The sequence below is a fragment of the Paenibacillus thalictri genome, from assembly GCF_004307995.1.
GTDB classification, from domain to species: domain Bacteria; phylum Bacillota; class Bacilli; order Paenibacillales; family NBRC-103111; genus Paenibacillus_AF; species Paenibacillus_AF thalictri.
Genome location: NZ_SIRE01000011.1, coordinates 1 through 115,343 on the forward strand (window position 1 = coordinate 1; position 115,343 = coordinate 115,343).

The 115,343-nt window shown below is 50.7% G+C and carries 114 protein-coding genes and 2 pseudogenes; 101 read left to right on the top strand and 15 right to left on the bottom strand.

Translation table 11 applies throughout. The features are described 5' to 3' along the window. Positions 1 to 526 (bottom strand): IS256 family transposase (locus tag EYB31_RS15945; protein ID WP_170318242.1); only part of this gene is annotated, 526 nt, incomplete at its 3' end. Positions 527 to 828: 302 nt separating this feature from the next. Between EYB31_RS15945 and EYB31_RS15950 the strand changes: the two genes are divergently transcribed. The 31 genes from EYB31_RS15950 to EYB31_RS16100 all read left to right on the top strand — a co-directional run bounded on the left by EYB31_RS15950 (position 829) and on the right by EYB31_RS16100 (position 41,135). Next, a complete protein-coding gene (locus tag EYB31_RS15950) occupies positions 829 to 2,793 on the top strand; it encodes a retron Eco8 family effector endonuclease (protein ID WP_131014356.1) in 1,965 nt (654 codons plus the stop codon). A gap of 179 nt (positions 2,794 to 2,972) precedes the next feature. After that, complete coding sequence (locus EYB31_RS15955; protein WP_165452444.1) at positions 2,973 to 4,004, top strand: reverse transcriptase family protein; 1,032 nt, start codon at positions 2,973 to 2,975, stop codon at positions 4,002 to 4,004. 268 nt (positions 4,005 to 4,272) lie between these two features. Then, the gene (locus EYB31_RS15960; protein WP_276322049.1) at positions 4,273 to 4,548 is read left to right on the top strand and encodes a DUF4430 domain-containing protein; all 276 of its coding nucleotides are present in this window, start codon (positions 4,273 to 4,275) and stop codon (positions 4,546 to 4,548) included. Further along, positions 4,545 to 5,435 (top strand): energy-coupling factor transporter transmembrane component T, encoded by an 891-nt coding sequence (locus EYB31_RS15965; protein WP_131014358.1) that lies wholly within the window; start codon positions 4,545 to 4,547, stop codon positions 5,433 to 5,435. Before EYB31_RS15960 ends, EYB31_RS15965 begins: the two co-directional genes overlap by 4 nt. Next, on the top strand, positions 5,408 to 7,054 hold the full coding sequence (locus EYB31_RS15970) for an ABC transporter ATP-binding protein (protein ID WP_131014359.1): 1,647 nt from the start codon (positions 5,408 to 5,410) through the stop codon (positions 7,052 to 7,054). The genes EYB31_RS15965 and EYB31_RS15970 overlap by 28 nt, the downstream gene beginning before the upstream one ends. After that, the gene (locus EYB31_RS15975; protein WP_131014360.1) at positions 7,036 to 7,764 is read left to right on the top strand and encodes an ECF transporter S component; all 729 of its coding nucleotides are present in this window, start codon (positions 7,036 to 7,038) and stop codon (positions 7,762 to 7,764) included. The genes EYB31_RS15970 and EYB31_RS15975 overlap by 19 nt, the downstream gene beginning before the upstream one ends. Before the next feature lie 418 nt (positions 7,765 to 8,182). After that, a complete protein-coding gene (locus EYB31_RS15980) occupies positions 8,183 to 10,255 on the top strand; it encodes a hydantoinase/oxoprolinase family protein (RefSeq protein WP_206105459.1) in 2,073 nt (690 codons plus the stop codon). A 3-nt stretch (positions 10,256 to 10,258) separates the two neighbouring features. After that, the gene (locus EYB31_RS15985; RefSeq protein ID WP_131014361.1) at positions 10,259 to 12,007 is read left to right on the top strand and encodes a hydantoinase B/oxoprolinase family protein; all 1,749 of its coding nucleotides are present in this window, start codon (positions 10,259 to 10,261) and stop codon (positions 12,005 to 12,007) included. A gap of 16 nt (positions 12,008 to 12,023) precedes the next feature. Next, positions 12,024 to 12,848 (top strand): PfkB family carbohydrate kinase, encoded by an 825-nt coding sequence (locus tag EYB31_RS15990; protein WP_131014362.1) that lies wholly within the window; start codon positions 12,024 to 12,026, stop codon positions 12,846 to 12,848. A gap of 26 nt (positions 12,849 to 12,874) precedes the next feature. Beyond that, positions 12,875 to 13,879 (top strand): SIS domain-containing protein, encoded by a 1,005-nt coding sequence (locus EYB31_RS15995; RefSeq protein ID WP_131014363.1) that lies wholly within the window; start codon positions 12,875 to 12,877, stop codon positions 13,877 to 13,879. A 921-nt stretch (positions 13,880 to 14,800) separates the two neighbouring features. Beyond that, the gene (locus EYB31_RS16000; RefSeq protein WP_131014364.1) at positions 14,801 to 15,793 is read left to right on the top strand and encodes an ABC transporter ATP-binding protein; all 993 of its coding nucleotides are present in this window, start codon (positions 14,801 to 14,803) and stop codon (positions 15,791 to 15,793) included. Next, entirely contained in the window at positions 15,790 to 16,800 is a 1,011-nt protein-coding gene (locus EYB31_RS16005) for an ABC transporter ATP-binding protein (RefSeq protein ID WP_131014365.1), read from the top strand. The genes EYB31_RS16000 and EYB31_RS16005 overlap by 4 nt, the downstream gene beginning before the upstream one ends. A 70-nt stretch (positions 16,801 to 16,870) precedes the next feature. Next, complete coding sequence (locus EYB31_RS16010; RefSeq protein ID WP_131014366.1) at positions 16,871 to 17,815, top strand: ABC transporter permease; 945 nt, start codon at positions 16,871 to 16,873, stop codon at positions 17,813 to 17,815. A gap of 61 nt (positions 17,816 to 17,876) precedes the next feature. After that, positions 17,877 to 18,701 carry an ABC transporter permease gene (locus EYB31_RS16015; RefSeq protein WP_131014367.1) on the top strand — a complete coding sequence of 275 codons (825 nt, stop codon included), beginning with the start codon at positions 17,877 to 17,879 and terminating at the stop codon, positions 18,699 to 18,701. 173 nt (positions 18,702 to 18,874) lie between these two features. Continuing rightward, entirely contained in the window at positions 18,875 to 20,458 is a 1,584-nt protein-coding gene (locus tag EYB31_RS16020; RefSeq protein ID WP_206105460.1) for an ABC transporter substrate-binding protein, read from the top strand. Positions 20,459 to 20,601: 143 nt separating this feature from the next. Then, complete coding sequence (locus EYB31_RS16025) at positions 20,602 to 22,479, top strand: cache domain-containing sensor histidine kinase (RefSeq protein WP_131014368.1); 1,878 nt, start codon at positions 20,602 to 20,604, stop codon at positions 22,477 to 22,479. A gap of 28 nt (positions 22,480 to 22,507) precedes the next feature. Then, positions 22,508 to 24,136 carry a response regulator transcription factor gene (locus EYB31_RS16030; protein ID WP_131014369.1) on the top strand — a complete coding sequence of 543 codons (1,629 nt, stop codon included), beginning with the start codon at positions 22,508 to 22,510 and terminating at the stop codon, positions 24,134 to 24,136. A 49-nt stretch (positions 24,137 to 24,185) separates the two neighbouring features. Next, a complete protein-coding gene (locus EYB31_RS16035) occupies positions 24,186 to 24,560 on the top strand; it encodes an HIT family protein (protein ID WP_165452445.1) in 375 nt (124 codons plus the stop codon). Between the two features lie 36 nt (positions 24,561 to 24,596). Beyond that, positions 24,597 to 24,932: a nucleoside triphosphate pyrophosphohydrolase gene (locus EYB31_RS16040; protein ID WP_131014371.1), complete on the top strand. Its 336-nt coding sequence runs from the start codon at positions 24,597 to 24,599 to the stop codon at positions 24,930 to 24,932. 260 nt (positions 24,933 to 25,192) lie between these two features. Then, positions 25,193 to 27,025, top strand: a complete 1,833-nt coding sequence (locus EYB31_RS16045; protein ID WP_131014372.1) for a sensor histidine kinase — start codon at positions 25,193 to 25,195, stop codon at positions 27,023 to 27,025. Beyond that, positions 26,997 to 28,571, top strand: a complete 1,575-nt coding sequence (locus tag EYB31_RS40240) for a response regulator (RefSeq protein ID WP_165452446.1) — start codon at positions 26,997 to 26,999, stop codon at positions 28,569 to 28,571. Before EYB31_RS16045 ends, EYB31_RS40240 begins: the two co-directional genes overlap by 29 nt. Positions 28,572 to 28,692: 121 nt before the next feature. Then, positions 28,693 to 30,033, top strand: a complete 1,341-nt coding sequence (locus tag EYB31_RS16055; protein WP_131014373.1) for an ABC transporter substrate-binding protein — start codon at positions 28,693 to 28,695, stop codon at positions 30,031 to 30,033. A gap of 61 nt (positions 30,034 to 30,094) precedes the next feature. Next, positions 30,095 to 31,447 (top strand): sulfatase family protein, encoded by a 1,353-nt coding sequence (locus EYB31_RS16060; RefSeq protein WP_240762520.1) that lies wholly within the window; start codon positions 30,095 to 30,097, stop codon positions 31,445 to 31,447. Between the two features lie 169 nt (positions 31,448 to 31,616). Continuing rightward, complete coding sequence (locus EYB31_RS16065) at positions 31,617 to 32,942, top strand: ABC transporter substrate-binding protein (RefSeq protein ID WP_131014375.1); 1,326 nt, start codon at positions 31,617 to 31,619, stop codon at positions 32,940 to 32,942. Between the two features lie 26 nt (positions 32,943 to 32,968). Then, the gene (locus tag EYB31_RS16070; RefSeq protein WP_338119949.1) at positions 32,969 to 33,835 is read left to right on the top strand and encodes a carbohydrate ABC transporter permease; all 867 of its coding nucleotides are present in this window, start codon (positions 32,969 to 32,971) and stop codon (positions 33,833 to 33,835) included. A 10-nt stretch (positions 33,836 to 33,845) separates the two neighbouring features. Continuing rightward, positions 33,846 to 34,664: a carbohydrate ABC transporter permease gene (locus tag EYB31_RS16075; RefSeq protein WP_240762483.1), complete on the top strand. Its 819-nt coding sequence runs from the start codon at positions 33,846 to 33,848 to the stop codon at positions 34,662 to 34,664. Positions 34,665 to 34,713: 49 nt separating this feature from the next. Further along, entirely contained in the window at positions 34,714 to 36,948 is a 2,235-nt protein-coding gene (locus tag EYB31_RS16080; protein ID WP_131014378.1) for an FAD-dependent oxidoreductase, read from the top strand. 38 nt (positions 36,949 to 36,986) lie between these two features. Then, positions 36,987 to 38,042: an NAD(P)-dependent alcohol dehydrogenase gene (locus tag EYB31_RS16085; RefSeq protein ID WP_131014379.1), complete on the top strand. Its 1,056-nt coding sequence runs from the start codon at positions 36,987 to 36,989 to the stop codon at positions 38,040 to 38,042. 26 nt (positions 38,043 to 38,068) lie between these two features. Then, positions 38,069 to 38,746: a ribulose-phosphate 3-epimerase gene (gene rpe, locus EYB31_RS16090; protein ID WP_131014380.1), complete on the top strand. Its 678-nt coding sequence runs from the start codon at positions 38,069 to 38,071 to the stop codon at positions 38,744 to 38,746. Between the two features lie 16 nt (positions 38,747 to 38,762). Beyond that, positions 38,763 to 39,695, top strand: coding sequence for a ribokinase (gene rbsK / locus EYB31_RS16095; RefSeq protein WP_131014381.1), 933 nt, complete (start codon positions 38,763 to 38,765; stop codon positions 39,693 to 39,695). Positions 39,696 to 39,827: 132 nt separating this feature from the next. Next, positions 39,828 to 41,135, top strand: a complete 1,308-nt coding sequence (locus EYB31_RS16100) for a right-handed parallel beta-helix repeat-containing protein (RefSeq protein ID WP_165452447.1) — start codon at positions 39,828 to 39,830, stop codon at positions 41,133 to 41,135. Between the two features lie 292 nt (positions 41,136 to 41,427). Here the strand turns inward: EYB31_RS16100 and EYB31_RS16105 are convergent, their stop codons facing one another. Continuing rightward, entirely contained in the window at positions 41,428 to 42,141 is a 714-nt protein-coding gene (locus tag EYB31_RS16105) for an SOS response-associated peptidase (protein ID WP_131014383.1), read from the bottom strand. Positions 42,142 to 42,299: 158 nt separating this feature from the next. Next, positions 42,300 to 44,759 carry a heavy metal translocating P-type ATPase gene (locus tag EYB31_RS16110; protein ID WP_131014384.1) on the bottom strand — a complete coding sequence of 820 codons (2,460 nt, stop codon included), beginning with the start codon at positions 44,757 to 44,759 and terminating at the stop codon, positions 42,300 to 42,302. 245 nt (positions 44,760 to 45,004) lie between these two features. Between EYB31_RS16110 and EYB31_RS16115 the strand changes: the two genes are divergently transcribed. Beyond that, on the top strand, positions 45,005 to 45,376 hold the full coding sequence (locus EYB31_RS16115; protein WP_131014385.1) for an ArsR/SmtB family transcription factor: 372 nt from the start codon (positions 45,005 to 45,007) through the stop codon (positions 45,374 to 45,376). 280 nt (positions 45,377 to 45,656) lie between these two features. Then, positions 45,657 to 46,127: a DUF1259 domain-containing protein gene (locus EYB31_RS16120; RefSeq protein ID WP_131014386.1), complete on the top strand. Its 471-nt coding sequence runs from the start codon at positions 45,657 to 45,659 to the stop codon at positions 46,125 to 46,127. Between the two features lie 129 nt (positions 46,128 to 46,256). Here the strand turns inward: EYB31_RS16120 and EYB31_RS16125 are convergent, their stop codons facing one another. The 4 genes from EYB31_RS16125 to EYB31_RS16140 are packed head-to-tail and all read right to left on the bottom strand — an operon-like array spanning position 46,257 to position 48,461. Further along, a complete protein-coding gene (locus EYB31_RS16125; RefSeq protein ID WP_131014387.1) occupies positions 46,257 to 46,610 on the bottom strand; it encodes a YolD-like family protein in 354 nt (117 codons plus the stop codon). Continuing rightward, a complete protein-coding gene (locus EYB31_RS16130) occupies positions 46,610 to 47,878 on the bottom strand; it encodes a DNA polymerase IV (RefSeq protein ID WP_131014388.1) in 1,269 nt (422 codons plus the stop codon). Before EYB31_RS16130 ends, EYB31_RS16125 begins: the two co-directional genes overlap by 1 nt. Before the next feature lie 2 nt (positions 47,879 to 47,880). Then, positions 47,881 to 48,258: a YhjD family protein gene (locus tag EYB31_RS16135; protein WP_131014389.1), complete on the bottom strand. Its 378-nt coding sequence runs from the start codon at positions 48,256 to 48,258 to the stop codon at positions 47,881 to 47,883. Then, on the bottom strand, positions 48,255 to 48,461 hold the full coding sequence (locus tag EYB31_RS16140; RefSeq protein WP_131014390.1) for a hypothetical protein: 207 nt from the start codon (positions 48,459 to 48,461) through the stop codon (positions 48,255 to 48,257). Before EYB31_RS16140 ends, EYB31_RS16135 begins: the two co-directional genes overlap by 4 nt. Positions 48,462 to 48,707: 246 nt before the next feature. Between EYB31_RS16140 and EYB31_RS16145 the strand changes: the two genes are divergently transcribed. The 4 genes from EYB31_RS16145 (at position 48,708) to EYB31_RS16160 (ending at position 51,302) form a co-directional block, all read left to right on the top strand. Further along, on the top strand, positions 48,708 to 49,163 hold the full coding sequence (locus EYB31_RS16145) for a hypothetical protein (RefSeq protein ID WP_131014391.1): 456 nt from the start codon (positions 48,708 to 48,710) through the stop codon (positions 49,161 to 49,163). Next, positions 49,160 to 50,419: a glutathionylspermidine synthase family protein gene (locus EYB31_RS16150; protein WP_131014392.1), complete on the top strand. Its 1,260-nt coding sequence runs from the start codon at positions 49,160 to 49,162 to the stop codon at positions 50,417 to 50,419. Before EYB31_RS16145 ends, EYB31_RS16150 begins: the two co-directional genes overlap by 4 nt. Positions 50,420 to 50,433: 14 nt before the next feature. Further along, the gene (locus tag EYB31_RS16155; RefSeq protein ID WP_131014393.1) at positions 50,434 to 50,868 is read left to right on the top strand and encodes a DUF350 domain-containing protein; all 435 of its coding nucleotides are present in this window, start codon (positions 50,434 to 50,436) and stop codon (positions 50,866 to 50,868) included. 107 nt (positions 50,869 to 50,975) lie between these two features. Further along, on the top strand, positions 50,976 to 51,302 hold the full coding sequence (locus tag EYB31_RS16160) for a DUF6054 family protein (protein ID WP_131014394.1): 327 nt from the start codon (positions 50,976 to 50,978) through the stop codon (positions 51,300 to 51,302). A gap of 298 nt (positions 51,303 to 51,600) precedes the next feature. On the opposite strand, the gene EYB31_RS16165 is transcribed toward EYB31_RS16160, so the two are convergent. The 3 genes from EYB31_RS16165 to EYB31_RS16175 all read right to left on the bottom strand — a co-directional run bounded on the left by EYB31_RS16165 (position 51,601) and on the right by EYB31_RS16175 (position 53,305). Next, positions 51,601 to 52,158: a DJ-1/PfpI family protein gene (locus EYB31_RS16165; protein WP_131014395.1), complete on the bottom strand. Its 558-nt coding sequence runs from the start codon at positions 52,156 to 52,158 to the stop codon at positions 51,601 to 51,603. Between the two features lie 210 nt (positions 52,159 to 52,368). Continuing rightward, a complete protein-coding gene (locus tag EYB31_RS16170; RefSeq protein WP_131014396.1) occupies positions 52,369 to 52,956 on the bottom strand; it encodes a hypothetical protein in 588 nt (195 codons plus the stop codon). Positions 52,957 to 53,074: 118 nt separating this feature from the next. Further along, complete coding sequence (locus tag EYB31_RS16175) at positions 53,075 to 53,305, bottom strand: hypothetical protein (RefSeq protein ID WP_131014397.1); 231 nt, start codon at positions 53,303 to 53,305, stop codon at positions 53,075 to 53,077. Between the two features lie 252 nt (positions 53,306 to 53,557). Between EYB31_RS16175 and EYB31_RS40245 the strand changes: the two genes are divergently transcribed. After that, positions 53,558 to 53,734: a hypothetical protein gene (locus EYB31_RS40245; protein WP_165452448.1), complete on the top strand. Its 177-nt coding sequence runs from the start codon at positions 53,558 to 53,560 to the stop codon at positions 53,732 to 53,734. Between the two features lie 50 nt (positions 53,735 to 53,784). Here the strand turns inward: EYB31_RS40245 and sda are convergent, their stop codons facing one another. Continuing rightward, positions 53,785 to 53,970, bottom strand: a complete 186-nt coding sequence (gene sda, locus EYB31_RS16180; RefSeq protein WP_240762485.1) for a sporulation histidine kinase inhibitor Sda — start codon at positions 53,968 to 53,970, stop codon at positions 53,785 to 53,787. A gap of 395 nt (positions 53,971 to 54,365) precedes the next feature. Between sda and EYB31_RS16185 the strand changes: the two genes are divergently transcribed. The 7 genes and pseudogenes from EYB31_RS16185 (at position 54,366) to coaD (ending at position 58,926) form a co-directional block, all read left to right on the top strand. Beyond that, positions 54,366 to 54,776: a hypothetical protein gene (locus tag EYB31_RS16185; RefSeq protein ID WP_131014398.1), complete on the top strand. Its 411-nt coding sequence runs from the start codon at positions 54,366 to 54,368 to the stop codon at positions 54,774 to 54,776. A 142-nt stretch (positions 54,777 to 54,918) separates the two neighbouring features. Then, a pseudogene (locus tag EYB31_RS41540) lies at positions 54,919 to 55,155 on the top strand (glucosaminidase domain-containing protein); the annotation flags it as partial. 32 nt (positions 55,156 to 55,187) lie between these two features. After that, positions 55,188 to 55,337 carry a hypothetical protein gene (locus tag EYB31_RS40920; RefSeq protein WP_240762487.1) on the top strand — a complete coding sequence of 50 codons (150 nt, stop codon included), beginning with the start codon at positions 55,188 to 55,190 and terminating at the stop codon, positions 55,335 to 55,337. Positions 55,338 to 55,369: 32 nt separating this feature from the next. Next, positions 55,370 to 55,820 (top strand): annotated as a pseudogene (locus tag EYB31_RS16195) (DUF5131 family protein). Between the two features lie 137 nt (positions 55,821 to 55,957). Then, positions 55,958 to 57,319, top strand: coding sequence for a hypothetical protein (locus EYB31_RS16200; protein WP_131014399.1), 1,362 nt, complete (start codon positions 55,958 to 55,960; stop codon positions 57,317 to 57,319). A gap of 527 nt (positions 57,320 to 57,846) precedes the next feature. Beyond that, positions 57,847 to 58,413, top strand: a complete 567-nt coding sequence (gene rsmD / locus EYB31_RS16205) for a 16S rRNA (guanine(966)-N(2))-methyltransferase RsmD (protein WP_131014400.1) — start codon at positions 57,847 to 57,849, stop codon at positions 58,411 to 58,413. 39 nt (positions 58,414 to 58,452) lie between these two features. Then, positions 58,453 to 58,926: a pantetheine-phosphate adenylyltransferase gene (coaD, locus tag EYB31_RS16210; RefSeq protein ID WP_131014623.1), complete on the top strand. Its 474-nt coding sequence runs from the start codon at positions 58,453 to 58,455 to the stop codon at positions 58,924 to 58,926. Between the two features lie 171 nt (positions 58,927 to 59,097). Here the strand turns inward: coaD and EYB31_RS16215 are convergent, their stop codons facing one another. Beyond that, a complete protein-coding gene (locus tag EYB31_RS16215; protein WP_240762489.1) occupies positions 59,098 to 60,372 on the bottom strand; it encodes a nucleoside recognition domain-containing protein in 1,275 nt (424 codons plus the stop codon). 127 nt (positions 60,373 to 60,499) lie between these two features. Here EYB31_RS16215 and EYB31_RS16220 point away from each other — a divergent pair, with 127 nt between their 5' ends. Continuing rightward, the gene (locus EYB31_RS16220) at positions 60,500 to 61,600 is read left to right on the top strand and encodes a SepM family pheromone-processing serine protease (RefSeq protein WP_131014401.1); all 1,101 of its coding nucleotides are present in this window, start codon (positions 60,500 to 60,502) and stop codon (positions 61,598 to 61,600) included. Here EYB31_RS16220 and EYB31_RS16225 read toward each other — a convergent pair. Further along, positions 61,570 to 62,832: a nucleotidyltransferase gene (locus tag EYB31_RS16225; protein ID WP_131014402.1), complete on the bottom strand. Its 1,263-nt coding sequence runs from the start codon at positions 62,830 to 62,832 to the stop codon at positions 61,570 to 61,572. The two genes, EYB31_RS16220 and EYB31_RS16225, sit on opposite strands and share 31 nt — an antisense overlap. A gap of 267 nt (positions 62,833 to 63,099) precedes the next feature. Here EYB31_RS16225 and EYB31_RS16230 point away from each other — a divergent pair, with 267 nt between their 5' ends. The 26 genes from EYB31_RS16230 to EYB31_RS16355 all read left to right on the top strand — a co-directional run bounded on the left by EYB31_RS16230 (position 63,100) and on the right by EYB31_RS16355 (position 86,534). Continuing rightward, positions 63,100 to 63,585, top strand: coding sequence for a YceD family protein (locus tag EYB31_RS16230; protein WP_240762491.1), 486 nt, complete (start codon positions 63,100 to 63,102; stop codon positions 63,583 to 63,585). A 32-nt stretch (positions 63,586 to 63,617) separates the two neighbouring features. Beyond that, the gene (rpmF, locus tag EYB31_RS16235; RefSeq protein ID WP_131014404.1) at positions 63,618 to 63,791 is read left to right on the top strand and encodes a 50S ribosomal protein L32; all 174 of its coding nucleotides are present in this window, start codon (positions 63,618 to 63,620) and stop codon (positions 63,789 to 63,791) included. Between the two features lie 165 nt (positions 63,792 to 63,956). Continuing rightward, positions 63,957 to 64,556 carry a transcription factor FapR gene (gene fapR, locus EYB31_RS16240; protein ID WP_131014405.1) on the top strand — a complete coding sequence of 200 codons (600 nt, stop codon included), beginning with the start codon at positions 63,957 to 63,959 and terminating at the stop codon, positions 64,554 to 64,556. Then, positions 64,540 to 65,535: a phosphate acyltransferase PlsX gene (plsX, locus tag EYB31_RS16245; protein ID WP_131014406.1), complete on the top strand. Its 996-nt coding sequence runs from the start codon at positions 64,540 to 64,542 to the stop codon at positions 65,533 to 65,535. The genes fapR and plsX overlap by 17 nt, the downstream gene beginning before the upstream one ends. Before the next feature lie 4 nt (positions 65,536 to 65,539). Next, positions 65,540 to 66,526 carry a beta-ketoacyl-ACP synthase III gene (locus EYB31_RS16250; protein WP_131014407.1) on the top strand — a complete coding sequence of 329 codons (987 nt, stop codon included), beginning with the start codon at positions 65,540 to 65,542 and terminating at the stop codon, positions 66,524 to 66,526. 31 nt (positions 66,527 to 66,557) lie between these two features. Then, positions 66,558 to 67,484 (top strand): ACP S-malonyltransferase, encoded by a 927-nt coding sequence (gene fabD / locus EYB31_RS16255; protein WP_131014408.1) that lies wholly within the window; start codon positions 66,558 to 66,560, stop codon positions 67,482 to 67,484. A gap of 105 nt (positions 67,485 to 67,589) precedes the next feature. Next, on the top strand, positions 67,590 to 68,330 hold the full coding sequence (gene fabG, locus EYB31_RS16260) for a 3-oxoacyl-[acyl-carrier-protein] reductase (RefSeq protein WP_131014409.1): 741 nt from the start codon (positions 67,590 to 67,592) through the stop codon (positions 68,328 to 68,330). Between the two features lie 99 nt (positions 68,331 to 68,429). Beyond that, complete coding sequence (acpP, locus tag EYB31_RS16265; RefSeq protein WP_131014410.1) at positions 68,430 to 68,663, top strand: acyl carrier protein; 234 nt, start codon at positions 68,430 to 68,432, stop codon at positions 68,661 to 68,663. Positions 68,664 to 68,764: 101 nt separating this feature from the next. Beyond that, positions 68,765 to 70,003, top strand: a complete 1,239-nt coding sequence (gene fabF, locus EYB31_RS16270) for a beta-ketoacyl-ACP synthase II (RefSeq protein ID WP_131014411.1) — start codon at positions 68,765 to 68,767, stop codon at positions 70,001 to 70,003. Positions 70,004 to 70,166: 163 nt separating this feature from the next. After that, the gene (gene rnc / locus EYB31_RS16275) at positions 70,167 to 70,865 is read left to right on the top strand and encodes a ribonuclease III (RefSeq protein ID WP_131014412.1); all 699 of its coding nucleotides are present in this window, start codon (positions 70,167 to 70,169) and stop codon (positions 70,863 to 70,865) included. Between the two features lie 299 nt (positions 70,866 to 71,164). Then, entirely contained in the window at positions 71,165 to 74,734 is a 3,570-nt protein-coding gene (gene smc / locus EYB31_RS16280; RefSeq protein ID WP_131014413.1) for a chromosome segregation protein SMC, read from the top strand. Between the two features lie 177 nt (positions 74,735 to 74,911). Further along, a complete protein-coding gene (ftsY, locus tag EYB31_RS16285; RefSeq protein WP_131014415.1) occupies positions 74,912 to 75,907 on the top strand; it encodes a signal recognition particle-docking protein FtsY in 996 nt (331 codons plus the stop codon). A 128-nt stretch (positions 75,908 to 76,035) separates the two neighbouring features. Next, positions 76,036 to 76,380: a YlxM family DNA-binding protein gene (gene ylxM, locus EYB31_RS16290; protein ID WP_240762522.1), complete on the top strand. Its 345-nt coding sequence runs from the start codon at positions 76,036 to 76,038 to the stop codon at positions 76,378 to 76,380. Between the two features lie 74 nt (positions 76,381 to 76,454). Continuing rightward, positions 76,455 to 77,825, top strand: a complete 1,371-nt coding sequence (gene ffh / locus EYB31_RS16295) for a signal recognition particle protein (RefSeq protein ID WP_131014417.1) — start codon at positions 76,455 to 76,457, stop codon at positions 77,823 to 77,825. 34 nt (positions 77,826 to 77,859) lie between these two features. Next, a complete protein-coding gene (gene rpsP / locus EYB31_RS16300) occupies positions 77,860 to 78,132 on the top strand; it encodes a 30S ribosomal protein S16 (protein ID WP_131014418.1) in 273 nt (90 codons plus the stop codon). Positions 78,133 to 78,158: 26 nt separating this feature from the next. Then, on the top strand, positions 78,159 to 78,389 hold the full coding sequence (locus EYB31_RS16305) for a KH domain-containing protein (protein WP_131014420.1): 231 nt from the start codon (positions 78,159 to 78,161) through the stop codon (positions 78,387 to 78,389). A gap of 103 nt (positions 78,390 to 78,492) precedes the next feature. Continuing rightward, a complete protein-coding gene (rimM, locus tag EYB31_RS16310) occupies positions 78,493 to 79,014 on the top strand; it encodes a ribosome maturation factor RimM (protein WP_131014421.1) in 522 nt (173 codons plus the stop codon). Further along, a complete protein-coding gene (trmD, locus tag EYB31_RS16315; RefSeq protein ID WP_131014625.1) occupies positions 79,014 to 79,763 on the top strand; it encodes a tRNA (guanosine(37)-N1)-methyltransferase TrmD in 750 nt (249 codons plus the stop codon). Before rimM ends, trmD begins: the two co-directional genes overlap by 1 nt. Before the next feature lie 142 nt (positions 79,764 to 79,905). Next, positions 79,906 to 80,247 (top strand): 50S ribosomal protein L19, encoded by a 342-nt coding sequence (gene rplS / locus EYB31_RS16320; protein WP_131014423.1) that lies wholly within the window; start codon positions 79,906 to 79,908, stop codon positions 80,245 to 80,247. Positions 80,248 to 80,319: 72 nt separating this feature from the next. Continuing rightward, entirely contained in the window at positions 80,320 to 80,907 is a 588-nt protein-coding gene (gene lepB, locus EYB31_RS16325) for a signal peptidase I (RefSeq protein WP_131014424.1), read from the top strand. 48 nt (positions 80,908 to 80,955) lie between these two features. Further along, complete coding sequence (ylqF, locus tag EYB31_RS16330; RefSeq protein WP_131014426.1) at positions 80,956 to 81,837, top strand: ribosome biogenesis GTPase YlqF; 882 nt, start codon at positions 80,956 to 80,958, stop codon at positions 81,835 to 81,837. 112 nt (positions 81,838 to 81,949) lie between these two features. After that, positions 81,950 to 82,780 carry a ribonuclease HII gene (locus tag EYB31_RS16335; RefSeq protein ID WP_131014626.1) on the top strand — a complete coding sequence of 277 codons (831 nt, stop codon included), beginning with the start codon at positions 81,950 to 81,952 and terminating at the stop codon, positions 82,778 to 82,780. 85 nt (positions 82,781 to 82,865) lie between these two features. Then, positions 82,866 to 84,878: a hypothetical protein gene (locus EYB31_RS16340; protein WP_131014427.1), complete on the top strand. Its 2,013-nt coding sequence runs from the start codon at positions 82,866 to 82,868 to the stop codon at positions 84,876 to 84,878. Continuing rightward, positions 84,875 to 85,186: an EscU/YscU/HrcU family type III secretion system export apparatus switch protein gene (locus EYB31_RS16345; protein ID WP_131014428.1), complete on the top strand. Its 312-nt coding sequence runs from the start codon at positions 84,875 to 84,877 to the stop codon at positions 85,184 to 85,186. Before EYB31_RS16340 ends, EYB31_RS16345 begins: the two co-directional genes overlap by 4 nt. Further along, entirely contained in the window at positions 85,164 to 85,574 is a 411-nt protein-coding gene (locus EYB31_RS16350; RefSeq protein ID WP_131014429.1) for a YraN family protein, read from the top strand. Before EYB31_RS16345 ends, EYB31_RS16350 begins: the two co-directional genes overlap by 23 nt. Positions 85,575 to 86,021: 447 nt before the next feature. After that, a complete protein-coding gene (locus EYB31_RS16355; protein WP_131014430.1) occupies positions 86,022 to 86,534 on the top strand; it encodes a metallophosphoesterase in 513 nt (170 codons plus the stop codon). Between the two features lie 208 nt (positions 86,535 to 86,742). On the opposite strand, the gene EYB31_RS16360 is transcribed toward EYB31_RS16355, so the two are convergent. Further along, on the bottom strand, positions 86,743 to 86,949 hold the full coding sequence (locus EYB31_RS16360) for an alpha/beta-type small acid-soluble spore protein (protein ID WP_131014431.1): 207 nt from the start codon (positions 86,947 to 86,949) through the stop codon (positions 86,743 to 86,745). 120 nt (positions 86,950 to 87,069) lie between these two features. Beyond that, entirely contained in the window at positions 87,070 to 88,608 is a 1,539-nt protein-coding gene (locus tag EYB31_RS16365; RefSeq protein ID WP_131014433.1) for a YifB family Mg chelatase-like AAA ATPase, read from the bottom strand. Positions 88,609 to 88,774: 166 nt separating this feature from the next. Between EYB31_RS16365 and EYB31_RS16370 the strand changes: the two genes are divergently transcribed. The 29 genes from EYB31_RS16370 (at position 88,775) to fliP (ending at position 115,322) form a co-directional block, all read left to right on the top strand. After that, positions 88,775 to 89,035, top strand: coding sequence for a hypothetical protein (locus EYB31_RS16370; protein ID WP_131014434.1), 261 nt, complete (start codon positions 88,775 to 88,777; stop codon positions 89,033 to 89,035). 343 nt (positions 89,036 to 89,378) lie between these two features. Beyond that, a complete protein-coding gene (gene sucC, locus EYB31_RS16375) occupies positions 89,379 to 90,539 on the top strand; it encodes an ADP-forming succinate--CoA ligase subunit beta (protein ID WP_131014435.1) in 1,161 nt (386 codons plus the stop codon). Positions 90,540 to 90,580: 41 nt separating this feature from the next. Then, the gene (sucD, locus tag EYB31_RS16380) at positions 90,581 to 91,513 is read left to right on the top strand and encodes a succinate--CoA ligase subunit alpha (RefSeq protein ID WP_131014442.1); all 933 of its coding nucleotides are present in this window, start codon (positions 90,581 to 90,583) and stop codon (positions 91,511 to 91,513) included. A 120-nt stretch (positions 91,514 to 91,633) separates the two neighbouring features. Further along, on the top strand, positions 91,634 to 92,725 hold the full coding sequence (gene dprA / locus EYB31_RS16385) for a DNA-processing protein DprA (protein WP_131014444.1): 1,092 nt from the start codon (positions 91,634 to 91,636) through the stop codon (positions 92,723 to 92,725). A 45-nt stretch (positions 92,726 to 92,770) separates the two neighbouring features. Continuing rightward, positions 92,771 to 94,864 carry a type I DNA topoisomerase gene (gene topA, locus EYB31_RS16390; RefSeq protein WP_131014446.1) on the top strand — a complete coding sequence of 698 codons (2,094 nt, stop codon included), beginning with the start codon at positions 92,771 to 92,773 and terminating at the stop codon, positions 94,862 to 94,864. 4 nt (positions 94,865 to 94,868) lie between these two features. After that, positions 94,869 to 96,197 (top strand): FADH(2)-oxidizing methylenetetrahydrofolate--tRNA-(uracil(54)-C(5))-methyltransferase TrmFO, encoded by a 1,329-nt coding sequence (gene trmFO / locus EYB31_RS16395; protein ID WP_131014448.1) that lies wholly within the window; start codon positions 94,869 to 94,871, stop codon positions 96,195 to 96,197. 245 nt (positions 96,198 to 96,442) lie between these two features. Further along, positions 96,443 to 96,988 carry an ATP-dependent protease subunit HslV gene (gene hslV / locus EYB31_RS16400; protein ID WP_131014450.1) on the top strand — a complete coding sequence of 182 codons (546 nt, stop codon included), beginning with the start codon at positions 96,443 to 96,445 and terminating at the stop codon, positions 96,986 to 96,988. A gap of 97 nt (positions 96,989 to 97,085) precedes the next feature. Further along, positions 97,086 to 98,483, top strand: a complete 1,398-nt coding sequence (gene hslU / locus EYB31_RS16405) for an ATP-dependent protease ATPase subunit HslU (RefSeq protein WP_131014452.1) — start codon at positions 97,086 to 97,088, stop codon at positions 98,481 to 98,483. Positions 98,484 to 98,559: 76 nt separating this feature from the next. Further along, positions 98,560 to 99,333, top strand: a complete 774-nt coding sequence (gene codY, locus EYB31_RS16410) for a GTP-sensing pleiotropic transcriptional regulator CodY (RefSeq protein ID WP_131014453.1) — start codon at positions 98,560 to 98,562, stop codon at positions 99,331 to 99,333. A 247-nt stretch (positions 99,334 to 99,580) separates the two neighbouring features. Further along, positions 99,581 to 99,985 carry a flagellar basal body rod protein FlgB gene (gene flgB, locus EYB31_RS16415; protein ID WP_131014454.1) on the top strand — a complete coding sequence of 135 codons (405 nt, stop codon included), beginning with the start codon at positions 99,581 to 99,583 and terminating at the stop codon, positions 99,983 to 99,985. A gap of 3 nt (positions 99,986 to 99,988) precedes the next feature. Then, positions 99,989 to 100,438: a flagellar basal body rod protein FlgC gene (gene flgC / locus EYB31_RS16420; protein WP_131014455.1), complete on the top strand. Its 450-nt coding sequence runs from the start codon at positions 99,989 to 99,991 to the stop codon at positions 100,436 to 100,438. A 19-nt stretch (positions 100,439 to 100,457) separates the two neighbouring features. Beyond that, positions 100,458 to 100,766, top strand: coding sequence for a flagellar hook-basal body complex protein FliE (gene fliE, locus EYB31_RS16425; protein ID WP_131014456.1), 309 nt, complete (start codon positions 100,458 to 100,460; stop codon positions 100,764 to 100,766). A gap of 48 nt (positions 100,767 to 100,814) precedes the next feature. Then, a complete protein-coding gene (gene fliF, locus EYB31_RS16430) occupies positions 100,815 to 102,419 on the top strand; it encodes a flagellar basal-body MS-ring/collar protein FliF (protein WP_240762495.1) in 1,605 nt (534 codons plus the stop codon). Between the two features lie 12 nt (positions 102,420 to 102,431). Beyond that, entirely contained in the window at positions 102,432 to 103,448 is a 1,017-nt protein-coding gene (fliG, locus tag EYB31_RS16435) for a flagellar motor switch protein FliG (RefSeq protein WP_131014457.1), read from the top strand. Next, the gene (locus tag EYB31_RS16440) at positions 103,441 to 104,253 is read left to right on the top strand and encodes a FliH/SctL family protein (protein WP_131014458.1); all 813 of its coding nucleotides are present in this window, start codon (positions 103,441 to 103,443) and stop codon (positions 104,251 to 104,253) included. Before fliG ends, EYB31_RS16440 begins: the two co-directional genes overlap by 8 nt. Positions 104,254 to 104,255: 2 nt before the next feature. Beyond that, on the top strand, positions 104,256 to 105,575 hold the full coding sequence (gene fliI, locus EYB31_RS16445) for a flagellar protein export ATPase FliI (protein ID WP_420819447.1): 1,320 nt from the start codon (positions 104,256 to 104,258) through the stop codon (positions 105,573 to 105,575). Between the two features lie 9 nt (positions 105,576 to 105,584). Further along, positions 105,585 to 106,025, top strand: a complete 441-nt coding sequence (gene fliJ, locus EYB31_RS16450; RefSeq protein WP_131014460.1) for a flagellar export protein FliJ — start codon at positions 105,585 to 105,587, stop codon at positions 106,023 to 106,025. A gap of 47 nt (positions 106,026 to 106,072) precedes the next feature. Then, positions 106,073 to 107,005 carry a MotE family protein gene (locus EYB31_RS16455; protein WP_131014461.1) on the top strand — a complete coding sequence of 311 codons (933 nt, stop codon included), beginning with the start codon at positions 106,073 to 106,075 and terminating at the stop codon, positions 107,003 to 107,005. A 28-nt stretch (positions 107,006 to 107,033) separates the two neighbouring features. Further along, entirely contained in the window at positions 107,034 to 108,542 is a 1,509-nt protein-coding gene (locus tag EYB31_RS16460) for a flagellar hook-length control protein FliK (protein ID WP_131014462.1), read from the top strand. A 17-nt stretch (positions 108,543 to 108,559) separates the two neighbouring features. After that, positions 108,560 to 109,039, top strand: a complete 480-nt coding sequence (locus EYB31_RS16465) for a flagellar hook capping FlgD N-terminal domain-containing protein (RefSeq protein WP_131014463.1) — start codon at positions 108,560 to 108,562, stop codon at positions 109,037 to 109,039. Next, entirely contained in the window at positions 109,036 to 109,425 is a 390-nt protein-coding gene (locus EYB31_RS16470; protein ID WP_131014464.1) for a TIGR02530 family flagellar biosynthesis protein, read from the top strand. Before EYB31_RS16465 ends, EYB31_RS16470 begins: the two co-directional genes overlap by 4 nt. A 102-nt stretch (positions 109,426 to 109,527) precedes the next feature. After that, complete coding sequence (flgG, locus tag EYB31_RS16475; RefSeq protein ID WP_131014465.1) at positions 109,528 to 110,361, top strand: flagellar basal body rod protein FlgG; 834 nt, start codon at positions 109,528 to 109,530, stop codon at positions 110,359 to 110,361. A 56-nt stretch (positions 110,362 to 110,417) separates the two neighbouring features. Continuing rightward, on the top strand, positions 110,418 to 110,639 hold the full coding sequence (locus tag EYB31_RS16480; protein ID WP_131014466.1) for a flagellar FlbD family protein: 222 nt from the start codon (positions 110,418 to 110,420) through the stop codon (positions 110,637 to 110,639). Further along, entirely contained in the window at positions 110,640 to 111,116 is a 477-nt protein-coding gene (locus tag EYB31_RS16485; RefSeq protein WP_131014467.1) for a flagellar basal body-associated FliL family protein, read from the top strand. It begins immediately after the preceding gene. Between the two features lie 39 nt (positions 111,117 to 111,155). Next, positions 111,156 to 112,154 carry a flagellar motor switch protein FliM gene (gene fliM / locus EYB31_RS16490; RefSeq protein ID WP_131014468.1) on the top strand — a complete coding sequence of 333 codons (999 nt, stop codon included), beginning with the start codon at positions 111,156 to 111,158 and terminating at the stop codon, positions 112,152 to 112,154. Further along, positions 112,144 to 113,472 (top strand): flagellar motor switch phosphatase FliY, encoded by a 1,329-nt coding sequence (fliY, locus tag EYB31_RS16495; protein WP_131014469.1) that lies wholly within the window; start codon positions 112,144 to 112,146, stop codon positions 113,470 to 113,472. The genes fliM and fliY overlap by 11 nt, the downstream gene beginning before the upstream one ends. Positions 113,473 to 113,508: 36 nt before the next feature. After that, on the top strand, positions 113,509 to 113,871 hold the full coding sequence (locus tag EYB31_RS16500) for a response regulator (RefSeq protein ID WP_131014470.1): 363 nt from the start codon (positions 113,509 to 113,511) through the stop codon (positions 113,869 to 113,871). Positions 113,872 to 113,922: 51 nt separating this feature from the next. Next, positions 113,923 to 114,561 carry a flagellar biosynthetic protein FliO gene (locus EYB31_RS16505; RefSeq protein ID WP_165452449.1) on the top strand — a complete coding sequence of 213 codons (639 nt, stop codon included), beginning with the start codon at positions 113,923 to 113,925 and terminating at the stop codon, positions 114,559 to 114,561. A gap of 5 nt (positions 114,562 to 114,566) precedes the next feature. Then, on the top strand, positions 114,567 to 115,322 hold the full coding sequence (gene fliP / locus EYB31_RS16510; RefSeq protein ID WP_420819448.1) for a flagellar type III secretion system pore protein FliP: 756 nt from the start codon (positions 114,567 to 114,569) through the stop codon (positions 115,320 to 115,322). The last annotated feature ends 21 nt before the right edge of the window (positions 115,323 to 115,343 follow it).

Below are 115,343 nucleotides of genomic sequence, written 5' to 3' on the forward strand. Positions count from 1 at the left end.
CCATGGCCAGATAAATGACTTCGCTATCTACTGTGTTGCGGCGGAGTTTGATGTAAAGTCCGTCCAGGTAGAGAACGGAGTAGCGTTTCTCCAGTGGACGCGACTGCCACTGCTGGATATCTTCGAGTACGGTGTTCGTAATGTTACTCACCGTCGTTGGAGAGTAATGTGTTCCAAACATGGATTCAATGAACTTGGCAATGTCTCGAGTGCTCATACCGCCCTTGTACATGTGAATAACCGTTTCTTCCAGCCATCCTTCTCGACGCTGATACGGCTCGAATAGCTGCGTTTGAAAGTGACCTTGGCGATCCCGGGGGACTTGCAGATCATCGATTTTACCGTGGCGTGTCTCCCAACTACGTTCATAGTAACCATTACGACTGTTATGGCGTTCACCTGGCTGTTCGACCTGCAAGAAGTTTTTGATCTCTTCACGCATGAGCATTTCCAGTTTTTCTTTCAGCAGTTGGGTAACAGAATCTTCTAGTAGATTGCGAAATTCATTTTGATGTATAGTTGCCATGAGTAGGGTTCCTTTCTTGGTGACTTCAGCAATCCCGAGAATACCCTACTTTTTTGTTGGTTGACTAGAGTCCAATTCTTGGTACACAAACTATTTTACATCACCTTCGCATTTGTGGCTCCAAGGGAAGGATGTTTTTATCAGTTAATATATGCATTATATCATTTAAATTTGTGAGGTTGAATAGTCACTTTTCTTTTAAGCAAGACCGAGAAATTAAAGAGAGGCAGGATTAGGTAGTTGCAGGTAGTGAGTATAAAAAGAAATCAATATGAAGCATTAATCTAGTAACAGGAGGAACTATGCCGATATCTAGAATATTAATTTCAAATTGCAGATCCATCTCGAAAGTAAGTATAGATTTATCTGATGTAAATTGCTTAATTGGAGAGAATGGTACCGGAAAAAGTAATATAATCAAAGCTATTCATCACTTTCATCAAAATTTAACGGCTAATAAAAATGATGAGGCTTTATTTGATAAGAAAAATCCGTACAATGACTATGTAGAAATTTCATTTATATATGATTTATCAAGAATAAGACGCATTGCACAAACTAGATACGCTCAAGATGCTCTCTTTCTACATGATTTTTTTGGAAAGATTCTCTTTGAATTTTCAGATTATATTGATGACAATAACCTAGTACATGCAACAATAAAACACTTCAAATCCGGTCAAAGGAACTGGAACATTCCTTATGAATTAAGGAGCTATTTAAAAAATGTATTCCCTTTATATGTAATTCAATCGAGAAATATTAAATTGACTGATTGGGATAATATCTGGGAGATTATTGGTGATATGAGTAAACTTAAAGAAAAAGAAGAGGGCAAATTTTCAGAGGAAATAGATTTGTTATATGAAAAAATCTATGGAAATACATATAAAAAGAATCTCGATTATATAAATCGTGAATTTCGTAATAACGAAATCGAACTTGAGAAGTTTAGTTTTAATCAAAAACTTTCCCAAATTTATCAACTTCAGCTTGGAGGTAGAGAATTTAAATTTAGAGAAGAGGAATTAACGTTTTTTTCGGATGGTATGAACTCTAACAATTATCTGAAATTGTTAGTTAATTTAGTCGGGAAACTATCTACTTCCAAAATTAAAGAACCTATGATTGTAGTAGATGAACCCGAAATAGGATTGCATCCTAAATTGGCAGATGACCTCACATCCTCGCTTTTTGAAAAATCAAAGTTAGTGCGATTTTTATTAGCTACACATTCATCGAGAGTAATAAAAAATATAATAGGAACTAAAAACGGAACGTTATTTCATATTTCAATGAATAACCATTATACAACTTTAAAGAAGATGAAAAAAATAACATCCCCAAAAGAAACCACAGTAGTTACAGAGACTGAGGCTAGTTACTATTTTTCAAAAGGAATCTTGTTCGTTGAAGGCACAACGGAATTGGAATTGTTTAACAATAAAAGACTTCATAAATTATTCCCTATGCTTAATGATATAGATGTTTACTCATACGGTTCCAACAATCTTAAGTTAAATTTAATTCATCCCAATAAAATGAATGCATCAATACCCTTCATTGTATTACTAGATATGGATAAAGTCATACAGATTCGGAACAATCGGGTTATCATTAAAGGAGATAAAGCTTTTAGTCCTCTCTCTAATGAAGACATTCAAAGAAAAGAAAAACTTTTTTATGGAAAAAAACGCTCTGAGACTCTGTACGTTAGAAACAGGATAAAGGGAATTTGCGATAAGGCTGAATTCAAACCCACACCAAAATGGTATTATATTAAGGACAAACTATACGCTGAGTTAGTTAATTTAATTAAAAAGTATTCACTCCAGTACAATGTGTTTCCAGTTTCAACAACTATCGAGGGGGTTTTGGTCAATTTATCCAATTTCGAAATATTTAAAAGTTATTTTGAAAGTAAAAAAGGAGGTCGTTTATTCACTACATTATTTGATAATTGTTCTGACCAAGAAGAGAAACTTACATTAATGAGATTATTAGTGTCCGGGAAATGTGATACTTTAAAAACTTTGGATGAACACGGTAATTATCTTAAAGACCCCGAAATTGTTAAAGTTTCCAAAAACATAGGTTCTTTAAAATTTGATAAAACAGAAGGCTGGGTTAGTAGTTTTCTTGATTATTTTTTTGACAATTACTTAACAGGCACAGAAAAAGATAACGTTAATTCGTTTAAACTTTACTTTAGCGAACTGTACGATATAATAAATATATTGGTAAAACAATTAAAGCAGAGTGAGTAGTAATGTCAGTGATGACCCCTTGATGAAGTGTTATGTGGGACAAAGTACATATAAAAAGCCAAGGGATTGATGATACTATTTGCTGCGGTGTCGGCGAAGTGGACTCGCCAATTGGTATTAAAACGCAATGCGAGGTTTTAAGAAGGTACTCACTCTGCCTGTTTTACTTTATTTAGTAGGTGAATCATATAAAAATTTATGATGAGAGTTTTTTTTATAGGGCCATACTGGAAATAGAACATGAGAGCATGATCAGTAAGGTAGTCGAAAATAAGATCAACAGCTACAAAGAAATTACTATCTCTAAGCATAGTGGATCACGTACAATTCATTGTATTAATAATAATGACCAACTCTATGGTATTCAAAGAAATCTGGTGGATAACTTATTTTCAAAAGTTGCTCTTCCGGATAATATTTGTGGTTTTGTTAAGAAAAGATCTTATCGTGATTTTCTAGTACCACATTTGTGGAATAATAATGAAAAAAGATATTATTTGCGACTTGATATTTCAGATTTTTTTGGGTCAATAAATTCAGCTAAAATACACGATGCCCTTGATGGTTTGATAGATTTGGATGAAGAAAAAAAGGTTAAAATGTTAAAGCTGATTTCGGAAATATGTACCTTAAACGACATCCTCCCTCAAGGAGCAGTCACCTCACCTGCAATATCAAATATAGTTTTTAAACGTCTCGATGTACGCATACGAAATTATTGTCGAAAACTGAACGTAACGTATACACGTTACGCCGATGACCTTTTGTTTTCTACTACAAAAGAAAAAACATTAGGTGGCTATTTTGTTAAAAAAATAGTTGGCATCTTAAAATCAAGTGGGTTCATTTTGAATAGAAAAAAGGTTAAACGTGGAAAATTCGAAATTTCTTTAAATGGTTTTATTGTAGGGGAAAATATACGTATCTCACGTAAAAAAAAGAGAGATATTGCCGCTTTTTTCTTTCTCTATATTCGTGGAGGAAAACCAAAAAACATAGTAGAAATTTTAGAACGATTGAATGATTACGATTTTCGCTTCAGGCAAAAATTATTTACATCAAAGAACGATATAATAAATTATTTAGCCGGATATAGATCATTTATAATTGACTGGCTCCCACAGGAAACTGAAAGTAATGTACACAAAGACCTGAAGAAAATAATCGATAAAATCCAAGAAACTTTAGAAGAAATCGAAGAACTTGAATAACATCCCCTTAATATTTTCTTTTTCTTAATACACGTACTATAGTAAACGAATCGTCAATCGTTATTCGACTCAGGGCACGTGCTCGGGGATTGCGCGAGTTGGGAAATTAGTTTTAAATGGCAAAGCTTACTTAATTAAATTAGACGCTAGAGACATACCAGGGAATTGTGTTCTCCTTACTCTTCATCCCTCAAAGTTTCAACGAGTTTTCGAGACCTAGGCCCCGTTGGCAGGTCTCTTTTTTTGCAAAAGAGAGTCGGTATTCGACTTGTTGCTTCGGGAGATGAAAAAAAATAAAATTCATATGGAATTTGTGATGACGCCTATCTATAATAGCAATTATGTCGAAGGGATTAACAACCTGTATGAATTTGATTGCGGGGAGCTGAGCGGTTGGATGTACAAGGGAAACGGATGGTTTCCGAACTGCGGAAGCAGCCGATATTCACTGAAAGATAAAGATGTCGTAGAGTGGATCTATAACTGCGATTTGGGCCGTGATATCGGCGGCGATTCGGCGGCAACAGGAGCAGCAAAACAATGAAGGACAGTTTTTCCACATATCATCCGATTGTCAATTTTGTTTATTTTGTTGTCGTATTGGTGTTTGGCATGGTCTTCATGCATCCGGTGTTTCAAACGATAGCTCTGGTCAGCGCCGTAACCTACTCGATTAGGCTAAAAGGAAAACGCGCGCTCACATTTAGCCTGCTGTATATGCTGCCGCTGTTACTGCTGATGGCGGCGCTGAATCCGCTGTTTAATCATGCGGGGGCGACGATTTTGTATTACCCGGAAAACGGCAATCCGATCACGCTGGAATCGGTCCTGTATGGCGTTGCGTCGGCGCTCATGTTTGTGACGATTATCGTGTGGTTCTCCTGCTACAACGCGGTAATGACCTCGGATAAGTTTATTTATTTGTTTGGCAAAATGATGCCCGCGCTGTCGCTCATTTTTTCCATGGTGCTGCGTTTTGTTCCCAGATACGCGGCACAGATCAAAACGATTTCCAATGCGCAGAAATGCGTCGGCATGGACGTTTCGCAAGGCAGCCTGGCGGGCAGAGCCCGAAACGGAATCAAAATTTTGTCTGTGATGACGACGTGGGCGCTGGAAAATGCCATTGAAACAGCCGATTCGATGAAATCCAGAGGGTACGGTTTGCCCCATCGCACCAGCTTCTCCATCTTCCGCTTCGATCGCCGGGATCGGCTGGCCGTTATCGCAATGGCCGTATTGATTACGGTCGTGCTTACGGGTGCGGCGCTGGGAGAAAATACGATCCGCTTTTTCCCATCTATTAAGCTCAAAGGGATTTCGCTATTTGGCATTGTTGTGGATGCCGCTTATTTTGTTTTATGCATGATCCCGGTGATCTGCAGCATTGTGGAGGACGTGAAATGGAAATATATCGCATCGAAAATGTAAGTTTTACGTTTCCGCTGAAGGAGACGCCGGCCTTGTCTCATATCGATCTCACCGTGAAAAGCGGAGAGTTTGTGACGATCTGCGGCAAGTCGGGCTGCGGAAAAAGCACGCTGCTGCGGCAGCTGAAGCCGATCCTCGCTCCGCACGGCAAGCGGGAAGGGGAGATTTATTTCGGCGGTTGGCCGATCGGAGAGATCGACCAGCGGACACAAGCGGCGGACATCGGTTTTGTGCTGCAAAGTCCCGACAATCAGATTGTGACCGATAAAGTATGGCATGAGCTTGCTTTCGGGCTGGAGAGTTTGGGCTACGACAGCGGCACCATTCGCCTGCGTGTGGCTGAAATGGCCAGCTTTTTCGGGATCCAAACGTGGTTTCATAAACAGGTGACGGAGTTGTCCGGCGGTCAGAAGCAGCTGCTTAATCTGGCTTCGATTATGGCGATGCATCCGTCCGTGCTCATTCTGGACGAACCGACCTCCCAGTTGGATCCGATTGCCGCGGCTGACTTTCTGGAAACGGTGAAAAAAATTAACCGCGAGTTGGGCACAACGGTGATCATGTCCGAACACCGCCTGGAAGAAGTGCTTCCGATCTCCGACCGGTTGATTGTGATGGACGGCGGTGAGGTCATTGCGGACGGCTCGCCGCAAGATGTAGGCAAGAAGCTGGTCGAGCTGAAGCACCCGATGTTTTATTCGATGCCCTCCGCCATGCAAATTGCTGCCGTGGTAGACAGCCTGGCGGCCTGTCCGGTTACCGTGAAGGAAGGGCGTGAATGGCTGAACGGCTACCTGGAAGGCAAAAAGGCGGCGACTGCGCCCTCTTTCACTGGCCGTGCTGCAAAGTCCGGCCCGACCGCCATCCGCTTCAGCGACGTCTGGTTTAAATTTGAAAAGCATGGTCCGGACATTATTAAAGATTTGTCGTTTGAAGTACAAGAAGGGCAGTTTTATTGTATCGTTGGCGGGAACGGTACGGGGAAAACGACTGCATTGTCACTGATTAACGGCATATACAAGCCGTACCGGGGCAAGGTGGTTATCGGCGGGAACGGTAACAACCGCTTGCGTGTGGGCACTCTCCCGCAAAATCCGCAGACGCTGTTTGTGAAAAAAACAGTCGAGCAGGATTTGCACGACATGTTGTCCTCAGCGAATCTGAGCCCGGGGGAGAAGGGCGCAAAGGTTGCCGCCGTCGTTGAATTTGCCGAGCTGGAGCATGTGCTTGCCAGCCATCCGTACGATTTGAGCGGGGGCGAGCAGCAGCGGGCGGCGCTGGCCAAGGTGCTGCTGCTGGAGCCCGGGATTTTGCTGCTCGATGAGCCGACCAAGGGGCTGGACGGATTTTTTAAGGAGAAGCTGGCCGCTCTGCTGAAAAAGCTCAACGCGCAAGGCGTCACCATCGTCATGGTATCGCATGATGTGGAATTTTGCGCGAAGCATGGGGAGGTTTGTGCGATGTTTTTTGACGGAAGCATTATTACCGCTGGTACGGCCGCGCAGTTTTTTGCCGGCAACAGCTTTTATACGACGGCGGCGAATCGCATGGCGCGCCACGTATGGAAGGAAGCCGTATCGATAGAAAGCGTGGTGGAATTATGCTGGAACAGCAGCTAACGGGGCGCCGTTTCAGCCGCCGCGCCTGGCTTGCCGCGGCGCTGATTCTTATCGTTATTCCGGCTACGATTTTGTTTGGCGTGTTTGTGCTGGACGACCGAAAATATTACTTTATCAGCTTGCTGATCGTGTTGTATACGATGATCCCGTTTGCGATGGTGTTTGAACGCCGCAAACCGCAGGCCCGGGAGCTGGTTGTCATTGCCGTGCTGGCGGCCATCGCCGTAGCGGGAAGGGCGGCGTTTTTCATGCTGCCGCAGTTTAAGCCCGTAGTCGCCGTCGTCATTATCGCCGGCGTATGTTTTGGGGCGGAAGCGGGTTTTCTGGTAGGGGCGGCGTCCGGGTTCGTATCCAATTTTTTCTTCGGTCAAGGACCGTGGACGCCGTGGCAAATGTTCTGCTTTGGCCTGATCGGCTTTTTGGCAGGCATCTTATTTAAAAAAGGGCTGCTCGGCAAAAGCAAGCTGCCGTTGTGCGTATTCGGCGGGCTGTCGACTTATTTTATATACGGCGGCATCATCAATATCGGCTCGCTGCTGATGGTGACCCCGCAGTTTTCATGGCAAGCGCTGCTTGCTTTCTATGCCACGAGCTTTTGGTTTGACGTGGTGCACGCGATCGCCACCGTTTTTTTTCTGTTTGTCATTTCGCAACCGATGATCGAAAAGCTGGACCGGATCAAAATCAAGTATGGGCTGATCGACCCTTAGCAAGGCTGTCAGCATGATTGCGCCGCGGCACGCGATCGATACGTTTTACAGCCTGTCCTTCCGAGTACGCTCGGGAGGTTTTTTTGTGCCGCACGTGTCAATCAGCTAGGTGGTGAAAGTCCACGCCGCTTGGATTGACACTTCGCCCGAATAAAATAAAGATTACCCACTTTATATAAAAATGGTAAAATAAGTAAATTAACCGACTGATTCTGAGCACAAAACGTAAAATAGTAAAACAATATAACACAAATGTTATACATCCGGCCGCTTTCAATTTGTTCTGTCCGGCTCGCCCGAAAGATCAGGACGATCTGACAAGTTATAAGTCATATCGTACATTGTTCGTCCAAAAACCGGGATATATAATTTGGCATGTAACAGCTATGAGCCGTAACGAGGGAACAGAAGGAGGACAATGATGCGTTACATGGTGGGAGTAGACGTCGGCGGCACCTTTACCGACGTAACATTAATCGATACCCGGTCGGGAGAAATTTTGAATCATAAAGTTCCGTCAACGCCGGACGATCCGTCCCGGGCAATAATGAATGGCGTCGAGCAAATTTTACAAATGAATGGGGTACCTGTTTCGGATGTGCGTTATTTGGCCCACGGCACCACCGTTGCCACTAATTCGCTAATTGAGAGGAAAGGGGCGCTGACGGGGCTGCTCGTGACCGAAGGATTTCGCGATTTGCTGGAAATCGGGCGGCAAACTCGTCCCGGCTTATATGATTTGTTTAAGGAAAAACCGGAGCCGATCATTCCCGGTCATTTGCGGCTCGAAGTAGCTGAACGCCTGTATGCGGACGGCAGCGTACGCAAGCCGCTTGACAAGCAGCGTCTGCGGGAGGCGGTAGAGCAATTAAAGGCGGAAGGCGCGCAGGCGATTGCGGTGTGCTTCCTGTTCTCGTACCTCAATCCGGAGCATGAAAAGCAGGCGGTGGAGGAAATCCGCAGCTTGTTCCCGGAAGTTTACGTCTCCGCATCCCATCAGGTCGTCCCCGAGTTCAGGGAATACGCTCGGTTAAGCACGACGACTTTAAACGCATATCTGGGTCCGGTGATGCGAACATATATGGAAAATTTCCAGCAGTCCGTCCGGCAAGCCGGTATTCCGGTCGACCCGTACATTACGCAGTCCAACGGCGGCATTATTTCGATTCAGGAATCCGTATCGAATCCGGTGCGCACAGCGGTTTCCGGTCCCGCGGCGGGCGTAGTGGCGGCGGCGCATTTGGCCGAGCTGACCGGGTACAAAAACATGATTACGTTTGATATGGGAGGGACCTCTGCGGATTTTTGCCTGATCGAAAACGGGGAACCGAAAATATCGATGGAACGTGAAGTGGAAGGGTTTGTCGCGCGTATTCCGATGCTCGATATTCATGCCTGCGGCGCCGGAGGCGGCTCCATCGCCTGGCTGGACGCCGGAGGCGCACTGAAGGTAGGGCCGGAAAGCGCAGGCTCTATGCCCGGTCCTGCGGCGTACGGACGAGGCGGCACGAAGCCGACCGTGACCGATGCCAATACGATACTTGGCCGTCTTAATCCCGAAGGCATTCTTGGCGGCAGAATGGCGCTTGATGTGGATGCGTCGAAACGAGCCGTACAGGAGCACCTCTGTGACCGGACAAGCTTGTCGCTTATGGAGGCAACAATGGGGATTTTATCGGTTGTCAACGCCAACATGACACGAGCGATCCGTCTGATCTCGGTGGAAAAAGGATACGATCCTCGCGAATTTACGCTTGTTTCGTTCGGCGGCGGCGGCGGGCTTCATTGCGGTGCGCTGGCGCGCGAGCTAGGCATCCCGCGTATTCTCGTTCCGCCTTCTCCGGGTACGTTCTGCTCGCTGGGCCTGCTTGTCACCGATGTCCGTTCGGATTATGTACGTTCCTCGCAGCTGGAATCCCATGCGGGCAGCATTCAGGCGATTCGCGGATTTTTCTCGGAAATGGAGCAAGAGGGTGCGGCGATGCTGGAGAAGGAAGGCATTCCGGAGCCGCAGCGCAAGTATGTGCTTGGTTTGGACTTGCGGTTTAAAGGCCAAAATTATGAACTGACTGTACCGGTGGAGTGGCAGGAATTAGACGAAGCGGGTTTACCGGCCATTCTTGAGCGGTTCCATGAGCAGCACGAAAAAAATTACGGCTACTCCAACCGCACCGGCACCGTCGAATTTGTCAACTACCGCGTCACGGCTCTTGGCGAGCTGCCCAAGGCGACTTTAAGCCGGATGGATGGCAATGCACAGCGTTCCGTAGAGCCGCTTTCGCATCGGGATGTATATTTCTCCGAAACAGACCGTCCGGATTATTACCGTACGGCCATATACCAGCGCAGCGAGCTGCTTCCGGGAGACCGCCTTACAGGTCCGGCCATCATTGAGCAGATGGATTCCACCATCTTGCTGCTGCCGGAGCAAACGCTGCATGTGGATGAATACCGCAACCTGGTGATTTCTACGTTTGGCGAGGAGGCGTAAACAATGAAACGAATTGATCCGATTACTCTGGAAATCGTCGGGAATTTGCTGCTTTCCGTAGCCGAAGAGATGGGCGTCACTTTGGTGAAAACGGCTTACTCTACCAATATCAAAGAAAGAAAAGACTGCTCGACTGCCTTATTTGACGCGAAGGGCCAAATGATTGCGCAAGCGGAATATGTGCCCATGCATCTGGGCTCGATGCTTGGTGTCGTAGGCGAGGTGTTGAGAAAGTTTCCGGCGGACTCGATTCGGCCGGGAGACATGTTTATCACCAACGACCCGTACGCCGGCGGCGGCACGCATCTTCCCGATATTACGATGGTGTCGCCGGTGTTTATCGATGAGCGGCTGGTGGCCTTTGTCGCCAATATCGCTCACCATTCCGATATCGGCGGGATGGTGCCAGGCAGTGTGTCGGCAAATTCGGACAACATTTACCAGGAAGGGCTGCGCATTCCGCTGGGACGTATTTGCCGGGCGGGCGAGCTGGTTCAGGAGACATACGATTATATTATTCTGAACACAAGAACGCCGGTGGAACGGGGCGGCGACCTGGACGCACAAATTGCTTCGAATATCGCCGGGGCCAAACGTATGGGCGAGGTCGTGCGTAAATACGGCGCAGACTATTTCGCGCAGTGTACCGAAGCACTGCTCGATTATGCGGAGCAGCTGATGCGTGACGGCATCCGCACGCTGCCGGAGGGAACCTACACGTTCGAGGATTACTTGGACGATGCCGGTGCAAATTCCAGCACGCCGATTCCGATCCGGGCGACGATCACCATCGAAGACGGCAGCGCCAAGGTCGATTTTACCGGAACAAGCCCCCAGGTGCCGGGTCCGCTGAATATGACGTATTCGGGTTTGCTGACGACGGCGTTCTACTGCTTCAAAGCGGTTGCCGGACAATCGATTTTTGCCAACCAGGGGATTTACCGGGCGCTGCATGTAACGGCCCCGGAAGGGTCAATCGTCAACTGCAGGCTGCCGGTTCCGGTAGGACAGCGGATCGACACCGCTCAAAGGGTGGTCGACGTTATTATGGGCGCGCTGGCTCAAGTTGCTCCTGAACGGGTGCTGGCCGCATGCAACAGTGTCGTCACTTCGGCGATTTTTTCCGGCACCAATCCGAAAACGGGCAGCTATTTCGTCTATCTCGAAACGGTCGCCGGCGGTTCCGGGGCGCACAGCCGGGCAGACGGATTAAGCGGTGTACAGGTGCATATGACCAATACGTCGAATCTGCCTATCGAAGCGCTGGAGCGCGAATATCCTGTGCTTGTTGAGCGTTATCAGCTGCGGACCGATTCAGGCGGCGCGGGAAGGTTCCGGGGCGGTCTCGGCATCCAACGCGATTTCAGAATTTTATGCGACGGGATGAGCTATACGGGGCTGGGAGACCGGCACAAGTTTGCTCCATGGGGCCTTGAAGGCGGGCAAAGCGGCAGCACGGGCAGCTTCAAGGCCGATTTTGGCGGAGAAGGCCTTAAACAGCTCGGCTCCAAAATATCCGGCGTTAGCCTCAACAATGAGGATTTGGTCAGCGTCTGCTCGCCTGGTTCGGGTGGATACGGTAATCCGCATGAGCGCCCTGCCGCATCGGTATTCAAGGACGTACGTGAAGGAAAAGTGTCCTTGGAAGCCGCACGCGCCGATTATGCCGTAATTATCGTCAGCGGGCCCGAAGGGGTATGGCTGGACGAGCAGGCCACAAATGAATTGCGAAACGGCTTGAAGGCCCGGTGAAGGTGAACATAAGACGATGAAGCTGATTGGAATCGGAGATAATGTTGTCGACATTTATCAAGATCAAGGGTTGATGTATCCGGGAGGCAATGCTTTAAATGTGGCCGTTGCCGCCAAACGAAACGGAGCGGATGCCTGCGCTTATTTGGGAATTATGGGGGACGACGCGGCGGCGGAGCATGTGGTCTGCTGCATGCGGGAAGAAGGCATCGATTTCTCCCGCATCCGTCGGGTCTATGGTCCGAGCGGCGAAGCGGTCGTCACGCTTGATGCGGCGGGGGACCGGATCTTTATAGGAACGAACCGCGGAATCCGCGTACAGTCGCTGCTGAAGCTGCAGCTTACACAGGACGATCTGAACTGCATCGCCACATATGATGTTGTTCATACAAGCGTAAACAGCGATTTGGAGCACGAGCTGCATCAACTGGCACATAAGCCGCTATCGTTTGACTTTTCTACGCCGAAGCGCTGGAATGAGGCTTATTTGCGGCAAGTGTGCCCGCATTTGACATACGCTTTTTTCTCCGGCAGCGATATGCAGCTTCAAGCTATTTATGACTTAATCGAGCAGGTGCATGAATGGGGAGTCCCCGTCGTCGGCGTAACAAGAGGGGCTGATCCTGCCGTTTTTTCGGAAAACGGCAATACATACACCCAAGCTCCGCTGCCAACAAATGTTGTTGATACGATGGGAGCCGGAGATGCCTTTATCGGCGGCTTTCTTAGCCATTATCACGATCGCAGGGATATGCAGGCTGCTCTCGGTCAGGCCGCTCGGTCGGCTGCAGCTGCCTGCGGATATTTCGGAGCCTTCGGCTACGGCAAGAAAAAACAATAATAACGTAATGTATAGGAGGATCTTCTATGGTCAACGCAGCGCCTTATATGAATGCAAACGCACAGCTGGAGCAAATTTTCGAAGCTTTTAAACAGCGGACGATCACCCGCGTATTTTATGTCGCCTGCGGAGGTTCGTCGGCGCTTATGTATCCGAGCAAATATTTTTTGGACCGCGAATCGTCAACCATCACCGCTGAAATTTACAGCTCCAACGAGTTTATTCACCGCAATCCGCAATCGCTAAGCGAGCAGTCGCTCGTCATATTGTGCTCGCACAAAGGCAAGACGCCGGAGACGACGGCAGCCGCCAAATTTGCCAAAAGCAAAGGAGCGCTTGTCGTATCGCTGATGTATGTGGAGACAGCGCCGCTTGCCGACGAGTCGGACTTTATCGTTAACTACAGCTGGATTTCTGCGGGGAATATGGAGCCGCATCCGGAAATAATGAACTACGCCGTTCTTTACAAGCTGGCGATGGGCCTGTTGTATGTGAAAGAAGGCAACAACAAATACGAAAAACTGCTCAGCAGCTTGGACAATCTCGGTTCCGTCTTCGAAAAAGTGATGCAGCAAAACACGGGGTTGGTGGATGCCTACGCGCAGAAATATAAAGATGAAAAAATCATCTACACGATGGCCAGCGGGGCGAACTACGGCATGGCTTACTCGTTTGCGATTTGCATTCTGATGGAGATGCAGCGGATTCATTCCCATGCGATCCATGCCGGTGAGTTTTTCCACGGGCCGTTTGAAATATTGGACAAGGACGTTCCGTTTATTTTGTTGATGGGGCTGGACGAAACACGGCCTCTCGAGGAGCGGGCGCTGACATTTCTTAAGCAATACGGCGAAAAGTTGATTATCGTGGATGCCAAAAACTTCGACCTGACCGGCATAGATGAAGAAGTGCAAGGATATTTGGCTCCGCTCGTCAACAACTTCTTCCTGCGCATGTTCGCGCTGGCGTTGTCCAAGGCAAGAAATCATCCGCTGGAAACGCGGCGTTACATGTTCAAGGTGCCTTACTAGGAGGTTGTCTGACGAAAGAAAATCTGTGAATATTTATTCATGCATTAGGTTATTCCGGGAAAGGGATGGCACTCCACCGCTCACCACATGGATAAATATTCGTGAAAATCAATCGTCGGGCAAATTCCTAAGGCGGACTGCGGTAAGTAATTCGACGGTCATGTACAGACGAACTCCGCTGTACTATGGCCGTTTTTTTTATGAAAAAAGCTTCGTCCCTTGGTTTCACTTTATCGGCAATTCAGTCGCTAACCGCCGAATCTATGACCGGGTAATATGGGGATGCGATTATCGCCCCTGACCAGCTTGCAGCTTTTTGTTCGCGAACCGGCAGGTGACGATTAACGCAGACCGGAAGAGGAAGTTGTGAACGAGCGGCTTGAAAGCTGCGAACGGGCAGTTGAAGTCGAATTTGAAGTCGAATTTGAACTTGAACTTAGGTAACGAGCAGCCCGCTAAAGCCGATGGCCAGGGATGGGTACGGGATGGAAAAGCGCTAGCGGCCGCTTTTGAATCGTATCCCGACCGTTTTTATCCATTCATAGGGATACGATTTCAATTGGCGGTTGGAATCCCGTACCCATTCCCTCCCAACGCGCCAAAGCGACTGGAGGCGTAACTAGCTGTTGCTCCCGGTTAACAAGGTTCAACAAGACGATAATGCAACAAAATCGATAAATAATATAAGAAAATAAATCCCGAATGACAGAGACTTCGCCTATTGTGTTTTTTTCGTAAAACACGGTATGAATTTACAAGATAAGCATACCGCAGTGCATGGAATGAAATATAACACGAAATTATAATAATCCTATACCGTTTAAGCTGTTTTTGCCCTGGTTTTATATAAAATGTTAGAGATACATCTATATATTAGAACAATGTACTGCTTATAAGCGAATGGAGCTGGGAGTGATAGGAATGGATAATGCCCTGCTGAAAATCAGCAACCTCACTGCGGAATTTAAAACGGACAAAGGCGTGTTCCCCGCAATCAGCGGAGTTCATTTGACCATTAATAAAGGTGAAGTCGTGTGTATCGTCGGCGAAAGCGGAAGCGGCAAGACGGTAGCTTCGCTTTCCTTAATGCAGCTTATTCCTGCGGTCGGCAAAATCACGTCCGGCGAAATTACGTTTGAGGGCCGGGACCTGCTGAAAGCGAAGAAGAAGGAAATGGCGCAAATCAGAGGAAAATCGATCTCCATGATTTTTCAGGATCCGATGATGGCTCTGGACCCTGTATATACATGCGGCAGCCAAATTATCGAGGCGATCCGGATACATCAGAGCATATCCCGCCAGGATGCCCATACTAAAGCGTTGGAACTGCTGAAGCAGGTGGGCATCGCTCATCCCCAGCGATGCATGAATGCATATCCGCATGAGCTGTCCGGAGGCATGTGCCAGCGGATCAGCATCGCGATGGCGCTTTCGTGCAGTCCGAAGCTGCTTATTGCGGACGAACCTACGACAGCGCTGGATGTGACGGTACAGGCGCAAATTCTCGATCTGCTGAAAACGATCAGAAATGAAATGAATATGAGCATTATGCTGATTACGCATGATCTTGGGGTGGTGGCGGAAATGGCCGACCGTGTGGCCGTAATGTACGCCGGCAAAGTGATGGAGGAAGGGGATGTCAGAACGATTTTCCGCAATCCGCAGCATCCATACACGAAAGGGCTGATTAAGTCGATCCCCCATATGGATCAAAAAAACGGTAAGCTTTACAGCATCAGCGGCGCCGTGCCCAGTATCAGCTCGATGCCGCAGGGCTGCAGATTTGCTCCCAGATGCGAGGAGGCGGCGGATATATGCCGCCAGCGTGAGCCGGAAATGCAGCAGCTCAGCGACAGCTGTCAAGCCCGCTGCTGGAAATTCGCGCCGGAATGGAAAGAAGGTGAGGCGGGATGAAGGAAATTCTTTTGGAGGTCAACAAGGTCAAAAAATATTTCCCTTTAAAAAAGAGCTTTTTTTCAAACCGCTCAGGACAGGTGAAAGCGGTCGACGAAGTCAGCTTTACCATTTTTAAAGGCGAGACGTTTGGGCTGGTTGGCGAGTCCGGCTGTGGAAAAAGCACATTATCCCGTGTCATCATGCGGCTGACCGACGCCGACAGCGGCGAAATCAAATTCGAAAACACCGACTTATTAAAACTGAAAGGGGAGGAATTAAGAAAACAGCGGGGCAAATTTCAAATGGTGTTCCAGAAGCCGTTCGAATCGCTAAACCCAAGAAGGACGGTAGGGCAAATTATCGGCGCTCCTTTTGAAATTCACGGAATCGCTTCGGGTGTGGACAAAGAAAGCAGAGTCAAACGTCTGCTGGAGCTGGTGGGATTGAGCCCGCAATATATCAACCGTTATCCGCATGAATTTTCCGGGGGGCAACGGCAGCGTATCGGCATCGCCCGGGCTATTGCCTTGAATCCGCAGCTAGTCGTGTGCGATGAAGCCGTATCCGCATTGGACGTGTCCATCCAGTCGCAAATTCTGAATCTGCTTGGCGATCTGCAAAAGGAATTCGGACTCACTTACCTGTTCATTTCACACAACTTGTCGGTGGTCAAACATATGAGTAGCCGGATCGCCGTGATGTATCTCGGAAAAATCGTGGAAATTGCCGATGCCGAGGAGTTGTATGCAAACGCCAGCCATCCGTACACGAAGGCGCTGTTGTCTGCGATCCCGCAGCCCGATCCCGATTTCAACAAGGAGCGGATCATTCTGAGCGGCGACGTCCCAAGCCCCGTGAACCCGCCGAGCGGCTGCAGGTTTTGTACAAGATGCCAAGAAGCGATGCCGATATGCCGTGAAATCGCGCCGGAATTTGTGCCATTAAACGATAAACATGCCGTTGCATGCCACCTGTATGCAGAGACGCCGGCGGCGCAAGCGGTGGCTGCCGGTATGGCCGATTAGACATAATGTCCATGCGGACACAACGGAATAACTGTAAATTGTGCAAATTTACAGAATAGAAGGTGAAAACGTGATTCGTTTTATAAGCGAAAAAGCAGCGCTTCTGGTTATTCAGGTGCTTGTGGTCGGCACCTTGGTATTTTCATTAATCCATTTTATGCCAGGGGATCCCGCCGTTCTTGTGCTTGGCACCGAAAGAGGCGGCGACGCGGCGGCGGTGGCGGAAATGCGTCATACGCTGGGGCTCGACCAGCCCTTAATCAAGCAATACACCCATTGGTTAATGAATTTTGCAAAGCTCGATATGGGACAATCCCTTTTCGATAAAACGCCGGTCACCACGTATATTTCGCAAAGGCTCCCGAATACGGTTGAGCTTGCGGTCGTATCGATCATACTAGCTACGTTGATCGGCGTTCCGCTTGGCATCGCGGCGGCATTGAAACGGCAAAGCGTGATCGATCTGGTGTTGTCCTCATTTGCGGCGCTTGGCGTGTCGTTTCCCGTGTACGTGCTGGGTGCGTTTATGATTCTGGTATTAAGCTTCAAGCTTCAATGGTTTCCTGCCAGCGGTTTCGTCGAATTTAGCGACAACCCGGGCAAACATATGATGCGGCTGGCGCTGCCCGCGTTGACGCTCGCATTAGGCCTGGCCGCCTCGATCGCGAGAATGACGCGCTCCTCCATGCTGGAGGTGCTGAACAAAGATTTTATCCAGACGCTTAGAGCCAAAGGAGTGCCGGAGTGGAAAATCATCGTCAAGCATGCATTCCGCAATGCGATCATTCCCGTCATTACCATCATCGGCCTGCAGCTCGGCAATTTGATCGGGGGGACGGTGCTCATCGAATATTTGTTCAACTGGCCCGGCATGAGCACACTACTGGTCACCTCGATATCCAATCGCGATTACCCGCTGATTCAAGGCTGCATCGTCGTGATGGCCACATTTTTTATCGTTGTCAATATCGCGGTCGACCTGTTGTACGGACTGATGGACCCGAGAGTGCGTTAATTCCGGCAGCAGGCAGCTTGTGCTTTCTGAACAGGCGCAATACCGTCAAGGAGTTGGATTTATGCTGAATAAGTGCATCAGGAATAAAACGTTTGTCATCAGCTCGATTGTGCTGCTGCCCATTCTCATCATCGCAGCGATCGGACCGTGGATCATTCCTTACGATCCGCTTGAAATACACCCCGATCTCGTGCTTAAATCATCGTTGCCGGGGCATCCGCTTGGTACCGACGAATTCGGCAGAGATATTATGAGCCGGATGATTATCGGGATTCGTCCGTCGCTGACCGTAGCGCTTGGTTCGACGGCGCTGGCGTTTACCATAGGACTGCTGCTGGGAATTGTATCGGGTTACTTCCGGGGGTTCGCGGAAAAAACGATCATGCGGGCCGTCGATATCATTTTATGTTTTCCGCCGATTTTGCTCGCGCTGATGGTAGTCGGTTTCTGGGGGGCAGGCGTCAAAAATATGATCCTGATCATCGGTATCGTGTACGCTCCGCATTTTGCCCGGATCGCCTATTCATCGACTTTGCAGATCAAGCAGCAGGAATACGTAGAGAGCGAATTGTCGCTGGGCGCGTCCCATAGCCGTGTATTGTTCGGCTGCATATTGCCCAACATCATGTCTCCGCTGATTATCCAAATCAGCCTGACGATCGCTGCCGCCATTTTGCTTGAATCGGGGCTCAGCTTCCTCGGCTTGGGTGTCGTTCCGCCGGAACCGTCATGGGGGCAGATGATCGGGCAGTCTCGGGGGTATATCAGCTTAAACCCGATGTACGCGGTTTGGCCTTCATTATGCCTTGGCATTACCATTCTTGCGGTCAATTTGCTTGGGGACAGCTTGCGCGATATTTTGGATCCGAAGCTGAACCGTTCGTAACCTTGGCGCATTTCCAGCGCGTACGAATCCAGGGGCGCATGTCCCGGCGCCGCATGGCGGCGGTCGACCCCCACGCAGCAGCAAATTCGCAACTTGGCTAATAACGGCAGTAATTTCCAGGTGCTGTCTTTATTTTAGATTTGTATTATAAACTTAAGGGGAGGCATGCAGTAATGGTAACACGTTTGACAAAAGCAATGCTTGTAGTAATGGCCGCGATTCTGATTCTCAGCGGCTGCGGGGGAGCGGGAACAAGCAAAACCGGGGACTCGGCAAAAACGGACGGCTCGGGTAAAGGAAGCAGCCAAAATCTGATTTTTGGTTTATCCGGCGAGCCGACGACCATGGATCCGCTTGTACAAAACGGTACCCACGGCAGAACAATTAAATTAGCCATCTATCGCGGGCTTGTCAATTACGATAAGGAAGGCAAGCTGAGCAACGAACTGGCCGAATCGTATTCGCTGTCGGCAGATAAGAAAACGTATACGTTCAAGCTGCGCGACGCCAAGTTTCAAAATGGCGACCCTGTCACCGCCGAGGATGTGAAATACACTTTCGAACGCATCGCCAATCCGAAAAATAACGCAACGTTCCGCAACGAGCTGTCCGTAATCGATAAAATTGAAGCGACCGACGCCAAAACGGTGGCCATTACATTAAAAGAAACTTCCGCGCCTTTTATCCATTACTTGGCGTTGCCGGAATCAGTCATTGTCTCCAAGAAGTGGACCGAAGAGAAAAACGGCGATTTGAATGCAGCTCCGATGGGAGCGGGTCCGTTCCAGTTCGTCAAATGGACTAAAGGCCAGGAATTCGTTGTGAAAAAATTCGACGGCTATTATAAGAAAGATCGGGTCAAGCTGGACAACTTAAGATTTGTTTTTTATCCGGACGAAAATACGCGGGTTAACGCGCTGAAAGCCGGGGATGTCGACTTGATCGACACCGTTCCCTGGAAGGATGCCGCAGCGCTTGAGCAGGATTCAAAGCTGAAGCTGGATGGAGTCAGCGGACCGTTTATGCAGCTGCAGTTCAACACACAGTTCGCGCCGTTCAGCGATCCGCGGGTGAGAAAAGCAATATCGTATGCGATCGACCGCAAAACGATCATCAACACGGCGTTTAACGGACGGGGCAAGCCGATTTACGGCATGGCCATTCCGCAGGGCTACATGGGCTACAATGAAAAAAATGAAAATTATTTCGATTACAATGTTGAAAAGGCGAAAAAGCTTTTGGCTGAAGCGGGGTATCCGAACGGCTTTAAAGCCCGCCTCTTATCGACATCGCAATTTTCTTATCATCAGCAAACGGCGGTAGCGGTACAATCCGAATTAAAGAAGGTCGGCATCGAAGTGGAGCTGGATCTGCCTGACTGGGCTACTCGCGTCAAGAAAAATACGGAAGGCAACTACGACTTTGTTGTCGCGGGCACATCCGGAGACATTACGGACGCGGACTGGCTCAGCAACTTCTACACCGGCGGCCCGGCGAGGCTGAACAATTCGGCATTCTTCGACGACGCGCAAATCAATAAGCTGTTGATTGACGGGCGCAAGGAGCTGGACGAGGCGAAACGCAAAGAAATTTACGATAAATTGATTGACCGCGCGCTTGACCTGTCCCCGTTTGTTTATTTGTCGTGGCGCGAGCAAGCGTATGGCATGAAGGCAACTGTCGGAGGGTTTAAAAATATGCCGGGCTTCTTATCGTTCCAATCCGGTATTACGCTTGAAGACACATTTATAAAGTAGCTTGCGACCTGTGGCCCCCGGATGCGTCTGGGGGCATCTTATATCATTTGTTGATGGACCGGCTCAAAGTCTAGTACAATAGATTCAACACCATGCTTTCGCGGAAAAGAGGGGTCTAAACGATTCTGTACAAGCTCAGGAACATGTTTGGATTTCTGTCTCGAAATCTTCAGATTCGGATGATCGTCTCTATTGTCATACTCGTCTTTATCGCCGTATTTTTCTCGCTGAACATCACCTTTAAGCATACGGAAACGTTGTTCGAGAAAGAAACGTCCGATCTCTTGATCAGCAATTTGGAGCAGGTGGGCAATCAGGTTGAGAATGTGACGCTGGATATGATGAAGCTGTCGAATGTGCTTAGTCTCGACGATACCGTGACCTCCAATTTGAGCGCTTACCGGCGGACCCCGGACTTCAAGCCGTTCAGTACGATGAAGCTTCCACAGGAGCTTGCGCCGGAGGACTACGCCCGCATGTCCAAAATCGAAAATCGCTTGAATTTTACGAAAAACAACAACTTTTTTAATTATAACGCACACATGATCATTATCAGCTCGGACGGTCTCGTCAGCAATGTCATGGGCAACATTGTAAGCGATATCGATATGAATCAGGATTACTTGAATTTTAAGCAGGAGTTCGGCCAGGAGCTAAAGGATGAGGAATGGTTCCGTTCACTCGTCCGCCATGAAAAAGATTCGGTGTGGACCGTGCCATTCGTTTACCGCACCTCCAAGCTTACGGATGAGAAGCATTACGTTTCGCTGGCCAAGTCGATCAAAAACAGCCTTACCGGCGAAATGCTCGGTATCGTCATGATCAATCTCGATCTGGACAATTTTGTCTCGTTGTTTACGGTCCGTTCCAAGGGTTCAATCCTGCTGCTTGACGGCCAAGATCAAATTATCAAAACGTCGGGCGACGTAGATGTTGAAGATATCGACAACGTAAAGAAGGACTTGAAGCTTTACGGCACCCAAAAGGGCTATTTTATCGGCACGTCGGACAACAAGCGCTACATGGTGACTTATTACATTTTAAACCGGTTGAACTGGACGGTCGTTTCGGTTATTCCATACGCCGACGTCATGAACAACACCTCCAGTCTTAAAAATAAAGTGTTAACGATCAATTATATCGTGTTTGGCTTGTTCTTGTTGTCCAGTGTCGCTTTGATATTATATATTACAAATCCCTTAAAGCTGCTGATCAGAGATTTAAGGAAAAAAAAGATCGGCATTTACAGCGTCGGTACTAAAGATATCTCTTATTCCAACGATGTGAACAGCATCGTCAAAAGCTTCGACCTGCTGTTTAAGCGGATCGACGAGCTTGTGCTTAGAGTAATGGGCGAGCAGAAAAGGGAACAGGAGCTGAAATACGAAGCGCTAAAGGCGCAGATCAACCCGCATTTTTTGTTTAACACTTTAAATATTATCAAGTGGACCGCGATGATGAACGGAGCGTCGAATGCGTCCAGCATGATCGCCGATCTGGGCAGCTTGCTGGAGGTCAGCATGAAGAAGGGCGAAGAGGAAATTGCGCTTAAGGAAGAGCTGCGGCTGGTCAAAGCGTATATGAATATCCAGAACGCCCGCTACAATGACAGCATTGAGCTGCATGTGGCGATCGACCCGGCATTCAACGATTACCGGATCATCAAGCTGCTGCTGCAGCCTGTGGTGGAAAATTGCTTTTTGCACGGATTAAAAAACAAAAAAAGCGGAGGCCGCATCGAAATCGGAGCCCGTTTGGAAGGGAATCGCCTGCAGATCGACGTAAGCGACAACGGGGAAGGCATCGACGAACTCAGGATCCGCGAAATTTTGAACGAGTCGCCTGAAGAGGCAAGCGGGCAGCACAAATTCAGCGGGGTCGGACTGCGGAATATTCACGACCGGCTGCAGCTCAAATACGGGGAGCCGTTCGGTTTGCGTATCTCGTCCTTCGGAGAGCAGGGGACTACGGTATCGGTCATCATTCCGGCCGTACGGAGGGAGCAGGAAGCTTTGGAATAAACATCCGCAGGAGGGAGTGGTCTTATCTATGCTTAAGGTTATTATCGTTGACGATGAAGCTTTGGTCCGGATCGGCATCAAGTCATGCATCGAATGGGAGAAATACGACTTCGAATTTGTCGGGCAAGCTGAAGACGGCATACAAGCGCTTGAGCTGATCGAACAAACCCGCCCCGATATCGTGCTCACCGATATACTGATGCCCAATATGGACGGCCTTGAGCTGATTGGACATTTATCCGAGCGTTATCCCGGTACCAAGGTGATCGTTTTAAGCTGCTACAACGAGATGGATGCCGTCAAAAAAGCGATGCGGCTTGGGGCCGAGGATTATATACTGAAGCTTTCCATGCAGCCCGACAGTCTCTTGGAAATTTTGCTCAAAACGAAGACGGAAGTCGAGAAGCAACGGCTGCAAAACGAAGAAAAGATCACTTTCGAGTCGGTGCTGAGAGCGAACAAGCAGGTGATCAAAAACGGCTTGTACAAAAAACTGCTGAGCGGCTCGACCGGTTACGCCGATTTTCAAAAGGAAGCTTCGATTATGCAGGTGCAGCCCGCGTTCACCCAATTCCTCGTCATTTATTGCACAATCGACGACTATGATAACGCCCCTGCAAAAAGCAGGCTGAAGGACAGCCATCTGCTCAGCTCGTCGTTTATTAATATTTTGATGGAAGGCCTTGCCGATTTGACGAAAGCCGAATTCGCCGAAATGGATGAAGGCGATTATTTGATATTGCTTGATGCGTCAGTTCAGGCCGCTTCCCACCGTCAGGTGCTGACCGAATTTTTTCAAAAAATGAACCGTTCGCTCCAGCGCTACTTGAATATTACCGTTTCCTTCGCCGTATCAGGCAAAACCGGCAGCTTGAAGGAAGTTCCGGCGTTGTACGCCAAAGCGAAGCGTGCTTCCGGACACCGCTTTTATCAAGGCCGGGAAAGTATTTTGTTTGCCGACATGCTGCCGGACTTCAGCGATAAGGAAATCATTTTCAGCCTGGATGAAGAAAAGCGGCTTATGGATTATATTGAGGCAAGCGATTACGACGGAGTGAACATTTTCGTGGGCCGGTTTTTCGACGGCATTTTGTCCGATGCGGATCATCACCCGATGAGCGTCAAAACCGCGGTATTAAATATGCTGTATATTTTTATGAAGGTGCTGAAGCCGTACGAAGAGCAGGTGCCGGCGGCATACGGAGACTCAAAATTGAAATGGACGGAATTGATTTTGGAAGCGGAATCGCTGGCTGACATCAGGAGCTGCGTTGACGAATTCATGGCCGGCTTCAGCCAGGCGATGCTGGCGGTTAAAGGAGCGATGGCCAGACCGGAAATTATGGGCATCAAACGGTATATCTACGATAATATCGAACAAAACATTTCGCTCGAGGACGCCGCCAGGTTTTCCAATATGAGCCGGAGTTATTTTTCTTTTATTTTCAAAAAGGAAATGGGCGACAGTTTTACTAACTTTGTCAACCGCACCAAAATGGAAAAGGCGCGGGATTTGATCATGCAGCGTAATTTGAAGGTGTATGAGGCGGCGGAGAAGGTAGGCATCAAAGACGAAGCTTACTTCAGCAAGCTGTTTAAAAAATATATCGGCGTCAGCCCCGGAAAAATGAAAGGAAAAGGCGGTACTCATGAATAATTGCAAATTGTGCCAGAGACAGGGGCGGCAAAGCGAAGATCCGTATTTCGTGACGGAGACCACATATTATGCGGTTTACCACGCTCCCGTGGAGAAACGGCTGGTCGGGTATTTGTATATAGAGCCAAAACGGCATGCCGAATCGTGGCAGGAACTGACGGGGGAAGAACAAGCCGAGCTTCCCGGGCTGATCGCCCGTCTGGAAAACATGCTGTATAAAGAAATTCGGGCGGAACGTGTCTACACGTTGTCCGTGGGAGAGACCGTCCGGCATCTGCATCTCCACCTGATTCCACGATGCTCAGGCGTGTTGCTTGAAGGGCTGGAGCTGATTCAGCGGGCCGCCGGCCCGGAAGGGACGGGCCAGCCCGTCAGCGAAGCGGACATCCGGCAGTTCATCGCGAAGATAAAGCCGGAACTGTGACGTCATAACAAAAGCGGAATGAGGAGAACCGGCCGTATGAGCGACATCCGTATAAGAACGTATAATAAGCTGATTCGCGATAAAATACCTGAAATCCTGGATGCCAAAGGAATCAACTATTCGATTCGCGAGCTGAGCCAGTCCGAATATAAAGCGAAGCTCAATGGCAAGCTGCATGAAGAATTGCAGGAATATGTAACGGCATCCCCGGAGGAAAGGCTGGCAGAGTTGGCCGATATGGTTGAGGTGATCCACGCAATCATTGTAAACAGCGGCGCAACGATAGAGCAATTTGAGCGGATCAGGAAACAAAAGCTGGAGGAGCGCGGCGGGTTTCAGCAAAAGCTTCTTCTGATTAGCACAAGTGAATAGTTTGTAACATAAGAAGAGCATCCGAGAGGGTGCTTTTTTTTGTTGGGATACCTAAAATCTGTGATTTGTTCTATATACACGCAAAATGTATGAATGTGAAGGAAGACGCGATCCGTGTACAATACAAGGTAAGAGCCATTTTACCATTATACAGCGAAGGACGATGCACAAGTGAATCCATGGATCATTTTGACTGAAACAAAAGACAGCTCTTCGGCATATTTGAAAGGGGAGCGCGGGTTGGCCGCGCAGGGCTGCTTATGAATAGAATCGAAATAAAACTCGTTTCAGCGCGCGTAAGCAGGTTTTGGCCGGCAACGCTGAAAAACAAGCTGTTTGCCGCGTTTATTTTGTGTGTGTTTGTTCCGATGTCCATCGGATTCGTGTATACGTTCCGGGAAATCGAAACGACGCTGCAGGACAAATTGATTCAGAAAAGCGCTTTCAATCTGGCAATGACGCGCAAAAGCCTGGACGACGTGCTGAGCATTTTGACCAAAGCGTTTTATATCGTGGAGAAAGACCAGACGGTTGCCGCGCAGCTGCGCGAGCCTGACCTCAATTCGGATTTTAGGCGTACGAAAATTGTCGAAGACAAACTGGTTTCTTTGGACGATTCGCTGTTTTTGTACCATTCGCCGCAGGTTTACTTTACGGTAGCCGATTTTTACGGGCACATGTACGCTTCCTTTATGCCCAAGCGAATATTGGATTACGACATTTTTCTGAAAGAGTACGGGTTGACGCGAGGGGCAGGGTATACGCCGCACCGCTGGATTACGCCCGACCCAAACTATGTGTCCGGCGATCGTTCGAGCAGTCCGGACCTGTTGACGCTGCTGGGCATCTTGCTTGACAGCAACAACCAGCCGATGGGTTATGCGCGGGTCAGCCTCGATTACCACAACTGGTTTCGTGCGGCGATGCAGGACCGCGTCGACTCGCAGATGTACAGCATCGTTTCCCGATCGGGTGACATGCTTGTCAGCTCCGGAGACGGACCGCCGCTTAACGCCTCGGCGCTGCAATCGCTGCTCGCCTCGAAAGATACGGAAGGGTATTTTATCGACGAAGCGTCGTCGACCATCGTGCTCTACAACTACATTCCGGCTTTGAACTGGTATTTGGTCAGCTATATGAAGTCGGATTTATTGTTAAGCGAGATTCACACGGTGAAAATGAGATATTTTGCGATTTTTTGCACGTTTGCCGTGCTTTTCGCGTGTATCACCTTATTTATCGCCTCTTCGATCACCAAACCGCTGCAGCGTTTAAGCAAAAAAATGGTTCAAGTCGTGAACCACCGGCTGGAAATTCCGCTGACCGATACAAACGCACGCGGCGAAGTACAGGAGCTGACGCGCACTTTTAACCAGATGATCCGCGATATGAAGGACATGCTGCATAAGCTCAAGCTGGAGCAGGTGCAGAAGGAGGCCGTCCGCTTCCAAATGCTGCTGTCGCAAATGAACCCGCATTTTTTGTTCAACACGTTAAGCACGATCAAATTTATCGCTTTGCGCAAGCAAAACGACGATATTGCGGACATCTGCATTTCGCTTGGCCAACTGCTGGAGACAAGCTTAAACTCGGAAATTGAAATGATTCATCTGAAGAAGGAGATCGAGCTGCTGAACGATTATATCCATATTCAGCAGTACCGCTTCAAGTTTATTTGCGACATCCGTTACGAATATGATGAGAAATACGATTATGCGCTTGTTCCGAAGCTGAGTCTTCAACCGTTGATTGAAAACTCCATCTATCACGGTTTCTCCAACATGCTGGAGTCTGCGGAAATTATCGTACGTATCCGTGCCGAAGGCAAACGGTTGACGATCGAGGTGGACGATAACGGAAAAGGGCTGCATATGTCCAAGACGCCGGCGGTTAAAGCGGGTACGCTGCGTAAAGGCATCGGGTTGTCCAACCTGAGAGAGCGGCTGCAAATATTGTTTAAGCAGGAAGCGGAGCTTGAGCTCATTCCGCTGGAGAAAGGAGCCCGGGTCCGGTTTACGTTCCCGCTGCTGCTGTCGAGCCCTTTTGAAATGGAGGTTACGGGTGATGTGGAAAGTACTGCTGGTAGAGGATGAACTGTTCATCAGGGAATCGATCCGGGAAATAATTGCGTGGGAGCAATACCAATTTACGCTGGTCGGTGAAGCGGGGAATGGCAAAGAAGCGCTTGATATGATCGAAGTAAGCAACCCCGATCTGGTGATCACCGATATTATGATGCCGGAAATGGACGGGCTGGAGCTGCTCAAAACGGTAAGAGAGCGGGGTTATGCGTGCAAGTTTGTAATGCTGACCTGCTTGAACGATTTTCACTATGCGCGGGAAGCGCTGGAATACGGTGCCTCCAATTATATATTGAAGTTGTCGATGAGCATCAAGTCGCTGCAGGAAACGCTGCTTAAGGTGCGGAAGGAGCTGGAAAAAAGCTTGCAGTACGACGGGTACGAAACTTCCCGGTATTACGAAGACATTTGGCATCGTTTGTTTGATCCGTCAAAACCGCACGCAGTTGGAGACTATCCCGCTCCACCTGTAAGAGAAGCTAATCGCAAATGGCTCCGGATATTCGGCATTCTTCATGAACAAGCGGATTACAGTGCAGCCGAGTTCCATTCTCTTAAACTATTAAAGCAGTCGGAGAGGTGCATCGTACACGTATTTACCCGATATGGGCAAACCACGGTGTTCATCTGGTCGTCGGAACCGATCGCAGTCTCCGGAGCCGCACCCGCAACCATAATCGAATCTGCCCTCGCATCCGTAACCGCTCCCACAGTGGGAGAATCGGGTCGGTTGATCGTACAGGCTTCCGAAATGGCCCAAGGCGCCAGGATGGCGGAGCTTTGGACCGCGATGGCGGAACGAATGAATGCACACTGGTACGCCGCAGAGCAGGCGGATGCCTCGGTGCCGGCAGCGGGTCTGCCGCCGGTCGCTTTACCCTTATCTCAGCCGTTACTGCCGCCAAATTCGAGCCAAGCGGGGGCTGAATGGTATTGGGCGGAGGAAACTAGGTTTTTTCAGCAATTCGAGCAGATGCGGCTTGACGCTTGCCTGACGCTGTTAGACGAGCTGTGGGCCGCTCTGAAGCGGCTGAACATCGGCATGGCGAAGGTGAAGGAGCTTGCCGTACAGATGGATAAGACGCTTGTTCGCCAAGCGAGAAGGCAGCCGGAATCCCCGGACGAGCTGTGGCTTGCGATCAGCGCGGACGGCCTGAAACAACTGCTGGCCGCGCGAATGGAGCGGTATATGAGCCTGTTGATTACGTCGGTGGAGAAACCGACCGATCATGTGGAGATCAATAAATTAAAGGAATACATTTTAAAGCATTACGGCAGTCCGATTACGGTCCGGTCGATGGCTGCGTACGTATCGCTGGATGAAACGTATTTAAGCAATTTGTTTAAACAAAAGACAGGAGAAACGCTCATTAAATATTTGCACAGAATCCGTGTGGATAAATCGAAATACGATTTGACGCAGACGACGCAGCCCATCTATGAGATCGCCGAAAAGGTCGGGTTCGTCAACGTCAACTATTACAACCGGATTTTCAAGCGGATGGTGGGCGTGACTCCTTCGGAATATCGCACAAATCACAGTTCTCAGCTGTCTTGAACGGGTCGAAGACAGGCGTGTTTTGTGCCTTGTTTTCCTTGGATATGATTCTTCGTAGCGGAGAGGAGACTTGGTAAGGTATTAGTGAAAGACCAAGTCTATACAGGGAGGAAACGTTTTTATGTTTAGACAGACGAAATGGAGCACCGTGCTAAGCGTCCTGACGGCATGCTCGCTGCTAGCTGCATGCTCTTCGAACGGCGGCACTAATAGCTCGGCACCTTCAGCGGGAACGCAATCCGGTGACAAGCCAAAAGAAGCCAAGGTGGTCAAGCTGAAATTTTGGGGAGGGGTGCCGCCGGAAGCCGGGCCACAGCAGGTCATCGACAAATGGAACAAGGAGAACCCGAACATTCAGGTGGAGTATGTCAGGTATGTGAACGATGATCCCGGAAACCTGAAACTGGATACTGCACTCATGACCGGGCAGGGCGTCGATCTGTTTATGAGCTATTTTGTGCCTCGCCTGGAGAAAAGAGTGAGGTCCGGCAATGCGCTGGACCTGGGGCAATTCAGTGATTACAATATTGAGGCAAAAATCGGACCGGCAGCGAAAGATTGGCAAATCGACGGGAAAAATTACTCTATTCCGACAACAAAGAAAAATTTCTTTATCTGGCTTAATAAACAGGCTTTGGATGAGGTCGGCCTGCCAGTACCTACTGATTGGACTTGGGAAGATGTGCAGGCATATGCAGACAAATTGAAGAAGGGACAACGCCAAGGTTTCCTGCAGACGTTGACTGAATTCGATTATCCGATGGACGGATCGATCGAGGGTTCCGGCGGCAATGTGAAACCCGACGGAACGTCGAATTTAGGTGATCCCTACGCCAAGAAATATTTGGAAATTATGTATAATATGATGTTTAACCAGAAGAGTACACCGGCATTGGGTGAGCAAATCGCGAACAAGATGCCGACGGAAGCGGAATTTCTGAAAGGAAACGCTGGGATTTTTTATGCAGGGAGCTATATATTCCGATTTTCCAATAATTTGAAAGATTATCCGCGTGATTTCAAAATCGCATTTGCCCCTATGCCAAAAGTAAGCAAGGATCAGAGCCAATTCAAAGTACTCGGAGGCGTAGGCGATGCCCTTTCGATCAACGCCGCCTCTCCGTATAAGGAAGAAGCGTGGAAGTTTATGAAATGGTATGCGGACGGGGGGATCCTGCCGATGGCCGAGGGCGGACGAATTCCGGCTTCCAAAGAAATAGATAAAAATGCCGTTTCGCAATTGCTGACCAAAGGCGCGCAAGGAACTTACGATCTCGATTCAATGCAAAAGGTATTGTTCGATGATAACCGCGAAACGTTCGAGTTGAAGCTGGAGCAGCAGGTGATCGATATCCGCAAGGAAGAATACCAGAAATATTTCACCAAAGCCCAATCACTGGATGAAACGATAAACCGGATTGTAAAAAGGCACAATGATTATTTGACGCAGAAGAAAAAATAATCGTGGCGGGAGAAAGGCGCTGAAACGCCTTTCTCCTCTTACAGAACTTGGAGGCAAGATGATGAAACACTTCGAAAAACCGAACATCATTGAAATCATTGTGCATGATTTGGGTACAAGGCTCGGTTGCTATGGAGAAACAACGGTCGAGACGCCGAACTTGGATGCATTCGCAGGAGAAAGCATCCGATTTACGCATCATTTCAGTGCCTCGCCTTATTGCTGCCCGAGCAGAGGAAGTATAGTGACGGGGAAATACCCGCATGTGAACGGGTTGACCGGTTTGGTTCCCCTTGGATGGAACTTGCCTGACCACAATGTGACTTTGGCAAGGATTCTTAAAAGTGGCGGGTATGAAACGTATCTGTTCGGTCATCAGCATGAAGTTATCGATCGCGGGCAATACCAGGCGGATTTTGATTACATGAGCGACGAATCAACGATGAACTCCAATCTTATTGTCTCTGAGGTCAATCGTTTTCTAGCCGACCGACAACCATCCCCGGCAAAGCCGTTTTTTGCACGGATCGGTTTTTGGGAAGTTCATCGTCCGTATGAAGCTTATCCCAAAGGAGATCCTCTCTCAGTGGGCGTACCCGGTTATTTGGCGGATACCCCGGGAGCGCGTGAGGATCTGGCCATGTTTCACGGCTCTATTAAGCAAATGGATCAAGATATCGGACAAATATTGAACAACCTGGAGAAAGCGGGATTAAAGGACAATACCATTGTCGTATTCACTACGGATCATGGAATCGATTTTCCGCGAGCCAAAGGCACCCTGTATGACCCCGGAATTAACACAACCTTGCTCGTGAGATGGCCGCAAGTTTGCACGAATGGGAGGGTAGTCACGGATCTGCTGAGTAATATCGATCTCTTTCCAACGTTATTGGAAGCGGCAGGCATGCCCACCCCTAATGATATTCAAGGCCGATCATTTCTTCCACTCTTGCAAGGAGAAGAGTACACTCCCAGATCGTACATTTTTTCCGAGAAAAATGAGGTTGCTTCCGATTTGAAGCGTTGTGTGCGAACGAAGCGGCATAAATACATTCAAAACTTTCAGGAGGGACCGCTCCTGTATATGATGCCTAGTATGGAAGCCAGCTTGACGCGAAGAGATATGGGGAATGATCATTTCGCTCCCAGACCCCGCGTGGAGCTGTACGATTTGGATAGCGATCCTCTTGAATTCAATAACCTGGCGGGATTGCCTGAGGTTGCCCATATCGAAAAAACGCTCGCGGATCAGTTGCGCACGATTATGGAAGAAACCGCTGATTTTATATTGGCAGGTCCAATTGCTAGGCCTAAAGAGGAAGAAATCGTCCTTCGCGAAAAGTACACGCATATAAAAAACCATTCCTCTTATCCTCGCGAGGGATTGAGGCTCCCTATGGAATTGGAATAATTCTTTATCAATTCGGAGTATCGCACATATTACAGTACGACTCCATACAGCGGCGCGTCAAACGCTGATTTGTGCCATAAACATCAAGGATATGATCGTTCATACAGTTCGGATTTGCTGGTAGACTGACCGTGTAATGCAAATGAATAAACAAGGAGGACAGAAAACGATGAAATTGCAAAAGCTTAACCTCATGGTCAGCTCGCTGGCTGCCATATCCATGCTGACGGCTGCCTGCTCGAGCGGTAGCCAGGCACAGAAAGAAACGGCGCAGCAGCAAGCGGCCAAATCCGGGAAGCCGGTGCAGCTGAAGTTTTGGGGAGGGGTGCCGCCGGAGTCCGGCCCGCAGCAAGTAATCGACAATTGGAATAAAGAGCATCCGGACATTCAGGTGGAATACGTGCGGTACGTCAACGACGACCCTGGCAACTTGAAGCTCGATACGGCATTAATGACCGGGCAAGGCGTTGACCTGTACGTCAACTATTACGTGCCGCGTCTGGAGAAGCGTGTGAAGGCGGGCAACGCGCTCGATTTGAGCACGATGAAGGATTACGACGTCGACGCCAAAATCGGCGCCGAAGCCAAGGACTGGAAAATCGACAGCAAATATTACGCCATTCCTACCAAGAAAAACAACTATTTCATGTGGCTAAACAAAGACGCCTTTGATCAGGCGGGTATCCCGATACCTACCGAGTGGACGTGGGAAGATCTGCAAGCTTATGCCAAGAAGCTGAAGCAAGGTGACCGCTGGGGCATGCTGCAAACGCTGCTCGAATTCGACTATCCGATGGACGGCTCGATTGAAGGCTCCGGCGGGAATGTAAAAGCGGACGGCAGCTCCAACCTGGCCGACCCGAATGCCAAACGCTATTTGGAAATTATGTACAATATGATGCACGTCGATATGACGACTCCGACGATGGGCGAGCAAATTTCCAAGAAAATGCCGGTCGAGGCCGAGTTTTTGAAAGGCAACAGCGGGATCTTCTATGGAGGAGACTGGATTTTCCGGTTTGCCAACAATTTGAAGGATTACCCGCACAATTTTAAAATTGCGTTTGCTCCCTTGCCGAAGGTGTCGGCTAACCAAACCGGCTTCAAGTCGATGGGCGGCGTCGGCGATGCGATTTCGATCAACTCGGCGTCCCAGCATAAAGAGGAAGCATGGCAGTTTCTGAAATGGTACGCCGACGGCGGCATGCTGCCGATGGCGATGGGCGGCCGGGTGCCAGCTTCGTCCGCGATTGATCAAAGCGCCGTGCTCAAGCTGCTGACGACCGGGGCGGAGCAAACGTACGATAATGAATCGCTGAAAAAAGTTTTGTTTGATCCGAAGAAGGTAACGTTCCAGTTAAAACTGGATCAGCAGGTCATTGATGCGCGCAAGGAAGAGTATCAAAAATATTTCACCAAAACGCAGTCACTGGACGCTACGATGGACCGAATCGTCAAGCGGCATACCGATTTCCTGCAGCAAAATAAAAAATGAGGACGACCGCCATGAAACACAACTGGATGAAAAGACAACAAGCAATGGGCTACTTGTTCATCGCCCCCAACATGATCGGCGTCATACTGTTTTTCTTCGTGCCTGCGTTGTTCTCTCTGGTCATTTCGTTCACCGACTGGAAATTTACGAGCCATGAGGCGAATTTCATGGGCTTCGACAACTACCGACGGCTTTTCACGGACGAAGTGTTTTATGTCTCGTTAAAAAATACGCTGCTGTTTCTGGGAGCGGTTCCGATTTCTATCGCACTGGCCTTCTTGGTTGCGCTGGCGCTGAACCGCAGTGTGTATTTGAAGAGTCTGCTTCGCGCCATGTACTTTTTGCCGTATATTACAAGCGGCGTAGCCGTCGCTTTCGTATGGATGCTGTTGTTTGACTCGAAGCAAGGGCCGATCAACCATCTGCTCCGCTCGCTGGGAGTAACGAACCCTCCGGGTTGGTTTTCCACGGCGGAAACTCCGATGTACGCGTTTGATCTGATCTGGATCTGGTTTTTGCTCGGTTACAATATGATCATTTTCCTGACCGCGTTGCAGGAAGTTCCGCGCGAATTGCTGGAGGCGGCCAAGATCGACGGGGCGGGGCCGGTAAGAATTGTAAGGAGCGTCGTAGTGCCGCTGGTCAGCCCAACCACGTTTTTCCTGCTTGTCACTGGATTCATTACGACGATCAAGACGTTTGGCATCATTGAGGCGATCACCCACGGCGGGCCGGGCACGAGCAGTCATATTTTATCGTTATTTGTGTATAAAACCGCGTTCCGATATTACGAGATGGGCTACGCTTCGGCGATTTCGTGGGTGCTGTTTCTGATCATGATTATGATTACCGTTCTGCAGTGGTATGGGCAAAAGAGGTGGGTTCATTATTAATACGAGCGGATTGAGACTGACTAAAATAGCGATCACCGTCGTTATGCTGGCCTTGGGGATCACGATGATTTTCCCTTACCTGTGGATGATCAGCACCTCCATCAAACGGCCGGATGAGGTATTCATCTACCCCGTACAACTGATCCCGAAGGTTCCGGTCCTGGAGCATCATATTACGGTGTGGACCGGCAAAGACAGCTTTTTGCCTTATTATTTGAATTCGCTGAAGGTCGCCTTTCTGAGCATGGGCGGAGCGGTGCTGCTGTCGGCGTTTGCCGCGTACGGCTTCGCACGCATCGAGTTCAAAGGCCGCGATTCGCTGTTTTTCCTTTATTTGACGGCCATGATGATTCCGCCGCAAATTTTGTTCGTGCCGAAATTTATCATGTTCGACTGGGCGGGCATTTACAACACGCATTGGGCGCTCATTCTGCCCGGCTGGTTTACGATTTTCGGGGTGTTCATGATACGGCAGTTTTTGCTCGGCATCCCGAAAGATTTGACCGAAGCGGCGATGATGGACGGCGCGGGCCACATCAAGATCTTTTTCCGGCTTATGCTGCCGCTTATCAAGCCCGCGCTGGCGACGTTGGCGATTATCGATTTTTCGTGGCACTGGAACGATTATGAGAATGCGCTTGTGTTCCTGCTCGATAAAAATCTGTATACCGTACCGCTTGGGCTGCAAAATTTCATCGACGAAAACTACGTGGACTACAACAAGATGATGGCGGCCGCCAGTGCGGCAATGATCCCGATGATCGTGCTGTTTTTTATCGGGCAGAAGTACATTATCCAGAGCGTCACAAGCACTTCGGTAAAAGGTTGAGCTAACCTGACAAATCACAGGGAATATCCCTTCATGGAGGTAGAATACATTGCGTTCAGAGACAGTACATTCGGATATTACGGTGATTGGCGGTGGGCTTTCCGGCGTATGCGCCGCCGTGGCGGCGGCCAGGCTTGGCAGCAAGGTAGCACTGGTGCAAAACCGTCCTGTATTGGGCGGTAATTCAAGCAGTGAAATCCGGGTTTGGGTGTGCGGCGCGACAGGACACGGCGTTAACAGGTACAGCCGGGAAACAGGGATTATGGGGGAGATGTTCCTCGAGAATCAATATACGAATCCGGAAGGAAATCCGTATTATTGGGATATTATTGTTTTGGAAACAGTTCGTAACGAACCGAATATCCAATTGTTTTTGAATACCGATGTACACGAGGTTGAAACCGATACTGACGGAGAGGATCAAAAGATACGTTCCGTTACAGGCTGGATGATGGGCTCTGAACGCCGAATCCGCTTTGAAAGCCCGGTATTTCTTGATTGCAGCGGCGACGGGCTGATCGGATTTCTGGCCGGGGCTAAATTTCAGCTTGGCCGGGAAGCCAAGCATGAGTACAACGAGGCATGGGGACAGGAGGTAGCGGACGATATACAGCTGGGCAGCACCCTGCTCTTCTATACCAAGGACGTGGGTTTCCCTGTTAAATATGTTGCCCCAAGCTTCGCCAAGGATATCACCCAGACGCCGATTCCAATGCAACGTGTCATTCAAAGCGGCGATTCAGGCTGTTTCTATTGGTGGATCGAATTTGGCGGCGAGATGGATATCGCCCATGATAACGAGAGTATCCGCGACGAGCTGCAATCGGTTATTTACGGCATCTGGGACTACATTAAAAATTCAGGAAACTATCAAGCTGATAACCTGACGTTGGAATGGGTCGGTAATTTGCCGGGTAAACGGGAGTACCGCAGATTTATCGGCGATTATGTATACAATCAGAACGATATTGAGGGACAAGTCGAGTTTGAGGACCGCGTCACCTTCGGAGGCTGGTCCATTGACCTTCATGATCCAAAAGGCATGTACGGCGAAGTTGGTTCCAAACATCTCCAGCCTAAAGGTATTTACCATATTCCGTTCCGGTCGCTTTACTCAGTTAATGTGCCGAATCTGCTGTTTGCCGGCCGCAATTTTAGCGCGACGCATGTCGCTTTTGGAGGCACACGCGTGCAGGGCACTTGCGCTACAATGGGCGAAGCGGCGGGCACGGCTGCATCGCTGTGCGTGCTTAAAGGCGTATCGCCACGCGAGCTGCACCGCAGCCACCTGCAGGAGCTGCAGATGACGCTGCTGCGGCAGGATGCCTCCATGATCGGGCTGTCGCTGCCGATCGAAGGCAACCTTGCACCGCTCGCTAAGGTGTCGGCGTCGAGTACGATGGACGTGATTGCCAGCGAAAGGCCGGATCAGGCATTTAAGCTGCATACCGATCTCGGTTTCACGTTCCCGGTCGACCCATCCCTCGGCACCATTGAGCTGCTGCTCGATGTCGATGCACCGACGGTGCTGGAGGTTGAGGTATGGGATACGGGGCGCGGTGAAAATTATATTCCGGCGACGCTTCAAACCCGCGATGAAATCAGGCTGGAGCCGGGGACAGGGAAATGGGCGACGTTCCTTCTTCCGTGGGAGCCGGGCCGGCCGCAGAACGCTTTTGTTATCATCAAGGAAAATCCGCTTGTCTCCGTTCATTTGTCCACGCAGCCGGTCAGCGGCGTCCTGACATATGTGCGCGAGAAGGGGCTTAACGTCGAGCGCGGCATCGAAGGGCTCGATCCGAACGAGCCGGTAGTCATGTGGAATATGAAAAGCGTCCTGCGCAAGGTCATCTGCTTCCGTGCCGCTACCGCGGCATATTCGCCGGATAAAACAACCGACGGCTTCCTGCGTCCTTATGCCGGCCCGCACATGTGGGCATCTCAGCCGATGCAGCCCGGAGGGAACGAATGGCTGGAGTTTGCTTGGGACTCGGAAGTTACTGTACAGGAGATCCAGCTTGTTCTCAACGACGATGTTAATGAAGATTTGATTAACCTGCATCATCATCGCACGCCGTTTGAAATTATGCCGCAGCTAGTCAAAGATTTCAGTATTCAAGTCAAAGAAGTTGATGCATGGACCGAGATTTACCGTGAATCCGGCAACCGCCGCCGGATGGTCAAATGCCAAGTGCCGGCTGTCCAAGCCACGCAGCTGCGCATTGTGGTAGAGAGCACCAACGGCGGGGAACGGGCTGAAGTTTCGGAAGTCAGAATATTTTGACATTTAACATTATTTCTAACTCGGAGAGGAAGCTTGCAATGAGCAATAAAATGATGCGCGCCGCCGTTATGGACCGGCCTTTGTCGATTGCGGTGCAGTCGGTGGAAATCCCCCGGCCCAAGCCGGATGAGGCGCTTGTGAGAGTTCGCTGTATCGGCGTATGCGGTTCGGATTTGCACTACTATGAACGCGGCAGAATCGGCCGTTACGTGGTAACGAAGCCGATTATTCTCGGCCACGAGTTGGCCGGCGATGTGGTGGAGGTCGGCAGCGAAGTCGCCAATGTCGCGGCGGGCGACCGGGTTGCGGTCGAACCCGGCGTTACGTGCGGACGCTGCGCTTACTGCAAGTCGGGCCGGTACAATTTGTGCCCGGACGTCGTGTTTATGGCAACACCGCCTGTGGACGGCGCTTGGGCGGAATACATCACGATCCGCAGCGATTTTTTGTTCAAGCTGCCGGATACGGTCAGCTATGAGGAAGGCGCGCTGCTGGAGCCGCTGTCCGTCGGCATTCACGCGATGAAGCGGGCACAGGCGGGACCGGGCGACCGAGTGTTCATCTCGGGCCTCGGGCCGATCGGTCTGCTTGCCGGTGCAGCCGCCAAGCTGTTCGGCGTAACCGACATCACGGCAAGCGAGGTTATCGCCGAACGGCGGGGCCTCGCAGGCCGCATGGGCATCGACCGGGTGCTCGATCCCAGCGACGCGGACGCTTTTGCTGCGGCGATGTCGGAGCAGGGAGGTTACGATGTGGTCGTGGAGTCGTCCGGCAACGGCGCGGCGATTCGCCATACGGTCGCGGCGGCCCGGCGCGGGGGACGGATCGTGCTGATCGGCCTGCCGTCCGTTGACGACATTCCGCTGAATGTGCCGCAAATCATCGACAACGAAATCGATGTGCGGGGAGTTTTCCGTTACGCCAATACGTATGAAACCGCCATCCGCGCTTTGGGCAGCGCCCCGTGCGACATTCGCACGATCATCACTCACCGTTTTCCGCTGGAGCAAATTAAGGAAGCGATGGAGCTGGCGAGATTGGAAAAGCAAAGCTGCGTGAAGGTGATGATTTACCCCGGTGAGATGACGGAGTAGTTTTCAGGGAGGCGAGGGTCAAAGAAATGGCATTAATCGGACCTTCCGTGATGTGTGCGGATTGGGGCAATTTACAAGAAAACATGGAGATGCTGGAACGGGGCGGCGTGGATTTTTACCATTTTGACATTATGGACGGGAGTTTCGTGCCGAATTTTACGATGGGACCGGATTTGCTGAAGGCATTGCGGCCGTACAGCGGCAAAGCGTTCGATATCCACTTGATGGTGCAGGAGCCGGAGAGGTATATCGGCATGTTCGCCGAAGCGGGGGCAGATTGGATTACGGTTCATGCGGAATCCAAAGTCCACCTGCAGCGAGCCTTGCAGTATATCCGCAAGCTCGGTTTAAAGGCGGGAGTCGCGCTGAATCCGTCGACGCCGCTGTCGGCGCTTGATTATGTGCTGGACGACCTGGATCACGTCTGCCTGATGACCGTCAATCCCGGGTTTGCCGGACAAGCGTTTATTCCGAGCATGTACCGGAAGATTGAGGATCTCCGCAAAGTGATCGATGCCAGCGGAGCTCCAATTGACATTCAAGTCGATGGAAATATCGGCTATAACACAATTCCGAAAGTCATTGAATGCGGTGCTTCCATGCTCGTATGCGGCACGTCCAGCTTGTTTAATTCCGCTGACTTGGAAGCCAACGCTCTACAATTAATCGAATACGTAAATAAACAAAGTCGCAAGACTTCGTAAAAGAAGGAATTGTTCCATGATCACGGTACTTGGCAGCTTAAATATGGATATCGTCGCCCGGGTCGACCGCTACCCGGTTCGCGGAGAAACGAAGTTTGGCCGCAGCGTAGAGCTGCTGGCCGGAGGGAAAGGGGCCAATCAAGCCGCCGCCTGCGGCAGGTTAGGTAAAAAAGCGGTGCTGATCGGCTGCGTAGGCCATGATCTTTTTGGCGAAAAGCTGCTTTGTTCCCTGCAGGATTGCGGAGTGGATACGCAATGGGTGAAAGTGACGGCGGAAGCGCCGACCGGAACTACGGTCGCTACCGTGGACAGCGCCGCGGAGAATACATTAATTGTGGCGATAGGAGCAAACCGCTTGCTTACAATTGAGGACGTCGAAGCGGGCATGGAGCGGATCCGGCAAAGCACGGTGCTGCTGGTGCAGATGGAAATTCCGCACGAAACGGCGTTATATGCGATGAGAAAAGCGCGGGAGCATGGCGTGTTCGTGATTTTGGATCCCGCTCCTGCCGATGGAGTGACCGCCGATATGCTAGTGTATGCCGATCTGGTTACGCCCAACAAGCAGGAGGTCGGCATGATCGCCGGAATCGACGTCATGGACGATGAGACGGCGGCAGCTGCCGCGAACTGGTTTGCACAAGCCGGCGTGCCAAACTGCATCATTAAAATGGGCGAGAATGGCTCATTGCTTTATGCGAACGGCGAATTCACGCGTATTCCGGGCATTCCGGTTCAAGCCGTCGATACGATTGGCGCGGGGGATTCGTTTGCGGGAGCGCTGGCTACGGCAATCGATGACGGAGCGTCTTTGACGGAAGCGGCAGCGTTTGCGGCCGCCGTCAGCGCGTTAAAGGTGACCAGAGCGGGGGCGCAGACCGGGCTGCCGACCCGGGAAGAACTCGAAGTTTTTTGCCAAGAGCGAAATATTGCGTTATATCGGACTTAACGCAGCGACATTTCAAAGCAATAAACGAAAGGTAACCGTCGTTCACAAATTTCCTTTACTATGAACTTGCCAACAAATCTAGCAAAAAGTTATAATTTTGAGAGAACGATGCTAGATATGGAGGCTCTGAATATGATGGTAGACGACGAACATGTAAACGACAAGCCGATCAGTCGGCGCCAATTGCTTGTATCGCTTGGTGCGGCGGGGATTGCCGCGGCTGCGGGTGCGGTATTTCCGAATGAGGTTATGGCGGCTACGACAGATTCCGTATATTTTAACGTCAAGGATTACGGCGCCAAGGGCACAGGCCGGATGGGAGAAAATGATGCGGTATTTATTCAATCGGCCATTGACGCAGCTTCCCCAACGGGCGGGACTGTATTTTTGCCGCCGGGAAAATATAACATCAAATCTGCGATTCAGCTGAAATCGAATGTGCGGCTGCTTGGCGCAGGGGCGGAAGCATCGGTCATTAAGATCGATTACGATGCCAACGGGATCAGCATGGTGTCCAGCTTGTCCGAGATCAACTATTTTGCCGTCGAGCATCTGACTTTCGAAGGTACGGGTGTTCCGACGGGATCGTCCAGCTATATTCAAACCGAACGCGGCATCTTGCTGCAGGGCGTCAAAAACGGTCTGATTGCGAACTGCATTTTTAAAACGATCGTCAACGGTGTTCATTTAAATAATACAACTAACGTAACCGTTACAGGATGTACGTTCCGGAACGTGATCGGAGACGGAGCCAACGAGGGTATCGGCGTGCTTTGCCAATCCGGAAGCAGCGTACTGATCGAAGGCAACCGCTTCAAAAACGTTTATAAAAGCGGCGTTCAACTGCAAGGCGGCTGCTCGTCCGCGATCATTACCGGCAACTGGTTTGACGGCTGCCGCAGCGCGGCGGTAAACGTAATGGCTACGGAAACGTCTTGCTCCGAAAACATCATTGCCGGCAATACGATCACGAGTTCGGAAACCGACAGCGCGGGTCCGTACGGGATCTTTTTATCCGGCTACTGCGTCGGGAATACAATTGCCGGCAATCTGATCTCCAAAGCGACTAAAGCCGGAATCAGAGCGGCAGGAGCTGCATCTGCGGAAACAGAACGGCCGACGGCAAACAAAATAATCGGCAATACGCTGAAGGCGGTGCCAACCGGCGTCGAGCTGCTTAATGCGGATGACAATACGGTGACTAACAACGATTTTCGCAACGTGGATGACGGGGTCGTAATTGACGCATCGGCTGACGGAGTTGGCGGGTACAGCCGCCGGAACTACGCGGTGAATAACGGATTTTTCCAATTCGCCAAAAACGCGGTCCGCATCGTTTCTTCGCGTTGTGAAGCGAACGGAGCCTTCGGCAATTTCGGTTCCGGCAGCGGCGCCAACTTGACTGACAAGGGTACCGGCACGGCGACGGTAGGATTTTAGCAAGCTCATATACAGTGCAAAAGAGCCTTTGCTCCGGTTATCCCGGGCAAAGGCTTTTTCTTGCGATTGGCGAGGCTGTCTTGAGATGTGCGCTTGATATGCCGGGGATTCTTCCCGCTTGTACAACCATGTCGCGATCCTGCTTCTAGCGTTCAAAAGGGACCCGATGTTCATTAAGGTGCCGGAGTCCGTCGCGATTTTGGACCAGATGTGCAAAAGCAGCTACCGCACTATAGGGCCTTCACTTCCGCCTAATGGGCGGGATGAAACGGAGGGGAATTGCTGCTGCTTGCTAAAAAAGGTACGGGATATCGTGTTCGGAGGTTTCCGCGGCTGCTGCGACCTCCCGGATGCATTCCGGCGTATCGTTGCGCACGCTGCCGACCAGCGAAGAGACCGGATAGGCGCGCATAAGCTCTTCGGGATAAGGCTTGAGCAGCGACTGCAGCAGCTTGCTGTCCTGATTGCGCCTATCGAGCCATACCTGCTCGTCCTCGCGGCGCAAAATGGCCGGCATCCGATCGTGAATCCCGGCCATCAAGCCGTTTGAAGGCACAGTTATGATCGTGCAGGTGCTTAGCTTGCTGCCATCGGGAGCGATCCAGGTATCGTATAACCCGGCCATCGCAAACAGGCCTTCGTCTTTCAGCACGATACGCATCGGCTGCTTGTCCTTGCCCGTGCGTTTCCATTCATAGAAGCCGTCGGCGGGGATCAGGCACCGCTTGCGCTGAAAAGGGAGACGGTACGCCGGTTTATCCGCGATCGTCTCCGCCCGGGCATTCATCATACGCGCGCCGGACTTATCGTCCTTGGACCAGCTTGGCACCAGCCCCCACTTCAGCTCGCCAAGCCGGTTTTTTTCCCCGTCGTGGATGATCGCCAGCACCATCTGACCCGGCGCTACGTTGTATTTGGGTGTGTGATAAGCCGGAAAAGAATCGTCCAGCAAAAAACGCAGCATCATTTCTTCCAATGTTAACGTGATCGTGTATCTGCCGCACATCGCATCTCGCCTCCAGTACGCTTATTATACAAGAAACGAAGCGGGCTGCGAAAGCCGGGAGGGGACCGCCGTTTGGGATGCCGCGGCGGGTGGCATAGACGTAAGCGCCCTAATGCGCGCAAAAACGGCTGGCAGTGAGGCCGCCAGCCGTAGTTTTTTTAGGCAAATTTCGTGCGCATGACCCGCATCACGTTTAAGACGGCAATGACCGTAACGCCAACATCGGAGAACACCGCTTCCCACATGGTGGCGTATCCGAAGGCGCCAAACAGCAGGAAGATCCCCTTTACTCCCAATGCAAAAATAATGTTTTGCCAAACGATCGTGCGTGTTCGCTTGGCGATGTGAATGGCCGTGGCGATTTTGGACGGTTCATCCGTCATAATAACGATATCAGCCGCTTCGATCGCGGCATCGGAACCGAGCCCGCCCATCGCGGCGCCAATGTCGGCTCTGGCCAATACGGGCGTGTCGTTGATGCCGTCGCCGACAAAAACGATTTTTTCCTTCGGCGATTTTTGCCGGTCAAGCTTTTCAATTTCCTCGACTTTGTGCTGGGGCAGCAATTCCGCACGGACCTCGTCAAGCCCCAGCTTGTGCGCCACGGCTTCGCCGACGGCTTTGACATCGCCGGTCAGCATGACCGTTTTGCGAATGCCAAGCTGCTTCAAGGAACGAATCGCCTGTGCGGCGTCTTCTTTTACTTCGTCGGAAATGACCAGGTAACCGGCATAACGCCCTTCCACCGCTACATGCACAATCGTCCCGCCCGCCTTCGGTTCGCTGAATGCGATCTGCCACAGTTTCATCAGCTTGCCGTTGCCCGCCAAAATCTGCTTGCCGTCCCATACGGTAACGATGCCGTGACCGGATATTTCATTGTACTGCTGCAAGCTGCCGGCTTCCAGCGGCTTGCCGTATGCGGCTCTGATTGACTCGCCGATCGGGTGGGTGGAGTGCTGTTCGGCTGCCGCGGCGTATTCCAACAGCTGCTCTGCGGCAATCTGCGGTGCCGGGTATATGCCTGTCACTTGAAAAGCGCCCTTGGTTAACGTGCCTGTTTTGTCAAATACGACATATTTGACGTTATTTAATGCCTCTAAATAATTGCTGCCTTTGACCAAAATGCCGTTTTTGGAAGCTGCGCCGATGCCCCCGAAAAATCCGAGCGGGATCGATACGACCAGCGCGCACGGGCAAGAGATAACAAGAAAGATCAGCGCCCGGTATATCCAATCCGAGAATGACGCGCCATTAAGCACAAGCGGAGGGACTACGGCCAGCAGCAGCGCAACGATCACGACAGCCGGCGTATAATAACGGGCGAATTTCGTAATGAATTTCTCTGTAGGCGCTTTTTTGCCGCTGGCGTTTTGCACCAAATCCAAAATCTTCGAGGCGGTTGATTCGCCGAAATTTTTGGTCACTTCTACGGTAAGCAGCCCGTTTTTGTTGATAAAACCGCTCAGCACGTCGCTGCCTGCCGCAACCTCCCGGGGCACCGACTCGCCGGTGAGCGCCGACGTATCGACAAATGATGCTCCTTCGATGACTTTGCCGTCCAAGGGCACTTTCTCGCCGGGCTTTACGACGATAAGCTCCCCGATGCCTACTTCTTCGGGAGATACGCGTTGCGTTCCGTCTTCGGTTTTCAGATTGGCGTAATCCGGACGAATGTCCATCAGCTCGCTGATCGATTTGCGGGAACGGTTGACGGCAATGCCCTGAAACAGCTCGCCCAGCTGATAAAATAGCATAACCGCGACGCCTTCGGGGTACTGCTGAACCGCAAACGCGCCAATCGTCGCCACGGCCATCAAAAAGTATTCGTCAAACACTTGGCCGCGCACGATATTCCTCGCCGCTTGCCATACGATGTCCCCGCCGACGACCAGGTAGGCGATCAGGAAGATCGCCAGCTCGGCCCAGCCGTGCACCGGCGCAAGCAGTCCGGCCGCGGTGATCGCTGCGCCGACAGCTAAACGAACGACCAATTTGCGCATGCCGGCGCTGCCGTGGTCATGTGTGTGACCTGCATGGTCGTGGTCTCCGTGGCTATGGTCGTCGTGCTCATGACCTCCATGGCTGTGGTCATGCCCTTGATGGGTATGCTGCTTATGGACGTGAGTCCCATGCCCGGCTGCATCTTTATGTTCGCCGCGGGTGCTGCCCTGAGCGTTGAAACCGGCGTGTGCATCATCGTGATGCGGGCTGAGACGTTTGTGTTCATGAGCTTGCATTACTTCATCGGAATGATGACGGGTATGTTCGCCGTGTTCGTGATGATGCTGTTGATCCTGCAGTTGGTATTCCCGCGCCTGCTTGCCGGCAACCCGGTGTTTCGGGACGGATGCGCCGATTTTGGGACGTACCCGCCCTTTTTCCCATATTCTAATGTGAGGCTCCAGCATATGCACCTTTTTCTTCGCCTCGGCAATGGCGGCCTCGGCTTCGTCCGGGGTCGTTTCCATAGTTAGCGTTTTAGTCACAAAATTAACGGAGCACGCGGAGACGCCTTGTATTTTTTTGACGCCATTTTCAATTTTAAGCGCGCAATTCGCACAATCCAGTCCGTCGAGTATAAGTTCTTTCTTTACTTTCTCCTGTGCAGCGGCCATTATTCTCTCCCCTTAATGTCCGATTAATATATGAGCAATCATTCATATGTTTATTATATTCAGTTGCTTTGCTTTGTGTCAACATGTCATATACGCTAATTTGCAAAATCGGAAGCATTTCTATAAGCTGAACAGATGAGTGGGAGAACGGGAAAAGTTTTTTGTTTGCTAATAGTAATGATTTCGTTTTATCCAAAGCTCGGCTATAATAGATATAAATGACGTACTACAAGAGAGGTGTAGGGATGGCGCAACAAGTCAATACGGTGGAAGAATGCGATACAACCTGTCCCGGCACGGAGGCGGACTTGAACCATATCAGGGCGGTGATGATGGGGGGAGATACGGCGGCGCAAATGGCCGATTGGTTTAAAGCGTTCAGCGACCCGACGCGAATCCGGCTCATTGACGCTTTGCTGCAGAAGGAGCTGTGCGTGCACGATCTTACTGTGCTGCTCGACATGGGGCAGTCTGCGATTTCCCATCAGCTTCGTTTCTTGCGCAATATGCGGATCGTCAAACGGCGCAAGCAAGGGAAGACGGTGTTTTACTCGCTGGACGACGCGCATATCGAACAAATTTTTCTGCAGACCCGCCAGCATATTAGCCACGGGTAACCAACGGTGTTCACACCGGCCGCACTGCCGTTAACAAACACAAAATCGGTCCTATACGCGGTTGCGTAAGGGCCGATTTTTATGAATAAAGTAAGCACTATATTAAAGCGATAAAGCGCGAATTGAATTTTCTGCTCGACCTCCATTCGTTTAGCCGGTTACGGATGAATAGGTTCCTTTTTACAGATTATAATCATGTTCAATTTCCTGCAAAATGCCTTATACCGGTTATTTCGCAGCGATTTCATGTACATCAGTGTAATCTAATGGAGGAAGAACAATGGGAAAAATCGCGATGATTGCGGCGTTATGTTTGTTGTGCATGTTCCCGGCTGCGGCAAGTGGAGCGCAGAGTGATAATTGCAAGTTTCTTGACGGCATATTTCACGGACACGTCAAACAGTCGGGGGAGATATGTCAAGTTGCCGTTCCCCGCAAATTGCCGCTGCTGCTGATGGGGACAAAAGTGGCTCCGGAAATGGCCGATATTGAGTTTGGGGCGAACTTTGAGCCTGCAGGCGGGAAAACCGCGCTGATCGGTGAGTTTGCTCTTCTTCCTGAAGAAGTCAATCCGGTGATCGATGCGCTGCGAAAAGGCGGGGTGGAGGTGTCTGCGATCCATAATCATATGATCGGCGAGCAGCCGCGGCTGTTGTTCCTCCATTTTCAGAGCGTCGGCGAGCTGGGAGCTTTGGCAAACACGGTGAAGTCGGCTATCGAAGCGGCGGGCAAAGCCACCCGGCCGGAATGAACCAGGAGCGTTTATCGTGACCTTCTCGACCGATCATCCCCAGGAAGCGCAGCAACATCCCGATCACTTTAAGGAGTGACGGGATGTTGTTATGTTACAACCGGTAAAAATGTTGCCGCCAGCTTGCGGTTACATATCAGCCGGACTCTCAGCGCTCGCAATATGGAGGATATCGATCAGTTCAATCCATGCGCCGCTATGTTGATTTGAAATTTTGGCCCGTTTCAAAAGAGGATCGACTTTTTCGATCCGGCCTTTGACGGTCTGGTTACCGTATCGATCAAATACCGTAACGGTCACTTCCAGCTTAACTGCAACGGCTGCGAACAACTGCCGGGAAAGTTCATCCAGTTTTTGTTCATCCAGCAAAGGTTTTGGCTGTAAGTTCATCTCTTGTTTGTGCCGGATAATTTGCTCCCGATGTTCCGGCAGCATCATACGGCTGCTTTCCCACATTCCGTTGCCTTGCAGCTTTTTGCTCATTATTTCCAATGGCCTCCGATCATTTGGCTTCTTCTTCGGGCCTGCCCGGCCTCGGAGGTCGAGGAGGCCCGCATAATCGCCGTGTCCCCGTATTTATTCCTGATCGCATCGGTCACCCGCTCTACGCTGCGCAGCTTCTCGCTATCGTCAAACAACGTCAGCTGGTACGTATCGGACGGAACCAGCGAGGACAGCGCCAAGCCGATTTTGCGTACCGGGAAGCCGTCCCAATGCTTCTGGAAAATAGCGCATGCGGTTTTGTACACATATTGGGTGATGTCCGTAGGATCTGCCAACTTCATCTGACGGTAGAACCCGGCCGGGCGGTCAAAATCGGCCCCTTGCGCTCCGGCGGAAACAACCCAGCCCATCTGGCTCTTCAGCCGGGAGCGCCGGCATACAAGCTCGGACAATTCAAGCAGCGGCACCTTAATCTGCTCGAATGTGTGAAAATCGACCGGCAGCGTCATTTGGTGGCCGATCGCCTTCTGCACTTTGCCGTGAGTGAACGGATCGACCGGCGCATCGTCCGCCCCATTGGCAATTTTCCATAAAACCTCCGCATGAATGTCGCTTTGTCTGCCCAGCCGCTTACGCATCATGATTTTGAGCTCGTTTAATGGAAGCTGCGCCAGATCGCCGATCGTATACAGATTCATCCGGTTAAAATGAGCCGTCATTCGGGAACCTACCATAAACATCTTCTGGATTGGCAGCTCCCACAACGTTTTCGGCATATCCGCGCGTAATATCTCGCATAAACCCGAATCGTCTTTCTTGGCATAATTGTCACAGGCCATTTTGGCGATCACTTTGTTCTCGCCGATGCCGATGCGGGTGTACACGCCGGTGTCGTTCCTTACTTTGTCTTGAATCGCCTTGGCGATCTGCCGTGGACTGCCGAACAGGCGGATGCTCCCGGTCAAGTCGGCGAACTGCTCATCGATGGAATAGGGCTCCACCAGGTCGGTGTACATCTCCAGAATCGCGGTAATTTGTCCGGAAACGTCGATATATTTCTGCATTCGCGGCTTGATGATGATCAGTTCGGGACATTTGGCCAGCGCTTCCTTTAGCGTTTCGGCGGTAGTGACGCCATAATTCTTGGCTATGGGACAGGCGGCAAGAATGATTCCGCGGCGCTCCTCCGGATTGCCTGCGACCACCAGCGGCTTGTTCTTATATTCCGGATGTGCGGCTTTCTCTACGGAAGCGTAAAAGCTTTGGCAGTCGGCCAAAAAAACGACTCGTTGTTGGCCAGAATTCATCGTTATTCACCTTCCGTGAGTGGAATATTCAAATATTCGCTGCCTTTATTTAAAATTTCCGTACGCACTCTGTCCCACAGCAGCAGGAGCCTGTGCTCATAGCCGCGGCACTTGAATTTGGCGCAGACGCCGTCCGCTTCGCGGGTTTCTTCATATATTTTGATGCCCCGCTTCCTCAGCTCCGCTTTCAGTTCCGTCAATTCCAGGTAAACAGTGTCTTGCGCCCGGGCAAGACCTTTGATAAACAGCATATCGAGCCGCAGTTTGACCCGGCCGAGCCTATGAATATCCTGCTCCAGCACGTCAAGCATGATGGGCAGAATCACGGCCGCCTTCACAAACCGGAGCTCTTCCTGCGTAAGCAGCGGCGCCCGGTTCATACAGCCGACCTGCCTTTAGGCAAAATGGCGAGGATGCTGCTGATTTTGAACAAGCGCAGCGCCTTCCGCTCATAACAGTAGGCGACGGCGTGTTCTCGGGTAAGAGAGCGAAGCTCAATCAGCCGCTTGGAAAACCGGCCCTGCCGATCGATATAGATGATTTCCGCTGTGCGATTCACGTATTTTTGCAGCACGGCGTGCATATAAACCACCTCGAATACGAACTTATGTTCCTGTTTTTATTATATACCCGAGACATGCTGCTTATGCAAGTGGAATTTATATACATTTGTCCGGAGGCTCCGCTTGTTTGAACCGCCGCCGTTTGCGCTCCTTGGATAGGCGCAGCCGCTGCCAGGGACAAGGAAATTAATAGGGGCTCCGCATCCTTTTTCATCCAGCTGCGTATTACTTTACAGTAAATTTTGAAAAGGAGGGGCAAAGGAGCGATGGCCCGTTTGGAATATCGGTTGTACGAAGAAACCGGCGAGTTTCCTATGCTTTATTATTACGAAGACATCTCGGAAGAGGAAATTGCGATGCGCTTTGCCTGCCACTATTTCGTCAAGGACGACAAAGTGTATGGAAAGACATCGGTCGCGGTTGAGGCGGACTGCTTTGTTGTATATGTGCAAGAAGATGCGGAGGAACGGACCGTGCCCGATTGGGCAGCGGAGGAAGCGGCGGGCGCCGGCATTTGCGTAGAACTCAGGGAGTATAAAGAAGACGCCGACAACTATCCATTAGTATGCGAATACACGTTTGCGGACAATAAGACGGCGCTGTTGTATCTGCTCTCCGACTATTTGTATGAAGAAAATACGGAATGGTACAAGACGTCTGCCGAAATTGACGAGGACCGCGCGGTGTATGTGATTTATGCAGCGCCCGCGGAGCAGGCATGAGTCCGCAGCGGCAGCGGCCGGAATACCAGGCGGTAAGAGAACGGTTATACGGGTCCATGCGTGAGGAAGGGACGTTTACGTGGGACATGATGTACGGCGAGGAATATGCGCTGGCCGGATTGCACCGGGCAGACGCAGGGGCGCTGAGAGAGATCCGGCAGGCGGCGGCTTCGCTGGGAGCGGTGATCGCGAAGACGGTGGGCGTCATTCAGCAAGCGGACGATACGCTGCTGCTTGAGCTTGGCATCCCGCATCAAGCGCTTGGCGCATGCAGAATCAGCGTGGAGCGGGTTCAACCGACCGTGATCGGCCGGTTCGATTTTGCCGTTACCCGGCAAGGCGTCAAAATGCTGGAGTTTAACAGCGATACGCCAACGGGGATCGTGGAAGCATTTTACGCCAACTCCCGAATCTGTTCGTATTATGGGGCGGAAGATCCGAACCGGGGAATGGAAGCGATGTTCCGCGGCGCGTTCGAGCGAATTGTGGACGCTTACCGCGATGAAGGCCGGGCGACCGGACGCATCGTCTTCAGCTCGCTGGATTGGCATGAAGAGGATGCCGGCACTACGCGTTATCTGCTTCGCCAATCGGGTCTTGCCGGTACGTTTGTGCCGCTCTCCGAGCTGCGCGTGCAGGACGACCTGCTGAAGGCTCCCGGAGCGGATGGACAACTGCAGCCGGTTGACGTGTTGTATCGGCTGCACGCGCTGGAGAAGCTGGCTGAAGAATGCGACGAGGACGGCTACCCGACAGGAGCCCATGTGCTGGATCTAATCGCCAGACGACGTCTGGCCGTCATTAACCCGCCGTCCGGTTTTGTCGCGCAAACGAAAGCGCTGCAGGCGCTCATATGGAGTTTGCATGAATCCGGCGAATTTTACGATCCGGAGGAGCAGGAAGCGATTGAAGCTTACATGCTGCCGACGTATCTTGACAGGCGGCCTTTGGCCGGACAGGCTTATGTGCAGAAGCCGATTTTCGGCCGCGAGGGCGGAGGTGTGGCGATTTATGATCCCGGCGGCGATCTTGCCGAGAAGGATGCCGAACCGCTGTATTGGGATCAGCCTGCCGTTTTCCAGCAATATACGGAGCTTCCCGATATTGAAATGGAGACGCTGGACGGTCTTCGCCGGGGTAAGCTGCTGTGGGGCTGTTTTTACATAGGCGGGGAGCCGTCCGCGGTCATTGCCAGAATGGGCGGCCGAATTACAAACAATATGTCGTATTATGTGCCGGTAGGGGCTGCAGACTGAAGGGGATGGAAACGATGATGGAGTGGGGAAATATCGTTAATTTTTTATTGTACGCGGTTATAACGCTGCCTTTAATTGGACTGGGTATCGTCTTTTTCATATGGACGACGCCATATAGCGAGCTGAAGCTGATACGGGCGGGTTCCGAGGTCGAGGACAAGCAGAAGGTGGCGGCGGCTAAGGCGACGGTATACGATTTGGGCGGTAAAATGATCGGACAGGCGCTGGTGCTCGCTTCTGCCGTATACCATTCCGTGGGGCTGCTGGACTTGGTGGTGTGGGGCTTGCTTGGCATTGCCTTTCAAGTTATCGTGTTTTATTTATTTGAATGGATTACGCCGTTTAAGGTGGTCGAGGAGATTCCGCGAGGCAATGTCTCCGTCGGCATGTTTTCATTCTTTTTGAGCTTGACGACAGGGATTTTGATGGCGTCGCTAATCAGCTATTAACCGCCATCCAGCCGCTAAACGGCCCCGGTAACATATTTAGGCGCCGGGGCTGCAACAATGATTTCCTTTTCAGCGTCATATTACATATGACGTCGGGAGGGAAGAAGATGAGCAAAGTAAATTTTAACGTTAATTTGATGCCTTATGAAGCTTTGGATTTGATCAGAGACAACCAGAACGCGGATCTTGTGCATGAGGAATACCACGAACTTGGAGATGGTTTGTTTACCGGTACGCAAGTATATGAAAAGTATTATTTCCGCACCAAAAACCGCGCGGCGCTGGTCGTTATCGCCGACAATTTTAAAGGGGTTACCAGCGTAAGAGCGATTGCGACGGGCAGCTCGGAAGGACTTATTTTTAATTTCGATTGGGGCGCGTCCGATAATTTTGTGTCGTCTGTGGAAAATATTTTGCAGCGGTACATCTTATAGCCGTATCTGTGGGCACCGCTTCGCATGGAGCGTTGAATGAGCGGCAGCGAAGCGACGCCGAATGAACCGACAGCCAAAAAAAGCCGCAGGGTATTATGAAGGCCACTGAAAAAGCAGCTTAAGTGAGCGAAATCATGCTGGAGAAGCGCCAGCGTTCGCTTTTGTCCCCGAATTTCACCTGCCGCAAGCAGGTACATTCAAGAAATTCGGGGACAATTGGCGATCGGAAGTATGATTCGCTCATGCAGCGTTCACTTTTTCAGTGGCCTCGGTACTATGCCCGCGGCTTTTTGGCGTGTTAATTACGGATCAGGCGCAGAAACTCCCGCATAAATCCCGGCAGGTCCGGCCAGGCGTGGCCGGAGACGATATTGCCGTCTACATGCAGCGTTTCGGATGCGTACGTCGCTCCGAGATTCTCCACGTCGGGACGGCAGGCCGTGTAAGCGGTCATCGTGCGGCCTTCAAAATATGTACTGTTTTTTAATGCGCCAAGCACCAGCACGGCATGGCAAATCGCGCCGACAGGTTTTCCCGTTTCCAGAAAGTGCCCTACAATGCTCTGTACTTTGGGATCCAAGCGGATGTACTCCGGAGCTCGTCCCCCGGGAATAATCAAGCCGTCAAACTGGAAAGGATCGACTTCTTCGAAGGAGACGTGCGATTCAAGCTGGTAGCCGGGTTTTTCGGTGTACGTATCCCAGCCCTCGAAATCGTGAATCACTGTCCGCAGCACTTTTTTCTTAGGTGATGCAATGACGGCTTCATAACCTTCTTCTAAAACCCGGTAATAAGGATAATAAACTTCCAGTGCTTCTACTGCATCGCCGGTAATTAAAAGTATTTTCTTGGACAATGAAATCACTCCTATACAAAATTTTTGGACGGACAGGCTGTCCATATTTCAATTTTCGTACAGTATACAAAATTTGTAAAGCGTATTTTAGAATTTGGGCATTCTCGCAGTTCCGCACTGCTAGATGGAGAAATAGTAGAGTTCCGCGAAAATCAAGCAAGCTCAATAACCCTTTCCCGCAGAAGCGAAGGGTTATTGAGCAGGGGGGAGTCAGTGCACTTGGCCGGAGGCATTACCGCCGGAAGAACCGCCGTTTTGCTTCGACATCAACTCCATGGTCCAATCAATCATTCCGTTCATCACGCTGAGTATTAAATTGACGACATCTTCTTGGGTGACCGCGTTGTTTTTACCGGAAGCGTTTTTGGAAATGAAATCCTGCATGTTTGTCTCCAACTGATCCACCATGTCTTTCAACTGCTTAAAATCGTCGGCCATACAGGCGATCCCTGGACCTGCTTGCCGCTGACCGCCGCTTTGCTGCTGATCTTGCCCTTGTTGCTGATCTTGTCCTTGTTGCCCTTGTTGGCCTTGCTTTTGCTTTTGGCTATCTTGCTTTTGGCTATCTTGATTTTGACTATCTTGCTTTTGAGCGCCTTGTTTTTGCTGGTCCTGGCCTTGAGCCTGTTTTCCTTGTTGCCCTTGCCCCACATCCTGGTTATTGCCTTGATCTTGGCTTTGCTGCTGCCCGCCGCCGCGGCTCAATAGCTCTTTGATTTGCTGCAGTTCCTGGCTTAAGGCTTGATTTTGCTCGCTTAATTGCTCGATTTCGTCTTTGATTTCGCGGTTGCTGATCATGGTGTGCTCCTTTAGAAGGATTTGACTAATACGTTTATTATGTGCAGCATCCGTAAAAAAAACGCATAAACCGAAGGTTTACGCGCGTCGCAGTTCGTTATGATGCCGGGACAAACAATCACACCAGCAGAGCGATTGCAAGCAGGTCAAATAACACTAAGGGCAATATAAACGGAAAAAAGGATGTATGCACTTTTTTGCCGCTGCGTACGCTGCTTACCTGCAAGTGGACCCTCTTAGCATCCACCTTCATAATTTTGCCTACATAGACATTGCCGTTTTTGGTGTGGATTTTTACCATTCGGCCATGGTACTGCTTTGCCTTTTGATGCATCGATAGGACTGACATCGTCTTAAGCCTCCCTCACTTCCGTTTATCCAGCATATGTTTGAAAGGAAGGTTATGTTCATATTTAATAGGAATAGAGGCTCCCGCATGCATCAGCAGGGATATGATCGAATCGGCGGGTGCTCGGAAGGATCCGGCGGCTGCCCATAAATCAGGAGCAGGGGCTGCGAACAAGCGGCTTTTTGTTTTTTGCCGATCCTTCACTATTTCTACTTGACCCGGTGTCGGGGACACTGTGTCCGGGAGCTATGGATGCATTATTACATTTGTTACAACGGGCGCAAGCTCATCGGTCCGCTGACGAAGGAACAAGCGGCCAAAGAACTGTTCGTGTTAAACGGGACGTTTAAGGATTTGTACATTATCGCCGTGGACGAGGAAACGGGGAAAATCAAAGGCACCCTTCGCAATAAGAAAAAAGGCCGCTAGGGTGCCGCTCAAGGGTATAAGACTTGCCCAATATCGGAATGGGGAATTTTTCAGGAGATTACCTCTGTGTTGCCCGCTTCCAGGATGTCGAAAATCGTAATGTTCTCACGCTCTCTAATATTATCGAGCAGCAATTGGATAAACTCATCTTCTAATTCAAGGTCGACCGCTTTATGTAAAGTTGCTACTAGGAGACTGTCGCTTAAATCTTTCATATCTGCAGAATCATGCATCATCGTTCTCACTCCTGTTTAATGAATTGATTTCATTGTAGCTCCCAATTATTAGGATTGTTTTAAGTGAAGTGTTAGTTTTTGGTTTGTTTTGTTGGATTGTGTTAAGAAGCTAAATATGCAATCGAAGACATCTAACGATTTAAAAAGAAAAATGGTTGAGCAGGGGTACGTGCTGTTCAGCCATTTTTTTATCTGTAGCGAATTTTCCAACGAACTCGAATTCCAAACACGTGTTGTGGCGCTGCGCGGCTGTCGCCGTACTCCGTACGGGCGTTATTCTGTTGGCTTACCTGGTGAGGATTGGTTATATTGGTACCCTTTTATAATAAAAAATAACTTCGAACTATTTTACAATAAAATTAAATAATTTTTGGTTTAAGGAAAGGGTAGTTCGTATGAAGGGGAGCAGCATACTAGACAAAAAGTTTCGTGTTAGTCAGATATTAATGGTTCTGCTAGTTTTAATATTAGCGATTGTAATCGGAATCGTTGGAATGAATATGAGGGCTTCAACAACACCTGCTTTGAGCCCGTCTGAACCTAACTCGTACGAACAAGGCGTATCATTATATGAACCTCTAAAAGAAGACAGATATGGAATTACGAAGACTCAGTTTGATAGTATTCAATATGGAATGACCTACTTCCAAGTGAAAGAAATCCTTGGAGACAATGGAGAAGTTATCCCGAATGATGCTATGTCCATTTCAAAAACATATATTTATCCAGGTAAAGAAAGTGGAAACGCTGTATTAACCTTCCAAGATGGAAAACTTAAACAGAAGGTTGAAATGGGATTAAGCTAAAAAAATAATAAGGAAATCAAATATTCTTTGCACCGATGTCCATGGCGGAGCAGCAACGTGCCGGCATTCTGGCATCGATCACACGATTGCCCAGGCTGCGCTGGAAAGCGATTGAGGGGCTTCTGCCCCCGGCAACAACCTTTTCGGCATCAAGGGATCCGGACAAGAGTTTGCCAAGCAGGAGTACGTTAACGGCCATTTTGTCACAGTGACGGACGGCTTCAGGGTATATGACAGCTTAATCAATCACAGCAATTTTTTGCTCTCAAATGGGCGCTACGCAGCGGCGGGATTCCTGAATTGCTGCAAGTACCTTGATTACGCCGGGGCAACTCGGGCGCTTCAAACTGCTGGCTATGCGACGGATCGAAACTATGCCGCGAGCTTATCAGTATCATTGAACAATACAGCTTGGCTCAATATGATCGCGCTGCCTTTGCGGTCGTGGAGGATGAGGATGTGCCGAAGCTTGACCAGGGCGTCGCTCAGACGCTGATTAATACTTACCTCAAGCCGTCGTGGGAAGTTGCTAACCAACAAGAAAAAAAGAAATTCCTTTAAATTTTATTCAAAAGGTATTTAGAACAATGGCAATGGCTCATTGGCACACCTTTCAGATCTTAACGAAACGTTCAGATCGACTTCTTGAACTTTCTGAAAAACTACCTTGGCCAGAAAATATTTGGAAAGGGGTTAGCGTTGAGAATCAAAGGGTCGTTTCTCGGATTAACGATTTACGTCAAGTACCTGCAAAAGTGCGGTTTTTATCAATAGAGCCTTTAATTGGGCCAATAAATAACCTGGATCTGAGCGGGATACATTGGGTAATCGTGGGTGGAGTCTGGGTATGGGGCAAGATCTATGGAAGAACAATGGGTTAGGTATATCAGGGACATGTGTTTAGAACAAAACGTAGCTTTTTTCTTCAAACAGTGGGGTGGCGTACAAAAACATCGTACCGGAAGAATTCTTGAAGGTCGTACCTGGGACGAATTCCCTGATGATCGTAAGGAATATGTAAAAGAAGAACTGCTTCTCACCTAAGTGTTTTAGAGTCCCCGCCAGCTCAGGTTGGCGGGGACTTTTCCATTTTCGACAAATTTACTCATTCAAAATACTATTATTACATAATATGGTAAATTTAACTTGGACAGATCATGTTTTAATTTGTAATATATTCAATGGTTTTGAAAATATATAAGATAAAGGGAGAGATTTTATTGAAGAAAATTTGTTATTTATTAGCTTTTGCCATGACATTGCTGGTTTTATTACCCGTATCTTCAGCTTTTGCGGCAACAGTTGGGCAACAATTAACGTCACCAGAGGAAGGTTGGAAAAGGTACGATGATAAAGACCCTGCCATAGTTTATACGGGCAGTTGGACGGATCAAACAATTAGCGGGGCCTATAAAGGAGCACTGAAAGCTACTACTTATAATGTACCTGCTGCAATTGGTTCTTTCGCATCTTTTGAATTTGTTGGTACAAAGATTCGATTGATTGGAGAGTATTGGACAACTACTTCAACGAGTATTGATGTTTATATTGATGACGAATTTGTCCAAAATATCTCGCAAAGGAATGGTTCAGTCCAAACAAGGCAAATTTTAAACTATGAGGCCATAGATCTACCAAACGGTAAGCATAGTGTGAAGATAATAAATAGAACTCAACTTTATTTGGTTATTGATGCAATCGATATCGACGAGTCAGGTTACTTGATTAACCCAAATATCGGTATTTCAACAAACCTAACAGCAAGTGGAGGTAATGCAAATGTTCAACTAAATTGGTCAGTTGTGTCCGATGCAACTAGCTACAATATTAAACGTTCGGCAACTCAAAATGGGCCATATACCACGATCGCTTCAAACATAGAAAGTGTAAATTTCATCGATACATCGGTCACTAATGGAAACACTTATTATTATATCGTAACTGCTGTAAATTCAAATGGCGAAGGCGGAAGTTCGAATGAAGCATCAGCAACACCTAAGGTTGGAGTAACAATTCCGGCAGCGCCGCTTAATCTGGCAGCTAGCGGCGGAGATACAAAGGTAACTCTAACATGGGATGCTGTAGTTGGAGCAACTGGCTACAAGGTGAAGCGATCGACAACTCCGGGCGGACCATACACAACGATTACGTCAAATGTATATGGCGCCTCTTTTGTCGATACTAGCGTTGTAAATGGTACAACATATTACTATATTGTCACAGCTATAAATTCAGCCGGCGAGAGCGGAAACTCTAACGAAGCGTCTGCAACACCTACTGCACCTACAGCACCTAATACAGGTCGAGCATTACTTGTGATACAACTCACCAACGGAGTAGAAAAAGAATTCGACCTCTCCATGACCGAAGTTAATGCATTTATCAGCTGGTACGAAGGCAAAGCTGCCGGAACAGGTACTGCGTCCTTTGGGATCGATAAGCATGATAACAACAAGGGACCGTTCAAAAGTAGAAAAGACTATGTGATCTTTGATAAAATCGTTTCTTATGAAGTAAACGTGTATACTCCTTCGGTACAATAAAAACCATCAAATCCCAACAAAAATAAGGAATATTATTTGATGGGTGATGTAAAAATTATCGGAAAAGTTGTGGAAGTTAGAATCGCTGTTAGCTAGAAACTAATAAGCGCAAACCAATGTAAATTTCATTGGTTTGCGCTTATTTTGGCTAATGGCGGACCATCTTCGTCAACAATTCGTCAACAACTCGGAATAATGGCTGGATAGGAAGTGTTTTGAGGACCTTAATTAAGAACAAAAAAATCGCGCAACCATAAGGTTTGCGCGGCTCTGCATAACAGAAAGTATTCGGGGCCCATTGCTGGGCCCCTTCATGGGAGAGGAGAAACCGGACGAAGAGCTTATGGGGAACGTAAGTCTTCTCCGCGGTTGTCTACGACATGTTCTATGTCGATACTACCATGTTGCACACGTAACAGGTAAAATATACATCGGCGGCCAAATTTTTTGTGAAAATGAACGAGGGTATGGTACGATAGCAGTATTGTCTCAACATTACCGCAAGAAGCAAAAGGGTGGAAAAACGCGTGAGAGTCATATCCGGCACAGCCAGGGGAAGAAGTCTGAAGGCGGTTCCCGGTCAAGGCACAAGACCAACAACGGATAAAGTGAAAGAAGCGATATTCAGCATGATCGGCCCTTATTTTGACGGAGGCATCGTGTTGGATTTATTTGCAGGCACAGGGGGGCTTGGCATTGAGGCGTTAAGCCGCGGCATGGAGAAGGCGATATTTACCGACATCGATAAAAAAAGCATCGACGTGATCCGCGACAATGTGCGTACCGCCGGCTTTGCGGAGCAAGCGGAAATATACCGCAACGATGCCGGGAAGGCGCTGAAGGTGCTGGCCAAACGCGGCGTGCAGCTCGACCTGGTGTTTCTCGATCCTCCGTACCGGCTCAAACTATTGCGGGAACTGGTCGAGACGATGCTGGAGGAACAGCTGCTCTCCGAGCATGCCGTAATCGTTATGGAACACGATGCGGAGGACAAGCATGAGATGCCCATCGGCCGATTTACACCGGTCCGCAGAGCGGAATACGGTGATACGGCTGTCACCATTTACAAAAATTCCGGTCCGGAAACAGAATGAACAAGGAGATGAGGCGGCGTGACCAGCAGCAGACAACCGATGATTGCCGTATATCCCGGCAGCTTTGACCCCGTAACAAACGGACATTTGGACATTATCCGGCGCTCGGCCCAAGTATTCGACAAACTGATTGTGGCGGTGCTTAACAACACGAGCAAAAGCCCGCTGTTTTCGCTTGAAGAACGGCAGGCGCTGCTTGCCGAGGTGACGAAGGATCTGCCCAATGTGGAGATCGATACGTTCCGGGACCTCACGATTAATTATGTCAGGCAAAAAAACGCCCGGCTGATTGTCAGGGGCTTGAGGGCGATATCCGATTTTGAATGGGAGATGCAGCTCGCATCCACAAACAGCAAGCTGGATGATGAAATTGAAACGATGTTTATGATGACGGCGCCGGAATATTCGTTCTTGAGCTCCAGCATTGTGAAGGAAATCGCCAAGTTTCACGGGCCGGTGGGCGATTTGGTGCCGCATGCGGTGGAGCAGGCGCTGCTGCAAAAGTATACATAACCGGCTCGTGAAATGCCGGTATGCGAACGGGCGGCGCTCAGCGAAGAGGCTGCGAACAGTCGGCCCTGGGGCGGTGCGGCAAGGAATTGCCCGGTCCGCATGCCCCGATTCCCGTTTCACCGGTGCGGCAGGCAGCACGGCACGCGGCTTGAACAAGGTAAGGCGCAGCCTTTACGGCTGGCGCCGGTTTTTCCATATAAACGAAACGATGATGGAAAACACAAGAAAGGCCAGCAGCAGCATGCCGAATTGAAGCATCATCGGGCTGACAAAAAACCACAGCCCGCTCTTCAAGACGCCGCCCGCGTGGTCTGCCGTCCGGGCCGCGCCCGACAAGAAGCTGGGCTCGGCGCCATCCAGCCAGCGCTCCAGCGGTGTCCATAACGCCCAGGTGCTGACAAAAGCAAGCGCCGCGTGAAGCCCGCGCATTTTTACAAAATGGGGAAAGCGAATTTTCGCGTCGATGGTCAGGCTTCGCACCTGCAGGTGAACCGACAGCCCGCCCCAGGCTAAGGCGGCGCTTAAGACGGAAGCCTGCCACACCGGAGACGGCAAGTCCGTCTGGCTGATCGCAAACGTGCCGAGGTGCACTTCCGTCAAGGCGGGCAGGATCAGCATCAGCCACTTGTGCACTTCCTGCACCGGCAGCCCCAACGAACCGGCGGCTTGACTCAGCCAATCGACGGCGCCGCTTAAGCCAATTACGCCTAGAAGCACGGAAAACATCATGATATAGCCGCCGATCGCCATCAAATTGTTAACCGACGAAATGACGGAGTCGCCGAGAATTTTGCCGAACGTGCGGCCGTCTTCCTGGTGGGCCATCTGCATCGCGTAAGCGGCGCGGGCGGGCAGCGAAGCTTGCGGATCGGGATGCTCCAGCCAGCTGGAGCGGGTATCGAGAGCGGTTTCGGCTTGTTCTTGCTTGTCCTTGAAGCGGGAAGCGACAGCCGCCAGCAGCAGGGCCGAGCCGTAATGAATGACGGCCAGCATCAGGCCGAGGCGAGCATTTTGGAAAAATCCGACACCTACGACGGCTACAAGGAACACCGGGCTGCACGTATGGGACAACGAAAGCAGGCGGTCGGCTTCATGCGGCTTGACCAGCTTGCTGCCGCTGAGTGTGCGGACGGCGGCCGCCCCGGCCGGGAAACCTGCGATCCAGCCTATGGCCAGCGACCAGCCCCCGGCTCCGGGCAGCTTTAGCAGCCGCCGCATGGCCGGTTCCAGCAGCTTGCCGAGACCGTGGATTACACCCATGCCGGTCATCATTTCGGTTAGAATGAAAAAGGGCAGCAGCGCGGGAAAGACGAGCTTCCACCAGAGATGAAGCCCCTGCAGCGAGGCATGAAACGCTTTATCGGGAAACAATATGATGCATACTACGAGCAGCAAAGCCATTAGTCCCATCAACACGGTGGCGGAGGCCGCCTTACGCTGATTCACGGTAATCACTCCAATATATAGCCGAATGGTACATGTTTACGCATGGAAACAGCTGTTTAGACCAAGCCTTCCGCCGCATACAAATAAACTGCAGGTTATGTTTTTGCTCAAAAGGGAGAGTTTTATCATGGAACGAGGTCCGGCTCATCGTATCCGCAATTCGCGTATCGTCGTTTCGGTTTTTATCGGTCTTGTGCTTATGTATTTGCTTGTGTTTATGCCGCTGCCGATGTTTATTTTTCAGCCCGGCACGGCTGACCCGATCAAGCCGATGGTGCGCGTCAAAGGCGGGGATGCCGAGGAAAAAGGGGCGTTTATGCTGACGACTGTGCGGGTCAGCGACGCAAGTATCACCAGTCTGCTGGTGGCGATGGTGCATCCTTATGAGGATATTTACTTTAAGAAGGATATTTTCAAAAATGGGGAAAACGAGCGGGAATACACGCAGCGGCAGGAAATTGTGATGCAGTCGTCGCAGATGAATGCGATTCAAGCCGCATACCGGAAGCTGAATATTCCGTTTCACATTCAGAACGACGGGCTTGTCGTTGTGCGGACCCTGCCCGGGTATCCCGCGGAGAAAGAGCTGATCGCCGGGGACTCGATTGTCAAGATCAATCAGGATCCGGTCAAATCTAGCGCAGAGCTGAACGAGCTGATGAAGTCCAAAAAACCCGGCAATACGATCGTTGTGACGTATAAGCGGAAGGGCGAGGAGAAAGCGGCCAACTTGACGCTGACGGCGCTGCCGGCCGAGAAAGATGCGAACGGTAACGTCACCTCCGAAAGGGCGGGGCTGGGAATTGTGCCGGCCGATGTGCAGTCGATCAAGGCCGATCAGGACGGCAAGCAGGTGAAAATCAAAGCGGGGGAAATCGGAGGTCCTTCGGCAGGACTTATGTTTTCGCTGGAAATTTACAACAAGCTGACGCCGGGCGATCTCAGCAAAGGTTACCGGATTGCCGGCACGGGCACCATATCGGCCAAAGGAACCGTAGGTTCAATCGGCGGTATCGAGCATAAGATCATCGCTGCAAGCAAAGCGAAAGCGGACATCTTTTTTGCGCCAAAAGACGAAACGGCCGAAGCGAGTGGCGGAACTCCGGCCAGAAATTATTCGGACGCCAAAAAACGGGCGGACGATATTCATACCAAAATGAAAATCGTGCCCGTCGGCACATTGGACGAAGCGATCGCTTATTTGCAGCAGCTCGAGCCGAAATCGTAGGAAGAGGGGCGGATCGGCGGCTGGTAATAGTCGCGGAACAGATCGTCCGCCTGCGCGTCCCGGTAAGCCAGCGCATACATGGACGAAGCGCGGATATCCATCTCTAGCATCAGATTTTCGGCGCCGCCGACCTTGCTGACGACGGGAACTTTGGCCGTCGTTTTCATCCGCTTCAAAAGCTGTTGCCCCGTTTCGCTGAAGCCAAGCACACGCAAATACGGGACGCCTTGCCGCAATAAACTTGCGTCAAGCTGCTGCTTGCGGTGGCCAAGCAAAATCCGCAGCAGCATGCGCTGCAGCTTAGGCAGCGTGTAACGTTTTGTCTTCAGCTGCGCCAGCAACTGCTCAACGATGAGGGGCTGATCCGGACGAAGCCGGGGCAGCGCCATTTTGATCCGGTGCTCCAGCCCTTCCGCCACCTCATAGAAGGCGGCGAGATCTTCCGCTGTTTGTCCCAGCAGCTGATGCAGCAGCGGGCGGGAGAAGTTGTCCCACGTGATAGGACCGCGGCCGCATTCCCATTCCCGCAGCAAAATGCGGTAGGTGGATTCGGGCACAAACGGGCGCACGGCGTCCAGCCGGCGTTCTTCCAGCAGCAGCTTGCGGATGGCGGTGGCGCTGGCGATCTGCGCGTCGTCGATGGTCGTTTGGTTATAGCCCGCTTTTTGGCGGGTAATGGTCAGCGGCCGAATGTTGCTTTGCAGCCGCTTGAGCGAGATTAAATAATGCAAGCCCAGCGTATTGTTCGGCTTCGACAGCTCGGCGGGATCTACGCCCGGCAGCAGCCTTGCCGCCGCCCTGCTGTATGCGGCGGGATAAGGGAGGCCGCCTTTCAGCTCTTCGCGGATCAGCGCCTTGAAGGCGTCGCTTTCTGCAGCCAGGTGGCCTGAGAGCACGTCCAAAGCGGAGATATCGCCGCTTTCGCTGCCGAAGCAGAGGCTGTCGACGACGCCGGTGGCGTCGAGCGCAGAAACTGCGCCGTAGGCGAACCATTCCGCAGGCTGGGAGGCGTACGCCGCCGGCAGCTCCAGCACGAGATCGGCACCCATCTCCAGCGCCATTTCGGCGCGGGCCCATTTGTTCACGATCGCGGGTTCGCCGCGCTGTAAAAAATGCCCGCTCATCACGGCGACCGCCGCTTCCGCATCCGCGGAGCGCTTCGATTCGCGGAAATGGTAGGCATGGCCGTTATGCAGCGGGTTGTATTCAACAATTAGACCAACCGTGTTCATAGCTCCTCCAGATGACAAATGTGTCTCCTTATTATACATGAAGTGACACAATTTCGTCATATTGCCAAATTTCCAGTGAATTGTTCTATACGAAGCGAGTTTTCTTGCCAGAAAACTCTTAGCTTATCCTTCCGAAGTGAGTTTTCTTGCCAGAAAACTCTTAGGATTTTCAAGAGTAAATGTTGACAAAATACAAGTAATGTCGATATAATAAGTTTTGTTTGTTTGGGGTGATAATACGTGCTGATGAACATAAAAGAATTAGCGATGAAGGGAAACACCCAGCATATATCGGAACAGCTAGATGTGACCGATGTTCTGAAGGAACGTGGCGACCTGCTCGGGTTCAGCCCGCTGAACGTGCAGCTTACGGCTAGATACATAGCTGACGCCGCCCAGGTGGACGGCGAGCTTGAGATGGATGTCGAGATGCCTTGCTCCAGATGCTTGAAGCCTGTACACGAGCATTTGACCATACCCTTTCATGAAGCCTTCGTGAAGAAGGATGCTGAGCACAAGGAAGAAGATGAAGACAGTGATTTCATCCTTGTCGAAGAAGATAAGGTGGACCTGACGGAGTATTTGATCCAGGACATGCTGCTTTCATTGCCGTTCGTGCCGTTGTGCGACGAAGATTGCAAAGGGCTTTGCCCGGTATGCGGAGTCGACCGCAATGAAACGCCATGCGAATGTAGACAAGAGAAAATTGATCCCCGTTTGGCCGGACTGGCGGATTTTTTCAAGCAGGAATAAAGGCCGTGAATTCCTTGAAGGAGGTGGGAAGTATGGCAGTACCTCAGAGAAGAACATCGAAAACTCGCCGCGATAAGCGTCGTACTCATTTTAAACTGGAAGTTCCAGGCATGGTGAAATGCGATCAATGCGGAGAATTGAAATTGGCTCACCGCATTTGCAAAGTTTGCGGTTCTTACAAAGGAAGAGAAATCATCAGCAAGTAATTTAAAGTAAAGATAGTACTTCATCAGGTGGTGAGGTGCTATTTTTTTTGGATTCAAGCAATTCCCCCTTTTCTTTCTTAAGAAGTTTTTATATACTAACGTTTAGTACCTGGTGTTAATGACAGCCATTATAGATCCTATCCAATACAAAGGCGGTGCGTTGCTATCGAGCGCCTTCCCAAACGCGAACGTCAGCAGCGGCTGACCAAAGCTATTGAAGATAACCCGTTTATCACGGACGAAGAATTAATGAAGCTGTTTCATGTCAGTATTCAAACGATCCGGCTTGATCGGCTGGAGCTAGGGATACCCGAACTGCGCGAGCGGATGAAGCATATGGCGGAGAAAACGTACGACCAGGTGCGTTCGCTGCCGCTGCATGAGGTCATCGGGGAGGTTATCGATCTGCAGCTTGACCAAAGCGGCATTTCGATGTTTGAAATTCGCGAGGAACATGTGTTTTCCCGCAACAAGATTGCCCGCGGACACCATGTGTTCTCTCAAGCGAATTCGCTTGCCGTGGCCGTTATTAATGATGAAATTGCTTTGACCGCTGCGGCGGATATTAAATTTTTGCGTTCGGTCAAATTGGCTGAAAAATGCATCGCCAAAGCATACGTGCGTTCCATCTCCAAAGGGAAAGCTAAGGTGGAAGTGTTCACATATGTCAGCGATGAACTTGTATTTCAAGGCATGTTCACGATTTTTCACTCAAAGACGAAGGCCCGCTCCGAAGGGGGGTACTTAGATGCGGATAGCGATTGACGCTATGGGCGGTGACCATGCTCCGGAGGCCACTGTGCAAGGCGCTGTACTTGCAGCCAAAGAATGGAGCGACACGGAAATCATTTTGGTTGGCGATGAAACGAAAATTAAGGCGTTCCTCACGGAACAGCCGCCGAATATGAAAATTGTCCACGCTACGGAAATGATAGAGCCGGATGACGAGCCTGTCAAAGCGGTACGCCGGAAAAAAGATTCGTCGATGGTGGTGGCTGGAAGGTTAGTCAAACAACGCGAAGCGGACGCTTTCATCTCCGCCGGCAACACCGGCGCGCTGATGACGACGGCGCTGCTGATCGTTGGCCGGATGAAAGGAATCGAACGGCCGGCTTTGGCGCCGATGATCCCTACAGTGGATGGAGCCGGCGTATTGGCGCTTGATTTGGGCGCCAACATGGATGCGACGCCCGAGCAGCTTGTGCAATACGCGATCATGGGCAGCATTTACCGCAATATCGTACACGGCGTAGCCAAGCCGCGTATCGGCTTGCTGAACGTCGGCACGGAAGCGATGAAGGGCAATGAGCTGACGAAAGCGGCTTATCCGCTGCTCGAGCAAGCTCACATTCATTTTATCGGCAATGTGGAATCGCGTGATATATTGCAGGCCAAATGCGACGTTATCGTCTGCGACGGCTTTGCCGGCAACATCATGCTGAAATCGATTGAAGGCGCGGCTTCGACCATATTTTCTGCGCTGAAAACCGAGTTTACGAAATCATGGCTGACGAAAATCGCTGCGCTGATCGTCAAACCCGGTCTCAGCCAGTTCAAAAATAAAATGGATTACGCAGAACATGGCGCGGCGCCGCTGCTTGGCGTAGACGGTCTAGTGATGAAAAGCCACGGCTCCTCCAACGCGGTTGCCGTCAAAAATGCGGTTCGTCAGGCGCGGATCGCGGTGCAAAACGATTTGGTCCGCAGCATATCGGCGGAAATCAGTAACGGAAGCGAGATGTAACAAGATGAACTTCATTCCGGTAGGCATTATCGGTTCAGGCAGCTACGTTCCGGAACGTGTGCTGACCAATCAGGAACTTGAAAAAATGGTCGAGACGGATAACGAGTGGATCGTTACCCGGACCGGCATTCGTGAAAGAAGGCTGGCTTCGGCGGAGCAGGCGTCCTCGGATCTTGCTTATGAAGCGGCGCTGCGGGCGCTGGCGAAGTCCGGCATCTCCCCCGAACAGTTAGACTTAATCGTGGTGGCGACGATAACGCCGGATATGTCGTTTCCTTCGACAGCCTGCATTTTGCAGGAAAAGCTGGGCGCTAAGAAAGCGGCGGCATTTGACTTGTCGGCAGCTTGCTCGGGTTTTATTTACGGTCTTGCGAATGCGGTTAATTTTATTGCGGCTGGTATTTATAAATATGCGCTGGTCATCGGCACCGAATGCTTGTCCAAGATTACGGATTATACCGACCGCAATACATGCATTTTGTTTGGCGACGGCGCGGGTGCCGTAGTGCTCGGCGAAGTTCCGGAAGGCCGCGGATTCCAATCGTTTGAGCTAGGGGCCGACGGTTCCGGCGGAGAACTGTTGAAAATAGCCGGCGGGGGATCGCGCAATCCTTCCTCCGCTCAATCGATCGAAGGAAAATTGCATTTCATCCATATGGAAGGCCGCGATGTATTTAAGTTTGCGGTCCGCATTATGGGCAATGCCGCGGAAGAGGCGCTGCGCAAAGCCGGCAAGTCCAAAACGGACATCGACCTGCTTGTGCCGCATCAGGCCAACATCCGCATCATTCAATCGGCGCTGGAGCGACTGCAGCTGCCTGAAGAAAAATGTATGATTAACCTGCACCGCTACGGCAACGTATCGGCAGCCTCCATTCCGATCGCACTTGCGGAGGCGGTGGAGGAAGGCCGTGTCAAGGAAGGCGACTGCATCGTCATGGTCGGTTTTGGCGGCGGTTTGACGTGGGGCGCTTCCGTGCTTGTATGGTAAAGGAATAGCCGTTTGGAAGGGGTAATACCGCATGGGTAAAATCGCTTTTGTATTTCCGGGTCAAGGCGCTCAAGCCGTTGGCATGGGCAAGGACGCTTACGATGGCCATGAGGCGGCGAAAGCCGTGTTTGACCGCGCGGACGAAGCGCTGGGATTTAAGTTATCCGACATTATTTTTAACGGTCCGGACGAGGAACTGAAAGCGACATATAATACGCAGCCTGCGCTGCTTACGGCCAGCATCGCTTATTTGGAGGCGCTGAAGGCGCACGGCGTGCAGCCGGACTACGTTGCCGGACACAGCTTAGGGGAATACAGCGCGCTGGCGGCCGCAGGGGCGATCGGCTTCGAAGATGCGGTCCGCACGGTGCGCGCGCGCGGCGAGTTTATGGAGCAGGCGGTGCCGGGCGGTCAAGGCGCGATGGCTGCGGTGCTTGGCGCAGAACGCGAAGCGCTGCGCAACCTGTGCGCGGCGGTAAGCGCAAGCACGGGCGTAGTTGAGCTGGCGAATGTCAACTGCCCTGGGCAAATTGTCGTCTCCGGCAGCAAGGAAGGCGTGCAGGCGATTGTGGAGCAAGGCAAAGAAATCGGCGCGAAACGTGTGATTCCGCTTGAAGTCAGCGGACCGTTTCACTCGTCGTTGATGAAGCCTGCCGCACAGCAGCTGGCCGGGGTATTGGCCGATGTGGCGATGCAAGCGCCTCAGGTTCCTGTTGTCGCCAACGTGACGGCAAGACCCGAAACGTCGCCGGAGCGCATTCGCGAATTGCTTGTCGAACAAGTATATTCGCCGGTGCTTTGGGAGGATACGGTCGCCTGGCTGATTGAGCAAGGCGTAGATACCTTTGTGGAGATCGGTTCGGGCACGGTGCTGGCCGGATTGATTAAAAAGGTCGACCGCAATGTCAAAGTCATTTCGGTTAACAGTCTGCAGGCAGCCGAATCGTTTGCATTGTAACGCCGAGGGCCGCAAGGGTGCTATAGTTGACGGCATTATCGCGTCAAATTGTTTTTGCTTCTATATTGGGCGTAAACAGGTATCAGCTTAAGGGAGGGATTTGTCTTGCTAACCGGAAAAGCCGCATTAGTAACCGGAGCATCCCGGGGCATCGGCCGCGCCATTGCGCTTGCGCTGGCAGAGGCTGGCGCTGACGTGGCGGTGAACTACGCCGGAAGCGAGCAGGCCGCCGCAGAGGTGGTCGACGCGATCAAGGCGATGGGCCGCAAGTCGTTTAAAGTGAAAGCAAACGTCGCTTCTTCCGCGGAAGTGGAAGAGATGTTCAAGCAGGTGCAGGAAGCGTTCGGCCGTATTGACATCCTTGTCAATAATGCCGGGATCACAAGAGACAATTTGATTATGCGCATGAAGGAAGAAGAGTTCGATCAGGTGATCGACACGAACCTGAAAGGCGTGTTCAATTGTGTCAAAGCGGCCACAAGGCCGATGATGAAGCAGCGTTCCGGCCGGATCATCAACATTTCCTCCGTTGTCGGCTCGCTTGGCAATCCAGGGCAAGTCAATTACGTTGCCGCGAAAGCGGGCGTTATCGGCATGACCAAGGCCGCGGCCAAGGAGCTTGCTTCCCGTAACATTACGGTGAACGCGGTGGCTCCCGGCTTTATTACGACGGATATGACCGACAAGCTGTCGGAAGAGATGAAGCAGCAACTGCTGCAGCAAATTCCGCTGGCTCGGCTCGGACAGCCGGAAGACATCGCCAAGGCGGTGCGTTTCCTGGCGTCCGACGATGCTGCCTACATGACGGGACAAACGATCCATGTCGATGGCGGCATGTATATGTAAAATTTGTAATTGTTTACAAATGGAGGCATATTCCGACAGAAACAAGCTATGGCATTTTGTCCATAAGTTAAGTATAATACCATGGAGGAGGTGAACCGGATGTCCGACGTATTTGACCGCGTAAAACGCATCGTCATTGACCGCCTTGGTGTTGAAGAGGCTGAAGTTACCATCGAAGCATCTTTTAAAGATGATTTAGGTGCAGATTCATTAGATGTAGTAGAATTGGTTATGGAGCTTGAGGATGAGTTCGATTTGGAGATCTCTGATGAAGATGCAGAGAAAATAACTACTGTAGGAGAAGTAGTTAACTACATACAATCTCATACTTAAAACCAGTTTTAAGTCCCGTTTCTCCTACAACGGGACTTAACTCCATTTTTCGCATCCATTAGCATAAGCGGTTGCAATTTCGAAATTGAGGTGGATCTATAGTGAAGCAAAGAGTGGTCATTACCGGTCTTGGCGTCATGACCTCCATCGGTCGTGACTTGGAGACGTTTTGGGGCAGCTTGATGGCTGGAAAATCCGGTGTCAGCGAGATTGAAGCCTTTGATGTAAGCGAGTATCCTACCCGAATTGCTGCCTCCATCAAAGATTTTAATCCTGAAGAATATGTAGATAAAAAAGAAGCGCGCCGTATGGACCGTTTCGTGCAGTTTGCGGTGGCCGCGTCTTTGAACGCGTTAAAGGATGCAAACCTGAATGTGAAAGAGGATACCGATCCTGAAAGGGTCGGCGTGTATGTCGGGTCCGGGATTGGCGGTTTGTCGACCTGGGAGGAGCAGCATAAGATTTTGCTGGAGAAGGGGCCGAAGCGGGTTAGCCCGTTTTTTATCCCGATGATGATCGCCAACATGGGGTCGGGGCAAATCTCCATGATTACCGGCGCCAAAGGGCCGAACAGCACAGCGGTGACCGCGTGTGCGACAGGCACCCATTCGATTGGCGATTCGTTTAAGATGATTATGCGCGGCGACGCGGATGTCATGATTTGCGGCGGCGCCGAAGCGACGATCAGCCCGACGGGCGTGGCCGGCTTCTGCGCGCTGCGCGCGATGTCGACCCGCAACGAGGAGCCAAGCAAAGCAAGCCGACCGTTTGATGTCGACCGCGACGGATTTATCATGGGCGAGGGCGCAGGCATTTTGATTTTGGAGTCGCTGGAGCATGCGAAGAAACGCGGCGCTCATATTTACGGCGAAGTGATCGGTTATGGCATGAGCGGCGACGCGCACCATATGACCGATCCCGATCCGGACGGAGCGGCACGCTGCATGAGCAAGGCGATTCGCGACGCGGGCATCGAGCCGTCCCAAATCGATTACATCAACGCGCACGGTACATCAACTCCGGTCGGGGACAAGTCGGAAACTACGGCGATCAAAGCGGCCTTAGGCGAACATGCCTACAAAGTAGCGGTGAGCTCGACCAAATCGATGACAGGTCATCTGCTCGGAGCCGCCGGCGGCGTAGAGGCGGTTATATGCTCGCTTGCGCTGCAGAACGGGATCATTCCGCCGACGATCAACCTGGACAATCAAGATCCGGAATGCGATTTGGATTATGTGCCTAATGTGCCAAGAGAAGCGGATCTTCACATCGTGATGTCCAATTCGTTTGGCTTCGGCGGACACAATGCGACGATCATTCTGAAGAAATACGAAGCATAAGGTGAACGCAACATTCGACGCCGACCAATGTAATTAAAAGATGACTTTTTGAACAACCTCTTAAAACTAGGGTGAATGCGTAATGTTTTGCGATTGCCCGCTGACGGGTACAGCACGATAAAACTGCGAATGTGCCCATTCTCAAGAAACAGGCGGTGATAATGTGCATCGTAATCTTAAGCAGCTGCAGGAGAAGCTGGGTCTGCCCTTTCGTAATCCAGACCTGCTCAGGCAGTCGTTTACGCACGCTTCGTATGTGAACGAACACCGGATGGCTAATTTCAGGGATAATGAGAGGCTGGAGTTTCTGGGGGACGCCGTACTGGAACTCACGGTATCGGAGTATTTGTTCGACAGATATCCAGACCGTTCGGAAGGCGAACTGACCAAACTTCGCGCTTCGATCGTATGTGAGCCTTCGCTTGTCGGTTTTGCCGAGGAACTGGATTTTGGCGCTTATGTGCTGCTCGGCAAAGGGGAGGAGCTGACGGGGGGACGCTATCGGCCGGCTTTGCTTGCCGACGTGTTTGAAGCCTTTATCGGGGCGCTTTACCTAGACCAAGGACTGGATACGGTGAAGCTGTTTTTGAAAAAGCACATGTTTCCGGGCTTGCCGGACCATGGCCGGCTGCTGACCGTTGATTATAAAACGCAGCTGCAGGAATATACGCAGCATCACAACATGGGAGCGGTCGAATACCGGATTGTCGACGAACGGGGGCCTGCCCACGAACGCGAATTTGTCGCGGATGTGTATTTAAACCGCGAGCAGCTCGGTCAAGGCGTCGGCCGTTCCAAAAAAGAAGCGGAGCAGCATGCGGCAGCGAAGGCGCTCAAAGCATTGCGGGTACCGCATCAATAACCGGCGGAACACGTCCGGCACCAGCAGCGCAAGCGGTCAGAGCCGTTTGCGCTGTTTTTGGTATGCCGGGAGGCTTGGCTTCCGATTTGCCCCTTTGGACACTCACCCGCAGCTGCGGAGTATGGTACAATAGGCAAAAAAGGGTGGCGCTGTCAACACATGCGGCACGCTCTGCGGTGGATAAAAATAAGGCCGGATCGGCCTTGGTCTGGCCAACTGCGGGATGTATCCCCTATGAGCGGCGCACAAGCTCAGCGGTCAATTTGAAAATTTTGTGAAGTTCAGGATAGGTGAGGCTATTGTTTCTGAAGCGACTGGAATTGTCCGGCTTCAAATCGTTTGCGGATAAAACGGATCTCGAATTTGTGCAGGGCATCACGGCCGTTGTCGGTCCGAACGGGAGCGGGAAAAGCAACATTTCCGACGGCATCCGCTGGGTGCTTGGCGAGCAGAGCGCGCGTTCCTTGCGCGGCGGCAAGATGGAAGATATCATTTTTGCCGGCAGCGATGCGCGGAAAGCGGTGAACTTCGGGGAAGTGTCGCTCACGCTGGACAATACGGACAGCTCGTTGTCGCTCGATTTTAATGAGGTGACCGTCACACGGCGCGTCCACCGCAGCGGGGAAAGCGAGTATTTTATCAACAAGCAGCCATGCCGTCTCAAAGATATTACCGAGCTGTTCATGGATACGGGCATCGGCAAGGAAGCTTATTCGATCATCGGGCAAGGCCGGATCGAGGAAATTTTAAGCACCAAGTCGGAGGACCGCCGCGGCATTTTTGAAGAGGCGTCCGGTATCGTCAAATATAAGTCGCGCAAAAAAGAGACCGAGAAAAAGCTGGATGAGACGGAGCAAAATTTGCTGCGGATCCACGACCTCGTCTCCGAGCTGGAAGACCAGCTCGGGCCGCTCCGCATTCAATCGGAGAAGGCCGTGCGTTTTAAAGAACTGAAGGAGCTTTTGAAAAAAAGCGAAATTTCAGTGTATGTGTATCAGATCGAACAGGTGCATGCGGCTTGGAAAGAAGCCGGCGAGAAGCTGAAGCAGCTGGAGACGGAGCAGATCGCGCTCTCCAGCGTCGTCAGCTTGCACGATGCGCAGTTGGAGCAGCACCGGCTCGAAACACGCCGGCTTGAGGAAGAGGTGGAACGCCTGCAGGCGCATCTGCTTGTTTTGAGCGAGGAGTTCGAGAAATGCGAAGGGCAAGGCGAAGTGTTGAAGGAGCGGAAAAAGAACTATGCCGCAAACCGTCAGCAGCTTGTGCAGACCGTCGAACATCAAGAACGCCGGCTTGTCGAGAAAAAAACGGATATCGAACAGTTCCGCGGCAAAGTGACCGAAATCAGCGCCGAGCTGAAGCAATATCAAGCGAAGCTAACGGCCGAAGAAGAGCGGCTGAAGGGCGTTTACGGCGGGATCAGCAGTGACGCGGAGGATGTGCTGAAGAGCGAGCTGCTGGATAAGCTGAACCAGATGGCGCAGGCCCGCAATGAAGCGCGTTATGCCGAGCAGCAGCTCGAGAGCCTCAGCCGCCGGCTGGAGCGTCTGGAAGAAGAGCGCGGCAAATGGCAGGAGCAGCATGATCGGATTGCGCAGCGCAAACGCGAGCTGACCGGCAAGCTGGAGAAGGCGGTCAAGGACATCGAGCTGGTCCGCAACCAGTATCTTGATGCGTCGGAAAACTTAAGGGACAAGCAAGCGCTGCTCGAGGAATCGACAGGCACGGTGCGCAAATGGGAGCAGAAGCTGCAGGCGCTCATCTCCCGCCGCGACACGATGCGCGAGATGGCCAACGATTACGACGGCTTTATTCTTGGGGTCAAAGAGGTGCTGAAGGCGAAAAACCGCCGTGAGCTGCACGGCATTCACGGCGCGGTCGCCGAACTGGTGAAAGTGCCCGCCGAATATGAGACGGCGATGGAGACGGCGCTTGGCGGCGCATTGCAGCACGTCGTCGTCAATAACGAAGCTAACGGCCGGGAAGCGATCGCTTTTCTGAAAAAGCGCCAGCTTGGCCGCGCCACCTTCCTGCCGCTCGACGTCATCCGCGGCCGGGCCGTAGCCGAACATGAAAAGAAGCAGGTGACGGCTGCGCCGGGATTTATCGGCATTGCCGTGGACCTGGTGAAATATGATGAGCAATACGAGCAAATCGTGTCCAGCTTGCTCGGCAACGTCATTATTGCCTCTACCTTGGAGGATGCGAACCGGATCGCGGCCAAAGTGCAGTACAGGTACCGCGTCGTGACGCTGGAGGGCGACGTCGTCAACCCTGGCGGTTCGATGACCGGGGGCAGCCAGCAGCAGAAGAAAACAAGTCTGCTCAGCCGCCAGCGGCAAATCGAAGAGATGGACAAGGAGATTGCCGTGTCCGAATCACAGCTGCGCCAGCTTAAGGAAAAATCCGAGCAGGTGCGCAAAGAAATTGCCGCGGCGACAAGCACGCTGGAACAATTGCGCCAAACCGGCGAGCAGAAGCGGATCGAAGAGCAGCAAATCCGCGCCGAGCTGAATCCGCTTGCCGCGGAAACAAAGCAGACGGAGGAGCAGCTGGCGTTATACAGCCAGGACGGCACCTCGCTTGCCGCGGAATGCCGCGATTATGAGGCGCGCAAGGTGAATGCCGCCGCCCAGCTGGAACTGCTGCAGCAGGAGGAAGCGGCGCTGCAACTGGCGATCCGCAATGCCGAGTCGGCGCGTAAAGCGAACGAATCGGCCAAGGAAGAGCTGCAGATGCAGCTGACCGATTTGAAAATCAAGGTCGCCTCGCTTTCGCAGGAAAGGCAATCGCTGTTCGATCAGCAGCAGCGGATGGCCGGAGAGCTTGCCGTAGCCGAGCAGGAGCTCGCCGCCAATCTGGGCATGCTGGCGCAGCTGGAGAGCGACATCGAGCGTCAAGAGCTGGACATCGTGCGTCAGACCGAACAGTTGAACGATCTTGCGCTTAAGAAACAGGAATGCGCCGAGCAGCTCGATTTAAGGCGGGCGGATCGCGCCAAATGGCAGCAGCAGCTGGAGCACGAGGAGAACAAAACCCGCGAGCAGCGCACCCAACTGAAATCGGTGGAGGAACAGATGCACCAGACGGAGGTGCGGGTGAACCGGCTTGACGTGGAGCTGGAAAACTGGCTGAAGAAGCTGTCCGACGACTATGAGATGAGCTTCGAGCTGGCGCGGCAGCGTTATCCGGTACCGGACGACGTGCCGGCGGCGCAGCAGCATGTGAAGGAAATTCGCCGCGAGATTACGCTGCTGGGCGACGTCAACTTGGGCGCTATTGAAGAATACCAGCGTGTCGGCGAGCGGTACCAGTTTTTGAGCGAGCAGAAAAACGACCTGATCGAGGCGAAAACGGCCTTGTACCAGGTAATCCGCGAAATGGAAGAGGAAATGTCCAAACGGTTCAAGACGACGTTTGACGCCATCCGTTCGCATTTCGCCAACGTGTTCGCCAAACTGTTCGGCGGCGGCCGCGCCGATCTGATCTTGTCCGAACCGGACCAGATGCTGAATACCGGGATCGAAATCGTTGCGCAGCCCCCGGGCAAAAAGCTGCAAAATTTGCAGCTCCTGTCGGGCGGAGAACGCGCGCTGACGGCGATGGCGCTGCTGTTCTCGATTTTGCACGTTAAGCCGGTGCCGTTCTGCGTGCTTGACGAGGTGGAAGCGGCGCTCGACGAAGCAAACGTGGCGCGGTTTGCCGCTTATTTGCGGGAGTTTTCGCAACAAACGCAGTTTATCGTCGTCACCCACCGCAAAGGCACGATGGAGGAAGCGGACGTGCTGTACGGCGTCACGATGCAGGAAGGCGGCGTATCCAAGCTGGTGTCCGTCCGTCTGGAGGACGATGAAGCGGTTATCGCTTAATGCTAAAGTAGATATACATGAATAGTGGTTGTTCAACAAGTTGTTCCGGGCACAAGAGGCCCGGCACGGCTGTCCGGCGCGAAACGGCGCATCGTCTTTTTCGGGACAGGCAATTTTTCGCGGCGGCGGCAAGCGGCTTTTTGGACGTGTGTGATTATAAGGCGAGGGGTCGGTCCGATGAGTTTTTTTAAACGATTGGCAGAAAGTATTTCGTCCAAAGCGGAAGCGGTGACAAGCAAGTTCAAGGACGGTTTGTCCAAAACGCGGGACGCGCTGGTCGGCAGCGTGGAGGATTTGTTCTCGCGGCGCAAAAAAATCGATGAGGAATTTTACGAAGAGCTTGAGGAAATTTTGATTGGCGCCGATGTTGGCGTCAATACGGTGCTGAAGCTGATCGATGAGCTGCGCGCCGAAGTGAAAAAGCGCAAAATCGAAGATCCGAAGGAGCTGCGTCCCGTTTTATCGGAGAAGCTCATCTTGCTGCTGAAAGGCGACGAGAATGCCTCGCTGAAGATGGCGGAGCAGGGGCTCACGGTCATTTTGTTTGTTGGCGTCAACGGCGTCGGCAAAACGACAACGATCGGCAAGATGGCCCATATGTTCAAATCGCAGGGCAAAAAAGTGCTCTTGGCCGCGGGAGATACCTTCCGCGCGGGTGCGATCGAGCAGCTTGAGGAATGGGGCCGCCGGGCCGGCGTCGACGTCATTAAGCAGCAAGCGGGCTCCGACCCCGCAGCGGTAATGTTTGACGCGCTGCAGGCGGCTCGCAGCCGCGGCGCGGACATTCTGCTGTGCGATACGGCGGGACGTCTGCAGAATAAAGTGAACCTGATGGAAGAGCTGAACAAGATTTACCGCGTCATCCGCCGGGAAGTGCCGGAAGCGCCGCATGAGGTGCTGCTCGTGCTGGACGGAACGACCGGACAAAATGCGCTGAATCAGGCCAAGCTGTTCGACGAGAAATCCGGCCTGAGCGGCCTTGTGCTGACGAAGCTGGACAGCACGGCGAAGGGCGGCATCGTCGTAGCGATCCGCCAGGAGCTGAAGCTGCCGGTGAAATACGTAGGTCTGGGCGAAAAAATGGACGATCTGCAGCCGTTTGACTCCGAGCAATTCGTACATGCGCTGTTCGCCGACCTGATCCAGCAAGAAAAAGATGGCGAGGCGCAATAAGTGACGAGCAGGCAATCGCAACCTCTGACAAGGTCTTGCGCTTGACATCGTTTTGAAAATCGCCTATGATAAACAATGTTGCTGTAAAGTGTTTGACCTTAACGGAGGTGAGCGCCGTGACCGAACCGCTGATCGAATCGGAAGCGCTGGAGAAGACGAACCGGATCAATCTGCTGTTCGATTTTTACGAAGCGCTGCTCACGGAGAAGCAGCAAATGTTTTTGAAGGCTTATTTTCATGACGATTACACGCTCGGAGAAATTGCCGCCGAGTTTCAAATAAGTAGACAAGCGGTGTTTGAACATATTAAACGGGCAGAACAATCCTTGATGGACTACGAACATAAGCTGCAGCTGCTGGAGAAACATGAACGCCGGCTGGCTGCGTCACGCGAGATCGGGAAGTTGCTTGAAGATGCGGGGCCCGCCTTAAGCCGGCAGGTGAACAGCTTGCTGGACCGCATGCTGGATTAAGGGAACTGCTTTCCCGGAACAATGATTGGCTTACCGAAAATCAAGCTATAGCGTACGGAAAGAGGTGAGCGGATATGGCATTTGAAGGATTGGCCACCAGGCTGCAAAGCGTATTCAGCAAGCTGAGAGGCAAGGGCAAGCTGACGGAAGACGACGTCAACGAAGCGCTGCGCGAAGTGAGGCTTGCCCTCCTGGAAGCGGACGTTAACTTTAAGGTCGTTAAAGATTTTGTAGCGAAGGTAAGAGAGAAAGCGATTGGCCAGGAAGTGCTGCAAAGCTTCACACCGGCGATGGTTGTTGTTGATATCGTCAACAAAGAGCTGACCGAATTGATGGGCGGCACGCAAAGCAAGCTGGCCCGCTCCAACCGGCCGCCGACGGTCATTATGATGGCCGGTCTGCAAGGCGCGGGTAAAACGACGACCAGCGGCAAGTTAGCCAAAATGCTGCAGCAGCAAAATCACCGCCCGCTGCTGGCGGCGGCGGATATTTACCGCCCTGCGGCGATCAAGCAGCTGCAAGTGCTTGGCGAACAGCTGAAAGTTCCGGTGTTTACACTAGGCGACCAGATCAGCCCTGTGGAAATCGCCAAATCGGCGTGGCAGCACGCCAAGGAGAACGGAAACGACTATTTGATTATCGATACGGCGGGCCGCTTGCATATTGATGAAGCGCTGATGGAAGAGCTGCGCAACATCGCGGCCGAAGTGAAGCCCGACGAGATTTTGTTTGTAGTCGATTCGATGACCGGTCAAGAAGCGGTTAATGTCGCGGAAAGCTTCCACAAGCAGCTTGAGCTGACGGGCGTTGTGCTGACCAAGATGGACAGCGATACGCGCGGCGGCGCGGCGCTTTCGGTTAAAGCCGTAACCGGCTGCCCGATCAAGTTTGTGGCGACCGGCGAGAAGCTTGATGCGCTGGAGCCGTTTTATCCGGACCGGATGGCTTCGCGGATTCTTGGCATGGGCGACATGCTTACGCTCATTGAGAAGGCGCAATCGGCGATTGATGCCGACAAAGCTAAGGAAATGGAGCGCAAGATGCGTTCCGCGGAATTCACGTTTGACGACTTCCTGGAGCAGATGGAGCAGGTGAAGAAATTAGGCCCGCTCGATCAGATTCTCGACATGCTGCCGGGCGCGAACAAGATGAAGGGCATTAAGGACGTCAAGGTGGACGACAAGCAGATGGGCCGCGTGGCGGCGATCGTGAAGTCGATGACCAAGGAAGAACGGGCGAACCCGGATATGCTGTCGCTGAACCGCCGCAAACGTTTGGCCGCAGGCAGCGGCAATTCGCTGAACGACGTCAACCGCTTCATCAAGCAATTCGAGGAAATGCGCAAGATGATGAAGCAGCTTTCCGGCATGATGGGCCCGAAAGGGCAAAAGATGATGAAAAACATGAAGGGCAAACTCGGCAAGGGGATGCGCTTCCCGTTCTAAATAGCCGTTTATTCTATGTAGGAGGTGATTACACATGGCAACACGTATTCGTTTAAAGCGTATGGGCGCTCATAAAGCTCCTTTCTACCGTGTCGTGGTTTCGGATTCCCGTTCCCCGCGTGACGGCCGTTTTATCGAGGAAATTGGTACTTATAATCCGGTTGCAGAACCGGCTATAGTAAATATCGATGAAGAAAAAGCTCTGCAATGGCTGCAAACCGGTGCGCAAGCATCCGATACAGTACGCAGCTTGTTCAGCAAAGCAGGCATCATGAAGAAATTTCACGAGTCCAAGCTTCAAAAGTAATCTCCGCGTAAAGGAGTTATGATTGGGTGAAAGATTTAATAACTGTTATCGCTCAGGCGTTGGTCGATCATCCCGAGGAAGTTCGCGTAGCGTCTCGTGAAAATGAACGCGAAATCACGTTCGAGCTCTCCGTGCATCCTGACGACATGGGCAAAATTATCGGCAAGCAGGGCCGGATTGCCAAAGCGCTGCGCACTGTTGTCACTTCTGCCGCCGTCAAGGAAACGAAGCGCGTGAACGTTGAAATTGTTTCGTAAATGGGCTATGCTAGGAAGGGTTAGGACTGTTTATGGTCCTAACCCTTTTTTGTCGTAACGATTTATTCGGCGCAGGCCGCAATGTTGGAGGTACAATAACCCTATGAGCGACAAGCTGTATACGGTAGGAAAGCTGGTCAATACACACGGGATCCGCGGAGAAATTAAAATCGTTTCGCAAACCGATTTTCCCGATCTTCGTTTTGCCAAGGGCAGCGAACTGATTTTGCTCGATCCCGATAAACATACCCAGATGCCCGTGGTCGTGGAATCGTCGCGTGAGCACAAAGGCATGTTTATCGTCAAGCTGAAAAGCTACAACGACATCAACGATGTGGAGAAGTATAAAGGCTGGCTGGTAAAAGTAGCCGAAGAGCATCTTGCCGATTTGGACGAGGACGAATATTATTACCATGAAATTATCGGCTGTCTCGTTGTCACCGACGAAGAGCAGGAACTCGGCGAGATTACGGAAATTTTATCGCCGGGCGCCAACGATGTGTGGGTCGTTAAGTTGAAGAACGGGAAGCAGGCGCTTCTGCCGGTCATCGACGAAGTGATTTTGGATGTGGATGTCGAGGCCAAAACAGTCCGGGTTCATATCATGGAAGGTTTGCTTGATTGATGAGAATTGATGTGCTGACTTTGTTTCCGGCGATGTTTGACGGCGTGTTTAATGCCAGCATTTTGGGCAAGGCGCGGGAGAAGGGCATTGTTTCGCTGCATACGGTCAATTTTCGCGATTACGCGAACAACAAGCATAATACGGTCGACGATTACCCTTACGGCGGCGGCGGCGGCATGGTGCTCAAAGCGGAGCCTATATTTTCTGCGGTTGAGGATATACTGAATAAGAAGGAAAAGCCGAGAATTATTTTGATGTGCCCCCAAGGGGAGCCGTTCTCGCAAAAAAAAGCGGAAGAGCTGGCCGGCGAGAGCCATCTGATCTTCATATGCGGCCATTATGAAGGTTATGACGAACGGATCCGCGAGCATCTGGTGACCGATGAGCTGTCGATCGGCGATTACGTGCTGACCGGCGGCGAGCTGCCGGCGATGGTCGTTATCGACAGCGTCGTCAGGCTGCTGCCCGGTGTGCTCGGCAATGAACTGTCGGCTGTCACCGACTCGTTCAGCACCGGATTGCTCGAATATCCGCATTATACCCGGCCCGTCAAGTTTCGGGATTGGGAAGTGCCGGAGGTGCTGTTGTCCGGGCATCACGACAATGTCGCCAAATGGCGCAAGAGACAGTCTTTGCTCCGTACGCTCAGGAAACGCCCCGAGCTGCTGGAGTCGTATCCGTTAACCCCCGAAGAACGGAAATGGCTGGAGCAGCAAAGAGCCGAAATGGACGAGCAGAGCCATACATAAGTTACTGTTGTAATCAGCTCCTGACTATGGTAATATATCTACTGTTGTGGTTTTTGTTGAATAAGGTGGTCCTCTACGCATAACAACGGAAGATGCAGACAGCTAGGGCGGAATGAACACCTGATGGAAGGAGGAATTCTACATGAGTTTGATTATCCAGGAAATTACGAAAGAACAGCTTCGCCAAGTTCCAAACTTTCGTCCCGGCGACACGTTGAAAGTACACGTTAAAGTTGTCGAGGGTACACGCGAACGGATCCAGCTGTTTGAAGGTGTTGTTATTAAACGCCGCGGTGGCGGAATCAGCGAAACGTTTACAGTAAGAAAAATTTCTTACGGCGTTGGCGTTGAAAGAACGTTCCCGCTTCACACTCCGAAGATTGAAAAGATTGAAGTGGCTCGCCGCGGTAAAGTACGTCGCGCGAAACTCTACTATCTGCGTGGTCTTCGCGGTAAAGCAGCAAGAATTCAAGAAATTCGATAAAACCAACGGGGGCTTGATTTCAAGCCCCTTTTCGTTTTTTCTTAAACCTTTTTTGGAAAGGCAGAGGACTGCATGGACCAGGAACAATCGGTGGAAAACGTAGAAAACAAGCAAAGCCCCGTAAAAAACGAAGCGTGGGAATGGATTAAAGCGCTGCTGATCGCTGCCGCACTTGTGTTTTTGATTCGCTGGTTGATTTTTGCACCGTTTATTGTGGAAGGTCCTTCCATGGAGCCTAACTTCTATACAAGCGAACGGCTCATCGTCAATAAAATCATTTATTCGTTGCGCAAGCCCGAGCGAGGCGAAGTGATCGTCTTCCATGCCACAAAAGAAAAAGATTACATAAAACGGGTTATCGCTCTGCCGGGCGAAACCATCAAAGTCGACGGCGACAAAGTGTACGTGAACGGCACCCAGCTCGACGAAACCTACTTAAAGCAAGCGCTTGACAAAGCGGCCAAAGAAGGCCATCCCTACAACATGAGAAATTTTGCGGAAAAGACCGTGCCGGAAGGTACGATTTTCGTCATGGGGGACAACCGTTCCAACAGCGCGGACAGCCGCGACATCGGGTTTATCAAATACGAGCAGGTTGTCGGCCGAGCCGATCTGATTTTCTGGCCGTTCGGCAAAATGGGTTTGGTGCATTTTAAATAAACCTTTAGTAAAATGGCTTCAGTAAAGACACATAAGGAACGTGATGGTATGGCAATTCAGTGGTTTCCCGGGCATATGACCCGCGCGAGACGGCAAATTCAGGAGAAGCTGAAGCTGATTGACGTCGTTATCGAGCTGTTGGATGCGCGGATTCCGCTATCCAGCAGAAATCCGATGATCGATGAGATTTTGCAGGGCAAGCCGCGGCTTATCGTGCTTAATAAAGCGGATTTGGCCGATCCCGAGGTGACGGCGCAGTGGCAGCGTTATTTTGAACAGGACGGGCTGCGCACGCTGCCGATCGATGCGAACTCCGGGTACCAAGTCAATCAAATTATTCCCCGCTGCAAAGAGCTGTGGGCGGATAAAATCGAAGCCCAGCTGCGCAAAGGGATCAACCCGCGCGCCATTCGGGCGCTGATTGTCGGCATCCCGAACGTCGGGAAGTCAACGCTGATCAACCGGTTGGCAGGCAAGCGGATCGCGGCGGTCGGGGACAAACCCGGCGTGACGAAAGCGCAGCAGTGGATCAAGGTCGGCGAAGAAATGCAGCTGCTGGATACGCCGGGCATTTTGTGGCCGAAGTTCGAGGATCAGAATGTCGGCTTCCGGCTTGCCGCAACGGGGGCTATTAAAGAAGAGATTTTGCACGTGGACGATATTGCCTTGTTTGCGCTCCGTTATTTGATTGAGCATTACGGGGATGCGATGAAAGAGCGGTTTGGGCTAAGCCAGCTGCCTCCGGACGGTACGGACACCGACGAAGTGGTGAAAGTGATGGAGGAGATCGGGCGCAAACGCGGAGCTTTGCTTGGCGGCGGCCGTGTCGATTACGAGAAGGCGGCGCTGACGATTTTACGTGAGCTGCGGGCCGGCAAGCTGGGCCGCATCAGCTTCGAAGCGCCGGAGTCGGTAGCTGCGAAGTTATGAGCCGGGAAGGCAACAAAAGGATACGCCACTTTGCTCCACAAGGAGCTTAAGGTGGCGTTTTTTTGTGCGGTCGGCGGTACGTGCATACAGCGAACTGTACATTGGAGGCAGTATGCGGTGGTCGGTGCGAAAAGGGGACGTGGAGTATTGCCGGTATCAGGTTTGTGCTGATTGCGGCCATGAGACGCGCAGGCGGAAGATCATCCTATCCTGCCCAAGGCAGTGCTGCTGCGAGCAGCCGCTTGAAAGCACAGTCACACCTCAAGCGGGATCGTGCTATAATAAATGGACAAGTTCGCCGGAACGTGCAAAAATTGGGGGAAGCGGGATGCTGGATTACGAACGCGGATTATGGGAACAAGGATATACAAGTATTGCCGGAGTGGATGAGGTAGGAAGAGGTTGCTTGTTCGGCGATGTGGTGGCTGCAGCGGTCATATTACCGAAAGGGCTTATCATCGAAGATATCAACGATTCGAAAAAGCTGAGCGAGAAAAAAAGAGAGCAGCTGTTCGAGGAGATTACGGCGCAAGCGTTATGTATCGGTGTCGGAATTGTCGATGTGCCCACGATCGAGCGGATTAATATCAAGCAGGCATCGCGGCTTGCGATGAAGCAAGCAGTGGATCAGCTTAGCGTGCCGCCGGACTACTTGCTGGTCGATGCGGAGAAGGTTGACGTGCCGATTCGCCAGCTGGCCGTCATTCACGGCGATGCGCTGAGTCAATCGATCGCCGCCGCGTCGATTATCGCCAAAGTCACACGCGACCGGATGTGCCGGCAGTGGGATGACGAATACCCGGGTTACGGTATTGCGCTGCATAAGGGGTACGCTACCAAGCTGCACCGTGAGCGCATCGTCGAGTTAGGGCCGTCGCCGCTGCACCGGAAAACGTTTTTAGGTAAAATTTTATATGAACAGCAGGATTTGTTTGAGTTGTAAAGTTTGCCTGCTAGGATTCCGATATTACATACATAGCTGATAATGCCCGTACGAACGATGAATACACACGAAGGGAGGAGCTTCCATGAATATCAGCGGTTTAATTAAAAATATGCTGGGTGATTTGCAAATATCCGACCCGAAGACGCTGGAGCTGAAAGTGGGCCAAATTGTGAAGGGCGTTGTGCTGCAGCTGCTTTCCGAACAGGATGCAATTGTCAACATTGGCGGGGTGCAGGTGCGCGCCAGGCTCGAAACCCCGCTCAAGCAAGGCGATGTAACGATGCTGCAGGTTCAGCCGGAATCCGCTTCCGGTCAAGTGATGCTGAAGCCGCTGCAATCGTCCGGCGTGCAAATTGCCGATGATTCGCTTGCCCAGCTCGTGAAGGAATTCGGCATGAAGGATAACCCGGAAGCCCGGCAAACGCTGCAGCTGCTGCATCAGTCGGGCGTGCCGCTGACCAAAGATACGGCGCAGCAGTTTGTTCAGGTCCAATCGCAACGGCCGGACCAAGCGCCGAAGGAAGAATGGAGTCAAGCTGCTGTCGTTGCCGCACAGAAGGGGCTGCCGCTGACGAAGGATACAGTGCAGGCGGTCAGACAGTCGTTATTTGGGCAGCCGCTGCACGATACACTAAACCGGCTTTCCGATCAGGTTGGCGAGCTGCTGAAAGGGGACGGGGGGCTACCTGCGGAAACGAAGGAGCAGCTGCAAAAACTCCAGCTCCAGCTGAACGCTGTGCGCGCTGCGGCTCTGCCGTTGGCGGAAGGAGGGAGCACCGGGCAGAAACCGGATGCGGCGCAGGCTTCCGGTGATCCGCAAGCTTTAGCGTCACCGGCTCAGACCTCGGGCAAACAGCCGCAGGAAGCGGCTAAACCGACGGTAAGCCCGTCCAATCCGCAGATCGGCGGGCAACCTCAGCAGGCGTCCGTTCAGGGCCAATTGCCGCCGCAAGACCCTAAAGCGATGCCGGCGGCTCAACCTGCGGCCGCTTCATCGGCTCAGCAGGCTGCGGAAACGGCTGCAAGAGGCAGCATGCAGGAATCGGCCGCCGCCAAGCCGCCGCTCTCTGAGTCCGCGCCGCCGCCAAGACAGTCGGGCGCCGCTGCGGCTGAGCATCAGACGCGCCCGGCAAGGCCGGATACCCCGGCAGGACAAGAGTCTGCAAATGCGGGCGGAGGGAAGACAAACGCCGATAACGCGGAACGTGCGGCGCAGAGTCCGGTTAAAAACGACACCAATACGTCCGATTTTACTCAGCGCACGGCGGCTCGAGGTACGGACTCGGCAGCGGATGGGAACGGCGAACATGCGGTATTCCGCCTGCTGAAGGCGATGGGGCTTGATCATGAACGGCAAATTAATGGACTGCCTGCCAGGAGTGCGGCGGAAACACGTACGCAGCAGGCGGAATCGGGCAGCCTTAGCGCTCAAACGGCCTCCGCGAACGATGGTGTGCCAGACCCTTTCAAAACCGTTGAAACGCCCAGAAATGCCGCGGATGCGCTTCGCAGCGCAGAGACGCTGAAGGGGATGCTGCTGCAGCTTGCCAATTCCGACGATGTGCCCCCGGCTTTAAAAGAAACCGCGCAGCAGGCTGTTCAGCAAATTACCGGCCAGCAGCTGATGCTTACGGGCGATAGAGCAGGCGTGTTCACAAGCATGACGATGTTTCTGCCGCTGCTTGGGCCTGGAGGGCAGCAGACGGCCGCTATCCATATTCAATCGCGCAAAGGGCCGCGTGGCGAGCTGGATGCGGGCAATTGCCGGCTTGTTTTTGATCTGAAGATGAAAGAAATGGGCGATACGCTGGTTGATGTGCAGGTGGTTGACCGCATTGTCAGCCTTAATGTTCATAACAATCACCCGATTGTCGCGCAGCTGTTGGAATCGCACCGTGAGGAAATTGCCGCCGGGATGGCGAGAATCGGCTATCAGTTTATATCGCTAAAATGCAGCCAGTACCCCGAAAGGTTGTCCGAATTGGACGGAAAAGGCGGCAAATCGGGCGGGGATGGCGGCAGGGGAGCTGTCAATGAGCAGCTGAGAGCGCTGTACAGCCCGAAAACGTACAAAGGTGTGGATATTAAAGTATGAGCGACAAACCTTCATCCATCAAAAAAGCGGTCGCTCTGAAATATGCTCCCGGGCAAAGCGGCGCGCCAGTGCTTGTCGCCAAGGGGAAAGGCGCTATTGCCGAAACGATTTTGAAAAAAGCCGAGGAGCATGGCGTACCTGTTCAGGAGGATGCATCGCTGGTTGAGGTGCTTTCCAAGCTCGACATCGAGCAGGAGATCCCGCCTGAGCTGTATTCGCTTGTGGCCGAGGTGCTCAGCTTTATTTACCGCTCCGATCGCCGTGTGAAAGAGGTAAGGAATTCAGATGGAAACCAGCAAGCGAAATAACCGCCCAGACGGCAGAAAGCAGCTGGGCTCACAAGGCGAGCAACTGGCGGCCCGATATCTTACAGAGCAGGGTTATACTCTTCTGACACAAAATTGGCGCTGCCGCACGGGAGAAATCGACCTGGTTGCCGAAGACGGTGAAGTGATCGTCTTTGTTGAAGTGCGGACAAGGAAAGCAACCGGCCGCTTCGGAACGGCGCAGGAATCGGTCGATTACAGGAAGCGGCGGCAAGTAACGGAAACCGCCCAAGTTTTCCTGCTGCAGCGCGGATTGCAGGAGAAGCAGATCCGTTTTGATGTGATCGCGATTCACATGCAGGACATTCAGCAGGCGCCAGGCGAGATTGCCGACGGCCACCGGTTGGAGCATATCGTCAATGCGTTCTGACTTGTATTTCCGTCATCAGATGACAGGTCAGTGGGGACCGTTGTCCCCGCTTTTTTGTCCGGGTTCATTGCCGATGGGCTTCAACTGACAAATCAACAATTTTTTAGCGGATAAAGGTGGGGCTTACCATGATGAAATGTCCGAACTGCGGCGCGAAGATGACCGAGCTTACCATTCAACACTGTGCAAAATGCGGAAGATCCATGAAAGAGAAAGTGGCTGAAACCTTTGATCTGCTTGCCGAACTTGTCGAGAAGGCGCTTAAACAGGAACTGGAAATGCGGAGGAGAAGCAGGCTTTAAGGCCGTTCTTAAGGGGATTGTCTGCAAGCCAAGAAAGGCGATAGAGTGAGTTTGGCCGGGAATAAGCCTGAAGTCACGAGGGCGACAGTTGAAAACCGTTTTGCATTTTCATATCCATCCTACAGCGGAAAGGTTAGGGAGCTTCATGCCAACAGATTTCTTTATTTCAGACCATCATTTTGGCCACAAAAATATGATCGATTTTGAATCCAGGCCTTTTTCAAATGTGGAAGAAATGACATCCGAGATGATTGCCGCCTGGAATTCCGTTGTGGGAAATGAGGACAAGGTGTTCCATCTGGGCGATTTCTCGTTTCTAAACCAGGAAAAAACAAAAGAAATTGTAAGCAGCCTTAACGGTTACAAATTTCTCATATTGGGCAATCACGATCGAGGCAGGACCAGAAGCTGGTGGCTGGATGCCGGATTTCACGAAGTGAGTGAGCATCCGATTATTTATAAACACTTTTTCTTTCTGAGTCACGAGCCGATGTATATGAATAAACATATGCCTTATGTTAATGTTCATGGCCATATTCACGGCCAAAAGTATGAAGGTAAAAGTTATTTTAATGTGTGTGTGGAGCATTGGGCCTACAAGCCGGTGACTTTTGAACAAATCCGCGATAGCGTTGTAGTTAGCGAGGAGCAGGCTTAAGGTGTAATTCCTGGTAGTCGTGGAACCGTAGAGAACGGCATGGGGAGGTCCATCCATAGACTGAGTACGCGACATGGCGGAGACGCTAACCGCGATCCAGTGGGGTTCGACCGACCGCCGCGCAGTGCCGCAACGTGCGTTTGGGATTGGCGCGTTGGAAACGGAAAAAAATAAGGTCAGCCAGAACTCTCTGGCTGACCTTGGGATACTACCATTTGGCGTTCGAAAGCTGCTGTTCGGCGATTTGTACCAATCTCTTCGTAATATGTCCGCCAATTGCCCCGGCATCGCGTGTAGCCAGGTTGCCGTTGTAACCAGTAGGAGACAACTGAATACCTAACTCTTGGGCTACTTCATACTTCATTTGATTCAGTGCTGCTTGAGCTTGTTGAACGACTAATGTGTTGTTGGCCATGTGGTAATCACTCCTTTATTTGGTGTACCTATAGTATTGGAAAATAACTTTTGCGTATTCATGGTAAATTTACGGAAATATCGGCTGCTGTTGTAAATAAGCCGAATCGGGCCGCGCTGCCTAATGAGCCGTTTTTTTGTCTAAGGTCCGATACTGCAGCGCTTCGGCGACATGCGGGGCGGCGATGGATGCGCATCCTTCCAAGTCGGCGATTGTTCTGGCGATTTTCAGTATCCGGTCGTGGGATCTGACACTTAAACCCAAGGCGTCGAATGAGGCGCCAAGCAGTTGTTCGGCGGCTCTGTCCAGGCGGCAGAACTCCCGCAGCAGACGGCCTGACAACTCGCTGTTGTACCTTATTTTCGTCCCGCCAAAACGATCAAGCTGCGCCTTGCGCGCACGCCCGATCGTTTCTTTCATTTCCGCCGAGGACAGCTGCTGCTCCGTGGTGGAGAAGGCGGCATATTCCACACGCGGCACTTCGGCATGAAGATCGATCCGGTCAAGCAGCGGCCCCGATATGCGGCTGCGGTAATGGTCGATCTTATGCGGACTGCAATGGCAGGCCGTTCCCGCCCCGTCCGTGCCGAGGAAACCGCAAGGGCAGGGGTTCATCGATGCCGCGAGCAGAAATTGCGCGGGGAACGTGTATACTGCGCGCGCTCGACCGATCGTGACATGTCTGTCCTCCAGCGGCTGTCTTAACACCTCCAGCACATTGCGCTGGAATTCGGGGAGCTCGTCCAAAAATAATACGCCGCGATGGGCGAGGCTCGCTTCCCCCGGCTTAGGAATCGATCCTCCGCCGATGAGCCCGGCAGGCGAGATGGTGTGATGCGGGGCGCGAAACGGGCGGCTGCGGATCAGCGAACTGCCGCCCCCCAGCTTGCCCGAAGCGCTGTAGATTCGCGTGACCTCAAGCGCTTCATATTCGCTCATATCGGGCAAGATGGTCGGCAAACGGCGGATCAGCATCGTTTTTCCCGTGCCTGGCGGGCCGATAAACAGCACATTGTGCATACCGGCAGCACATATCATCAGGACCCGTTTGGCCTGCTGCTGGCCGCAAACATCGGCGTAATCCTCCGTACCCGGTTGTTCCTCCGTCATCATGCCAAAGCTGAAATCATGCACATCATTAACGGTGTTAAATATGATCTTTTTATCTTTTAACTCGCTCAAATTGGCGATAGGACAAACATGAATGCCTTCGATCAGATGCGCTTCCGGGGCGTTTTGCCGGGGCAGCACAATGTGGGTGATGCCGACTTGTTTAGCCTTGGCGACCATCGACAATACGCCCGGAACGGGACGAATCGAGCCGTCGAGCGCAAGCTCTCCGAGTATGAGCAAGTTGTGTGGTTCGTCCAGCCGAATTTGTCCGCTGGTCAGCAGGATGCCAACGGCGATCGCCAAGTCGAAGGCGGAGCCTTCCTTCCGTAAATCGGCCGGTGCCAGATTAATCGTGATGCGCTGCAGCGGAAACGTAAACCCGCAATTTTTGATTGCGGAGCGAACGCGCTCGACCGACTCGCGAACGGCGAGGTCCGGCAGTCCGACGATGCTGACTACCGGCAACCCGTTGCTGAGGTCAGTCTCCACCTCGATCATTTTGCCTTCGATTCCGTGCAAGCAAGCGCTGAGCACTTTTCCGTACATCAAAAAACACCTTCTTCCGAATGATTGGTGGACGGATGTAACGCATCCGTATCATTGGGCCAAAGGTGCTTCCTTATCTGCCTGTTATGTTAGCTTTATTTTATCTCACGAGGATGAAAAAAGCAAAACTGGGATATGCTACAAAAAAAGATAAGGAGTGATAACGATGCAGCCAATGCCTTATTTTTGCCCGAATTGCCGCTCCAACCGGGTTAAATTCAGCGTGATTTCAAGTTATTCGCAGAGCTTTATGAAAGATGCTATTTCGGGGGAAGTTCACGAGATGAGCGAACCCGTGCAGATGAGCCAGTCCGAACCAAGCATCGAATGTCTTGTTTGCCATTTTGTGGGAAACGAACTTCGTTTCGTCAAGCAAGCGGAACGCGAGCCGCGGACGCAGTCGGCAGGAAGCCCGACATATCGGTAATGTCTTGCGCACCTTTTTCCTATGAGGAGAGGGTGCGCATTTTTTTGTCTGAACATATTGGATATTATTAGGAGGCGTTCTCAATATTTCCCGAGGAATCAGAAAAAACGCAAAAATACGCCATATTGAAATCGCTTTCAACAAAAAAAGTTCCTTTTGCGGAGAAAAATAGAGGTAACTGTCGAAAAAAAGTGGTACAATAATGGATGTTGTGCAGCGAAGCCGTTGATTATATCAGGGGCTTATCGTTATGCATGCCAAGCTGTGCCTTGTTTGCGGCGAATTCGCATCATATGCGTTTTCGAGCATATAGAAGCTATCACTGATAGGAGGATTTTGCTAAATGAATATCCATGAGTACCAAGGCAAGGAAGTGCTGAGACAGTATGGTGTCAGCGTTCCTCAAGGAAAAGTCGCATTTACGGTAGATGAAGCCGTAGAAGCTGCCAAATCGCTCGGCACCTCCGTCGTTGTCGTCAAAGCGCAAATTCACGCTGGCGGCCGCGGTAAAGCGGGCGGCGTTAAAGTCGCTAAAAATCTGGACGAGGTTCGTACATACGCCCAGGAAATTCTCGGTAAAGTGCTGGTAACGCACCAAACCGGTCCGGAAGGCAAGGAAGTTAAGCGTCTTCTTATCGAGCAAGGCTGCGACATTAAAAAAGAATATTATGTTGGTGTCGTTGTTGACCGCGGCACAGGCCGTGTTGTTATGATGGCGTCCGAAGAAGGCGGCACCGAGATTGAAGAAGTTGCTGCACATACACCTGAAAAAATCTTCAAAGAAGTGATCGATCCTGCGATCGGCCTTCAAGCGTTCCAAGCGCGTAAGCTTGCTTACGCCATCAACATCCCAAGTGAGCTGGTTAACAAAGCCGTTAAATTTATGATCGCTTTGTACACTGCATTTGTGGAAAAGGACTGCTCGATTGCGGAAATCAATCCGCTTGTTGTAACAGGCGACGGCAATGTTATGGCGCTTGACGCCAAATTGAACTTCGATTCCAACGCGCTGTACCGTCATAAAGACATTTTGGAGCTGCGCGACCTGGAAGAAGAAGATGAAAAAGAAATTCAAGCGTCCAAGTTTGACCTCAGCTACATCGCCCTTGACGGTAACATCGGTTGTATGGTTAACGGTGCGGGTCTGGCTATGGCAACGATGGACATTATCAAATATTATGGCGGCGAACCGGCTAACTTCCTTGATGTAGGGGGCGGCGCTACCACGGAGAAAGTAACGGAAGCATTCAAAATCATTTTGGCCGACGAAGCGGTAAAAGGCGTATTCATCAACATTTTCGGCGGCATTATGAAATGTGACGTCATCGCTAATGGCGTAGTCGAAGCGACAAAGCAGCTTGGCCTTGACCGTCCGGTTGTCGTTCGTCTGGAAGGCACTAACGTGGATTTGGGCAAAAAGATTTTGAACGAATCCGGCCTGAATATCGTAGCTGCCGATTCCATGGCGGACGGCGCGCAAAAAATCGTTGCACTCGTGAAGTAATTTTGGCGGCTCAAAACTATAAGGGATGTGAACAATCAATCATGAGTATTTTAGTAGGTAAAAATACAAAGGTCATCACACAAGGGATTACAGGTTCCGTCGGTATGTTCCATACCAAAGGCGGCCTTGATTACGGCACGCAAATGGTTGGCGGCGTAACGCCGGGCAAAGGCGGCACTAACGTTGACATCACTTTGGAAAACGGAACTACCGTTTCGCTCCCTGTATTCAACACCGTTCAAGAAGCGGCTGCAAAAACAGGCGCTACCGTATCCGTAATTTACGTTCCGCCGGCATTTGCCGCTGACGCGATCATGGAAGCTGTAGACGCTGAGCTGGAACTGGCGATCTGTATTACAGAAGGCATTCCGGTTCTCGATATGGTCAAAGTGTCGCGTTACATGGAAGGCAAGAAAACAAGATTGATCGGACCAAACTGCCCTGGCGTCATTACTCCGGGCGAATGCAAAATCGGCATTATGCCGGGTTATATCCATACTCCAGGCCATGTCGGCGTCGTTTCCCGCTCCGGGACGCTCACTTATGAAGCGGTTCACCAGCTGACAACCCGCGGTATCGGCCAATCCTCCGCTGTAGGTATCGGCGGCGACCCTGTCAAAGGTTCGGAATTTATCGATATTTTGAAATTGTTCAACGAAGATCCAGACACCTATGCGGTCATTATGATCGGCGAAATCGGCGGTACGGCGGAAGAAGAAGCGGCTGAATGGATCGCTGCCAACATGACGAAGCCGGTTGTCGGTTTTATCGGCGGTCAAACGGCGCCTCCAGGAAAACGCATGGGCCATGCCGGCGCCATCATCTCCGGCGGCAAAGGAACTGCGGCTGAGAAAGTGGCTACGATGCAGCGTTGCGGCATCAAAGTTGCTCCGACGCCTTCCGAAATGGGCTCCACTTTGGTGGAAGTGCTGACGGAAAAAGGCCTGCTCGACAAATGTATTACCAAAAAATAATAGCTTGATTTTTGGATAGGTAAGCAACCTTTCATGCCCTTGACGGGCAATGGAAGGTTGCTTTTTTTTGTTCCCGTAAGTTGAAAATTTGTTTCTTGATAAAGGAGTGTTATATACTATATGGACAACAGCACCATTTTGCTGCTAATGCACGAAACTGCCGGGGTTGGCTGGAGGACGATCGAACGTATTGTGAGCGTTTGCCCCGATCTGCAGGAGGCTGTTACGTTCCGCCAAAACGAGTGGATCCGGTTGGGAATTTCACCGGATAAGGCGGCGACGATTGAACAGTCACTTTCCAGGACAGACTGGATGGAAAAGCTGGAAAACTATCATCAAGCGGGCATCGGATTTATTACGGCTTTAGACAATTCTTATCCGGAGCGGCTTAAAGAGGCTGCGGAACCGCCGTGGGTGCTCTATTATAAAGGAAACATCGCGCTGATCGGGCGTCCGTGCATAGGGATGGTTGGCACGCGCAATCCGACCGTATACGGTAGAAAAACAGCCGAATCACTCGCAGCCGAGCTCTCCGAGAAGGGAGCATGTGTTGTAAGCGGCGTCGCACGCGGCATTGATGCGTATGCCCACTACGGCGCGTTGCAAGCGAAAGGCGGGACGATCGGCGTGCTCGGTTGCGGTATCGATCAAGTATATCCTGCGGAGAACCGCGAGCTTTACCGGAACATAGAGGAGAGTGGGCTGCTGCTTTCCGAATACGCTCCCGGCATTCGTCCGCTGCCCGGATTGTTTCCGCTGAGAAACCGGATTATCGCGGGACTCAGTCTTGGCATTGTCGTTGTTGAGGCTGCCGAACGCAGCGGTTCGCTGATTACCGCGACCCAGGCGCTTGATGCTTCTCGGGATATTTTCGCCGTACCCGGCCCGATCACGTCGCCGAAAAGCAGCGGCACACTGCAGCTCATCAAGAACGGAGCCAAACTTGTGACTTGCGCCGAAGATATTCTGGAGGAGTATCGGCACTGCATTTCATTTGGGCCAATTGCACATTCTAATGAGAAATCCAGCCAGTCCATTCTCAGCGAAGATGAGCGGAAACTGCTCGGTTTACTCTCATCCGAACCGTTGACCGTCGATCAATTGCTTGTCTTAAGCCAATTTAACTTTGGACATTTGCATTCAGTTCTGTTATCCTTACTACTGAAAAAACGGATCGAGCAGTTGCCCGGTTCATCTTATATAATGAAGTAACGCAAATAGGTTGATTTTGATTTTACGTGAGGGGGTAAGACATCTGTGGCCGATTCTTTAGTCATCGTGGAGTCACCCGCAAAAGCAAAAACAATAGGCAAATATTTGGGCAGTAAATTTATCGTGAAGGCGTCCATGGGACATATCCGCGATTTGCCTAAGAGCCAAATGGGTGTCGAGGTCAAGAAAAATTTTGAACCCAAATATATTACGATTCGCGGTAAAGGCAACGTTCTTAAGGAACTCAAGGACGCCCGCAAAAAAGTAAAAAAAGTATATCTCGCGGCTGACCCTGATCGCGAAGGGGAAGCGATCGCCTGGCATTTAGCCCATTACTTGGAGCTCCAGCAGGATGAGGCGTGCCGGGTTGTGTTTAACGAGATTACGAAGCAAGCGGTCAAGGATGCCTTTAAGACGCCGCGCCGGATTAACCAGGACCTGGTGAATGCCCAGCAGGCGCGCCGCATTCTGGATCGTCTTGTCGGCTACAAAATAAGCCCGCTGCTGTGGAAAAAAGTGAAGAAGGGCCTGTCGGCCGGCCGGGTGCAATCGGTTGCCGTAAAGCTCATCTACGACCGCGAGAACGAGATCAAAGCGTTTGTGCCGGAAGAATACTGGACGATTACCGCAGCCCTGAAGGCGGGAACCCATTCGTTTGAAGCCAAATTTCATCAGATGGGCGACAAAAAGGAGCTTCACAACGAAGCTGAAGTTCAAGATGTTCTGAAAGCGATCGAAGGCGCCGATTTTATCGTGCGCGAAGTGAAGGAAAAGGAGCGCCAGCGCAATCCTTCTCCACCCTTCATCACAAGTTCCTTGCAGCAGGAAGCGGCGCGTAAGCTGAACTTCCGCGCGGCCAAAACGATGTCGGTTGCCCAGCAATTATATGAAGGGATCGATATCGGAAGCGAAGGAACAGTCGGTTTGATTACATATATGCGTACCGACTCCACGCGGATTTCCCCGGTGGCGCAGGAAGAAGCCAAGGAGTATATCGAAGCCAAATACGGAAACGATTACTATCCGGAAACACCGCGGAACTACATTAAAAAAGCGGCTAATGCTCAGGATGCGCACGAAGGAATACGGCCGAGCTCCGTGCTGCGCGAGCCGGAACAAGTCAAATCCTACTTAAGCAAAGACCAATATCGGCTGTATAAGCTTGTATGGGAGCGCTTCTTGGCTAGCCAGATGGCGTCTGCGGTTATGGATACAATGACGGTAGATATCACGGCGGGAGCGACGGTGTTTCGCGCGGCCGGTTCCAAGGTGAAATTCGCCGGATTTATGAAAGTATACGTGGAAGGCAACGACGACGGAAACAGCACCGAAGAAGATAAGCTGCTGCCGCCTCTGGCGCAGGGGGATAAGGTTAAGCAGTCCAATATTGATCCGAAGCAGCACTTCACGCAGCCGCCGCCGCGGTTTACGGAAGCGAGACTCGTGAAAGCGCTGGAGGAAATGGGCATCGGCCGTCCGAGCACGTATGCGCCGACGCTGGAAACAATTCAGAAACGCGGTTATGTGGCGGTTGAAGATAAAAAATTCGTGCCGACCGAATTGGGCGAGCTGGTCATCGAACAGATGGTCGAGTTTTTTCCGGAAATACTGGACGTTGAGTTTACCGCTCACATGGAGGAAGAACTTGACCATGTAGAGGAAGGCAAAGAAGATTGGGTCAAGGTGCTGGAGCAGTTTTACAGCTCGTTGGAGAAACGTCTTGAAGTCGCCGAAGAAGAAATGGAAAAAGTCGAAATTCAAGATGAAGTTTCCGACGAAGTATGTGAAAAATGCGGCCGCCAGATGGTCTATAAGCTGGGCCGCTTCGGGAAGTTCCTGGCTTGTTCCGGATTCCCCGATTGCCGGAATACGAAGCCGATCGTCAAAGATACGGGTGTTACCTGTCCTTCCTGCCATGAAGGCAAAATCGTCGAACGCCGCAGCAAAAAAGGACGCGTCTTTTACGGCTGCGACCGTTATCCGGACTGCGATTTCGTATCGTGGGATAAGCCGGTGGCGAAACCTTGCCCGAACTGCTCGTCGTTAATGGTTGAAAAACGCAGCAAAAACGGCATCACGATCCAATGCACGCAATGCGACTACAAGGAAGAACCGCAGGACTCGAATCAGGAGGATTAAATCATTGTCACAATCGCAAAAAGTAACCGTTATAGGGGCAGGGCTTGCCGGCAGCGAAGCTGCCTGGCAAATTGCCAAGCAAGGCGTACCGGTCGTGTTGTACGAAATGCGGCCTGTACGCAAGACGCCCGCCCACATTTCCGATAAATTCGCCGAATTGGTATGCAGCAACTCTCTTCGCGCCAACGGATTAACCAATGCCGTTGGCGTGCTGAAAGAGGAAATGCGGATGCTGGATTCGCTGATCTTGTCCGCCGCCGACCGTCATGCGGTCCCGGCAGGCGGCGCGCTTGCCGTCGATCGCGACGGGTTCTCCGGGGAAGTGACCGAGAGACTGCGCAATCACCCGCTTATTGAGGTAAGGAACGAGGAATTGGAACAGCTGCCGGAAGGCATTGTTGTTGTTGCTACCGGACCTCTTACTTCTCCGTCGCTGTCGGCTCGTTTGCAGGAGCTGATGGGGGAGAAGTATTTGTATTTCTACGATGCGGCGGCACCGATCGTAGAAAAAGAATCTATCGATATGAATCAGGTATACCTCGCCTCCCGATACGATAAAGGGGAAGCGGCCTACTTGAATTGTCCGATGACGGAAGAGCAATTTAACGTCTTCTATGATGCGCTGATTGAAGCGGAAACCGCACCGATGAAAGAGTTCGAGAAAGAAATTTATTTCGAGGGCTGCATGCCGATCGAAGTGATGATGAAACGCGGCAAGCAGACGGCGCTTTTTGGCCCGATGAAACCTGTAGGTCTGATGAATCCGCATACGGGCAAGCTGCCTTATGCGGTCGTGCAGCTGCGGCAAGACAATGCAGCCGGAACATTATACAATCTGGTCGGCTTCCAGACACATCTGAAGTGGGGCGAACAGAAGCGGGTGTTCTCGCTGATTCCCGGCCTTGAGAACGCGGAGTTTGTGCGTTACGGTGTGATGCACCGGAACACGTTTATCAATTCTCCCAAACTGCTTCAACCTACCTATCAATTCAAAGGAAGAGACAGCTTGTTTTTTGCAGGCCAAATGACAGGCGTTGAAGGTTATGTGGAATCGGCCGCTTCGGGTCTGATTGCCGGAATAAACGCAGCCCGCCATGCCCAAGGCCTTGAGTGCCTCGTTTTTCCTGAGGATACGACGCTGGGCAGTATGGCCCATTATATCACTACGGCTGATTTTGAGCATTTCCAGCCGATGAACGCGAACTTTGGATTATTCCCGCCGCTCGATCAGCGAATTAAAAATAAAAAGCTGAAGAACGAAACCATCGCCGGACGCGCAATTGAGAAAATTCAGAATTTTTCACAAAATATATACAATTCAACTTGTTTGTAGAAGCTGCAATATGTTACTATAAATATGTTTGTCGTTGATGATTGCCTGCGTGAGTATTTACGTACATTTTATTTTAGGCTGAACAGTCAGATCTGCTGCTGTTCTTTTTGTTTATGCGGTTTACTCCTGCTTTCGACATTTTGACATGCCAATTTCAGGAAAGACTAAGCTGCAAAGCTTAGTTTTTTGTTTCTATCGAGTGATCGGCCAGTCATCGGCAGCTCACATTTGAGGAGGGAATCGAGATGGAGCAAACCTTTCATGCAACGACGATTTTTGCAGTAAAACATCAAGGAAAAGGCGCCATTGCTGGCGACGGCCAAGTCACTTTCGGCAACAGCATGGTCATGAAAAATTCCGCCAAGAAGGTAAGGCGTTTATACCGCGGTAAAGTCGTAGCGGGGTTTGCGGGATCCGTGGCGGATGCGATTACGTTATTTGAGAAGTTCGAAAGCAAACTGGAAGAACATCACGGCAATCTGCAGCGTTCCGCAGTAGAACTTGCCAAGGAATGGCGTTCCGACCGGGTGCTGCGGCGTCTTGAAGCGATGATGATTGTGATGGATGAGTCCGGGCTGCTGCTGATATCCGGCAATGGTGAGATTATAGAACCGGATGACGGGATTTTGGCTATCGGTTCCGGAGGCAGTTTTGCCTTGGCGGCGGGAAGAGCGCTTAAGCGGTATGCGCCGCAGATGGGCGCAAAAGAGATTGCGCACGCGGCTTTAACCATGGCTGCGGAAATATGCGTGTTTACCAATCATAACATTATTGTCGAAGAAATAGAGTAAGAGCAACTTAAATGCGAGTTCAAAAGGCCGGCTTTGAACAACCTCTTAAACGGCACTTAAACCGGATTATGCTTTCATCCAAAGGAGGCTAATGTGAATGAAACCTGCATCCCTTACACCTAAACAAATCGTAACCGAACTGGACAAATATATCGTAGGACAGAAAAAAGCGAAAAAGTCGGTGGCCGTTGCTCTTCGCAACCGATATCGCCGTAGCCTGCTGGACGAGTCGATGCGCGAGGAAATCGTGCCGAAAAACATTTTGATGATCGGCCCGACCGGCGTGGGAAAGACGGAAATCGCGCGCAGGCTGGCAAAACTTGTGCAGGCGCCGTTCATTAAGGTGGAAGCGACCAAATTCACGGAAGTCGGTTACGTCGGGCGGGATGTGGAAGCAATGGTTCGGGATCTCGTCGAAACATCCATTCGGATGGTGAAGGCGGAACGGACGGAAGGCTTAAAAGACAAAGCCGAGCAGATGGCCAACGAACGCATTGTGACGATCTTGGTGCCCAACCCGAACAAGCAAAAAAGCCAGCGCAACCCGCTGGAGATGATATTCGGTGGGCAGCAGCAGTCCGGCGATACGGATAGCGATACGGATTACGCGCTGCTGTCGCGAAGAGATCAGGTGCGCGAGCAGCTGAAAAAAGGCGAACTGGAAAATGACATCATTGAAATTGAAGTGGAAGACAACAGCCCTACGATGCTTGACATGTTGTCGGGCGGGCAAGGCAACGATCAGGCCGGCATGAATATGCAGGAGCTGTTCGGGAGTCTGATGCCGAAGAAAACGAAGAAAAGAAAACTTCCGATAAAAGAAGCGCGTAAGGTGCTGATTCAGGAGGAAGCCCAAAAACTGCTGGATATGGATGAAGTGATTCAGGACTCGGTCAGCAGGGCGGAGCAATCCGGGATTATTTTCATCGACGAAATCGACAAAATCTGCAGTACCGGCAGAGGCAGCGGTCCTGATGTATCCCGTGAGGGCGTGCAGCGTGATATCCTTCCCATTGTCGAAGGATCGACGATTATGACCAAATACGGTCCCGTCAAAACGGATTATATTCTGTTTATTGCCGCGGGCGCGTTTCATATAGCGAAACCATCCGATTTAATCCCGGAACTTCAGGGCAGGTTCCCTATTCGGGTGGAGCTGAGCAGTTTGACTCAAGACGATCTGGTTTCCATTCTGAAGGAGCCTAAGAACGCGCTGACCAAACAATACACCGCATTGCTTGAAACCGAAGGAATCAAGATTGAATTTTCGGATGAAGCCATTGCGGAAATCGCCCGCATCGCGGCGGAAGTGAACCAGAACACCGACAACATCGGCGCTCGCCGATTGCATACCATTTTGGAGAAGCTGCTGGAGGACCTTTCGTTCGAAGCGCCTGAACTTACGCTAGAGGGTATGGTCATCACTCCTGAATACGTGAAAGATAAGCTTTCCGACATTGTGCAAAATCGTGATTTGAGCCATTACATTTTATAGTAAGGACCGCTAAAACCGTGAAAGCAACTTCCTAATCGATATGGTTTTGGCGGTTGGAGATTTGGAGGCAATAGAAATGACCTTGCTCAATAAGACTAGAAGGCTAAACAGACTGCTGCAAAAGGAAGCCGGGAATCCCGTCAGTTTTTTGGATATGGCGGAAGTGCTTAGCGATATATTAAGTGCGGACATCTTTGTGGTCAGCCGTAAAGGCAAAATTTTAGGCAACGCCTTGTATAGCTTGGCGTCAAAAGCAAATATGGATGCAGATATTTGGCAGGAAAAACGGTTTCCGCAAGCTTATAACGAGCTGTTGCTGAAGGTGAGCGAAACCTCCTCCAATCTGGATAAAACAAGCGAATACAATTTCTATCATATTATAAACGATAGTTCTCCATTTTTTGTTACTATAGTCCCTGTTCTGGGAGCGGGTGAACGGTTGGGAACGCTGATTTTAACGAAGCGGGATCAGTCGTTTATCGATGACGACCTAGTTCTGGCGGAGTATGGCTCGACGGTAGTAGCGATGGAAATTTTGCGTGAAAAAGCGGAGCAGATCGAAGTGGAGGCACGCAGCAAGGCTGTCGTGCAAGTAGCTGTCGGATCGCTTTCGTTCAGCGAATTGGAAGCTGTTGAGCATATTTTCGAGGAACTGGAAGGCTCCGAGGGGTTGCTGGTGGCGAGTAAAATTGCCGATCGAGTCGGAATCACCCGTTCCGTCATCGTTAATGCTTTGCGTAAATTGGAAAGTGCGGGTGTGATCGAAACGCGCTCATTAGGTATGAAGGGAACATATATTCGCATACTTAACGACCAGTTAGTCCATGCTATTGAGAAGAAAAAGATGTAAATTGTGAATTATATAGTCATTTTTTTGTAAATTAAGCCCTATCATTTAAAGATAGGGCTTTTTTCATCTTGCAATGTTTTACATCTTTATTCAAGATAGAAATAGTTCACAACGAATGAATACAATTGCTCCCAATGAGCACCAATCGTATATTTTTTTCTATAAATCTGTCGAATAGAGGAGGATATTATATTACGTTTGTTGAATATGAAGTTAGGCAATTCACGAGTGAAGGTAGGTAAAAGGTATGTTTTTGCTGAATAAACCTAGTTTTCAATTAATGGAACGGTCGCTTGATGCATCGACATTGCGGCAAAAAGTGATATCAAATAATGTCGCAAATGTCGATACGCCCTATTATAAGAGGTCGGAAGTCCGCTTTGAGGAACTGCTGGAGCAGCAGATGAACGGGAGCAGTCTGGAAGGGCGCAGAACCGATCCCAGGCATTTCTACATAGGCCGGCCTGCACAGCCGGTTCAGCCGGAGGTAGTCTCGGACGGAAATACGTCGATTAACAACAACCTCAATAATGTGGATGTGGATTATGAGATGTCATTAATGGCCAAAAACCAGCTTCGTTATAACGTGGTCGTACAGGAATTAAACAGCGAGTTGAAAAGGGTAAGAACTGCGATTGAGGGGAGAAGATAATAAATGAGACTTACCAACGGTTTTGACATCAGCGCTTCTGCATTAACTGCACAGCGCCTTCGGATGGATGTCGCCTCATCTAACATCGCCAATGCGGATACGACAAGAGGAAGGCTGGAAAACGGAAAGTGGGTCCCTTACCAGCGGAAGCTGGTGACGATGGCTCCCAAATCGCAGCCGACCTTTGCACAAACGCTGCAATCCGCCATGACGGATGGGACTGGAGAAGGAGTGAAGATCACCAAAATCTTCGAAGATACTTCACCGTTTAAGCAGGTTTACGATCCGAATCATCCGGATTCCGATGAGAATGGGTACGTGATGATGCCTAACGTAGACGTGCTTAAAGAAATGGTCGATATGATGTCGGCATCCAGATCTTATGAGGCGAACGTTACCGCTTTAAATGCTTCTAAATCGTTAATTACGAAAGCAATGGAAATCGGCAGATAAAATATAGAGGGGTGAGCACATGCTGGATAAAATTTCCGCCTTGCCGTTGAAGGCTGCGGCTATCACCGAAAAAAACGAAGGCGCGCGCGTGAGTGCGGCGCAGTTGTCGGATCAGTTCGGTGCCTTTTTGAACGATGCGATTGCAAACTTGAACAACCAGCAGGCTACGGTAGATAAGCTGAGCGATCAATTTGTAAAGGGTGAGCTGTCCGATGTGCACCAGCTGCTAATCGCTTCGGAGAAATCGTCGCTTGGGTTGGAACTGACCGTGCAGGTTCGCAATAAAGTGATCGAGGCTTATCAGGAGATCATGAGGATGCAGGTTTAATAGACGAAAGAGATTGCTTAAGCGACGGTTTCTGGATGGGGTGGAATAGTGAACGAGAATATGGTCCGATATTGGGATCGAGTTACCCAGTATTGGAATAAGTTTAGTAAAACACAGAAAATCACTTTTATTGCCACGGTCGTGTTAGTGATCTTGACAGTCGGCATTATCAGTTACAACTTTTCAAAAACCGAATATGCGCTTGCTTATACAAATCTTCAGCCAAGCGACGCGGCGGCGATCAAAGGTTATCTGGATAGCTCCAAAATCCCGTATCAATTGAGTGAAGACGGCAAAAGCATCGGAGTTCCAAGAAGTCAGGTCGCCTCGGTGAAATTGGCGGTCGAATCGCAAGGACTAAACAAAAACGGCAATGTCGGATACGGAGCGTTTAGCGAAAGCAAGGCGTTTGGCACGACGGATAAAGAATTTAATGTAAAATACATTAATGCGGTTCAAGGGGAACTGCAGCAGCTCATTAATCAGAACAACGCTATTGCAAGTTCGAAAGTACTGATCAGCTTGCCGGAGGAAACGGTTCTTCTCCCTAAAGGTAAAGAGAAAGAGAAGGCATCGGCTTCGGTTGTGCTGAATGTAAAGCAGGGCTATACGTTAGATCAAAGCAAAGTCGATACAATGTACAATCTCGTTTCGCACAGTATTCAAGGCTTGCCGATCGAAAACATTACGATTTCGGATCAGAATGGCGAACCGCTTGCTTATTCGAAGTCAAACAATAAGCTTTCCGCAGGTAATCTAGCGACACAGCAATTTGAAGTTAACAACCAATTCAGAAGTGAGATTCAACGTACGGTTCAGCAAATGCTGGGGGCGATTTTAGGAAGAGACAAAGTCATTGTCAATGTATTCTCAACGATGAACTTTGATCAACGCAATAGCCGTGAACAATTGGTGACGGCTCCTAATACCATAGATCAAAAAGGTTTAGAGATTTCAGTTCAAGAGATTCAAAAGAATTACACCGGAGATAACGGTGCGGCAGCCGGTGGCGTGCCCGGTACGGGACAAACGGACGTACCCGGGTATCCTGGAAGTTCGAACAATGGGAATACGAAATCCGAGGAATTGCAAAAAACAGTTAATTTGGAAGTTAACCATATTACCAATGAGATTGTGGCTACACCGTATGTCGTTAAAGACTTGACGATCAATGTGGGCATCGAACCACCTGTTCCTAATGATCCTAACTCGTTAACTCAGGAAACCAAAGATGCAGTGCAGAAGATTTTAGTCAACATCGTGAGAGCGGCTTTGGCTGACAACAAGCAAACGTTGACGGATCAGGACTTGAACAACAAGGTGAGCGTATTCGCACATTCTTTCGCGAGACCAAATTCCGATCAAGCCATCAACTCCAATCAGGCGCTGCTCTACGGCGGGCTTGGAGGCATCGCACTTGCTCTTATCGCCGGCGGGATTTATGCGATCGTGCGTAGAAGAAGAGCTGCGCGGCTTGCTGCGGAAGCGGAAGAACTGGCAGCAGCAGCGGCTCCGCCTAAAGTCGAGTTCCCGACAATTGATATTGATAATGTGAGTAACGAGAATCAAGTGCGCAAGCAGCTTGAACAGCTGGCGAAGAAAAAACCGGAGGACTTTGTCAATTTGCTGCGTACTTGGTTAGTAGATGAATAGGGGTGTACGGGTTTGGCTAAGGCTCAGCAACAAAACTTGACCGGGCGTCAGAAAGCGGCCATTCTATTAATCAGCTTGGGGCCGGAAGTTTCGGCTCAAATTTTCAAACATTTAAGAGATGAGGAGATCGAACAGCTTACTCTTGAAATTGCCAACGTCCGTAAAGTAGATAATGAAGAAAAAGAAGCGATTTTGCATGAGTTTCATCAAATCTGTTTGGCGCAGGAATTCATTTCGCAAGGCGGTATTTCTTACGCCAAGGAAATTTTGGAGAAAGCGCTTGGCTCGCAGAAAGCTTTTGATATCATTAACCGTCTGACGGCAACGCTGCAAGTGCGGCCGTTTGATTTTGCCCGAAAAGCTGAACCTGCCCAAATTTTAAACTTTATTCAAAATGAGAACTCGCAAACAATCGCCTTGGTCCTGGCGTATTTGCAGCCGGAGCAAGCTTCGATCATCTTGTCTTCGCTGCCACAGGAGAAGCAAGCCGATGTTGCCAAACGGATCGCGCTGATGGACAGCACATCTCCGGAAGTTATCAGCCAAGTCGAACGTGTGCTTGAGCAGAAACTTTCGGCGACGGTCACTCAGGATTACTCCAATGCCGGCGGTATTGCCGCTATCGTACAAATATTAAACGGCGTAGACCGCGGTACGGAACGCACCATTCTCGACTCGCTGGAAATTCAGGATCCTGAATTGGCCGAAGAAATCAAGAAGCGGATGTTTGTCTTTGAAGATATCGTCAATATCGACAACCGTTCGATTCAAAGAATTATTCGCGACATCGAAAATGCCGATCTTCAGCTTGCGCTTAAAGTGGCCAGCGAAGAAGTGCGTGATGCGATCTTTAAAAATATGTCTAAACGGATGGCTGATACATTTAAAGAAGAAATGGAATACATGGGTCCTGTACGCTTGCGTGATGTTGAAGAAGCTCAGACGCGTATTGTTGCCACGATTCGCCGACTGGAAGAAGCCGGTGAAATTATTATAGCCCGTGGTGGAGGAGATGATATTATTGTCTAATGTCATCAAGTTTTTCCAGTATACCCCGGTTGAGGATAAGGTATTAGTTGAAAGTGGCGCCAAACAAACTGCAAATGTGGAAGATGAGCCATCGGACAATGCCGAAGGCGAGCAACTTTTGCAGGAAGCTGCGGCACTTAAGGAACAAATTTTGCAGGATGCCGAGTCCTACGCCGACCAGCAAGTGCGCGATGCCATGGAGGAAGCCGCACGGATCCGGGAACAAGCCGATGCCGAAATTCGTGAATGGTGGGACCAAAGACGCAGTCAAGACAGCCAGCATGTCGAAACATCTAAGCAGAACGGTTTTGATCAAGGTTATGCAGCCGGGTTGGCTCAAGCAGAGCAGCAAGTCAAACTTCAATTCAAAGATTTGATCGATCAAGCAAAAGCGATTTTGGAGCAATCATACCGCTTGAAAGAGCAGACCATCCAAGAGTCGGAGCCTTTCCTGATCGAGCTCAGCTGTGCCATTGCGGAGAAGATAGTCGCTCGGCAATTGACGCTGGAACCGGAGTGGACGCTTGAATTGGTTCAGAGCATTCTCACCCGGCGTAAAGAAAAGGGCATCATCACCTTGTGTGTTTCACCGCTTCATTTTGCCTACATTCAGGATGCCAAAGAAGAGCTTGTTTTGCATATCGACTCTCAAGCCGAACTGCAGATCATACCCGATGCCAGCGTAACCGATCATGGCTGCGTCGTGCGTTCTTCCTTCGGAAGTATTGATGCCCGCGTAGATACGCAGCTTCAAGAAATTAAAAATGCGTTAAGGCAGCTGGCGATTCGAAACGAGGGAATGTAATGATGAACAATACGCAAGCGGCCAAATATTTGGAGCATTTGCGCCAAATCGATCCGATCCGGGTGAACGGAAAAGTAACCCAGGTGATCGGGTTGACTGTCGAATCGGAAGGACCGGATGCCAGCGTTGGCGATGTTTGTTACATTTACCCGTATAAATCGCAGGAGCCCCTTAAGGCTGAGGTTGTCGGTTTCAAAAACAATAAGGTCATTTTAATGCCCTTGGGCGAGCTGCATTCGATCGGACCTGGCTGCGATGTCGTGGGAACAGGCAAGACGTTAAACGTTCAAGTTGGCCACGAACTTCTCGGCAAAGTATTGGACGGTCTGGGACAGCCGCTTGATGGAAGTTTTCTGCCATCGAGAATGACGGAGTACTCTACGAATAACGCGCCGAGCAATCCGCTCAAAAGACCAAGAGTGCTTGACCCGATCAGTGTCGGCGTACGCTGCATCGACGGTTTGCTGACCATCGGCAAAGGCCAGCGGGTCGGTATATTCGCCGGTTCGGGTGTCGGCAAAAGTACGCTGATGGGCATGATCGCCAGAAATACGTCCGCGGATGTGAATGTGATCGCGCTCATAGGCGAACGTGGCCGTGAGGTGCTAGACTTTATCGAGAGAGATCTCGGGCCTGAAGGCTTGGCGAGATCGGTCGTCATTGTTGCAACCTCCGATCAGCCTGCGCTGATTAGGATCAAAGGCGCCTTGATTGCGACAAGCATCGCTGAATATTTCCGCGATCGCGGGCTTAACGTCATGCTGATGATGGACTCGGTGACTCGTTTTGCTATGGCGCAGCGCGAGGTGGGCCTCGCCGTCGGCGAACCTCCTGCAACACGCGGGTACACTCCGTCGGTTTTTGCGATGCTGCCCAAACTGCTGGAGCGCTCCGGAACCGGTCCGAAAGGATCGATCACCGCTTTTTACACCGTGCTGGTTGACGGGGACGATATGAACGAGCCGATTGCCGACGCCGTGCGAGGCATCCTTGACGGACATATCGTACTCAACCGAAACATTGCGAACCGCGGCCATTATCCGGCAATCGATGTGCTCGCAAGCGTCAGCCGGGTGATGAAAGAAATTGTTCCGCGTGAACAGCAATTGGCAGCCGAGAATTTAAAAAGGCTGATGTCTGTTTATAAAGATTCGGAAGACTTAATTAATATCGGGGCGTACCAGAAAGGTTCGAATCCGGAAATTGACGAATCGCTCGATTACATTCATTCCATCTGGGACTACACCAAGCAGCGGGTAGAGGAGAAGCTCTCATATTCAGAAGCGCAAGAACGATTAATCGCAGAATTTTACAGGGGATGATAATTAGCGATGCGGTTCAATTATGCTTTTCAAAAAATCGTGGATTTGAAAAACAATGAAAGAACGCAGGCGGAATGGATTTTATCTCAAGCAATTGGTCAACTGCAGACAGAGCAGGGGCATTTGGCTCACCTGCATACGGCCAGAGAAGAAATGCAGGATCAGCTCATGAGTGTGTCGGCGAGTAAAGCGACCATTTCCGAGATTATGCTTCTGCAGCAGTACGTAGAGCACATCGATACCAAGATTGTAGAAAAAAACCGACATGTCAAGCAAGCTGAAGAAGTTGTTGTCGACAAGCAAGGGCATTTGACCGATAAGATGCTTGAAGAGAAAGTATGGGTCAAAGCAAAGGAAAAAGCGCACGGTCACTTTACGGCCCGGCTGCTGCAGAAAGAACAGCAAGAGCTTGATGAGATGGCAACAAATCGTTTTCAACGGACATTCTAGAACGAAGTAAGTGGAATTTATTGTAGTGCTTAAGAGGTGAGGAAGTCATGGCAAACGCGGATGCGGAAAATTCATCGTCCTATAGCGCATTTGAACGGTTTCTAATTTGGTTTCTCATTCCGTTTGTTTTTACATCCGTCCTGCTTGGGGTATTGCTGACGATTTTTGATTATGACGTTAAAAACGATGTGCTCAAAACGGTAGGGAAAATTCCTTTTGTGGGGAAGGTAATCCCAAGCGCTTATACGAAGTCGGATGCGCCTGCGAGCACAGCGGCAACCAAAGCGCAACCTCAGGATGAAGAAACAAGCAACAAGGCTCAGGAGCAATTGCTGGCGACAGCCAACCAGAAACTTGCCGAGAAGGATGCCGAATTGCAAAAGGCGGAAGCTGACATTATGCAGCGCGACCAAACGATCAAAGAACTGCAGAACCAAAAGAGCTCGCTTGACGAACAGATGAAGCAAAAAGCGCAAAAAGATGAAGAGTATTCCGCTCAAATACAGCAGTTGGCGAGTATGTATGCCAAAATGAATCCGAGCAAATCGGCGCCTATTATGGAGAACTTGACTCCAAGCGAGCAGGTGCTTGTGCTTGGGATGATGAAGCAAGATGACCGGGTGAAAATTTTGGAGAAAATGGACCCCAAAAAGGCCGCTGAAGCTTCGATCATGCTGAAGGATCAAGTTTCCGCCAAGGACCGGGAGCTGGCAGCACTCCAGGAAAGGCTGAAGCAAATGAACGGAGCAGACACTAAGGCGGCAACCAAGCTGACCAAGGATGATTTAGGCAGCACTTTCGCTAATATGACGCCGAAAAGTGCGGCAACGGTGCTTTTGGAAATGCAAAACAATAGTCCGGACAAAGTGATTTCGATCCTGAGTTCCATGGATAGTGCAGGGCGTTCCAAAATTATTACGGCAATGTCGGAGCAGTCGAAGGAAACCGCTGCGTTGATTTCCGCCAGACTTGCTCAGTAAACCGATTTGAAGGGAGGTGAAACTAAACATGGATATTCAATTGCAAACCCCGGCCAGCGTTCCTACTGCAGCAGGCACATCGGCAACAAGCGGCGGTGCTTCGAACGGCGGCAAACTTGTAGGAAAAGTTTCCGATCTTATTGGCGGCGGCGCATCGTTTGGCAATGCACTTCATGCTGCGTTAACCAATGCGGACGGCAGCCCGGTAAATACGGAGGCGTTGTCTGTGCCGGAATTAATTCAACTGATTACTTCCGCAATGCCGAACATTCAGCAGCAGCCAGGGGATCAACAACCCACTGTGCAAAAGTTAACGGAAGGCATCAAGAACCTGCTCAAGGTGCTTGATAAAGATCAGGACCAGGCCAATCAACTTGTTTCCGACGATGCAATGCAGCAGTTGCTTGCGCAAATCCAAGCTTTCTTAGTCGCTTTGCCGCAAAGCCAAACGCCGGACTTGACGACACCGTCAGAAGCGGACGAAACGGCGGGTCAAGGAACCGACGATACGCTTTTGGAAGCATTGGACAGCAGTTTGTTTGTTCCTTTGTTCCAGCCAGTGGCGAAGCAGGGCGCTCAGGAGCAAGATCAGGTCGATGGCGGCGAGACCGTGCAATCGCCATCCCAGCAGTCCGTTCAACCATTCCGATTGCAGGATGCAAAGGAGCTTTTGGCAGTATTTGCGGCTGTGCTGCCGTATACGGCTGACAAGCAGGAAACGGGCAGTTTACTGCAAAATGTGCAGCAGGCATTAAACGAAATTCAGCCCAAGCTTGCACAACTCACAACGAAGAAACAGCAGCCTGCCGAAAAATCGACTGAGACTTCCGGCGCAACTGCAAATTCGAACATTGAGACTGTGATTACTGCAAGCCCTGTGAAATCAAAGCTGGAGTTTCTTGCGGCAAGAGCGGCCATTCCGGTAACCTTCAAGCAATCCGTTCAACAGCAAGCTCAGGAAGCGGCGCCACAGGATGACAAGACGCAAGGGTTGGATCAACCCGTTGCCGTTCATGATTTTCTGAAAACATTTAATCCGAAAGACGATACCATTAAGCTCCCGGCCCAGCCAGTTCCGGTGCAGCGTTTTGCAGAAGAAATGTCGCAATTCGTGGTGAAAAATATGAAGCTGACGGTTGCTAACGGATTATCCGAAGCGAGAATCTCATTGGCTCCGCAGCATCTTGGCAATGTCGACATTCGAATTACTATCCATAACGGACAGGTTGTTGCCCAATTCCTCGCAGATACGGCGATTGGCAAAGAAATGTTGGAAAGCCAGATGAATCAGCTGCGCGCAAGCTTGCAAAGCCAAGGCGTTCAAGTGGATAAGCTCGAAGTTGCGCAAAGCCAGAACGTTCAATCCGGCATGTTCCAAGATCCTCGCCAGCAGCAATCGCAGCAGCAAGGACGTCAGACCAGAGGCAACAAAAACAATAACTCCGGATTTGACAACGCCGCTGAAGATGCGGTTAAAGAAATCGATTCTGCAGCGCCGGCATCAACCGACGGCGGTTCGATTGACGTGACAGCATAAATTAAGGAAACCATTTCATGTCATGGCGGGAGGTGAACAGATTGTCCGATGCGATAAGCACCAAAAATGTATGGCCCAATTATTCTCAAACAAACATAAAAAATGTGAATACTGCCGCCACTGATAAGTCTAAAAGCACGGTAGGCAAGGACGATTTTTTGAAAATATTGATTACGCAGCTGAAAAACCAGGATCCGTCCCAGCCTCTTGAAGATAAGGAATTTATTGCTCAAATGGCGCAGTTTACATCGGTTGAGCAGTTAACCAACATGAGTAACGAAATGAAACTGCTGCGTCAATCGCTTGGTTTCGCTTCGGGCCTTATCGGCAAGAACATTGCATGGACGCTAACCGATTCGAACGGGCAGAGCGTCAGTAAATCGGGCTTGGTTGATTCGATTACTGTAAAAGACGGCGTGCAATACGCTATGGTGAAAGGGGAGAAAATTCCTCTGGATCAAATTTCACAGATTTCGAATGCAGAGGAATCCAAATGACCGATAGAATATCGATAGGGCATTTGTATCCAAACGTAGGCTCAATAACTCCTGTCAGACGAAGCGATACAGCCGGTACTGCGGATCCATCCGCTGCAGGCCCATCTTTTCAAAGCGTGCTGCAAAATTCCCTGGTAAAATTCAGCCATCATGCAGAACAGAGGCTGCAGCAAAGAGGTATTCAATTAAAGCCCGAGCAGCTGGCCAAAATTCAATCCGCGATTGATAAAGCGGATTCCAAAGGGGCCAAAGATTCACTTATGCTGTTAAACGATATGGCTTTAATCGTTAATATTCAAAATCGTACGGTTGTGACCGCCATTGACGGTTCGTCTCTGAAAGATAACATTTTTACGAAAATCGACAGTGCCGTTATCATCTCGTAATCCTTTATTCATGAAGGGCTGGCCCGCAAGGAAGCCCATTGAACTGCCGATCGACTGAAGCAGTTCCAACTTTCACATTTGTATCAAGGAGGACAGGAACTCATGTTAAGATCGTTATATTCGGGCGTTTCCGGTATGAAAGGCTTCCAAACGAAGCTGGACGTAATCGGCAACAACATTGCGAACGTGAATACCATCGGTTTTAAAGCGGGCCGAGTGATGTTCAAAGATATTTTAAGCCAGACCGTTGCAGGTGTCACCGCTCCGACCGATACGACAGGTGGCGTTAACTCCAAGCAAATCGGTCTTGGCGTTACGGTCGGCGCGATCGATACGATTCATACCCCGGGCAGCGCAATGACAACCAACCAGGTGACGGACTTGCGGATTGACGGCGACGGATTTTTTGCGATCGCGCCGGACAGCGACACGATCGATCAACCGTATTTGACCCGCGCCGGTAACTTCACGCTTGACCCTACAGGCAAATTGGTTACCTCTGACGGTATGCTCGTTATGGGTACTGCGGGCACTCCTATTACGTTAGATCTTACAACGGTTACAGCTTTTACAATCGCTCAGAACGGTTCGATTATCGCAGTTAACCAAGATGGAACCTCCTCCATTACTGATCAGCAAGTAGCGGTGGTGAAGGTGGCCAATCCGTCGGGCCTGGAGAAAATCGGTGGCAACTTGTACCGGGCAACTCCAAACTCAGATCCGGAAGGCACGACGGTTGACTATGCGGCTTCTCTTGCCAGCGACACGACCCGTGGTACAGGCGCTATCATTTCCGGACAACTTGAGATGTCCAACGTGGATTTGACCTCCGAGTTTACCGAGATGATCGTCGCTCAGCGCGGTTTCCAAGCGAACTCCCGTATCATCACCACATCGGACGAGGTGCTCCAGGAAGTCGTTAACTTGAAGCATTAATGGAATAACGGGGGAGTTTTTTCTCCCCCTTACTTTTAAGTAAGACGGAGGGGCTAATGATATCTGTAAGCCGATTAAACGGCAAGAAAATTATCGTTAACGCATTGCTGATCGAGACGATTGAAGAGACCCCCGACACCTTGATTACGCTGATAAACGGCAAGAAAATTCTAGTTCTCGAATCGCTGGACGTTGTGATAAGCTTAAGTCAAACTTACATACAGTCGATTGGAGCCGTCAATGCGACAATAAAGAGCTTGAATTCGGAGGGGTTGTAGTTGTTTAAAAGTAAAGTTTTTATTATGGTGGTTGCTATACTGATCGCTATAACCTTAATCTTGACGGCTGCCTTCGTATTATGGAATTATATGGACAATTCGGGTCAAGATCCAGGTCAGTTGGCGCAAACGTCAGCTAAAGAAGCCAAGACCGGCAAAAAGCTTTCCGCCGATCAAGTGAAAGAAAATACTTACATAATTAAAGATGTGCTTACGAATTTGGCCGGCAACGAGAAGTTTATTAAAGCAAGCTTTGCATTCGAGCTTGAAAATGCAAAAGCAAAAGATGAATTTGAGAAGCTTGATTTTAAAATGAAGGCGATTATTATTCAGACCTTAGCCGACATGACCCCGGAGCAAATTCAAGGAAGCAAAGGTGCAGATCAATTAAATGCTGCCTTAATGAATAAAATGAATCCGCTCCTTACTAAGGGGAAATTGACGCAAATCTGGATTACCGATAAAGTGCTTCAATAATTTTCATGAATTTGAACCGGCTTAAAGGGGGTGACTCTTATGGTGGATGTATTATCACAAAACGAGATAGACGCTTTGCTTGCTGCACTTTCATCAGGTGAAATGGACGCGGAAGAGCTCAAAAAAGAAGATACGCAGAAGAAGGTCAGAGCTTACGATTTTAAACGCGCGGTCCGTTTCTCCAAAGATCATATTCGCAGTTTAACCCGAATTCATGAAAACTTCGCTCGTTATTTGACGACATACTTTTCGGCTCAGCTGCGTACCTTCGTGCAAATTAGCGTCGTTCAAGTGGAACAGCTGCCTTATGACGAATTTATACGTTCCATCCCCAAGATGACGATTTTGAACATTTTTGAGGCGGAGCCTTTAGAGGGAAGAATGGTTCTGGAAGTTCATCCCAATGTCGCATTTGCCATGTTGGATCGGTTGCTCGGCGGTTCAGGCACCTCACCTTCGAAGATTACCGCTCTTACGGAAATAGAAACGATTGTGATGGAGCGCATTTTCAGCAGAGCGTTCGAAAGTCTTCAAGAAGCATGGAAAACGGTAGTTGATCTTTCACCGCGACTGGAAGCTTTGGAAACAAATCCGCAGTTCATGCAGATTGTTTCGCCTAACGAGACGATTGCGCTGATCTCCTTAAGCACCAAGATTGGCGATACAACAGGCATGATTAACCTTTGTATCCCGCATGTGGTCATCGAACCGATTATGCCGCGGTTATCCGTTCATCACTGGTTCGTATCGCAGAAAAAAATGCGGGCGCCTGAAGAAATCACAGCGCTGCAGTCCAGATTGCAAAGAGCGAAGCTTCCTATAATAGCCGAGCTGGGCAGTTCCGTCATTTCAGTGCACGAATTTTTAAATTTAAGTCCAGGCGATGTCATTTCGTTAAATCGCGTTGTCGACGAGCTGCTGGATATACGCATTGGCGAAAAACTCAAGTTTAAAGGAACCCCGGGAACTCATAGAGGGAAAACGGCTGTGCAGATTTCCGAGATCATCAGTGAAGGAGTAGAGGAGAATGACGAATAATAAGGATTATTTGTCACAAGAGGAAATTGACGCTTTGCTCAGACAAACATCAGATGACAGTTCCGGGGATAGTTCCTTTTTCGGATTAACCGTGGATAATTACTTGACATCGTTAGAGCAAGATGCATTAGGAGAAATCGGCAATATTACTTTCGGCAGCGCGGCTACTGCCTTATCGACGCTGCTGGGCAAAAAGGTCGATATTACGACACCCAAAGTGTCCGTGATCGCCCAGGAAGAATTGCAAAGCGAATTTCCCAAACCTCATGTAGCGGTACATGTAAACTACGTAGACGGCTTTCATGGCATAAACCTTCTTGTTATTAAGACCAGAGATGCACAAGTCATCGCCGATTTAATGATGGGCGGAGACGGACACGTTCAAGATGGCGCGGAATTAAGCGAAATCCATATTAGTGCCGTACAAGAGGCCATGAACCAAATGATGGGTTCATCCGCAACGTCGATGTCAACCATTTTTAACAGATTCGTCAACATCTCGCCTCCGGGAATCGATATTTTGAATCCAACCGATGGCGAAGGCGTCGAATCGCTACCTCGCGAAGATGTATTTATTAAAGTGTCCTTCAGATTAGCGATAGGAGACTTAATAGATTCAACTATAATGCAGCTGCTTCCGGTTCAATTTGCTAAAGACATGGTCGCCATTTTGCTGGGCGGCAGCGATGTTGCAGAAACGCCGGCTCCGGCTCCAGCGCCGAAAGAAACAGCTGCGATGCCGGCCGCCCCGAATAATTCGTATAGTGCGCCGGTACCCGATCCGTATGCGCAGCCAAACCCTTACGGTTATCAGCAGCCGCCAGACCAGCAAATGTACGCGCAGCCGTATCCGATGGCTCCACAGCCGCCGATGTATCAACAACAGCCGCCGTACCCGCCGCAGCAACCGATGTATCCGCCACAGCAGCCCATGGCGCCGCAACAGCCGATGTATGCACCGCCGCCGCCCGCGTCTTACGGTGCTATGAACCGTAACGTCAATGTACAGCCCGCGCAATTTTCAGGGTTCGGTACTGGTGGGTTTTCACAAGCAGAGGAAACAAATCTTAATCTATTACTGGACATTCCTCTTAAAGTAACGGTAGAATTAGGCAGGACCCATAAAGTGATTAAAGACATATTGGAATTGTCCCAAGGTTCCATCATCGAACTCGATAAGCTGGCCGGCGAACCTGTTGATATTTTGGTCAATAACAAGCTGATTGCCAAAGGCGAAGTTGTCGTTATCGATGAAAACTTCGGGGTACGGGTTACCGATATTGTCAGTCAGTGGGATCGTATTCAAAAATTGCAATAAATATAATTTTCTCATTCTTAGGAGGACTGTTTACAGATGGCTAACCGAATTCTAATTGTGGACGATGCAGCATTTATGAGAATGATGATCCGTGACATCTTATCAAAAAACGGTTATGAAGTATGCGGTGAAGCTAATGACGGTGCTCAAGCGATCGAAAAGTTCAAAGAACTTCGTCCGGACTTGATTACTATGGACATTACTATGCCGGAGATGGATGGCATCAATGCGTTGAAAGAAATCAAGAAGGTCGATCCTAATGCGAAAGTCATTATGTGCTCCGCGATGGGACAGCAAGCCATGGTTATCGATGCCATTCAAGCTGGCGCCAAAGACTTTATCGTTAAGCCGTTCCAAGCAGACCGTGTTATTGAAGCGATCAAGAAAACATTGGGCTGATTAAAAGGTTTTACAGGGAGGAGTCTATACTTTTAGAGAGGGATGTGTGCTTTGAATAGACTCGGTACCAAGCTATTAGCAAGTGCTGCGGCGGCAAGTACGGTCAATCTGACGGGGGCCATATCGTGTTATGCCGAGGCAGGCTCCGAAACAGGCCTTTCTCCTAAAGGGGGAGTGCCGGAGTTCTATAGCGGAGTAAGCGGTACGGATACGTTTATGATGATCGTACAAGTCATTTTTTTTCTTATTGTTATTATCGGATTGTTCTTGTTAATAATTAAGTTTTTATCCCAAAAAAATAAATTTTTTAGTTTGGGACGTTCCTTTCGATCGTTGGGCGGAGTGCCGCTAGGCGCCAATAAATCGATTCAAGTCATTCAATTGGGGAACTCGCTTTATATCGTAGGGGTTGGAGAAAATATTCAGCTCCTCGATAAAATCGATCAGCTGGACGAAGTGGAAGAAATCAGAGAACTGCTTTCATCATCTGCAAAAACCGGGCAGACATTTGATTCATTCGCCAATTTGTTGAAAAAAATGCGCAAAACGCCGCCGGATGAGGATTTGGACACAGGACTTTCGTTCCAGCAAGTATTTCTAGATAAAATGCAGAATGTCAAAAATCGCAAAGAAATGGTTGAACACATTCTGATGGATGAACAAAAAACAGATCGGTTGAATGATAAATAATGAAGATCAGGTTTGCAATCAACGTTTTTCTGCTGCTTCTCATTGTTTCTTGTCTTTGGATTCAGCCGGTTCTGGCCGCTGACCCGATTCCCGGGATCAATATTGATATTGGCAATTCAAATAGTCCTCAAGGCGCATCCAACACGGTAACGATTCTGATCCTGCTGACGGTGTTGACCATAGCGCCAGGTATTCTGGTTCTTATGACAAGCTTCACCAGAATTATCATCGTACTCGGATTTGTCAGGACTTCGCTGGGAACTCAGCAAATGCCGCCCAATCAGGTGCTGCTTGGCTTGGCGCTGTTTCTCACCTTTTTTATCATGGCGCCGACACTAGGCGAAGTGAATCAAAATGCGCTGCAGCCTTATCTGAATGGGCAGCTGTCGCAAACGCAGGCGCTGGAGAAAGCCTCGATCCCGATTAAAACGTTTATGTTCGAGCATACACGTCAAAAAGATTTAAAGCTGTTTTTGGATTATACGAAAGCGGACCCGCCAAGCGGTGTCGAAGATACGCCGATTACTGCGTTAATTCCCGCATACGCAATCAGTGAACTGAAGACGGCCTTTCAGATGGGATTTATGATTTTTATTCCATTTTTGGTCATCGATATGGTAGTTGCCAGCACATTGATGGCGATGGGGATGATGATGCTGCCGCCCGTCATGATTTCGCTGCCCTTCAAAATTCTGCTTTTTATTATGGTTGACGGATGGTATCTCGTGGTCAAGTCACTTTTGCTCAGCTACAACACATGACGGTTTAATAGGGGGAGAAAC

What these genes read in the sequence shown, in the direction of transcription:
- EYB31_RS40240 (WP_165452446.1), top strand. Translation starts at nt 26,997, where the DNA reads ATGTGGAAAGTACTGCTGGTAGAGGATGAACTGTTCATCAGGGAATCG.
- EYB31_RS16100 (WP_165452447.1), top strand. Translation starts at nt 39,828, where the DNA reads ATGATGGTAGACGACGAACATGTAAACGACAAGCCGATCAGTCGGCGC.
- sda (WP_240762485.1), bottom strand. Translation starts at nt 53,970, where the DNA reads ATGATGCATGATTCTGCAGATATGAAAGATTTAAGCGACAGTCTCCTA.
- EYB31_RS16455 (WP_131014461.1), top strand. Translation starts at nt 106,073, where the DNA reads ATGGCAAACGCGGATGCGGAAAATTCATCGTCCTATAGCGCATTTGAA.
- EYB31_RS16055 (WP_131014373.1), top strand. Translation starts at nt 28,693, where the DNA reads ATGTTTAGACAGACGAAATGGAGCACCGTGCTAAGCGTCCTGACGGCA.
- EYB31_RS16480 (WP_131014466.1), top strand. Translation starts at nt 110,418, where the DNA reads ATGATATCTGTAAGCCGATTAAACGGCAAGAAAATTATCGTTAACGCA.
- EYB31_RS15970 (WP_131014359.1), top strand. Translation starts at nt 5,408, where the DNA reads ATGGAAATATATCGCATCGAAAATGTAAGTTTTACGTTTCCGCTGAAG.
- ylqF (WP_131014426.1), top strand. Translation starts at nt 80,956, where the DNA reads ATGGCAATTCAGTGGTTTCCCGGGCATATGACCCGCGCGAGACGGCAA.
- fliJ (WP_131014460.1), top strand. Translation starts at nt 105,585, where the DNA reads ATGCGGTTCAATTATGCTTTTCAAAAAATCGTGGATTTGAAAAACAAT.
- EYB31_RS16155 (WP_131014393.1), top strand. Translation starts at nt 50,434, where the DNA reads ATGATGGAGTGGGGAAATATCGTTAATTTTTTATTGTACGCGGTTATA.
- hslV (WP_131014450.1), top strand. Translation starts at nt 96,443, where the DNA reads ATGGAGCAAACCTTTCATGCAACGACGATTTTTGCAGTAAAACATCAA.
- EYB31_RS16250 (WP_131014407.1), top strand. Translation starts at nt 65,540, where the DNA reads ATGAACTTCATTCCGGTAGGCATTATCGGTTCAGGCAGCTACGTTCCG.
- EYB31_RS16045 (WP_131014372.1), top strand. Translation starts at nt 25,193, where the DNA reads ATGAATAGAATCGAAATAAAACTCGTTTCAGCGCGCGTAAGCAGGTTT.
- EYB31_RS16110 (WP_131014384.1), bottom strand. Translation starts at nt 44,759, where the DNA reads ATGGCCGCTGCACAGGAGAAAGTAAAGAAAGAACTTATACTCGACGGA.
- EYB31_RS15965 (WP_131014358.1), top strand. Translation starts at nt 4,545, where the DNA reads ATGAAGGACAGTTTTTCCACATATCATCCGATTGTCAATTTTGTTTAT.
- fliI (WP_420819447.1), top strand. Translation starts at nt 104,256, where the DNA reads ATGAACAATACGCAAGCGGCCAAATATTTGGAGCATTTGCGCCAAATC.
- EYB31_RS16030 (WP_131014369.1), top strand. Translation starts at nt 22,508, where the DNA reads ATGCTTAAGGTTATTATCGTTGACGATGAAGCTTTGGTCCGGATCGGC.
- EYB31_RS15985 (WP_131014361.1), top strand. Translation starts at nt 10,259, where the DNA reads ATGAAACGAATTGATCCGATTACTCTGGAAATCGTCGGGAATTTGCTG.
- EYB31_RS16005 (WP_131014365.1), top strand. Translation starts at nt 15,790, where the DNA reads ATGAAGGAAATTCTTTTGGAGGTCAACAAGGTCAAAAAATATTTCCCT.
- hslU (WP_131014452.1), top strand. Translation starts at nt 97,086, where the DNA reads ATGAAACCTGCATCCCTTACACCTAAACAAATCGTAACCGAACTGGAC.
- EYB31_RS15995 (WP_131014363.1), top strand. Translation starts at nt 12,875, where the DNA reads ATGGTCAACGCAGCGCCTTATATGAATGCAAACGCACAGCTGGAGCAA.
- EYB31_RS16125 (WP_131014387.1), bottom strand. Translation starts at nt 46,610, where the DNA reads ATGAGCAAAAAGCTGCAAGGCAACGGAATGTGGGAAAGCAGCCGTATG.
- EYB31_RS16175 (WP_131014397.1), bottom strand. Translation starts at nt 53,305, where the DNA reads ATGTCAGTCCTATCGATGCATCAAAAGGCAAAGCAGTACCATGGCCGA.
- EYB31_RS16470 (WP_131014464.1), top strand. Translation starts at nt 109,036, where the DNA reads ATGACCGATAGAATATCGATAGGGCATTTGTATCCAAACGTAGGCTCA.
- EYB31_RS15975 (WP_131014360.1), top strand. Translation starts at nt 7,036, where the DNA reads ATGCTGGAACAGCAGCTAACGGGGCGCCGTTTCAGCCGCCGCGCCTGG.
- EYB31_RS15950 (WP_131014356.1), top strand. Translation starts at nt 829, where the DNA reads ATGCCGATATCTAGAATATTAATTTCAAATTGCAGATCCATCTCGAAA.
- rpe (WP_131014380.1), top strand. Translation starts at nt 38,069, where the DNA reads ATGGCATTAATCGGACCTTCCGTGATGTGTGCGGATTGGGGCAATTTA.
- EYB31_RS16140 (WP_131014390.1), bottom strand. Translation starts at nt 48,461, where the DNA reads ATGCACGCCGTGCTGCAAAAATACGTGAATCGCACAGCGGAAATCATC.
- EYB31_RS16105 (WP_131014383.1), bottom strand. Translation starts at nt 42,141, where the DNA reads ATGTGCGGCAGATACACGATCACGTTAACATTGGAAGAAATGATGCTG.
- EYB31_RS16130 (WP_131014388.1), bottom strand. Translation starts at nt 47,878, where the DNA reads ATGAATTCTGGCCAACAACGAGTCGTTTTTTTGGCCGACTGCCAAAGC.
- rimM (WP_131014421.1), top strand. Translation starts at nt 78,493, where the DNA reads ATGAGCGACAAGCTGTATACGGTAGGAAAGCTGGTCAATACACACGGG.
- EYB31_RS40245 (WP_165452448.1), top strand. Translation starts at nt 53,558, where the DNA reads ATGCATTATTACATTTGTTACAACGGGCGCAAGCTCATCGGTCCGCTG.
- rpmF (WP_131014404.1), top strand. Translation starts at nt 63,618, where the DNA reads ATGGCAGTACCTCAGAGAAGAACATCGAAAACTCGCCGCGATAAGCGT.
- flgG (WP_131014465.1), top strand. Translation starts at nt 109,528, where the DNA reads ATGTTAAGATCGTTATATTCGGGCGTTTCCGGTATGAAAGGCTTCCAA.
- ffh (WP_131014417.1), top strand. Translation starts at nt 76,455, where the DNA reads ATGGCATTTGAAGGATTGGCCACCAGGCTGCAAAGCGTATTCAGCAAG.
- EYB31_RS16145 (WP_131014391.1), top strand. Translation starts at nt 48,708, where the DNA reads ATGGCCCGTTTGGAATATCGGTTGTACGAAGAAACCGGCGAGTTTCCT.
- EYB31_RS16335 (WP_131014626.1), top strand. Translation starts at nt 81,950, where the DNA reads ATGCGGTGGTCGGTGCGAAAAGGGGACGTGGAGTATTGCCGGTATCAG.
- EYB31_RS16370 (WP_131014434.1), top strand. Translation starts at nt 88,775, where the DNA reads ATGCAGCCAATGCCTTATTTTTGCCCGAATTGCCGCTCCAACCGGGTT.
- EYB31_RS16060 (WP_240762520.1), top strand. Translation starts at nt 30,095, where the DNA reads ATGAAACACTTCGAAAAACCGAACATCATTGAAATCATTGTGCATGAT.
- fliE (WP_131014456.1), top strand. Translation starts at nt 100,458, where the DNA reads ATGCTGGATAAAATTTCCGCCTTGCCGTTGAAGGCTGCGGCTATCACC.
- rplS (WP_131014423.1), top strand. Translation starts at nt 79,906, where the DNA reads ATGAGTTTGATTATCCAGGAAATTACGAAAGAACAGCTTCGCCAAGTT.
- lepB (WP_131014424.1), top strand. Translation starts at nt 80,320, where the DNA reads ATGGACCAGGAACAATCGGTGGAAAACGTAGAAAACAAGCAAAGCCCC.
- sucC (WP_131014435.1), top strand. Translation starts at nt 89,379, where the DNA reads ATGAATATCCATGAGTACCAAGGCAAGGAAGTGCTGAGACAGTATGGT.
- EYB31_RS16065 (WP_131014375.1), top strand. Translation starts at nt 31,617, where the DNA reads ATGAAATTGCAAAAGCTTAACCTCATGGTCAGCTCGCTGGCTGCCATA.
- ftsY (WP_131014415.1), top strand. Translation starts at nt 74,912, where the DNA reads ATGAGTTTTTTTAAACGATTGGCAGAAAGTATTTCGTCCAAAGCGGAA.
- EYB31_RS16465 (WP_131014463.1), top strand. Translation starts at nt 108,560, where the DNA reads ATGTCATGGCGGGAGGTGAACAGATTGTCCGATGCGATAAGCACCAAA.
- EYB31_RS16040 (WP_131014371.1), top strand. Translation starts at nt 24,597, where the DNA reads ATGAGCGACATCCGTATAAGAACGTATAATAAGCTGATTCGCGATAAA.
- EYB31_RS16025 (WP_131014368.1), top strand. Translation starts at nt 20,602, where the DNA reads ATGTTTGGATTTCTGTCTCGAAATCTTCAGATTCGGATGATCGTCTCT.
- EYB31_RS16085 (WP_131014379.1), top strand. Translation starts at nt 36,987, where the DNA reads ATGAGCAATAAAATGATGCGCGCCGCCGTTATGGACCGGCCTTTGTCG.
- trmD (WP_131014625.1), top strand. Translation starts at nt 79,014, where the DNA reads ATGAGAATTGATGTGCTGACTTTGTTTCCGGCGATGTTTGACGGCGTG.
- EYB31_RS16015 (WP_131014367.1), top strand. Translation starts at nt 17,877, where the DNA reads ATGCTGAATAAGTGCATCAGGAATAAAACGTTTGTCATCAGCTCGATT.
- EYB31_RS16500 (WP_131014470.1), top strand. Translation starts at nt 113,509, where the DNA reads ATGGCTAACCGAATTCTAATTGTGGACGATGCAGCATTTATGAGAATG.
- EYB31_RS16365 (WP_131014433.1), bottom strand. Translation starts at nt 88,608, where the DNA reads ATGTACGGAAAAGTGCTCAGCGCTTGCTTGCACGGAATCGAAGGCAAA.
- fabD (WP_131014408.1), top strand. Translation starts at nt 66,558, where the DNA reads ATGGGTAAAATCGCTTTTGTATTTCCGGGTCAAGGCGCTCAAGCCGTT.
- EYB31_RS16185 (WP_131014398.1), top strand. Translation starts at nt 54,366, where the DNA reads ATGAAGGGGAGCAGCATACTAGACAAAAAGTTTCGTGTTAGTCAGATA.
- EYB31_RS16115 (WP_131014385.1), top strand. Translation starts at nt 45,005, where the DNA reads ATGGCGCAACAAGTCAATACGGTGGAAGAATGCGATACAACCTGTCCC.
- sucD (WP_131014442.1), top strand. Translation starts at nt 90,581, where the DNA reads ATGAGTATTTTAGTAGGTAAAAATACAAAGGTCATCACACAAGGGATT.
- codY (WP_131014453.1), top strand. Translation starts at nt 98,560, where the DNA reads ATGACCTTGCTCAATAAGACTAGAAGGCTAAACAGACTGCTGCAAAAG.
- rbsK (WP_131014381.1), top strand. Translation starts at nt 38,763, where the DNA reads ATGATCACGGTACTTGGCAGCTTAAATATGGATATCGTCGCCCGGGTC.
- EYB31_RS16360 (WP_131014431.1), bottom strand. Translation starts at nt 86,949, where the DNA reads ATGGCCAACAACACATTAGTCGTTCAACAAGCTCAAGCAGCACTGAAT.
- EYB31_RS16160 (WP_131014394.1), top strand. Translation starts at nt 50,976, where the DNA reads ATGAGCAAAGTAAATTTTAACGTTAATTTGATGCCTTATGAAGCTTTG.
- EYB31_RS15990 (WP_131014362.1), top strand. Translation starts at nt 12,024, where the DNA reads ATGAAGCTGATTGGAATCGGAGATAATGTTGTCGACATTTATCAAGAT.
- EYB31_RS16150 (WP_131014392.1), top strand. Translation starts at nt 49,160, where the DNA reads ATGAGTCCGCAGCGGCAGCGGCCGGAATACCAGGCGGTAAGAGAACGG.
- flgB (WP_131014454.1), top strand. Translation starts at nt 99,581, where the DNA reads ATGTTTTTGCTGAATAAACCTAGTTTTCAATTAATGGAACGGTCGCTT.
- plsX (WP_131014406.1), top strand. Translation starts at nt 64,540, where the DNA reads ATGCGGATAGCGATTGACGCTATGGGCGGTGACCATGCTCCGGAGGCC.
- fliY (WP_131014469.1), top strand. Translation starts at nt 112,144, where the DNA reads ATGACGAATAATAAGGATTATTTGTCACAAGAGGAAATTGACGCTTTG.
- EYB31_RS16220 (WP_131014401.1), top strand. Translation starts at nt 60,500, where the DNA reads ATGGAACGAGGTCCGGCTCATCGTATCCGCAATTCGCGTATCGTCGTT.
- flgC (WP_131014455.1), top strand. Translation starts at nt 99,989, where the DNA reads ATGAGACTTACCAACGGTTTTGACATCAGCGCTTCTGCATTAACTGCA.
- EYB31_RS16120 (WP_131014386.1), top strand. Translation starts at nt 45,657, where the DNA reads ATGGGAAAAATCGCGATGATTGCGGCGTTATGTTTGTTGTGCATGTTC.
- EYB31_RS15980 (WP_206105459.1), top strand. Translation starts at nt 8,183, where the DNA reads ATGATGCGTTACATGGTGGGAGTAGACGTCGGCGGCACCTTTACCGAC.
- EYB31_RS16230 (WP_240762491.1), top strand. Translation starts at nt 63,100, where the DNA reads ATGAAGGGAAACACCCAGCATATATCGGAACAGCTAGATGTGACCGAT.
- coaD (WP_131014623.1), top strand. Translation starts at nt 58,453, where the DNA reads ATGATTGCCGTATATCCCGGCAGCTTTGACCCCGTAACAAACGGACAT.
- dprA (WP_131014444.1), top strand. Translation starts at nt 91,634, where the DNA reads ATGGACAACAGCACCATTTTGCTGCTAATGCACGAAACTGCCGGGGTT.
- EYB31_RS16460 (WP_131014462.1), top strand. Translation starts at nt 107,034, where the DNA reads ATGGATATTCAATTGCAAACCCCGGCCAGCGTTCCTACTGCAGCAGGC.
- EYB31_RS16170 (WP_131014396.1), bottom strand. Translation starts at nt 52,956, where the DNA reads ATGATCAGCAACCGCGAAATCAAAGACGAAATCGAGCAATTAAGCGAG.
- EYB31_RS16070 (WP_338119949.1), top strand. Translation starts at nt 32,969, where the DNA reads ATGAAAAGACAACAAGCAATGGGCTACTTGTTCATCGCCCCCAACATG.
- acpP (WP_131014410.1), top strand. Translation starts at nt 68,430, where the DNA reads ATGTCCGACGTATTTGACCGCGTAAAACGCATCGTCATTGACCGCCTT.
- EYB31_RS16000 (WP_131014364.1), top strand. Translation starts at nt 14,801, where the DNA reads ATGGATAATGCCCTGCTGAAAATCAGCAACCTCACTGCGGAATTTAAA.
- EYB31_RS16355 (WP_131014430.1), top strand. Translation starts at nt 86,022, where the DNA reads ATGCCAACAGATTTCTTTATTTCAGACCATCATTTTGGCCACAAAAAT.
- rpsP (WP_131014418.1), top strand. Translation starts at nt 77,860, where the DNA reads ATGGCAACACGTATTCGTTTAAAGCGTATGGGCGCTCATAAAGCTCCT.
- EYB31_RS16135 (WP_131014389.1), bottom strand. Translation starts at nt 48,258, where the DNA reads ATGAACCGGGCGCCGCTGCTTACGCAGGAAGAGCTCCGGTTTGTGAAG.
- EYB31_RS16020 (WP_206105460.1), top strand. Translation starts at nt 18,875, where the DNA reads ATGGTAACACGTTTGACAAAAGCAATGCTTGTAGTAATGGCCGCGATT.
- EYB31_RS16350 (WP_131014429.1), top strand. Translation starts at nt 85,164, where the DNA reads ATGGAAACCAGCAAGCGAAATAACCGCCCAGACGGCAGAAAGCAGCTG.
- EYB31_RS16345 (WP_131014428.1), top strand. Translation starts at nt 84,875, where the DNA reads ATGAGCGACAAACCTTCATCCATCAAAAAAGCGGTCGCTCTGAAATAT.
- EYB31_RS16340 (WP_131014427.1), top strand. Translation starts at nt 82,866, where the DNA reads ATGAATATCAGCGGTTTAATTAAAAATATGCTGGGTGATTTGCAAATA.
- EYB31_RS16200 (WP_131014399.1), top strand. Translation starts at nt 55,958, where the DNA reads ATGGTTTTGAAAATATATAAGATAAAGGGAGAGATTTTATTGAAGAAA.
- EYB31_RS16225 (WP_131014402.1), bottom strand. Translation starts at nt 62,832, where the DNA reads ATGAACACGGTTGGTCTAATTGTTGAATACAACCCGCTGCATAACGGC.
- fliM (WP_131014468.1), top strand. Translation starts at nt 111,156, where the DNA reads ATGGTGGATGTATTATCACAAAACGAGATAGACGCTTTGCTTGCTGCA.